Raw genomic sequence first — 109,096 nt, 5'->3', positions numbered from 1 at the left:
GTCGCCGAACCCGACAGGCGCTTCGCCGAGATCGTCGCGGCGGTGCCTGTTGCGATCCCGGTCACGATCGCGGCCGGGACGCTGGTCCGAATTGCGCGCGGCGCGCTGACGGTCGGCATTGTCGGAGCGGATCGCCTCGCGGCGCTCAGCGCGCGGTTCGGCGGACGTGGCTTCGACGACTTCCGCAACCGCAACTTCTTCGGCCGCAACTGGTTCCGGCGCTTCCTCCGAGCGACTTCCACGGCGCGGCTTGCGCGAATCGTCCTTGCGGCCACCGCGCCCGCGCGCGTTCTTAGACCCGCGACGCGGCGCCTCTTCTTCGGTTTCCTCACCGAGCGCGGAAAGGTCGCCGTCGAGCCATTCTATGTTCTGGCCGATCAGCTTTTCGATAGCGTCGACATATTTGCCGTCCGCCTTGGTGACGAGCGTGAACGCCTTACCCGAACGGCCGGCGCGGCCGGTGCGGCCGATGCGGTGGACATAATCTTCCGCATGGATCGGCACGTCGAAGTTGAAGACGTGGCTGACATCCGGGATATCGAGGCCGCGCGCGGCGACGTCGGAGGCAACGAGCAGCTTCAGCTTGCCGTCACGAAAGCCGCCGAGCATCGCCATGCGCGCGCGCTGGTCCATGTCGCCATGCAGTGCGCCGGCATCGAAATCGTGCTTAACCAATGAGCGGAACAGTTCCGATACTGCCGTCTTGCGGTTGCAGAAGATGATCGCGTTCTTGAGCTCGCTTTCCTCGGCGCGGATCAGGTCGCGCAGAACGGCGCGCTTGTCCCATGCCTTGGACTTCGACTTGACAAGGCGCTGCGTCACCGTCGACGCCGTGGAAGAGGGCTTGGCCACCTCGACGCGTACGGGAGCCTGCAGGAACTGCTCGGTAAGCTTGGTGATCTCAGGCGGCATCGTTGCCGAGAAGAACAGCGTCTGACGCGTGAACGGGATCAGCTTGCAGATGCGCTCGATGTCGGGGATGAACCCCATGTCGAGCATGCGGTCCGCCTCGTCGATGACGAGGATTTCGACGCCGGTCAAAAGCAGCTTGCCACGCTCGAAATGGTCGAGCATACGGCCGGGCGTCGCGATGAGCACATCCGCGCCGCGCTCCAGCTTTTTTTCCTGTTCGTCGAACGAGACGCCGCCGATGAGAAGCGCGATGTTCAGCCGATGGTTCTTGCCGTATTTGATGAAGTTCTCTTCGACCTGTGCGGCAAGTTCGCGCGTCGGCTCAAGGATCAGCGTGCGAGGCATGCGTGCACGTGCACGGCCTTTCTCGAGGCGTGTAATCATCGGCAGGGTGAAGGCAGCGGTCTTGCCGGTGCCGGTCTGCGCGATGCCGAGCACGTCCTTGCCTTGCAAGGCGTGGGGAATGGCGCCCGCCTGAATGGGGGTAGGGGTCGTGTATCCGGCGTCCGTGACGGCGGAAAGGACTTTGGGCGAGAGCCCGAGATCGGCGAAGGTCAATGGCTGATCGCCAGCCTGATCTTCAATCTTGCTTTGAGCTGACACGTGTTGGCTGTCTCTGCTTGTTTGGCGTTGCGCCCGAGTTTTGCGCATACGTCAGGAGTTCCAGGCCGGCGGCGTGGAAGTGCTGCCGTGGCGTTAAGGCCCATAGGAGCGGATGTCAACCGAATCGGCTGGTTTCCAAGGCTAAATCGTTAATTTCGCACTCAGTAACGGAACTGTTCGGCCAGAACGCGTTCATCCCACGAATGGCTCGGGTCGAACAGCACGGTTGCCGTCATGTCGCTGACCTCGCGTACGGTGACGCTCAGGATCGAACGAATTTCGGTGTGGTCGGCGACGGCGTTGACCGGCCGCTTGTCGGCTTCGAGCACATCGAAATGCACGGTCGAACGATTGGGCAAAAGCGCGCCGCGCCAGCGTCGGGGGCGGAAGGGGCTGACCGGAGTGAGCGCAAGCAAAGGCGCGTCGAGCGGCAGGATCGGCCCGTGCGCGGAAAGATTGTAGGCGGTCGAGCCTGCTGGCGTCGCCACCATCACGCCGTCGCAGACGAGTTCTTCGAGCCGCACCTTGCCGTCGATGGTGATGCGCAGCTTGGCTGCCTGTGCCGACTGGCGGAACAGTGCGACCTCGTTGATCGCGAAAATCTTCTGTTCGGGGCCGTCTTGCGTGACGGCCAGCATTTCGAGCGGACGGATCGTTTCGGGCAGGGCGGCGGCGATACGTTCGGGCAGGTGGCGCTCGTGATACTCGTTCATGAGGAAACCCACGGTGCCCTTGTTCATGCCGTAGATTTTCTTCGACGATCCCATCTGCGCGCGCAGCGTTTCGAGCATGAAGCCGTCGCCGCCAAGCGCAACGACGATCGAGGCGTCCTCTAGGCTGGACTGGCCGTAAAGGGCTGCAAGCCTGTGCGCCGCCGACTGAGCCTCGTCCGTCGTTGCGGCGACGAAGGCGATCGATTGCGGCATCTGGTGCGAGTTCATAAGGCGCTGCTCGACATCTGAGACGACCGGCAAATCGCGTAGCATGTCGGGGCGGGCGTGCAAAGGCTCCGCGCGCACGCTAACGAGTTACACGTTGCCGGCCTGAATGGCGCGCGACAGGCGAAGTCCAAGAGCGAGGCTGGTGAGCGTCGGATTTGCAAATCCGGCTGAACGGAAGGTGGCAGCCCCTGCAACGAACAGATTGTCCGTCCCGAAAACCTTGAGGTTCTGATCGACGACCCCGTCCTCGATGGATCGGCCCATCCGCGCCATTCCCATGTGATGGAAGCCGTCCTCGACGCTTTCGAGAAAGGCGGGGTCGCGATTGGCGAGGCGATGGTCGAGTTGTACATCGGCGAGGCCCTGGCGCTTCAGAAACGCCGCGACCCCGCTACTGAACAAGGCCATCGTCTCAAGCTCGCGGCCATTGATGCGCCAGTCCATCTGAACGAGCGGCATGCCGAGCCGGTCGCGTTCGTCGGTGAGCCGTAGACCGCTTTCCCGCACGGGGATCTGCTCTCCGGTGAGTCTGAGAACGACGCCGTTTTCGCCTGGGCTATAGATGCGTCGTGTCAGGAGGTAATGCGCGAGCGCCGGCAGCATTACCTTCGGTGCAGACATCAGGCCGTGCCAGTTCGAATCACTGTCGGACCCGCGCTTGCCATTGAGGGCACCGCTCATCAGATTCTTGAACGCGCGTAACGCATCGGCTTTGCCTGAACTCGATACGAAATGTGCAGCAATGCCTAACAGCTTGTCGCTTCTCTGGGCGTGCTGTGAAAGCTTGAGTTTGGGCAGATATTTCAGCCCGTCGAGCAGTACCGGATCGAAAAGGCGGTGAAAACGCTTCTGATCGAGAATCCGCACCTTGCCCGCGTCCGCGTCGATATGGTCGCAAAAACCCTGTCCGAGCCAGGGGCTTTGCGACCAGGGCGCGTTAAGTCCACCCAAAAGTGGCATGGATAAAAGTCGGGCGACCTCGATCGTCCCTTGCGCAAGGATCACCTGGTGCGCGCGCAAAGTATGCCGCGTGCCTTCTCTGTCAGTCACGACCACGCCGACAGACTTATCGGCATGGGAATGCCACAGCCCGGTCACCGGTGCATTGGTGAGCAGATTGAGATTGGCAAGGCCCGCGATGTCACGCGAAAAAAGATTTAGAAAGTTCGGTTTCGGCGCCCAGCGGGTGAAGAAGAATTCCAGATTTCTGCCTGTGGCCGGTGGGACCGTGCGCAGCCGCTTCCAGACGGAAGCGTCATCGATTCGCCTTTTCAGGCCAAGCATGTCGAAGGTGGTTTTGTAAGCGTTCGCAAGCTCGCCGGGTAAAATGGGCCATCCGGCGCCCGATACCCATTCACGATCCTCCATTGCGATCGGTTCGAGCGGAACGAGTTGTCCGCCCCAGGCGATCGTCGTGCCGCCCAATGCACGAAACCTGCCGGAATGCAGCCCTCTCAGTTCCTTGCCGGTCGAACTGGATCTTGAGAAGTAGGATTGGCTGTCGTCGGTCAGCAGGCGATTGCCGGCCTCGAGCAGAAGAACATTCTTGCCGGCCCGGGCGAGGTCGACCGCTACAGTCAGTCCGACAGCGCCAGCACCGACAACAATTACATCGCGAGGACCGGAAGCCTCGGAGATGTCGTGAAAATCGGCAAGCATTGCATTATCCGTCAACCGCGAATGTCGATGAATTCCCGCAGAGCGGGCACGCGCAGGTTAGGACGCTTTCTTGCTGCAATGCAACATGCCACGCGCAAATTTCAGATTGTTATTGCGCTGGCGTAGAGGCGAAGCTTTCGCGTTGCATTTTGATGCTTCAGAATTATTGGGGATGTGCTGCGAGCCTCGGAATGGCATCGCAAATGAGCGTAGCAGGATGGTGCCCCCGGACGGACTTGAACCGCCGACCCCCTGATTACAAATCAGGTGCTCTACCAACTGAGCTACAAGGGCAACGCGAACCCCGTTACCACAATTCGCGATCCAGTAAATAGGGGTGATTGAACGGGACCGTCCCTACGGCCCCGTTCCGACATCAATGGCGATCGTCAGCGGCGGATCGCCCGCCCGAGCGCAATGAGAATGCATGCGCCGATGAAACCGGCGATCAGATTGCCAAGCCAGCCGGCAAAGGTCACTCCGACGAGGCCCAAAAGTATGTTTGCGACAATGGCGCCGACGATACCGAGCAAGATATTCGCCAGAATGCCGGTATTGCTGTTCATGAAATTCGAAGCGATCCAGCCGGCAAGGCCGCCAATGATGATCGCCGCAATCCAGCCTACACCTTCCATTTCAGTCTCCCCTTCTCCGATTTGGGCGTTCGAGAACGCCCCGCGAGTCATCTAACGCGGGGGAATATAGCGCAATGTAGTTTTGCAGAAAGGGGAGAACCGCGATGGCATAAACCGTGTCCATCGCGGTTCGTGTTCAGGACAGGTATCCGAGCACCCACAGAATGATGATGATGGGAAGAGGGATGCCGATGAGCCACAAAAGACCGCCACGAAGCATTTCAGTCACTCCTGCGTCGAAGTGATGTAGAACCGCCGGCGCGGCGGTGTTGTTCCCTCAGGCTCCGCTCGCAACGCCGGCGGGCAGGCCCAGTGCGGATTCGATCCGGCTGAGTGCAGTTTCGTCGGGGATTGCCGCTTCCAGTTCGGCCAGTTCCTGGGTGGCAAGGCCGGATGTCACGGCAAGTTCTTCCAAGGTGTAGTTAAACGCCTCGCGAATCGCGGTCACCGGATTGGTGCCGGTCGCGATAGCCGCGTTGATGGCTTCCACGATCTCGATCATGCTTTCGTCCCGCTTTGGTAAGGCAGCTTAAATGGGAGTGTTGAGCGCACAGGTCAAGTTTTACGCGATTGCCGAAACCGACGGCTGAATCAACTGACTTATGATGCTGCAAAATGAGATATCTGACTGGCAGATGGCTCCCCGGGCCGGATTCGAACCAGCGACCAACCGGTTAACAGCCGGTTGCTCTACCACTGAGCTACCGGGGAACGATGCTCGTGAGAACGAGCGTGCCTATAGCAAACAGTTTTCATGTTTGCAAAGCGCATAGGGCGTGAATTTCGAGGAAAAGCGCATGGAAACGACCGCTTGAGGCGTTACGATGCGGAACTTTATCAGCACAATTCGGGGGTTAGCCCCGAAACGGCCCCAATCTATCCTAGATGAACGCGCATGAGCATCTCTACTTCCAAGGACGCCCTTATGGAACAACCCGCCTTCAGGCGGCGCATAACGCTCTTCGGCAAGGCGATTCCTTTGCCGCAGTCGCGTCTGCTGCGCATTTCCGTCGGGGTGCTGCTCGTAATCGGCGGGCTTTTGGGGTTCCTGCCGATCCTCGGCTTCTGGATGCTGCCGCTGGGCATCCTCGTGCTTTCCTACGAATTTGCGATGATCCGTCGCTGGCGGCGTCGCGGCACCGTTTGGTGGGGAAGTCGCAACGGACGCCGAAATCGGTAGGGCAAGGTAATAACGGATGGCCTTGCGGTAGCGGCAAAGCTCAATTGCGCTGTTGACAGGCAAGGCCAGCCCAACCTAATGAGCGCCAGGGCACGACGCCCTGGACGGCCTCGTGGCGGAGTGGTTACGCAGAGGACTGCAAATCCTTGCACCCCGGTTCGATTCCGGGCGAGGCCTCCAACGCGCGTCCTGCAAGCCATCGAGATGCGTCGCGCAGGCCACTGCGACGACGCGGCAATGAAAAGCGCGGGCGAAGACATGACTATCGATTATGCGGCGCAGCGGTTGAAGATGGTCGATGGGCAGTTGCGCACCACCGACGTCACGAACGTGCCTGTGCTCGATGCGATGATTACCGTCCCGCGCGAGGAATTCGTTCCCGCCAGCCGCAAGGCGCTTGCCTATATCGACGAAGATATCGAGATTGCTGCCGCCCATGACGGCCTGGCGGCGCGTTATCTTATGGAGCCGTCTCCTTTCGGCAAACTCCTCCAACTGGCCGAAATCCGCTCGGGCGACGTCGTTCTCGATGTAGGATCGGGAACGGGGTATTCGGCCGCCGTTCTTTCGAAACTCGCAAGCTCGGTCATTGCGCTCGAAAGTGATGCCGATCTCGCGGTCGCGGCAACGCAGACGCTCGGCAAGCTCGATATCGACAATGTCGCGGTGGTCGAGGGGCCACTGGAGGCCGGCTATCCCAGCGAGGCACCGTTCGACGTGATCGTCGTCGAAGGTGCGGTCGAGGAAATGCCGGAACAATTGTTCGCGCAATTGAAAGAAGGCGGCCGTTTGGTCGCCGTCGTCGGCCAGGGTAATACGGGCAAGGCGATGCTCTTCCTCAAGGAAAACGGCGTGGTCGCCGCACGGCGTGGCTTCAATTGCGCAATCAAACCATTGGCGGCGTTCCGCCGTGCACCGACGTTCCAGTTTTGATCGGCGCTCTGTTACCGATCTGCAACCTATAGGCTGCAATTTTCGACTATCTTCGCATGTCTGTGACTTGCGAGCCCGCTCGAATCGGATATCGCTGTCGCGGCTACGCGTGCCGGGTCAGTGGTCACTTGGGTAGACATGCGGAATTAAAGAGGGTGGTTCGTGCTCCGATATCGTCGTTTTCTCCTTTCCGCTGCGATTGCATCGTCAGTCGTTTTCGCTGCCGTGCCGGCTGGGGCCGAGACGATCCTCGGCGCGCTCTCCAAGGCCTATGAGAACAATGCCAGCCTGAATTCGGCGCGCGCCGGTGTCCGCGTTACCGACGAGACGGTGCCAATCGCAAAGTCCGGCTGGCGGCCGACCGTCGGCGCTCAAGGGCAGATCAATTACCAGACCCAGTCCGGCAATGAGATTTTCACCGGCTCCTTCGGCGTATCGATCCAGCAATCCCTGTTCGACGGATTCCAGACCTCGAACAACGTCAGCGCTGCCGAGGCGCGTGTCAGGGCCGCCCAGCAGAGCCTGAAGAACACCGAACAGAATATCCTGTTCAACGCGGCCAGCGCCTATATGGACGTGATCCGCGATCGGCAGATCGCGGTATTCCAGGAACGAAATCTCGCGCAACTCGGTGAGCAGGTTCGCGCGGCCAATTCCCGCTTCGAAGTGGGCGAGGGCACGCGCACGGACGTCGCACAGGCCGATGCGAGCCGGGCTTCGGCAATCGCGCAGCTTGCTGCCGCCCGCGCACAGGCGCAGGCCAGCGCCGCGCTTTATCGCCAGATCGTCGGCGAAGATCCGAATTCGCTTTCTGCAGCCAGCCCGCTCGCAAATCTCCTGCCGGGCGGCGTCGAGGCGGCCTATACGATTGCGGCGGGGCAGCATCCGGCGATCCTCGCCACGCAGCATCTGGTGGATGCGGCCGGTTTTTCGGTCAAGGCGGCTGAAGGTGCCTTGCTTCCTTCGCTGTCCGCGTCGGCAGGTGTTTCCACGACCTATCGTGATGGCGGTAGCGGCGGCGGCGGGGCGATCCCCGATCTTCCGGGCGTCGATCTGGGCGGAGGCTCCTCCACCACGAATTCGGCCAATGTCGGCGTCAACCTGACCATTCCAATCTATCAGGGTGGGCGCACTTCGGGTCAGGTGCGTCTGTCGAAGGAAGAACTCGGTCAGGCCCGCATCGAGGTCGATGTCACGCGCGATCAGGTGCGGCAGGCGGTGACGGCTGCCTGGACGCAATATATTGCCTCGCGTGAGGCCGTGGATGCCAATCGCCAGCTCGTCTCCGCCGCTCAGCTTGCGTTGAACGGCGTGACGGAAGAGCGCAATGTCGGTCAGCGCACGACGCTGGACGTGCTTAATGCGCAGGCCGATGTGATCAACGCCCAGATCAATCAGGCGAGCGCCGAGCGCGACGTCGTCGTTGCCAGCTACGCGATCTTGTCGGCAACGGGCCGTCTGACCGCCAGCAATCTTGGCCTCGGCGTCACGCTGCACCGTCCGGAAGAGCATTACGATGCCGTCAAAGATAAGTGGCACGGCACGAGAACGCCCGACGGCCGGTAAATTCCGGCGAATCAAAGCTGTGTAAAGCGAATTGCCGAAGCCTCGGGGGATTCTCTCTCCCGGGGCTTCTCGCTAATCTATCGTTGATTCGTCGCCTGATTCTCGGCGACGTCGGTTCAGCCGAAAGGCACGGGGCACATCAATGGCACAGGCTTCTTCCGCGCAGCGCGAACCCTCCATGGAGGAAATCCTCGCATCGATCCGGCGGATCATCGAAGACAGCGACACGGGAAAGAAGCCAGCCGCGTTCGATGGCGATGCAGATTTGACGGCGGGCGAGATCGCGCCGCCGGTGCTCGAGCCCGCCAATTCCGATGTCGTCTCCTTCCGCCGGCCCGCGCCCGTCGAAGAGCGGGGCGACCATCCGGCAGAAGCAGATGCGGCGGAAAATCATGACGTCGTGTCCGACGAGGAGACGTCGAGCTTTTCCGGCTTGCAGGACGGCGACGACCAGTTCGACTTGCCCGATGATTTCGCTGCGGATTTCGAGGAATTGCAGGCAGCGCTCGATCAGGGACTGGACGAGCAGGCGACATCGACATTGGACGATGCCGAAGAGGCCGAATTGGAAAGAGCCGCGGCTCACGCCCCGCTCGTTTCGGAAACGACTGGTCGTCAGGTGGCTGCGGCGTTTGGCGAACTCTCCGATGCCTTTGCAGCGAGCCGGCGCAAGAGCTTCGACGAAATGGCCGAAGAAATGCTGCGTCCGATGCTTCAGGATTGGCTGGACGACAATCTTCCCACGCTGGTCGAGCGGCTCGTGCGTGAGGAAATCGAGCGTGTGGCACGGGCTGGCTCCCGCTAAACCTATTTTGGCAAGTGCGCGGCGACCCGTCGCGCAGTTGACTTGACCGGGGCCTTCCGGTTTACCCGTCCGCACGAAACGCCTGAACGAGCGGACAAATCCCCATGCTTGAAAAGACCTACGACGCCAAGGCCGTCGAGCCGAAGATCGCCAGCCGCTGGGAGGAGGAAGACGCCTTTCGCGCCGGCGCCGGATCGAAGCCGGGCGCCGAAGCCTTCACCATCGTCATTCCGCCGCCCAACGTGACCGGCTCGCTCCATATGGGGCATGCGCTGAACAACACGTTGCAGGATATTCTCGTCCGCTTCGAACGGATGCGTGGCAAGAACGTGCTTTGGCAGCCGGGCATGGATCACGCCGGTATCGCCACGCAGATGGTGGTCGAACGGCAACTGGCGGAGAGTGGCTTGTCGCGCCGCGACATGAGCCGCGACGACTTCATCGATCGCGTCTGGGCGTGGAAGGAGCAGTCGGGCGGCTCCATCATGAACCAGTTGAAGCGCCTCGGCGCATCCTGCGACTGGTCGCGCGAACGCTTCACCATGGATGAGGGCCTGTCTAAGGCCGTCATCGAGGTCTTCGTCACGCTCTACAAGGAAGGGCTGATCTATCGCGGCAAGCGACTGGTCAACTGGGACCCGAAATTCGAGACGGCGATTTCCGATCTGGAAGTCGAGAACCGAGACGTCGACGGCCATATGTGGCATTTCAAATACCCGTTGGCCGGCGGCGAGACCTATGAATATGTCGAGAAGGATGCGGACGGAAACGTCATCCTGCGGGAGACGCGCGACTATATTTCGATCGCCACGACGCGGCCCGAGACGATGCTCGGCGACGGTGCGGTCGCCGTCCATCCGTCCGATGAGCGCTATGCGCCGATCGTCGGCAAATTGTGCGAAATTCCGGTCGGTCCGAAAGAACACCGCCGCCTGATCCCGATCATCACCGACGAATATCCGGACCCGGAATTCGGCTCGGGCGCGGTCAAGATCACCGGCGCGCACGACTTCAACGACTATCAGGTCGCCAAGCGCAATCATATTCCGCTCTACCGTCTGATGAGCCTGTCGGCGGCGATGCGCGACGATGGCGAGGATTATGCAACCTGCGCGGCGCAGGCGGCTGAAATCGTTCGCTCGGGCCATTTGCCGGACGAGACGACAGTAGACGAGATCAACCTCGTTCCCGACGAATATCGCGGGCTCGACCGTTACGAGGCGCGTGAGCGCATCGTCGCGCAGATCAACGCAGATGGGCTCGCCGTCATGACGACGGATGCGGAGGGCAATGCCGTTCCGCTGGTCGAAGCCAGGAAGATCACGCAACCCTTCGGTGACCGGTCGGGCGTCGTCATCGAGCCGATGCTGACGGACCAGTGGTTTGCCGATGCCGCGACACTGGCGAAGCCGGCGATCGAATCCGTGCGCGAGGGCCGCACGAACTTCGTCCCCAAGAACTGGGAAAAAACCTATTTCGAGTGGATGGAGAATATCCAGCCCTGGACGATCTCGCGCCAGCTTTGGTGGGGCCATCAGATCCCGGCCTGGTACGGGCCGGACGGCACCGTCTTCGTCGAAAAGGATGAGGAACTGGCGCTCGAAGCCGCCATCCAGCACTACATCGCCCACGAAGGGCCGTGGAAGGCATGGGTCGAGGAGAAGCTGCAGAATTACCAGCCGGGTGACATTCTCACCCGCGACGAGGACGTGCTCGATACGTGGTTTTCGTCCGCACTCTGGCCGTTTTCCACGCTCGGCTGGCCGGACAAGACGCCGGAACTGAAGACCTACTACCAGACCGACGTTCTGGTCACCGGCTTCGACATCATTTTCTTCTGGGTCGCCCGAATGATGATGATGGGTCTCCATTTCATGGACAAGGAGCCGTTCCATACGGTCTACGTCCATGCGCTGGTTCGCGACAAGAATGGCGCGAAGATGTCGAAGTCGAAGGGCAATGTCATCGACCCGCTCGACCTCATCGACGAGTACGGCGCGGACGCGCTTCGCTTCACGCTGGCGATCATGGCGGCGCAAGGCCGTGACGTCAGGCTCGATCCGGCGCGTGTGGCAGGCTATCGCAATTTCGGCACCAAGCTCTGGAACGCGACCCGCTTTGCCGAAATGAACGGCGCAGCGCTTGATCCCGATTTCGCACCTAACGACGCGAAGCTGACTGTCAACCGCTGGATTTTGACGGAACTTACACGCGCCACCGACGCCGTAACCGAGGGGGTTACGTCCTATCGCTTCAACGAGGCGTCGGCTGCTGCATACCGTTTCGTCTGGAATCAGGTCTGCGACTGGTATCTGGAGCTTTTGAAGCCCGTCTTCATGGGCGAAGATGAAGCCGCCAAGGCTGAGAGCCGAAAGGTGGCGGCCTACGTCCTGTCGGAGACCTACAAGCTGCTGCACCCCTTCATGCCGTACATGACGGAGGAATTGTGGGCGCACACGGCCGGCGAGGGCAGAACACGCGACACGCTCCTGTGCCACGCCGAATGGCCCGCACCTGATTTCGATGACGCGGATGCGGCGGCCGAGATCAACTGGCTGATCGACATCGTGTCGGGTATCCGCTCGGTTCGTTCGGAAATGAACGTGCCGCCGGCGGCGATCGCTCCGCTCGTGATCGTCGGAGGCAATGCGACCACGCGTGAGCGCGTCGGCCGCCACGACCCGGCGATTCGACGATTGGCGCGGATCGGCGATGTCGGCTTTGCAGGCGAAGCTCCCAAAGGTGCGGCCCAGATCGTCGTTGGCGAAGCGACCGTCTGTTTGCCGCTGGGCGACCTCATCGACCTGAAGGCCGAGGAAGCGCGGCTATCGAAGGAGATTGCCAAGCTGGAAGGTGAAGCGCAGCGGATCGAAAAGAAGCTCTCAAACGAAAAATTCGTTGCCAACGCACCGGACGAGATCGTTGCGGCCGAACGGGAAAAACTCGCTGAATTCAACGAGTCGCGTTCACGGCTCGAGGTAGCTCTCGTTCGGTTGCGAGACGCCGTCTGAACGGCGATTCGCATCCAGCCGCGGCTTAAACCGACGCGTCCGTTTTCGGGCGGACGCGGATGGTTGCATCCCCTGATGCATTTTTGAGCAATGTGTCATTGAAGTGACGGTGCTGTGAACTCCTTGATTTTATTCAAGTCTCCGACAGGCAGTTCCTAAAAATCGGCTGTTTTTCCCCCATCGTATTGAATTGGATCGGTCTTTCCGTGCCGATTGACGCTTACGTCTTCATCCCCTCGAAAGTGAATTCAGGCACTGTCCGATCACAGTTTCTTGTTGGGGGAGGGTGCCCGTATCATGACAGGTTTCACCAAAATTATGCTCGCTGGCACGGTGCTTGCCGCATCGGTCGCAACTGCGCAGGCCGGCGGCTTTTCGCGCGGCAACGCGGACACGGACGTGCTCTACGAGCCGGGCAATTTCACGATGCGCACGGGCATCACGATCGTGTCGCCGCAGCGCAGCTTCACGCGCCATAATGATCCGGCGCTGGTGGGACACCGGTTCACCGAGAGCTATGCCGTTCCGTCACTGGCAATGAAGTTGCAGCCGTTCGATGCTCTTGGCTGCGCGGGCACATATACGCAGCCCTACGGCGCGGACGTGAACTATGAAGGGCGCGTGACGCCCGGCAAGTTGACCGAGCAGTTCGACGTCGACGAATTCGCCTTGACCTGCGCGCTTCGTTTCGATGCCGGTCCGGGCAAGCTCTACCTGCTCGGCGGTGTCTTCCACGAAAAGTTCGACTATTCGCGCACGCAGCTTGTCCCGACGGGTCTGCTTATACCGGGCGCGCCGGGCACCTTGAATGCCGGACTGACGCTGGAGGGCACGGACCAGGGCTACCGCATCGGCGTTGGCTATGACATTCCCGAGATCGCCTTACGCGGCCAGTTGATGTACCGCTCGGCAACGTCTTACGGCGCCGACGGCGAGTTCACCATCCAGACGCCTTTCGGACCATTGGCTGCTCCGGCGCTCGGACTCGGTAATCTTCCGCAAAGCGTCGAACTGAAGCTGCAAAGCGGTATTGCGCCGGGCTGGCTTGCTTTCGGTTCGGTCAAGTGGACCGACTGGAGCGTTCAGGAAGCCCTGATCGTTCAGGTTCCAGGCTTGATCACGTCCAATGATATCTACAACTGGCGTGACGGCTGGACCGTGACCGGCGGTATCGGGCATGCCTTCAACGAGCAGATGAATGGCGTCGCCAGCGTCACCTACGATCGTGGTGTGGCGACCGGCTGGGATCTGATCGGCGATAGCTGGACCTTCAGCGTCGGCGGATCGCTCCGCGATCAATTCGGCGGCGAACTGCGCGCCGGCGTCGGCGTCAGCTATCTGGCATCGGTCGACGCGCCGTTCCATCCTGAAAATCAGGCTGTCGGCAGCGACTGGGCGACAGGCGTTTCACTCGGCTATCGCATCAACTGGTAAGCCTCGGCGGTTTGACCGCAGCTTGAATGAACATCGAACGGGCGCAGTCATTCTGCGCCCGTTTCGCATTGATATAACGCTGCGTCACACACGCGTTGCGCAATGTGTGAATTTCGGGGTTCGCGCATCTTGCAAATGCCACTTGCGAGGAGCATTTTGTCGCAGTCACACGGGCCGGGCCCCTCTGGCAGGCGAGGCGTCGCCTGCGATGTCGGACCGATCGACGCTGCGCTAACGCCGCGCTACCACACATCAAAACCATGTTTGATCATGCTTGGCTCTGGCCCGGGTTCCTGGCGTTCGTCGCCGCAATCCTTTTCTTCGACCTGTTCGTTCTCCACCGCAAGGACCGGGTGATCACCACCCGCGAAGCACTTTTGACCGTCGGCGGTTATGTGTCGCTGGCAATGCTGTTCGCGGCATCCATTTTCTATTTCGAGGGCCGCCAGCGTGGCTCCGAATTCCTCACCGGCTATCTCGTCGAGCAGGCGCTTTCGCTCGACAACATCTTCGTCATCGCGTTGATCTTCGCCTACTTCAAGGTGCCCGCTGAGGCGCAGTATCGCGTGCTTTTTTACGGCATCGTCGGCGCCATCGTCATGCGCCTGTCGCTGATCGTGCCGGGTGTGCATCTCGTCGACCAGTTCTGGTGGATCGGCGCGCTGCTTGGCGTCGTCCTCATCGTTTCTGGTTACAAGATGATGATGTCGGACGGCGACATGGCCGATCCCGGCAATAGCCGCGTCGTCAAATGGCTGCGTTCGACCGGGCGCGTCACGGAAGAATACGAGGGCTCGAAATTCCTCGTCCGGCGAAACGGCCTTCTGTTCATGACGCCGCTTTTCCTCGTGCTGGTCACGGTGGAAGTGACAGACCTTGTTTTCGCGGTCGACTCGATCCCGGCCGTCCTTGCGATCTCGAACGATCCGTTCATCGTCTTTTCGTCGAACGTGTTCGCGATCCTGGGGCTTCGTGCGCTGTTCTTCGTCCTTTCGGGCATGATGCGCGAGTTTCGCTTCCTCAAGCACGGCCTGTCGCTGGTACTCATTTTCGTCGGTGCGAAGATGATCATCCAGCACTGGTACAAGCTGCCGTCCGAGCTGTCGCTTGGCGTCGTTGCTCTGTTGATCCTGGGATCGGTCCTGCTTTCCATAATGATCAAGGAAGGGGAGGACGAGGAAACCCCCGAACATCTGGCTGCAAAGGAACGGGCAGACGACGGCGAGCGCGCCAAATAGGCCTAATGAATCGTTATTCAATCAAATCGCGCCCCTCGAGGCGCGATTTGTGTTTTTGGTGCAACACTCTTTCAACTCGATACCTGTATACATGACCGGCTGAAAAGCTGTGCCCACTTCCGGCCATAAACCGGGCGCAGGTCGAAAGCATAAGCCGGTCCGCAGGGTTTCCGCCCGCGAACGGCACATAACAAGCGGCCCGCCCAGGGCTGCCGGGATCGAGATGGACGCCAAAGCGATTTCCAAGGCAAACCTGCCCAGCCGCCACGTCACCGTGGGCCCGGCGCGTGCGCCTCATCGCTCCTATCTTTATGCCATGGGCCTGTCGGCCGAAGAGATCGCCCAGCCACTGGTCGGCGTCGCGTCCTGCTGGAACGAGGCCGCGCCCTGCAACATTTCGCTGATGCGGCAGGCGCAGGTGGTGAAAAAGGGCGTCGCTTCGGCAAACGGCACACCGCGCGAGTTCTGCACCATCACCGTGACGGACGGCATCGCGATGGGCCATCAGGGCATGAAGGCCTCGCTCGTTTCGCGCGACGTGATCGCCGACAGTGTCGAACTGACGATGCGCGGCCATTGCTATGACGCGCTTGTCGGTCTTGCCGGCTGCGACAAGTCGCTGCCGGGCATGATGATGGCCATGGTGCGCCTCAACGTGCCGTCGATCTTCATTTACGGCGGTTCGATCCTGCCGGGTTCCTGGCGCGGTCGCCAGATCACGGTTCAGGATGTGTTCGAGGCTGTCGGCCAGCACTCGGTCGGCACGATTTCCGACGAGAATCTGCTGGAAGTCGAGCAGGCCGCGTGTCCGTCCGCCGGTTCCTGCGGCGCGCAGTTCACGGCCAACACGATGGCGACGGTCGCCGAGGCGATCGGCCTTGCGCTGCCCTATTCCTGCGGCGCGCCCGCGCCATACGAGATGCGCGATCGGTTCAACTACGCCTCCGGCGAAAAGATCATGGAACTGGTCGCGAAGAACATTCGCCCGCGCGATATCGTCACCTTGAAGGCGCTGGAAAACGCGGCAGCCGTAGTCTCGGCCACGGGCGGGTCGACGAATGCGGCCCTGCATCTGCCCGCGATCGCGCATGAGGTCGGCATCGAGTTCGACCTCTTCGACGTCGCCCGCATCTTCGAGAAGACGCCTTACATCGCCGACCTTAAACCGGGCGGAAAATATGTCGCCAAGGACATGTTCGAGGCCGGCGGCATCCCACTTCTCATGAAGACCATGCTTGAGCACGGCTACCTCCACGGCGACTGCCTGACGGTGACTGGCCGTACTGTTGCCGAAAATATGGAGAATGTTCGCTGGAACGACGAGCAGGACGTCGTCCGCCCGGCAAACCGGCCGATCACGGTCACTGGCGGCGTCGTTGGCCTCAACGGCAATCTGGCGCCCGAAGGAGCGATCGTGAAGGTGGCTGGCATGAAGAACCTCAAATTCACCGGACCCGCGCGCTGCTTCGATTCCGAAGAAGAGTGCTTTGAGGCAGTGACCGCGCGCGGCTACCGCGAGGGCGAAGTGCTCGTCATCCGTTACGAGGGGCCGAAAGGCGGGCCAGGCATGCGCGAGATGCTGTCGACCACGGCCGCGCTCTACGGGCAGGGCATGGGTGACAAGGTCGCCTTGATCACCGATGGCCGGTTTTCCGGCGCGACGCGCGGGTTCTGCATCGGCCATGTCGGGCCGGAGGCGGCAGTCGGCGGCCCGATCGGCCTTTTGCGCGACGGCGACATGATCACCATCGACGCGACCGTCGGCGACATGTCGGTCGATCTGTCCGAAGAAGACCTCGAAGAACGCCGCAAGGCATGGAAACCGCGCACGACGGATTACCAGTCGGGCGCAATCTGGAAATATGCCCAGACGGTGGGTTCGGCGCTGAACGGCGCCGTGACTCATCCCGGCGGGGCCAAAGAAGCGCATTGCTATGCGGACATCTGATCTTTGCAGGGCAGGTCTGGTGGTTTGTTCCCTCGCGGGCGGCGTGTTCGCGAGCGCATCTGCCGCGCATGCGCTGGACGACCAGATGGCGCAGGCCGAGAGCGGCGAAAAGCGCAGCCCCTGGGCCGTTTTCCGCTTCGGCTTTTCGGCTTACAAGGCCGGTGACAAGGATGAGGCCGTCGAAGCCTATCGCTATGCGGCCGAAAACGGCCAGATCGGTGCGAGCTGGAAGCTGGCGACGATGTATGCGCAGGGCGACGGCGTCACGCAGAACGACTACGAGGCGTTTCGTTTCTATCAGGCGATCGTGCAGCAGGAAGTCGAACCGGGCGGCCCGGACGATTCTTACGTCGCTGACGCGCTGGTCGCGGTTGCAGGCTATCTGCGGCGCGGCATTCCAGGTTCGCCAGTCGCGGCCAACCCGATGGCCGCGCAGGAATATTACATGCGTGCGGCAGCGTCCTATCGCCATCCCGACGCGCAATACGAGATCGGCCGCATGTTCCTCGGCGGCGAAGGCTTCAAAGCCAATGTCCAGCAGGCGGCGCGCTGGCTGCAGCTTGCGGCCGAGAAGGGCCATGTCGGAGCCGAAGCCACGCTCGGCGATTTGTTGTTCCGCAGCGGCCGCGTCGTGCGCGGTCTGGCCATGATGACGGCGGCGCTTCATCGCGCCTCGCCCTCCGATCAGGGCTGGATTCGTAACATGCAGGAAGAGGCGTTCGCGCTCGCGCCGGAAGCTGACCGGCGCACGGCCATCGCGCTTGCCGAAGATATTCTGGCACAAGGCGCCAACTGATCCTATCTGAATGCAATCCAATGGGGGGCGCGGTGTTCTGCCGCTGCGACCGGCGGGCAATAAAACTCTTGTGTTTTTGCCCCGCACTCGTTATCGCCCCCGCATCTTTTAACCGAACCGCATACAAGGCGCCCAAGGGAAGACTGACTATGGCGAAGGGTAAATTTGAGCGTAACAAGCCGCATGTGAACATTGGCACGATTGGCCATGTTGACCATGGCAAGACGTCGCTGACGGCTGCGATCACGAAGTACTTCGGTGAGTTCCGCGCGTATGACCAGATCGACGCGGCTCCGGAAGAAAAGGCGCGCGGCATCACGATTTCGACGGCGCATGTCGAGTACGAGACGGAAAACCGTCACTATGCACACGTCGACTGCCCCGGCCACGCCGACTATGTGAAGAACATGATCACGGGTGCCGCGCAGATGGACGGCGCGATCCTGGTGTGTTCGGCCGCTGACGGCCCGATGCCGCAGACGCGTGAGCACATCCTGCTCGCCCGTCAGGTCGGTGTGCCGGCTGTCGTGGTGTTCCTGAACAAGGTCGATCAGGTCGACGACGCCGAGCTTCTCGAACTGGTCGAGCTGGAAGTGCGCGAGCTTCTGTCGATGTACGACTTCCCGGGCGACGACATTCCGATCGTCAAGGGTTCGGCGCTGGCCGCTCTTGAAGATTCGAACAAGGAAATCGGCGAGGACGCGATCCGCAAGCTGATGGCCGAAGTCGACGCCTACATCCCGACGCCTGAGCGTCCGATCGACCAGCCGTTCCTGATGCCGATCGAAGACGTGTTCTCGATCTCGGGCCGTGGCACGGTCGTGACCGGCCGCGTCGAGCGCGGCATCGTCAAGGTTGGCGAGGAAGTCGAGATCGTCGGCATCCGCGACACCAAGAAGACGACGGTTACGGGCGTCGAGATGTTCCGCAAGCTTCTGGACCAGGGCCAGGCCGGCGACAACATCGGCGCGCTGATCCGCGGTGTGGATCGTGAGGGCGTCGAGCGCGGTCAGGTTCTGTGCAAGCCGGGTTCGGTGAAGCCGCACAAGAAGTTCGTTGCCGAAGCCTACATCCTGACGAAGGAAGAAGGTGGCCGTCATACGCCGTTCTTCACGAACTACCGTCCGCAGTTCTACTTCCGCACGACGGACGTGACGGGCATCGTGACGCTGCCGGAAGGCACGGAGATGGTTATGCCGGGCGACAACATCACGGTCGACGTGGAACTGATCGTTCCGATCGCGATGGAAGAGAAGCTGCGCTTCGCCATCCGCGAAGGCGGCCGCACCGTCGGCGCCGGCATCGTCGCTTCGATTACCGAGTAATCGAACGTCGAGGCCGAAAGCTACCGACGCAATAAAATGGGCAAAGGGCGCAAGCGCTTTGCCTGCGGCGCCGGTATCGTCGCTTCGATTACCGGAGTAATCGAGCGTCGCGACTCACTTTGATAACGGGCGGCCTTCGGGTCGCCCGATTTCGTTTCGGCAAGCGCATTGAGGTGACGTTGCGTTGCCCGAATCGTCCAGCGTAAAATGCAGGGATTGGTGCATCGAATGCTTGAAATGCGCCGGCACTTGTGGGAGAAGCCACGCACCTGAAGGGGTATAGCTCAGTTGGTAGAGCGGCGGTCTCCAAAACCGCAGGTCGCGGGTTCAAGCCCTGCTGCCCCTGCCAGTTTCCCACTACATTGTGTAACAAAGCGCTTGCATCATCGTGCATTCGCCTCTATCTACGCCCGACGAACACGCGGTGCGTGGAGCCGGAAAACGGCTTTACGCGCCTGAATTGCATGGACGAAGCACTTTCATCGATTCGTTTCGCGGTTCCGAAGTTGGCCGGCGCACGGGGGCGGCGGCCTGACTGTTCGATATAATGGGACGGCGCTGGGGGCTTTCTCCATGTGCTGGACCGCAAAAGAAAATGAGCGGCAGATGGCGTCCAAGACAACCAACCCATTCACCTTCCTGCAACAGGTTCGGACGGAAACGTCCAAGGTGACGTGGCCGACGCGGCGCGAGACCTTGATCTCGACCGTCATGGTTTTGGTTTTTGCGGCTCTTGCTGCCGTCTTCTTTTTCGCCGCCGACCAGCTCATGGCGTGGGGTATCGAACTGATCCTCGGGATCGCTCGCTGACCTGCCAATACGGAGAGCCATTAGAATGACTGCGCGGTGGTACATCGTCCACGCTTACTCGAACTTCGAAAAGAAGGTCGCCGAGGATATCGAGCACAAGGCCAAGCAAAAGGGCCTGTCGGATAAGATCGAGCAAATCGTCGTTCCGACCGAAAAGGTCGTCGAAATCCGCCGTGGCAAGAAGGTCGATGCCGAGCGTAAGTTCTTCCCCGGTTATGTCCTGATGAAGGCGAACCTGACGGACGCTGTCATCAGCCTCGTGAAGAATACGCCGCGCGTGACGGGTTTCCTTGGTGAAGATCGCACGACGGCCAAGCCGGTCCCGATCTCCGAAGCCGAGGCGAACCGCATCCTGCATCAGGTGCAGGAAGGCGTCGAGCGTCCGAAGCCGTCGGTCACTTTCGAGATCGGCGAGGCCGTTCGCGTTTCGGATGGTCCGTTCGCATCGTTCAACGGAACGGTGCAGGAAGTGGAAGAGGAGCGTTCGCGCCTCAAGGTGGAAGTTTCGATCTTCGGGCGTGCTGTGCCCGTCGATCTCGAATTCGGTCAGGTCGAGAAGGTCTGATCGGAGCCGGATCGCCAAAAGCGGTCCGTCGCAGGTGGAAGGTGAGGCGGCCTGGCCGGCTGTCGAAATCCGTACCACCGATCTGCAAGAACCGCCGGTATTGGCCGGCAGCTGTAAAACGAAGGCAGACGAGTAATGGCTAAGAAAATTGCAGGCCAGCTCAAGCTTCAGGTTCCCGCCGGGTCCGCGACTCCGTCGCCCCCGATCGGTCCTGCGCTTGGTCAGCGTGGCATCAACATCATGGAATTCTGCAAGGCGTTCAACGCGCAGAGCCAGGAGATGGAGAAGGGTTCGCCCATCCCCGTCGTGATCACCTATTATCAGGACAAATCCTTCACCTTCGCGATGAAGACGCCGCCGGTGTCCTACTTCCTGAAGAAGGCGATCAACCTGAAGTCGGGCTCCAAGGAGCCGGGCAAGTCGGTTGCCGGCAAGATTTCGCGCGACAAGGTCCGTGAGATCGCCGAAGCCAAGATGAAGGATCTCAACGCCAACGACGTTGAGGCTGCAATGCGCATGGTCGAGGGCTCCGCCCGTTCCATGGGCCTGGAAGTGGTGGGCTGATCATGGCGACGAAAGCAGCAAAGCGTATCACCAAGGCGCGTGAAGGCGTCGACGTGGACAAGCAGTACGGCCTTTCGGAAGCTATTTCGCTCCTCAAGGACCGCGCAACCGCCAAGTTTGACGAGACGATCGAGATCGCAATGAATCTCGGCGTCGATCCGCGCCACGCTGACCAGATGGTCCGCGGCGTCGTCAACCTGCCGAACGGCACGGGCCGCGACGTTCGCGTCGCCGTCTTCGCGCGTGGCGACAAGGCTGAGGAAGCCAAGGCTGCCGGTGCCGACATCGTTGGCGCGGAAGATTTGGTCGAGACGGTGCAGAAGGGCGAAATCGATTTCGACCGCTGCATCGCGACGCCGGACATGATGCCGCTCGTCGGTCGTCTCGGTAAGGTGCTCGGCCCGCGCGGCATGATGCCGAACCCGAAGGTCGGCACGGTTACGCCGGACGTCGCCGCAGCCGTCAAGGCTTCGAAGGGCGGTGCCGTCGAGTTCCGCGTCGAGAAGGCGGGTATCGTTCACGCCGGCGTCGGCAAGGCTTCGTTCGACGCCAAGGCGCTCGAAGAAAACGTCCGCGCATTCGCCGATGCGGTCATCAAGGCCAAGCCGACGGGTGCCAAGGGCAACTACGTCAAGAAGGTCGCGCTGTCCTCGACCATGGGCCCGGGCGTCAAGCTCGACCCGTCGTCCGTGACGGCGCCCGCAGCTTAACAAGCGCGGATTTTGAAGAATTCCGGGCCTCACGGGGCCCGGATATCCGGGGAGAAATCCCTGGAAATCCTGTCCGAGATTGCAGGCGGCTTGTTCTTTTGAAGAAGCCTTAATTCTTAAGGGTCTGCATGAGACGGGTGAGAGGCTTTTTGGCGGGTTGATCCCGCAAGAAAGGTTCGAACCGTGTGTGCCTTTTGTCTGTCAAGCCGGCTTCGCCGGTCTGGAGAAAAGGGGGCAGGATCCTCGAACGTCGTTCGGGCGATCCTTTTAAGGAAAGCCCGTGCGGCAAAGGCAACCCGATAGTCGTCGCAAGACGGCTGTCAATTGGAGATAGGCAGTGGAAAGAGCGGAAAAACGCGAATTCGTCACAGGCCTGAACGATGTGTTTGCAAGCACGGGTTCAGTCGTTGTGGCCCACTACGCCGGCCTCACCGTCGCGCAGATGAACGATCTTCGTTCCAAGATGCGCGAAGCTGGCGGCACGGTAAAGGTCGCGAAGAACCGTCTTGCCAAGATCGCTCTTCAGGGTACGCCGTCCGAAGAAATTCAGGTGCTGTTCAAGGGACAGACCCTGATTGCGTATTCGGACGATCCGGTTGTGGCCCCCAAGGTCGCGTCCGACTTCGCCAAGACGAATGACAAGCTTGTCATCATCGGCGGAGCCATGGGCGAGACCGCACTCGACGCCGACAAGGTGAAGGCTCTTGCCTCGCTTCCGTCGCTCGACGAGCTCCGGGCCAAGATTGTCGGTATGGTTCAGACCCCGGCAACCCGGATTGCACAGGTCGTCAACGCACCGGCGGGTCAGCTCGCCCGGGTGTTCGGCGCCTACGCCCGGAAGGACGAGAACGCCTAAGGCTGTTCTTCGCTGTCAAAATACCAACACACATTCGAACTTTTATAAGGAACTGAAAAAATGGCTGATCTCGCAAAGATCGTTGAAGACCTGTCGAGCCTGACCGTCCTCGAGGCGGCTGAGCTTTCGAAGATGCTCGAAGAGAAGTGGGGCGTTTCCGCCGCTGCTCCGGTTGCCGTCGCGGCTGCCGGTGGCGCTGCTGGTGGTGCCGCCGCCGCAGAGGAAGAGAAGACCGAGTTCGACGTTGTTCTCACCGACGCCGGTGCCAACAAGATCAACGTCATCAAGGAAGTCCGTGCGATCACGGGTCTCGGCCTCAAGGAAGCCAAGGACCTCGTCGAAGGCGCTCCGAAGCCCGTCAAGGAAGGCGTGTCGAAGGACGAGGCCGGCAAGGTCAAGGAACAGCTCGAAAAGGCAGGCGCCAAGGTCGAGCTCAAGTAAGCCCTTTGGGTTTTCGGCGGGCGGCTTCATGTCGCCCGCTGGTCCCACTGGGAAAAGCGGATGTGAAAAACCTCTTTCCTGTGGGCCGGAAACGGCTTTCAGGAAACGGGTTTTTACCCGTTTTGACGGTTAGGCCGCGTTAACGCGCGGCAGATGATTGGCAGAGTTAGCCAAAAGGCAGCAAGGAGCGACGATGGCCCAGACCCAGACGTTCAATGGTCGCAGGCGCGTACGCAAGTTCTTCGGAAACATTCCGGAAGTTGCGGAGATGCCGAACCTGATCGAGGTTCAAAAGGCATCCTATGATCAGTTCCTCATGGTGAAGGAGCCCAAGGGCGGGCGTCCGGAAGAGGGACTTCAGGCGGTTTTCAAGTCGGTGTTCCCGATCCAGGATTTTGCCGGAACGGCGATGCTGGAATTCGTCAAGTATGAGTTCGAAGCACCCAAGTTCGACGTGGACGAGTGCCGGCAGCGCGACCTGACCTTCGCAGCGCCGCTCAAGGTCACGCTTCGTCTGATCGTGTTCGATATCGACGAGGATACGGGTTCGAAGTCGATCAAGGACATCAAGGAGCAGGACGTCTACATGGGCGATATGCCCCTGATGACGTCGAACGGCACCTTCATCGTCAACGGTACCGAGCGCGTTATCGTCTCGCAGATGCACCGTTCGCCGGGCGTCTTCTTCGATCACGACAAGGGCAAGTCGCATTCGTCGGGCAAGCTCCTGTTCGCCGCGCGCGTCATTCCCTATCGTGGCTCGTGGCTCGACATCGAGTTCGATTCCAAGGACGTCGTGCATGCGCGCATCGACCGTCGCCGCAAGATTCCGGCGACGTCGCTCTTGATGGCGCTCGGCATGGACGGCGAGGAAATCCTCTCGACCTTCTACAACAAGATCATTTTCGAGAATGCGGGCGACCACTGGCGCATTCCGTTCTCGGCCGAGCGTTTCCGCGGCATGAAGGCCGTCACTGATCTTGTCGACGCTGACACCGGTGAAGTCGTCGTCGAGGCCGGCAAGAAGATCACGGCGCGTCAGGCCAAGCAGCTCACCGAGAAGGGCCTGAAATATCTCAAGGCCACGGAAGACGATCTCGTCGGCAACTATCTGGCCGAGGACATCGTCAACCCGGAGACGGGCGAGATCTATCTCGAAGCCGGCGACGAGCTGGAATTGACGGTCGACGCCAAGTCGGGCGAGCGCAAGGGCAATCTGATCGAGCTGTTGAAGCTCGGCCATGACGAGATCAGCGTTCTCGACATCGATCACGTCAATGTCGGCGCGTATATCCGCAACACGCTCGCGGTCGACAAGAACGAGAGCCGCCAGGACGCGCTGTTCGACATCTACCGCGTCATGCGTCCGGGCGAGCCGCCGACAATCGACACCGCCGAGGCGATGTTCAATTCGCTGTTCTTCGATGCGGAGCGCTACGATCTTTCGGCCGTCGGCCGCGTCAAGATGAACATGCGTCTGGAACTCGACGCCGAGGATACCGTGCGCGTTCTGCGCAAGGACGACATCCTCGCTGTTGTCAAGACGCTCGTCGAACTGCGCGACGGCAAGGGCGAGATCGACGACATCGACAATCTCGGCAACCGCCGTGTGCGTTCGGTCGGCGAACTGATGGAGAACCAGTACCGCGTCGGCCTGCTTCGCATGGAGCGCGCGATCAAGGAGCGTATGTCCTCGATCGAGATCGACACGGTGATGCCGCAGGACCTGATCAACGCCAAGCCGGCTGCCGCCGCAGTGCGCGAGTTCTTCGGTTCCTCGCAGCTTTCGCAGTTCATGGATCAGACGAACCCGCTGTCGGAAATCACGCATAAGCGTCGTCTTTCGGCGCTTGGACCCGGCGGTCTGACGCGTGAGCGCGCCGGCTTTGAAGTTCGCGACGTTCACCCGACGCATTACGGCCGCATCTGCCCGATCGAGACGCCGGAAGGCCCGAATATCGGTCTGATCAATTCGCTCGCGACTTTTGCCCGCGTGAACAAGTACGGCTTCATCGAAAGCCCGTACCGCAAGATCATCGACGGCAAGGTCAGCCAGGACGTCGTCTATCTGTCGGCGATGGAAGAAGCCAAGCACTACGTCGCTCAGGCGAACGCCGAACTCGACGCCAGTGGCCAGTTCACGGAAGAATTCGTGATCTGCCGTCATGCCGGCGAGGTGATGATGGCCCCGCGTGAAAACGTGGATCTGATGGACGTGTCGCCGAAGCAGCTCGTTTCGGTCGCCGCGGCTCTCATCCCGTTCCTGGAAAACGACGACGCCAACCGCGCTCTGATGGGCTCGAACATGCAACGTCAGGCCGTGCCGCTGGTGCGCGCCGAAGCGCCATTCGTCGGCACCGGCATGGAGCCGATTGTCGCACGTGACTCGGGCGCTGCCATCGGCGCACGCCGTGGCGGCATCGTCGATCAGGTCGACGCGACGCGTATCGTTATCCGCGCGACGGAAGATCTCGATCCGGGCAAGTCCGGCGTCGATATCTACCGCCTGATGAAGTTCCAGCGTTCGAACCAGAACACCTGCATCAACCAGCGTCCGCTGGTGAAGGTCGGTGATCCGGTGAACAAGGGCGACATCCTCGCGGACGGTCCTTCGACCGATCTGGGCGATCTGGCGCTCGGCCGCAACGTGCTCGTCGCGTTCATGCCGTGGAACGGCTACAACTACGAGGATTCGATCCTTCTTTCCGAGCGCATCGTCGCCGATGACATCTTCACCTCGATCCATATCGAGGAGTTCGAGGTCATGGCGCGTGATACCAAGCTTGGGCCGGAGGAAATCACGCGCGACATTCCGAACGTCTCGGAAGAAGCGCTGAAGAACCTCGACGAAGCCGGCATCACCTATATCGGCGCGGAAGTGCAGCCAGGCGACATCCTTGTCGGCAAGATCACGCCGAAGGGCGAAAGCCCGATGACGCCGGAGGAAAAGCTCCTGCGCGCCATCTTCGGTGAAAAGGCGTCCGACGTTCGTGACACGTCCATGCGCATGCCACCCGGCGCCTACGGCACGGTCGTCGAAGTGCGCGTCTTCAACCGTCACGGCGTGGAGAAGGACGAGCGCGCGATGGCGATCGAGCGCGAGGAGATCGAGCGTCTGGCCAAGGACCGCGACGACGAGCAGGCGATTCTGGATCGCAACGTCTATTCGCGTCTTGCTGACCTTCTGGAAAATCAGGAAGTCATCGCCGGACCGAAGGGCTTCAAGAAGGGCGGCGCGCTCGCGCGTTCGACCCTGACGGATTACCCGCGCTCGCAGTGGTGGCAGTTCGCGCTTGGCGACGAGAAGCTTCAGGGCGAACTCGAAGCGCTTCGCGGCCAGTACGACGACTCCAAAAAGGCGCTCGAGCAGCGCTTCATGGATAAGGTCGAAAAGGTGCAGCGCGGCGACGAGATGCCGCCCGGCGTCATGAAGATGGTCAAGGTCTTCGTTGCCGTAAAGCGCAAGATGCAGCCCGGCGACAAGATGGCCGGCCGTCATGGCAACAAGGGTGTCGTGTCGCGGATTCTGCCTGCGGAAGACATGCCGTTCCTCGAGGACGGCACGCATGCCGACATCGTGCTCAATCCGTTGGGCGTGCCGTCGCGCATGAATGTCGGGCAGATTCTCGAAACGCACCTTGGCTGGGCCTGTGCGGGCATGGGTCGCAAGATCGGTGAACTCATCGAGGCGTATAACGCTGACGGCAATATCAAGCCGCTGCGTGCCACGATCGAGGACATCATTCCGGCGAACGACCGCAACGAGCCGGTTCGCGACTATGACGACGATTCCGTCCTGCGTCTGGCTGACCAGATGAAGCACGGTGTCACGATCGCGACGCCGGTCTTCGACGGTGCCAACGAGGCCGACATCAACGAACTGCTGACGCAGGCGGGTCTTCATACGAGCGGTCAGTCGACCGTCTATGACGGACGCACGGGCGAGCCGTTCGACCGCAAGGTGACGATGGGCTACATCTACATGCTCAAGCTGCACCACCTGGTCGACGACAAGATCCACGCGCGTTCGATCGGACCTTACTCGCTCGTTACCCAGCAGCCGCTGGGCGGCAAGGCGCAGTTCGGTGGCCAGCGCTTCGGCGAGATGGAGGTCTGGGCGCTGGAAGCATACGGCGCGGCTTACACGCTACAGGAGATGCTGACGGTGAAGTCGGATGACGTCGCCGGCCGTACCAAGGTCTACGAAGCCATCGTTCGCGGCGACGACACGTTCGAGGCGGGCATTCCTGAGAGCTTCAACGTTCTCGTCAAGGAAATGCGTTCGCTTGGCCTCAATGTCGAGCTGGAGAACACGCAGGCGGAAAACGAGCAGCAGCAGCTGCCAGACGCCGCAGAGTAAAACCGAGGGCAGGGCGCCGCTTGTCGGCGGCGCCCGTCCTGCCGGAACGGTCCGGCGAATGTCCGCTAGAATTCAGACGCGCGACGAAGCCCCAGCGTCGCGTCCGTCCAGGAAAGGGACCACGGGTCCCGTAAGGAGAACGGCATGAACCAAGAGGTCATGAATCTTTTCAACCCTCAGGCGCCGGCACAGAATTTCGATTCGATCCGGATTTCGCTGGCCAGCCCGGACAAGATTCTCTCCTGGTCGTACGGCGAGATCAAGAAGCCGGAAACCATCAACTATCGTACGTTCAAGCCCGAGCGTGACGGCCTGTTCTGCGCGCGCATCTTCGGTCCCATCAAGGATTATGAGTGCCTGTGCGGCAAGTACAAGCGCATGAAGTACAAGGGCGTCATCTGCGAGAAGTGCGGCGTCGAGGTCACGCTGTCGCGCGTGCGCCGCGAGCGCATGGGCCACATCGAGCTTGCTGCCCCCGTCGCGCATATCTGGTTCCTGAAGTCGCTGCCGAGCCGCATCGGCACGCTTCTCGACATGACGCTGAAGGACATCGAGCGCGTTCTCTATTTCGAGAACTACATCGTCACCGAGCCGGGCCTGACCGCGCTGAAGGAGCATCAGCTTCTCAGCGAGGAAGACTACATGCTGGCCGTTGACGAATATGGCGAGGATTCGTTCACCGCCATGATCGGCGCGGAAGCGATCCACGATCTTCTCGCAGGCATGGATCTGGAGAAGATCGCGGGCGATCTGCGTTCCGAGCTCGCCACGACCACGTCCGAACTGAAGCAGAAGAAGCTTCTGAAGCGGCTTAAGGTCGTCGAGAACTTCATGGAGTCGGGCAATCGTCCCGAGTGGATGATCATGAAGATCGTCCCGGTCATCCCGCCGGACCTGCGTCCGCTGGTGCCGCTGGACGGCGGCCGCTTCGCGACCTCGGACCTGAACGATCTTTACCGCCGCGTCATCAACCGTAACAACCGCCTGAAGCGGCTGATCGAGTTGCGCGCACCGGGCATCATCATCCGCAACGAGAAGCGCATGCTTCAGGAAGCGGTCGATGCGCTGTTCGACAACGGCCGTCGCGGCCGCGTCATCACGGGCGCCAACAAGCGCCCGCTGAAGTCGCTCTCCGACATGCTCAAGGGCAAGCAGGGCCGGTTCCGTCAGAACCTGCTCGGCAAGCGCGTCGACTATTCGGGCCGCTCGGTCATCGTGACGGGTCCGGAACTCAAGCTGCACCAGTGCGGCCTGCCGAAGAAGATGGCGCTCGAACTCTTCAAGCCCTTCATCTATGCCCGCCTCGACGCCAAGGGTTACTCCTCGACCGTCAAGCAGGCGAAGAAGCTGGTCGAGAAGGAGCGTCCGGAAGTCTGGGACATCCTCGACGAGGTCATTCGCGAGCACCCGGTTCTCCTGAACCGCGCGCCGACGCTTCACCGTCTTGGTATTCAGGCATTCGAACCCATCCTGATCGAGGGTAAGGCGATCCAGCTTCACCCGCTCGTCTGCACGGCCTTCAACGCCGACTTCGATGGCGACCAGATGGCCGTTCACGTGCCGCTTTCGCTGGAAGCCCAGCTGGAAGCGCGCGTGCTCATGATGTCGACGAACAACATCCTGCATCCGGCGTCCGGCGCACCGATCATCGTGCCGTCGCAGGACATGGTGCTTGGCCTTTATTACCTGTCGATCGTCAACGAGAACGAGCCGGGCGAGGGCATGGTGTTTGCCGACATGGGCGAACTCCAGCATGCGCTCGAGACCAAGTCGGTCACGCTGCATGCCAAGATCAAGGGTCGTTTCAAGACGGTCGATGCCGAAGGCAAGCCCGTTTCGAAGATCTACGACACCACGCCGGGCCGTATGCTCATCGGCGAATTGCTGCCGAAGAACGTCAATGTGCCGTTCGAGACCTGCAATCAGGAGATGACCAAGAAGAACATCTCCAAGATGATCGACACCGTCTACCGCCACTGCGGTCAAAAAGAGACGGTCATCTTCTGCGATCGCATCATGGCTCTCGGCTTCGCCCGCGCCTGCATGGCCGGCATTTCGTTCGGCAAGGACGACATGGTCATTCCGGACACCAAGGCCAAGCTGGTCGCGGATACCGAAGCGCTCGCGAAGGAATACGAGCAGCAGTACAATGACGGCCTGATCACGCAGGGCGAGAAGTACAATAAGGTCGTCGACGCCTGGGCCAAGTGCTCGGAAAAGGTCGCCGACGAGATGATGGGCCGCATCAAGGCGGTCGAGTTCGGCGACGACAAGCGTCAAAAGCCGATGAACTCGATCTACATGATGTCGCATTCGGGTGCCCGTGGTTCGCCGACGCAGATGCGTCAGCTTGCCGGCATGCGCGGCCTGATGGCCAAGCCCTCGGGCGAGATCATCGAGACGCCGATCATCTCGAACTTCAAGGAAGGTCTGACCGTTCTGGAGTACTTCAACTCCACCCACGGTGCCCGTAAGGGCCTGGCCGACACCGCCTTGAAGACGGCGAACTCGGGCTACCTGACGCGTCGTCTCGTCGATGTGGCGCAGGACTGCATCGTCAACGCGGTCGATTGCGGCACCGACAAGGGCCTGACCATGCAGCCGATCGTGGATGCGGGACAGGTCGTGGCTTCGCTCGGCCAGCGTATCCTCGGCCGTACGTCGCTCGACGACATCGTGCACCCGGTTTCGGGTGACGTCATCGTCAAGGCGGGCACGCTCGTCGACGAACGCGATGTCGACGCCGTCGAAAAGGCAGGTATTCAGTCCGTGCGCATCCGCTCGGCTCTGACCTGCGACGTTCGCACCGGCGTCTGCGCGGTCTGCTATGGCCGTGACCTTGCACGCGGTACGCCCGTCAACCAGGGTGAGGCTGTCGGCGTCATCGCGGCACAGTCGATCGGCGAGCCGGGAACGCAGCTCACCATGCGTACCTTCCACATGGGCGGTACGGCACAGGTGGTCGATAGCTCGTTCCTTGAAGCGTCGTACGAAGGCACGGTGAAGATCCGCAACCGCAACGTGGTGCGCAACTCGGACGGCCATCTGGTCGTCATGGGCCGCAACATGGCGGTCGTCATCGCCGACGAGGCGGGCAAGGAACGCGCAGTTCACCGCGTAACCTACGGCTCGCGCATTTTCGTCGACGAGGGCGATGCGGTGAAGCGTGGCCAGCGTATCGCCGAATGGGACCCGTATACCCGTCCGATCCTCACCGAAGTCGGCGGCAAGGTCGTCTTCGAAGATCTGGTCGACGGTATTTCGGTTCAGGAAACGGCCGACGAGTCGACCGGCATCACCAAGCGTGAGGTCATCGACTGGCGTTCGACGCCGCGCGGTACGGACCTGAAGCCGGCCATCACGGTGATGGACGAAAAGGGCAAGGTGTTGAAGCTGTCGAAGGGTGGCGATGCACGCTTCCTGCTGTCGGTCGAGGCGATCCTGTCGGTCGAGCCGGATGCCAAGGTCAATCCGGGCGACGTGATCGCGCGTGTTCCGATGGAAAGCGCCAAGACGAAGGACATCACCGGCGGTCTGCCGCGTGTTGCCGAGCTCTTCGAGGCGCGTCGTCCGAAGGACCACGCCATCATCGCCGAGATCGACGGTACGGTGAAGTTCGGTCGCGACTATAAGAACAAGCGCCGCATCGTCATCGAACCGCATGATGAGCAGGTGGAGCCGGTCGAATACCTGATCCCGAAGGGCAAGCCATTCCACCTCCAGGAAGGCGACACCATCGAGAAGGGCGACTACATCCTCGACGGCAACCCGGCCCCGCATGACATCCTTGCGATCAAGGGCGTCGAGGCGCTGGCTTCCTACCTCGTCAACGAGATCCAGGAGGTCTACCGTCTGCAGGGCGTCGTGATCAACGACAAGCACATCGAGGTGATCGTTCGCCAGATGCTGCAGAAGGTCGAGATCACGGAGCAGGGCGACTCGCAGTACATTCCGGGCGATCACGTCGACTCGATCGAGCTCGACGAGATCAACGACCGCCTGATCGAGGAAGGCAAGAAGCCGGCTGCCGGCGAGCCCGTGCTGCTCGGCATCACCAAGGCTTCGCTCCAGACGCCGTCCTTCATCTCGGCCGCCTCCTTCCAGGAGACGACCCGCGTGCTCACCGAGGCGGCGGTTGCCGGCAAGATCGACACGCTGCAGGGCCTGAAGGAAAACGTCATCGTCGGCCGTCTCATCCCCGCCGGTACCGGCGGCCAGATGAGCCAGATCCGTCGCATCGCATCGGCGCGCGACGATCTGATCCTCGACGAGCGCCGCAAGACTTCGGGAGCCGAAACGGCAAGCCCGATGCTCGCGGACATGACGAACGACGCGGCCGAATAAGGCTCGCTCACAAAAGCGAAAAGGCCGCCGGAGAAATCCGGCGGCCTTTTTTATGTCGGGCAGGCGAGGGCGGTTTCGGCCCCTGAACGTCGCCCGCCATTCCTACATCGTGACGATGGCGATCTCGCCCTCCATAGCGCCTTGCCAGGCCGACATATGCGGCTCTTCGTCCGGCATGCCTTCCAGTTCGCCGATCTGGTCGAGTTCGGCGCGCCCGTAGCCTTCGCGCTTCAACGCTTCGAGCGTCATGCGCACGGCCGTATCGTCATCGGGCGCGCGCAGAAGCACGTTGATTCTTTCGGGCGCGGACGATTCGCTGCGCCAGACCTGCCCCACAATGATGATGACTCGGGGTTCTTCGTTGTCGTTCATGATGATCTCGATCTGTCTTTTGAGCGATTCCATACGGCATGGTCCATCAGGTTCGCAAGGTGCTGCAGACATCGGGAATTATCGTCCGTCAACGCGGCATTTGGCGACACAAAATTACGAGCCCGAGTGCGCAACGCGCGCAACGCCTGAAATTGGTGGCTTGAGGGTTGACGATTGCCCGCCGTGGGGTTAGAAGCCGCCTCGTCTGAGCCGATGTGAGACTTTCCTTTTCGAAGCGACGCGCTTTGGAGTTTGTCTCAAACAGGGTTCGTTCTACGAGCGACGACACATTTCCGGCCTGCACGAAGCAGCAATGCTTCCTCTGCGTTTGTTGGGCGAAACCGTCAAGGCGGTGTTTTGCCCGAATTCGTGCATGGAACATGCTGCCGCCGGGCGCCCTGACGGGCTTGAGACACGAGTTTGAGAGAAAGAGGAAGGTTTTAATGCCTACCGTCAACCAGTTGATCCGCAAGCCGCGCATTGCGCCGGTGAAGCGAAACAAGGTTCCGGCCATGCAGGCCAACCCACAGAAGCGCGGCGTTTGCACGCGCGTCTACACGACGACGCCGAAGAAGCCGAACTCGGCTCTGCGTAAGGTCGCAAAGATTCGTCTCGTCAATGGTTTCGAAGTGATCGGCTACATCCCGGGCGAAGGTCACAACCTTCAGGAGCACTCGGTGGTCATGATCCGCGGCGGCCGCGTGAAGGATCTTCCGGGCGTTCGCTACCACATCATCCGCGGCGTGCTGGATACCCAGGGCGTCAAGAACCGCAAGCAGCGTCGTTCGAAGTACGGCGCCAAGCGTCCGAAGTAAGGTTTTCCGGCCGGGCGGGTCATGCCGCCGGCTGCTGATCGTGAAAGACGAGAAATATGTCCAGACGCCACCGTGCAGAAAAGCGTGAGATCAACCCGGATCCGAAATTCGGCGACCTGATCATCACCAAGTTCATGAACGCCGTCATGTTCGACGGTAAGAAGTCGGCTGCCGAGCGCATCGTCTACGGTGCTCTGGAGCAGCTCGAGTCGAAGACCAAGCAGGAGCCGGTCGGCGTGTTCCACACTGCGCTCGACAACGTCGCGCCGCACGTCGAGGTCCGCTCGCGCCGCGTTGGTGGTGCTACGTATCAGGTTCCGGTCGACGTTCGCCCCGAGCGCCGTCAGGCTCTGGCGATCCGCTGGCTGATCACGGCTGCCCGCAACCGCAACGAGACCACCATGATCGATCGCCTGTCCGGCGAACTCATGGATGCCTCGAACAATCGCGGCACGGCAGTCAAGAAGCGTGAAGATACGCACAAGATGGCCGAAGCCAACCGCGCCTTCGCGCACTACCGCTGGTAATTCCGGCGATCTGGGAAAGGCACAATCATGGCCCGCGATTATAAGATCGAAGACTACCGTAATTTCGGTATCATGGCGCATATCGACGCCGGCAAGACGACGACGACCGAGCGCATCCTGTTCTACACGGGTAAGTCGCACAAGATCGGCGAAGTCCACGACGGTGCCGCCACCATGGACTGGATGGAGCAGGAGCAGGAGCGTGGCATCACGATCACCTCCGCTGCGACGACTACGTTCTGGGAAGGCCGCGACGGCAAGAAGCGCCGCTTCAACATCATCGACACGCCCGGCCACGTCGACTTCACGATTGAAGTCGAGCGTTCGCTGCGCGTTCTCGACGGTGCGATTGCGCTCCTCGACGCCAACGCAGGCGTCGAGCCGCAAACCGAGACTGTCTGGCGTCAGGCCGACAAGTATCATGTCCCGCGCATGATCTTCTGCAACAAGATGGACAAGATCGGCGCGGACTTCTACCGCTCGGTCGAGATGGTCAAGAGCCGTCTCGGCGCGACGCCGGTCGTCGTTCAGCTTCCGATCGGCGCCGAGAACGATTTCGCAGGCGTCGTCGATCTGATCGAGATGAACGCCCTGGTCTGGAAGTCCGAGAACCTCGGCGCGGAGTGGGACGTCGTCGAAATTCCGGACGATCTTAAAGAGCGTGCGGCCGAGTTCCGCGAGCAGATGATCGAGACGGCCGTCGAAATGGACGAGGGCGCTCTGGAGCGTTATCTCGAAGGCGTCATGCCGTCCAACGACGAGCTTCGCGCGCTGATCCGCAAGGGCACGATCGAAGTCAAGTTCTTCCCGATGTTCTGCGGCTCGGCCTTCAAGAACAAGGGCGTGCAGCCGCTGCTTCACGGCGTCGTCGACTTCCTGCCTTCGCCGGTCGAAGTTCCGGCCATCAAGGGCATCGATCCGAAGACGGAAGCCGAAATCGCTCGTCAGTCCTCGGACGAAGAGCCGCTTTCGATGCTGGCGTTCAAGATCATGAACGATCCCTTCGTCGGCTCGCTCACCTTCTGCCGCATCTATTCCGGCGTTCTCAAGAAGGGCGTTTCGCTCGAGAACACCGTTAAGGAGAAGAAGGAGCGCATCGGTCGCATGCTTCAGATGCACTCGAACTCGCGTTCGGACATCGAAGAGGCATTTGCTGGCGACATCGTCGCGCTTGCCGGTCTCAAGGACACGACGACGGGCGACACGCTTTGCGATCCGTTGAAGCCGGTCATTCTTGAGCGTATGGAATTCCCCGATCCGGTCATCCAGATCGCGATCGAGCCGAAGACCAAGGGCGACCAGGAAAAGATGGGCCTCGCGCTCAACCGCCTTGCTGCCGAAGATCCTTCGTTCCGCGTCAAGACGGACGAAGAGTCGGGTCAGACGATCATCGCCGGCATGGGCGAGCTTCACCTCGACATTCTCGTCGATCGCATGAAGCGCGAGTTCAAGGTCGAAGCAAACGTTGGCGCGCCGCAGGTTGCCTACCGCGAGACGATCACGCGTGTTGCCGAAGTCGACTACACGCACAAGAAGCAGACCGGCGGTACGGGCCAGTTCGCCCGCGTCAAGCTGGTCTTCGAGCCGAACCCGGACAGCGAAGAGTTCGTCTTCGAGTCCAAGATCGTCGGCGGTGCTGTTCCGAAGGAATACATTCCGGGCGTCCAGAAGGGCATCCAGAGCGTTCTTTCGTCCGGTCCGGTCGCGGGCTTCCCGATGCTCGGCGTCAAGGCGACGCTGATGGACGGCGCCTTCCACGACGTCGACTCCTCGGTGCTGGCGTTCGAAATCGCGTCCCGTGCGGCTTTCCGTGAAGGCGCGCAGAAGGCTGGTGCACAGCTTCTTGAGCCGATCATGAAGGTCGAGGTCGTGACGCCGGAAGATTACGTCGGCTCGGTCATCGGCGATCTGAACGGCCGTCGTGGCCAGATTCAGGGACAGGAAGCACGCGGCGTTGCGGTTGTCATCAATGCGATGGTGCCGCTGGCCAACATGTTCAAATACGTCGATACGCTGCGTTCGATGTCGCAGGGCCGCGCCCAGTACACGATGCAGTTCGACCATTACGAGCCGGTCCCGCAGGCCGTCGCTCAGGAAATCCAGAAGAAATACGCGTAAGCGCCTGTCGGGCTTCGCATAAACGAACACAAAGCCTGACAAGGCCAACAAGGAATGGAGAATTCACATGGCGAAGGGTAAATTTGAGCGTAACAAGCCGCATGTGAACATTGGCACGATTGGCCATGTTGACCATGGCAAGACGTCGCTGACGGCTGCGATCACGAAGTACTTCGGTGAGTTCCGCGCGTATGACCAGATCGACGCGGCTCCGGAAGAAAAGGCGCGCGGCATCACGATTTCGACGGCGCATGTCGAGTACGAGACGGAAAACCGTCACTATGCACACGTCGACTGCCCCGGCCACGCCGACTATGTGAAGAACATGATCACGGGTGCCGCGCAGATGGACGGCGCGATCCTGGTGTGTTCGGCCGCTGACGGCCCGATGCCGCAGACGCGTGAGCACATCCTGCTCGCCCGTCAGGTCGGTGTGCCGGCTGTCGTGGTGTTCCTGAACAAGGTCGATCAGGTCGACGACGCCGAGCTTCTCGAACTGGTCGAGCTGGAAGTGCGCGAGCTTCTGTCGATGTACGACTTCCCGGGCGACGACATTCCGATCGTCAAGGGTTCGGCGCTGGCCGCTCTTGAAGATTCGAACAAGGAAATCGGCGAGGACGCGATCCGCAAGCTGATGGCCGAAGTCGACGCCTACATCCCGACGCCTGAGCGTCCGATCGACCAGCCGTTCCTGATGCCGATCGAAGACGTGTTCTCGATCTCGGGCCGTGGCACGGTCGTGACCGGCCGCGTCGAGCGCGGCATCGTCAAGGTTGGCGAGGAAGTCGAGATCGTCGGCATCCGCGACACCAAGAAGACGACGGTTACGGGCGTCGAGATGTTCCGCAAGCTTCTGGACCAGGGCCAGGCCGGCGACAACATCGGCGCGCTGATCCGCGGTGTGGATCGTGAGGGCGTCGAGCGCGGTCAGGTTCTGTGCAAGCCGGGTTCGGTGAAGCCGCACAAGAAGTTCGTTGCCGAAGCCTACATCCTGACGAAGGAAGAAGGTGGCCGTCATACGCCGTTCTTCACGAACTACCGTCCGCAGTTCTACTTCCGCACGACGGACGTGACGGGCATCGTGACGCTGCCGGAAGGCACGGAGATGGTTATGCCGGGCGACAACATCACGGTCGACGTGGAACTGATCGTTCCGATCGCGATGGAAGAGAAGCTGCGCTTCGCCATCCGCGAAGGCGGCCGCACCGTCGGCGCCGGCATCGTCGCAAGCATCACGGAATAACAGGAAAGCGGTCTGTCGCGGGCGCGGGAATGCCCCGCGCCGCGAAAGACTTGAAGGAAGAAACGCATGAACGGACAGAACATCCGCATCCGCCTCAAGGCGTTTGACCACCGTGTGCTGGATGCCTCGACGCGCGAAATCGTGTCGACCGCAAAACGCACCGGCGCGAACGTCCGTGGCCCCATTCCGCTGCCGACCCGTATCGAGAAGTTCACGGTCAACCGCTCGCCGCACATCGACAAGAAGAGCCGCGAGCAGTTCGAGATGCGCACGCATAAGCGTCTTCTCGACATCGTCGACCCGACCCCGCAGACGGTCGACGCGCTGATGAAGCTCGATCTTGCTGCCGGCGTCGACGTCGAGATCAAGCTCTAACGAGCAAAGACACGAACCGACCGGGCGAAAGCTCCTAAGGTTCCTCTGAAGGAAGAACGAGAAAATGCGTTCAGGTGTAATTGCACAGAAAGTCGGGATGACGCGCGTCTACAACGACGCAGGCGAGCATGTGCCGGTGACGGTTCTCCGCATGGAGAACTGCCAGGTCGTCGCCCAGCGTACCCAGGAAAAGAACGGCTACACGGCAGTGCAGCTCGGTGTCGGCCTTGCCAAGGTCAAGAACACGTCGAAGGCGATGCGCGGTCATTTCGCGACCGCCAGCGTCGAGCCGAAATCGCAGCTTGCCGAGTTCCGCGTCTCCGAAGACAACATGCTCGACATCGGTGCCGAAATCACCGCCGAGCATTTCGTGGCCGGCCAGAAGGTCGATGTCACGGGTACTTCGGTCGGCAAGGGTTTCCAGGGTGTCATGAAGCGCTACAACTTCGGTGGTGGCCGCGCGACGCACGGTAACTCGGTCTCGCACCGTTCGCACGGTTCGACCGGTCAGCGCCAGGATCCGGGCAAGGTCTTCAAGGGCAAGAAGATGGCCGGTCATATGGGTGCGACCCGCGTGACGACGCAGAACCTCGAAGTCGTTTCGACCGATCTCGACCGTGGTCTGATCCTGATCCGCGGCGCGGTTCCGGGCTCCAAGGGCGCCTGGATCGTCGTTCGCGACGCAGTCAAGTCGGCTCGGCCGGACAATGCGCCGATGCCGGCCGCGATCCGCGCCGCCGCCAAGAGCGAAGCCTCCAAGGGCGAAGATGCCCCGGCTGCCGAAGGAGCCGAATGATGGATCTGAAAATCACCACGCTCACCGGCGACGAGGCCGGCAAGCTGAAGCTCTCCGACGAGATCTTCGGTCTTGAGCCCCGCGAGGACATCCTGCAGCGCGTCGTGCGCTGGCAGCTTGCCAAGAAGCAGCAGGGCACGCACAAGGCCAAGGGCCGCGCGGAAATCGCGCGTACCGGTGCCAAGATGTACAAGCAGAAGGGTACGGGCCGCGCCCGTCACTCCTCGGCACGCGCTCCGCAGTTCCGCGGCGGTGGCAAGGCCCACGGCCCGGTCGCTCGCAGCCACGCTCACGACCTTCCCAAGAAGGTCCGTGCGCTCGGCCTGAAGCACGCTCTGTCGGCCAAGGCCAAGGCGTCCGACCTCATCGTCATCGACGATCTGGTCGCATCGGACGCCAAGACCAAGGCGATGGTCGCAAACTTCGCGAAGCTCGGTCTGACCAACGCGCTCGTCATCGGCGGCGCTGAGCTCGACCAGAACTTCAAGCGCGCCGCTGCAAACATCGCCAATATCGACGTGCTGCCGGTTCAGGGCATCAACGTCTACGACATCCTGCGTCGCGGCAAGCTGGTGCTTTCCAAGGCGGCTGTCGAAGCCCTCGAGGAGCGGTTCAAATGACGGATCTTCGCCATTATGACGTGATCGTCTCGCCGGCGATCACCGAGAAGTCGACAATGGCTTCCGAAAACAACCAGGTGGTCTTCAATGTCGCCCGCAAGGCGACGAAGCCCGAGATCAAGGCGGCCATCGAGGCGCTTTTCGGGGTCAAGGTCACCGGCGTCAACACGCTCGTCCGCAAGGGCAAGGTGAAGCGTTTCCGCGGCACCATCGGCCGCACGAGCGACGTCAAGAAGGCTGTCGTGACACTGGCTGACGGCCAGTCGATCGACGTCTCGACGGGCCTCTGAGCGACCGGAAGGACAGGAAAATGGCACTTAAGAAATTCAATCCGGTAACGCCAGGCACCCGCCAGTTGGTCATCGTCGACCGCTCGGGCCTCTTCAAGGGAAAGCCCGTCAAGGGTTTGACCGAGGGCCTGAAGTCGGCAGGCGGCCGCAACAACGCCGGTCGCGTCACTGCACGCTACCAGGGCGGCGGTCACAAGCGCACCTACCGCATCATCGACTTCAAGCGTCGCAAGTTCGACGTGTCGGCGACGGTTGAGCGCATCGAATACGACCCGAACCGCACCGCCTTCATCGCGCTCCTGAAGTACGAAGACGGCGAACTGGCATACATCCTGGCGCCGCAGCGTCTTGCCGTCGGCGACAAGGTGATCGCCGGTGAAAAGGCGATCGACGTGAAGCCGGGCAATGCGATGCCGCTGGGCTCGATGCCGGTCGGCACGATCGTCCACAATGTCGAGCTGAAGCCGGGCAAAGGTGGTCAGGTCGCACGTTCGGCCGGGTCCTACGCCCAACTCGTCGGTCGCGATCAGGGCATGGCGATCCTTCGTCTGAACTCGGGCGAGCAGCGCCTCGTCCATGGCTCGTGCATGGGAACTGTCGGTGCGGTTTCGAACCCGGACCACGGCAACATCAACCTGGGCAAGGCCGGTCGTTCGCGCTGGCTGGGCAAGCGTCCGCACGTTCGCGGTGTTGCCATGAACCCGGTCGATCACCCGCATGGTGGTGGTGAAGGACGCACGTCCGGTGGCCGTCATCCGGTCACGCCCTGGGGCAAGCCCACCAAGGGCAAGAAGACGCGGTCCAACAAGTCGACCGACAAGTTCATCATGCGCTCGCGCCATGCGCGCAAGAGCTAAGGAAAGGGTGTCAACGTGACCCGTTCAGTTTGGAAAGGCCCGTTCGTCGACGGCTATCTGCTCAAGAAGGCGGATAAGGTTCGCGAAGGCGGTCGTAACGAGGTGATCAAGATGTGGAGCCGTCGCTCCACCATCCTGCCGCAGTTCGTCGGCCTCACCTTCGGTGTTTACAACGGTCAGAAGCATATTCCGGTCAATGTGTCCGAGGATATGGTCGGCCAGAAATTCGGTGAGTTTTCGCCCACCCGTACCTACTACGGCCACGGCGCGGACAAGAAGGCAAAGAGGAAGTAACGATGGGCAAGGCCAAGGCTCCGCGCAGGCTTGCTGACAACGAGGCACGCGCCGTTCTGCGCACCATTCGTGTCAGCCCGCAGAAGCTCAACCTCGTTGCCGCTCTTATCCGCGGCAAGAAGGTGGGTACGGCGCTGAACGAACTCGAATTCTCGCGCAAGCGTATCGCTGAAACCGTCAGGAAGACGCTTCAGTCCGCGATTGCGAACGCCGAGAACAATCACGACCTTGACGTCGATGCTCTGGTGGTCGCCGAGGCCTATGTCGGCAAGTCCATCGTCATGAAGCGTTTCCACGCTCGTGGCCGCGGCCGTGCCTCGCGCATCGAGAAGCCTTTCTCGCACCTGACGATCGTCGTGCGCGAAGTTGAAGAAGTGGAGGCCGCATAATGGGTCAGAAAATCAATCCGGTTGGCTTCCGTCTCGGCATCAACCGCACTTGGGATTCGCGCTGGTACGCGAACACCGGCGAGTACGGCAAGCTGCTGCACGAAGACCTGAAGATCCGCTCGTATCTCGAGAAGGAACTGAAGCAGGCCGCCGTTTCGAAGATCGTGATCGAGCGTCCGCACAAGAAGTGCCGCGTGACGATCCACGCTGCTCGCCCGGGTCTGATCATCGGCAAGAAGGGCGCCGACATCGAGAAGCTTCGCAAGAAGCTCACCGAGATGACGAAGTCCGAGACGCACCTCAACATCGTCGAGGTTCGCAAGCCGGAGATCGACGCCAAGCTGGTCGCGCAGTCGATCGCACAGCAGCTCGAGCGCCGTGTTGCGTTCCGCCGCGCCATGAAGCGTGCCGTTCAGTCGGCGATGCGTCTGGGCGCCGAGGGCATCCGCATCAACTGCGCGGGTCGTCTGGGCGGTGCGGAAATCGCGCGTATGGAATGGTACCGTGAAGGCCGCGTGCCGCTGCATACGCTGCGCGCCGACGTCGATTACGGCACGGCCGAAGCGCAGACCGCTTATGGTATCTGCGGCGTGAAGGTCTGGGTGTTCAAGGGCGAGATCCTGGAGCACGACCCGATGGCTTCGGAACGCCGCGCCATCGAGGGCGATTCGCAAGGTGGCCAGGGCCGCCGTCGCGAAAACGCCTGAATGGCAAGATAGTTTTGGAGAATTAGAATGCTGCAGCCAAAGCGCACGAAGTTCCGCAAGCAGTTCAAGGGCCGTATCCACGGTACCGCGAAGGGCGGAACGGACTTGAATTTCGGCGGGTTCGGTCTGAAGGCGCTTGAGCCGAACCGGGTCACCGCCCGTGAGATCGAAGCTGCCCGCCGTGCCATCACGCGTCAGATGAAGCGTCAGGGCCGTGTCTGGATCCGCGTGTTCCCGGATGTTCCGGTCACGTCGAAGCCGACCGAAGTCCGCATGGGTAAGGGCAAGGGTTCGGTCGATTACTGGGCGTGCCGGGTCAAGCCTGGCCGCGTCATGTTCGAGATCGACGGCGTCCCGGAAGATATCGCTCGCGAGGCCCTGCGCCTCGGCGCTGCGAAGCTTTCGGTCCGCACACGCTTCATCCAGCGTATCGCAGAATAGGAAAGGGCTGATCATGAAGGCCGCTGATGTTCGGGCGAAGACGCTCGATGAGCTCAATGACGATCTGGCCAGCCTGAAGAAGGAGCAGTTCAACCTGCGCTTCCAGAAGGCGACCGGCCAGATCGAGAAAACCGCGCGCGTGAAGGAAGTCCGTCGGGACATCGCGCGTATCAAGACGATCGCGGCCGAGAAGGCTGCCGGCAAGAAGGCTTGAGGACAAGAATATGCCAAAGCGCATCATGCAGGGCACGGTCGTCTCGGACAAGAACGACAAGACGGTCGTGGTCAAGATCGAGCGTCGCTTCACCCATCCGGTGATGAAGAAGACCGTTCGCCAGACCAAGCGGTACAAGGCGCATGACGAGAACAACACCGCCAAGGTGGGTGATTTCGTCTTCATTCAGGAGTCGGCGCCGATCTCCAAGGACAAGAAATGGGTCGTGATCGAAAATCCGTCCCAGGCAGCTACGGCTGAATAAGAACAAAACTTGCTAATACCGGAGAGGGCGTATATGTGCCGCTCTCCGTATAATCAGAAGGCGGCCAGTCATGATTCAGATGCAAACAAACCTCGACGTGGCGGATAATTCCGGCGCACGTCGTGTCATGTGCATCAAGGTGCTGGGCGGCTCGAAGCGGAAATACGCTTCCGTGGGCGACATCATCGTCGTCTCGGTCAAGGAAGCTATTCCGCGCGGCCGCGTTAAGAAGGGTGATGTGATGAAGGCGGTCGTGGTTCGCACGGCCAAGGACATCCGTCGTCCGGACGGCAGCGTGATCCGTTTCGACAAGAACGCAGCCGTTCTCGTCGACAACAAGAAAGAGCCGGTGGGCACGCGTATCTTCGGTCCCGTTCCGCGCGAATTGCGCGCGAAGAACCACATGAAGATCATCTCGCTCGCACCGGAAGTGCTTTAAGGGGCCGGGAAAAATGCAGAAGATTCGTAAAGGCGACAAGGTCGTCATCCTGGCCGGCAAGGACAAGGGCCGTACCGGTGAAGTCGTGCAGGTGATGCCGAAGGAAGACAAGGCTGTCGTCCGTGGCATCAACATGATTGCGCGCCACCAGAAGCAGTCCGCTTCGCAGGAAGGCGGGATTATCCGTAAGGAAGCCCCCCTCCATCTGTCGAACATCGCGATCGCCGACCCCAAGGATTCCAAGCCGACCCGCGTCGGTTTCGAGTTCCGCGACGGCAAGAAGGTCCGCATCGCCAAGCGCTCCGGAGAAGTGATCAATGGCTGACGCAAAGTACGAGCCGAGGCTCAAGAAGCTCTACAACGAGACGATCCGCAAGGCGCTCCAGGAAGAGTTCAAATACGCCAACGAGATGATGATCCCACGTCTCGACAAGGTGGTCATCAACATGGGCGTCGGCGAAGCGACGGGCGACTCCAAGAAGCCTGCCGTTGCCGCCGAGGATCTCGCGCTGATCGCCGGCCAGAAGCCGGTCATCACGCGTGCCCGCAACTCGATCGCCGGCTTCAAGGTGCGCGAGGACATGCCGATCGGTACGAAGGTCACCCTTCGCCAGGACCGCATGTTCGACTTCATCGATCGTCTGGTGACGATCGCGCTGCCGCGCGTTCGCGACTTCCGGGGCTTGAACCCGAAGAGCTTCGACGGCCGTGGCAACTTCGCCATGGGCATCAAGGAGCACATCGTGTTCCCCGAGATCAATTACGACAAGGTCGACCAGATCTGGGGAATGGACATCATCGTTTGTACGACTGCCGCGACGGATGACGAGGCCCGAGCCCTGCTCAAGGCCCTCAACTTCCCGTTCCGCCAGTAACGGCAGCGAATAAAGGACAATCTGAAATGGCAAAGACCAGCTCAGTCGAGAAGAACCAGAAGCGCACGAAGCTTGTGAAGCGTTACGCCAACAAGCGTGCCGCGCTGAAGGAAGTCATCATGGACCAGGACCGTCCGATGGATGAGCGCTTCCGTGCGCAGCTCGAACTCGCCGCGCTTCCGCGCAATTCGTCGAAGACCCGCATCCGCAACCGCTGCGAAGTGACGGGCCGTCCGCGCGCCTACTACCGCAAGCTCAAGATGAGCCGCGTTGCGCTGCGCGAACTCGGCAACAACGGCCTGATCCCGGGCCTCGTCAAGTCCAGCTGGTAAGGAGGATTTGTTTCATGTCCATGAGTGATCCTCTCGGCGATATGCTGACCCGCATCCGCAACGCGTACGGCCGCAAGAAGACCAAGGTCTCGACGCCGGCATCGCGTCTGCGTGCCCGCGTTCTCGACGTCCTGAAGTCGGAAGGCTACATCCGCGACTACGCCCAGGTCGACTACGACAACGGCAAGTCGGAAATCGAGATCGAGCTGAAGTACTACGAAGGCCAGCCGGTGATCCGCGAAATCGCGCGTGTCTCCAAGCCGGGCCGCCGTGTCTACGCTTCGGTCAAGTCGATCCCGTCGGTTGCGAACGGCCTCGGCATCGCCATTCTCTCCACGCCCAAGGGCGTCATGGCGGACCATCAGGCTCGCGAAGAGAATGTCGGCGGCGAAGTGCTCTGCCAGATCTTCTGATCTGCATCACGAAACAAAGAAGAAGACGAGGACAACGATATGTCTCGTATTGGCAAGAAGCCGCTTTCGCTCCCGCAGGGCGTGACCGCGTCGGTCGACGGTCGTACCGTCACCGCCAAGGGTCCGAAGGGCGAACTGAAATTCGTCGTCAACGACGAAGTGCTGCTCAAGATGGAAGACGGCCAGATTTCGGTCTCTCCCAAGGATGAATCGAAGGACGCACGTTCCAAGTGGGGAATGTCGCGTACCCAGATCGAGAACATCCTGAACGGCGTGTCCAAGGGTTTCGAGCGTCGTCTCGAGATCACGGGTGTTGGTTACCGCGCCGCGCTGCAGGGCAAGAACCTGCAACTCGCGCTCGGTTTCAGCCATGACGTCGTCTACCAGACGCCTGAAGGCATCACCATCCAGGTGCCCAAGCCCACCGAGATTGTCGTGTCGGGCATTGACAAGCAGCAGGTTGGTCAGGTAGCAGCCGAAATCCGTGAATACAGGCCGCCGGAGCCCTACAAGGGCAAGGGTGTCCGCTATGCCGGCGAGCGCATCGTGCGCAAAGAAGGCAAGAAGAAGTAAATTTGAAACGCCACGGGGTGCGGTCGCGGGAAGCCATTCGGTTTACCGCATATGGCCGGCCCCGTTTTCCAAGGCAGGAATACGATCATGGCAAATACATCGGCAGCGCGCCGCGCTTTCCGCGTTCGCAAGCAGCTCAAGAAGGTCGCCGGCGAACGCCCGCGTCTTTCCGTTCACCGCACTTCGAAGAACATCTATGTGCAGGTGATCGACGACACCAACGGTAACACCATTGCCGCGGCTTCGACGCTTGAAAAGGACCTCAAGGGTTCGCTCAAGACCGGCGCGGACTCCGCAGCCGCAGCCGCCGTCGGCAAGCTTGTCGCCGAACGGGCCGTCAAGGCAGGCGTCAAGGACGTCATCTTCGACCGCGGACGCTTCCTCTACCACGGCCGCGTCAAGGCGCTGGCCGATGCGGCCCGCGAAGGCGGCCTGAACTTCTAAGCCGGACAGGGCGGGTTTCCCGCCCTCGTCCTTTTTGCAACCCGTGCTTCCGGAAAAGAACAAGGATAGGATATGGCACAGGATCGTAGGGAAGGTGGTCGCGGACGCGATCGCGAAGAGCGCGACGACGGTTTCGTCGACAAGCTCGTACACATCAACCGCGTCGCCAAGGTGGTGAAGGGCGGACGTCGCTTCGGCTTCGCCGCGCTCGTCGTCGTCGGCGACCAGAAGGGCCGCGTCGGCTTCGGCCACGGCAAGGCGCGCGAAGTGCCGGAGGCCATCCGCAAGGCGACCGAGAGCGCCAAACGCGAGATGATCTTCGTTCCGCTTCGCGACGGCCGCACGTTGCACCATGACGTTCATGGCCGCCACGGCGCCGGCAAGGTTCTGCTGCGCACCGCCAAGGCTGGTACGGGCATCATCGCGGGCGGCCCGATGCGCGCCGTCTTCGAGACGCTCGGCATGCATGATGTCGTCGCCAAGTCGATGGGTTCCTCGAACCCGTACAACATGGTTCGCGCCACGTTCGACGCCCTGAAGCACCAGCTTCACCCCAAGGACGTCGCCGCACAGCGCGGTATCAAGTACTCGACGCTCCAGGCACGTCGCGGCGCTGCCGTGTCGTCTGACGAATAGTCGGGCTAGGGAAGGATTGGTTTTATGGCCAAGAAGGCAAAGACGCTGACCGTCGAACAGATCGGCAGCCCCATTCGCCGTCCGGACGCCCAGCGCGCGACGCTCGTCGGACTCGGTTTGAACAAGATGCATCGCCGTCGTACCTTGGAGGACACTCCTTCGGTTCGCGGCATGATCGCCAAGGTGCAGCATCTCGTCCGCGTCGTGGACGAGGCGTAAGCAGGAGCGACGACAATGAAACTCAACGAACTTCATGATGTCGAAGGCGCGACCCATTCGCGCAAGCGCGTCGGCCGGGGCATCGGTTCCGGCAAGGGCAAGACCGGCGGCCGTGGTGTCAAGGGCCAGAGCTCACGCTCGGGTGTTGCCATCAACGGCTTCGAGGGCGGCCAGATGCCGATCTATCGTCGCCTGCCCAAGCGCGGCTTCAAGGTGCCGTTCGCCAAGGAATTCAACGAGATTTCCGTCGGCAAGGTGCAGGAAGCGATCGATTCGGGTCGTCTCGACGCCAAGGAAGCCGTCACGATCGACGCTCTGGTGAAGGCTGGCCTTATCCGCCGCGCCAAGGACGGCGTTCGTCTTCTGGGCAATGGCGAGATCAAGTCGAAGGTTTCCTTCGATATCGCTGGTGCGTCGAAGTCGGCTGTCGAGAAGGTCGAGAAGGCCGGCGGTTCCGTCAAGGTTCCGGAAAAGAAGGCCGCTGCGGAGTAATCCACGGCGACATCGTTTGATTGAAGCGGCGGCCTTGTGCCGCCGCTTGCATATTGTCGGGCGTGGCCTTATGTCCTGCCCTCTATGGCTTGAACCGACGGACAGTGCGTGACAGGTTTTCCGCGCGCCGGCTATTCCTCGGCTGATCCGCCTGCGTTCGGAGAGACTTTAATGGCATCTGCAGCAGAACAACTTGCCGCAAATCTGAATTTCGCGGCCTTCTCGAAGGCCGAAGACCTCAAAAAGCGAATCTGGTTCACGCTCGGCGCTCTGCTCGTCTACCGGCTCGGCACCTACATTCCGATGCCGGGTATCAATCCGGACGCTTTCGCGCAGGCATTCCAGCAACAGTCCGGCGGCGTGCTGGGCATGTTCAACATGTTTGCCGGCGGTGCCGTCGAGCGCATGGCGATCTTCGCGCTCGGCATTATGCCCTACATCTCCGCATCCATTATCATGCAGCTCATGACGGCAGTCGTGCCGACGCTCGAGCAGTTGAAGAAGGAAGGCGAGCAGGGTCGCAAGATCATCAACCAGTACACGCGCTACGGCACGGTTCTGCTGGCCACCGTACAGGCCTACGGCATCGCCGTTGGCCTTGAAGGTGGCGCGAACATCGTCACCGATCCGGGCTGGTTCTTCCGTATTTCCGCCGTCATCACGCTGGTCGGCGGCACGATGTTCCTGATGTGGCTTGGCGAGCAGATTACCGCGCGTGGCCTTGGTAACGGTATTTCGCTGATCATCTTCGCCGGCATTGTCGCGGGCCTCCCGTCCGCCATTTCCGGCACGCTGGAACTTGGCCGTGTCGGTCAGTTGTCGACGACGCTGATCGTTGCCGTCCTCGTTCTCGCGGTCGTTCTGATCGGGGTGATCGTCTTCTTCGAGCGCGCCCAGCGCAGGCTTCTGATCCAGTATCCGAAGCGCCAGGTCGGGAACCGCATGTTCCAGGGCGATACCTCGCATCTGCCGCTGAAACTGAACACGGCGGGCGTCATTCCGGCGATCTTCGCGTCCTCGCTTCTGCTTCTGCCGGCGACTGCTGCTGGCTTCTCCGACACGACGAACATGCCCCCATGGGCAAATTCGGTTCTGGCGGCGCTCGGGCACGGTCAGCCGCTTTACATGGTGCTTTATGCGGCGCTGATCGGCTTCTTCGCGTTCTTCTACACGGCCATCGTCTTCAATCCGAAGGACACCGCCGATCAGTTGAAGAAGCATTCGGGCTTCATCCCGGGCTATCGCCCCGGCGAGCGGACGGCTGAATATATCGACTATGTGCTGACTCGCATTACGACGGTCGGTGCTGCTTATCTGATCCTGGTCTGCCTTGTGCCGGAATTCCTGATCTCGGCCACCGGCGTGCCGTTCTATCTCGGCGGAACGTCGCTGCTGATCGTCGTCAGCGTCACGCTGGATACAGTTGCGCAGATGCAGGGCCACCTCATTGCCCATCAGTATGAAGGGCTGATCAAGAAGTCGAAGCTCCGGGGGGCAAGAGGGGACGATGAGACTTATACTGCTGGGACCGCCGGGAGCGGGGAAGGGGACGCAGGCGCAAAGGCTGGTCGAAAAGCACGGCATTCCGCAGCTTTCCACGGGGGACATGCTGCGTGCCGCCGTGGCGAACGGAACCGATGTCGGCCGCCGTGCCAAGGCGATCATGGATGCGGGCCAGCTCGTCTCCGACGACGTGGTCAACCAGATCGTATCCGACAGGATCGATGAGCCGGATTGCCGGAAGGGGTTCATCCTCGACGGCTTTCCGCGCACGGTTGCGCAAGCCGAGGCGCTTTCCGCGATGCTCGGTGAAAAGGGCCAGAAGCTCGACGGAGTGATCGAGCTGAAGGTCGACGAATCGGCATTGGTCGAGCGCATGAAAAAGCGCGTCGCCGACACGATCGCTGCTGGCGGTACGGTTCGCGCGGACGATAACGCCGATTCGTTTTCGAAACGCCTCGAAGAATATCGCCAGAAGACGGCGCCGCTGTCGGCACACTACCGGCAGACGGGCGAACTCGTGACGATCGACGGCATGCAGGACATGGATACCGTCACCCGCGAGATCGAGGATATTCTCGCCAAGGCCGACTGAATTCAACGCGTTTCCATGCGGGGTTGACCCGCACGGCGACTTGCCCTATAGCGGCGCGTCTTCCCAATTCATGAACGGGGCGCGCTGCTTCAGCATTGGACCGAAAGGTGGAATCCGGTTTTCGGATAATCCAATGCTCGGTTCAGGCGCATGTGCCCCTCATGGTGCAGGAAAATGCCCGCATGGGCCGGTCTCCACCGGACGCGGGGAAACAAGAACGTCGGTAAGCCGACATGACATGGAGAAGAAGATGGCCCGTATAGCTGGCGTCAACATTCCGACCAATAAGCGCGTGATCATCGCGCTTCAGTACATTCACGGCATCGGCGCGAAGTTCGCATCCGAGATCGTCGAGAAGGTCGGCATCCCGCTCGACCGCCGCGTCAACCAGTTGACCGATGCGGAAGTCCTGCAGATCCGCGAGACGATCGACCGCGATTATCAGGTCGAAGGCGACCTACGCCGCGAAGTCTCGATGAACATCAAGCGTCTGATGGACCTCGGCTGCTACCGCGGCCTGCGTCACCGTCGTTCGCTGCCGGTTCGCGGTCAGCGCACGCACACCAACGCCCGCACCCGCAAGGGCCCGGCGAAGGCGATTGCCGGTAAGAAGAAGTAATTTAGGGAAGCGGGGAATAGGGAGTAGGGAAAAGCGCAATTTCCCTTCCTCTCGTTCCATTCTTCCCTTTCTGGTGGAGCCGCTGGAATTACGGCGGCGACGAGATCATTTGAAAGGACTACCATGGCCAAGGAAGCCGGACGCATTCGCCGCCGCGAACGCAAGAACATTTCGACGGGCATCGCGCACGTCAACTCGACGTTCAACAACACGATGATCACCATCACCGATGCGCAGGGCAACGCGATTGCCTGGTCGTCGGCCGGTGCGCAGGGCTTCAAGGGTTCGCGCAAGTCGACCCCGTTCGCCGCTCAGATCGCTGCCGAAGATTGCGCCAAGAAGGCGCAGGAGCACGGCATGCGCACGCTAGAAGTTGAAGTTTGCGGTCCAGGTTCCGGTCGTGAATCGGCGCTGCGCGCTCTTCAGGCTGCGGGTTTCATGATCACGTCGATCCGCGATGTGACGCCGATCCCGCACAATGGCTGCCGCCCGCGCAAGAAGCGCCGCGTCTAACAGTTCACACATCGCATGAGCGCCGGTTCTTCGGCGCTCCTCTGTGATTTCCAGTATTGCCCGTCACGAATGGATTGTGTCGGGGAGACGGAAGGAAAATCGAATGATCCAGAAAAACTGGCAGGAACTCATCAAGCCCAATAAGGTCGAGTTCAAGTCCAAGGGCCGCACGAACACGACGCTCGTCGCCGAACCGCTCGAGCGTGGCTTCGGCCTGACGCTCGGCAACGCGCTTCGCCGCGTGCTCCTGTCGTCGCTTCGCGGCGCGGCCGTCACGGCCGTCCAGATCGACGGCGTTCTGCACGAGTTCTCGTCGATCCCGGGTGTCCGCGAGGACGTGACCGATATCGTTCTCAACATCAAGGAAATCGCCATCCGCATGGAAGGCGAGGGTCCCAAGCGCATGGTCGTGCGCAAGCAGGGTCCGGGCGTCGTTCTCGCTGGCGACATCCAGACCGTTGGCGATGTCGAGATCCTGAACCCCGATCACGTGATCTGCACGCTCGATGAGGGCTCCGAGATCCGCATGGAGTTCACCGTCGACGCAGGCAAGGGCTACGTGCCGGCAGAGCGCAACCGCGCCGAAGATGCGCCGATCGGCCTTATCCCGGTCGATTCGCTTTATTCGCCGGTCCGCAAGGTCTCCTACAAGGTTGAGAATACCCGTGAGGGCCAGGTTCTCGACTACGACAAGCTGACCATGCAGATCGAGACCGACGGTTCGATTTCCGGTGAAGACGCGGTGGCTTTTGCTGCCCGCATCCTTCAGGACCAGCTCGGCCTCTTCGTCAATTTCGAAGAGCCGCAGAAGGAAGTCGCTTCCGAGCAGGTCACCGAGTTGGCGTTCAACCCGGCCCTTCTGAAGAAGGTCGACGAACTCGAGCTTTCGGTTCGTTCGGCCAACTGCCTGAAGAACGACAACATCGTCTATATCGGCGACCTGATCCAGAAGACGGAGGCGGAAATGCTCCGCACGCCGAATTTCGGACGCAAGTCGTTGAATGAGATCAAGGAAGTTCTCGCCTCGATGGGTCTCCATCTTGGCATGGAGGTGAGCGACTGGCCGCCGGAGAACATCGACGATCTCGCCAAGCGCTATGAAGATCAGTATTGAGGCTTGATGCCTCGCATCAAATGTGAAGGAGCAAGCTCATGCGCCACGGAAATTCCGGCCGTAAGCTGAACCGTACCGCCAGCCACCGCAAGGCGATGTTCGCCAACATGGCAGCATCTCTTATCGAACACGAGCAGATCGTGACGACTCTCCCGAAGGCGAAGGAACTTCGCCCGATCGTGGAAAAGCTCGTCACGCTCGGCAAGCGCGGTGATCTGCACGCACGTCGTCAGGTTATCTCGTCCACCCGTTCGGAGGCCGCCGCAAAGCGCCTCTTCGACGACATCGCGCCGCGTTATGCAGACCGTCACGGCGGCTATCTGCGTATCATGAAGGCCGGTTTCCGCCACGGTGACAACGCGCCGATGGCAGTCATCGAGTTCGTCGAGCGCGACGTCGACGCCAAGGGCGCAGCTGACCGCGCCCGCGTTGAGGCCGAGCAGGCCAGCGAGAGCGAAGCCGCATAAAAACGGTTCTCGACTATCGGATTTAAAAGGGCGCTTTCGGGCGCCCTTTTTGCGTTTATCAGATCGGTCCTTTGAAGATGAAGAACGCACCCGCACAGATCAGCGCAAAGCCGACGACGTGATTCAGGGTTATGCTCTCACCGAGATAAAAGACCGAGAACACCGCGAAGATCGTAAGGGTGAGCACCTCCTGGATCGTCTTCAATTCGGCGACCGAATAGACGCCATGGCCGATCCTGTTAGCAGGCACTGCGAAGCAATATTCCGCGAAGGCGATCAGCCAGCTTATGCCGATGACGGCGAGAAGCGGTGCGCTCGGATATTTGAGATGCCCGTACCAGGCGAACGTCATGAAAACGTTCGAGACGGCAAGAAGCAGGATCGGCAGGATGTAGGGCAGGGACATGGGCAAGCGTTCCAGCGAAAGAGGAAATGCTCATATCGCCATGACCGGTCGCCGCGCCAGAAAATTCGGTTCTAGAAGAGTTGCAGGCCCTTCATACTGACATGACCGCTCTTGCCGATAATGATGTGGTCATGCACCGAGATACCAAGCGGCTTGGCCGCCTTCGCGATCGTATTGGTCATGTCGATATCCGCACGGGAGGGCGTCGGATCGCCGGAAGGATGATTGTGGACCATCCATATGGTCCGCATAACGTGTTGATTTATATGATCTACTTCGCTTAGAGGTGCCGAATGGTTCCGGGGATTGGGGGCGGTTCGCGATGACCGAGCGTGACGATCACGGCTGATCATACGTGCGCTCTTCGAGGCCCTTTGATGCACGGCACTGGACCTTATTCTTTTCGTCCCACGCATCAAGCTCATCGAGGGGATAAAGCACAGCTTTGCCAATTTTCACGTAGGACGGTCCGAGACGCATCGCGCGCCAATTTCGAAGAGTCCCGACTGAAATGCCGCCACGGTAGCGTTCAGCCACCTCGTCAGGGGTAAGGAATTTGCTATCTGACACTATCGCCTCCTTCGGCTGCACGATCCAGGCCGTCCCGCCGCGTCTTCAGTTGATCGTAGCGGTAGTCTCCTCAGGCCGCTTTCGGGCTTGTATTTGAGTGCCCGGAATCGGTGCCTCACGCTTCCGCACGGACATACATGCTGCGTCATTCACAGCCGTGGAAGGTGTTCCGGGCAGGTGTCGGAGAAACGGATAGCGTAGGGGGCACATAGGCGGGTTCGGCCGCGATGCCTTCGCCAGCGCCCGGCGCCGGTCAGATGCAGGCCGCGTCCGTCAAGTTGGTGTAATTTCGGGTGTGGTTCCGGGCCGTCATGATCAGGCGGCTCTGGGTGTAATTTGAAGTGTGGTTTCCTCCTCGACTATCGATGGATTCAGCTCGGCCATCGCCTCGACCTGCATGTATCGGCTGAGCAGCTGCCATTCGTCGTTGGCTTCGAGCAGGACCGCGCCGATGAGCCGGACGATGCTGTCCTCGTTGGGAAAGATGCCGACGACATCGGCGCGGCGCTTCACCTCCTTGTTCAGCCGCTCCAGCGGATTCGTCGAATGTAATTTCGTGCGGTGCTGCGCGGGGAAGGCCATGTAGGCCAGCACGTCGGCCTCGGCGTTGTCCATGAAGGTGCCGAGCCTGGGCCATCTGACGCGGAGCTGGTCGGCGACATGCCGCCAGGTCTGGACGGCATTGTCATGGTCGGGCTGGATGAAGGCCTGGCGGATCGCGGCGGCGACCATGGTGTGCTGGCCCTTGGGAACGTAGGCCAGCGCGTTGCGCATTGCATGAACGCGGCACCTTTGCCATGTCGCGCTGAGGATGCGGGTGATGGCGGCCTTCAGCCCTTCATGAGCATCGGAGATCACCAGTTTGACGCCGGTGAGGCCCCGGCGCACCAGATCGCGCAGGAAGCTCGTCCAGAACGGCTCGGCTTCGGAGGGGCCGATATGCAGGCCGACGATTTCCCTTTTCCCGTCCGTGTTGACTGCCACCGCGATTATCGCCGCCACCGATACAATGCGCCCGCCCTCGCGCACCTTCAGATAGGTGGCGTCGAGCCATAGATATGGCCAGTCGCCGGAAAGGGGGCGCTTGAGGAAGGCGTTCACCCGCTCGTCGATGTCCTTGCAGAGCTTGGAAACGGAGGATTTGGAGATGCCCGTCATGCCCATCGCCTGCACCAGTTCATCGACCTTGCGCGTCGAGACACCGTTGATCCACGCCTCCTGGATCACGGCGACCAGCGCCTTCTCCACCATCTTCCTCGGCTCCAGGAAGCCGGGAAAGTAGGCTCCCTGCCGCATCTTCGGTATCTTCAGGTTCAGCGTGCCGAGCCGGGTGTCGAGCGAGCGGTCGCGGTAGCCGTTGCGCCATGTCTGGCGGCCGTCACCACGTTCATAGCGGCCAGCGCCGATCAGACCGTCAACGTCGGCTTCCATGATCAGTTGCAGCACGCTTTCGGCAATCGCTCGCAGAAAATCACTGTCGCCGCTCTTCGCGGCAAGCTCGGCAAGGGGTAATCTATCGTCGGTCATCGGGGTTCCTTTCGGTCTGGTTGAAGCTTTGCAACTCCACCTTCTCCGACAGGCCCGGTGCCCACCTTGCGCTCAACGAATACGGCAGCCCATTCTCCACCGCCGTTTCCACCTCAATGCGCCTCCGAAATTACACCATCTGCGCGGACGCTACCCAGATGCTGCGCTATGGAATTGTGGGCCGTTCCGGTGGGGACTTTGTAGCGGGTGTGCGGGCGAGGAAAGAAACGCCTTTTGTCCAAATATGAGGCTCGGCCCAGCCGCTACCCCGTCCTGTGATAAGCCATCTATGTTGGACTAGCCATCGCGTTCACCGAGCATACGGTGCTGGCTCGGGGGAAGGATGCCTAAGCGCTCTTTCAGGCTATCTGGGCAGAGCAAACGCTGAATAGTGCTGTCGAATATACGCCAGCTTCGGATCAATGTAGCGCTGACAGAAAGGCCTACTCGGATCGGTTCGATAGTAGTTCTGGTAGCGCGCATCCGACGCCTTAAAGCCTGCAAACGATAGCACCAAGGTGTGCACTGTCTCGCTAGACTCTTCGCCCAAGCGGGCAACCGCTTGCTCAGCTTCATGTCGCTGGCTCTCTTCAAATATGTAAATTGCACTGCGGTATTTGCTTTGGAGCGAACGGGCTCGAGTGGCGGAGTGCGTCCTGAGATGGACCTCGGACAGCGTCGTCAATCCAATGACCGTGGGATCGAAGGTGACGATCACCCCCTCCGCCCAGGTGTCTGCCGGCGCCATCGATTGTAGAAAACCCTGGTCGACCTGCGTGACGCCGCGCAACGCTTGGAAAACACCCTCGGTGCACCAGTGGCAGCCTCCACCAAAGCCGACCTTTGCCATCCTCAACTCCTACGCAAAGGCACAACGGCTGGGCCGGACTTATCGAGCTGGCGGACGAACGCGATGATCCGCTGTCCGACATCGTCCGCCATTTCTACATGAGGGTAGTGCCCGGCGCCCGCAACAATCATGGTTTCGGCATTGAGCCTCGAAGCCAAGCTCCGAGCTTCTTCGACGGGGTCCGGGAAGTCTGGATCCTTCGAGCCCATCACGATGAGGCTCGGCACGGAGACTTCGTCTAGGATCGCTGCGGTGTCAGACTTCGACAATGACAGCATCTTCAAGAGAGCCTGCATGCGTTTTGGCTCTCGGAGGTTTGCGGCGATTGCCGCTTTCACTTCAGCATGATCCGGTGCCGGCTTCGTCGGAAAAAGGCTGCTCCAGTACGTGGTCCAGAACCAAGTACGCCACGGGCCTGCGCATCCGAGCGAGAGGACAAGTTTCTGGATCGTCTTGAGGGGAAGATCGCGGACAATCGGCCCGAGCAGCACCACCCCGTTGACGAGGCCAGGAGACTCCCTGGCAGCCCAGAGCGCAGACCCGGCCGCGAACGAGTTGCCCATGATCGTGGCTGGACCGGCACCCAACTGTTGGAGGATGGAGATGGCGTCACGGCTGACCGCTCGCGCAGAGTAGTCCGGCCACTCGGCCGACGATTCTCCGAACCCGCGGACGTCCATCGTCACCACTCGGCATCCCGCATGCTGCAGCATAGGCTTCACGAGGCGGTACTCGGATCGCAAGTCGCCCATTCCCGGAATTCCGATGACGACAGGTCCGGTTCCGCCCGTGTCGTCGAAGGCTATCCTACCACTCTCTGTCTCCATAAACTGGGTCTGCGCATCGTTAGACGCCATGAAACGATCCGATCCGTTGAGCAGCAATCCTATCGGCTGACTTCGAAAAGAAACCACGCACGGCGTTCCGCCTCGTCGGTCCAGGTATCGATCAGGCCGGAGGTCGCATTGTCCTTCGCCTGGTCGGCGACGTCCTTTGCGCGACGCAGCGACTCGACCATGTGAAGATTATCAGCGCGCAATTCCGCCAGCATGTCCTGAGGCGTGACGAACTCCGCGTCGTTGTCCTTGATCGTCTGGTGGCGGGCGATATCGCCGATCGATCGGATGGTCGTATTACCGGTCTTCCGGGCGCGCTCAGCCATAGCATCGGTAGCAGCGAGGATCTCCGCAGCTTGCTCGTCGAGAAGCAGGTGGTAGTCCCTGAAGTACGGGCCCGAGACATGCCAGTGAAAGTTCTTGGTCTTGAGGTAGACCGCATAGCTGTTCGCCAAAATGATCTTCAGCGCATCCGCGACCGTCATGGTCGCGCTTTCGTCCAGGTCAGATGGTGAAGGCGCGGTTTCAGCACTGGAGTCTGTCATCGCTTGGACTTCCTCAATGATGGCTTGCACAAGAGACCAGCGCCGATTCTTTCGCACGCTAAGGTACAGAAAATGAATTTACCTCAGGACGAAGTCCAATGACCTGTAACTATAGTTTCGATAGTTCAGGCGACCAGAAAGGAGCCTAGGCTCAGGACCCATTGATGTGATGTGCTCGATCTGATTCAGGCTCTGCAAGGAGACTGGATATGAGCGACCTCTATTGGCTGACGGACGAGCAGATGGCGCGGCTGCAGCCGCACTTCCCCAAGAGCCACGGCAAGCCCAGGGTGGATGATCGTCGGGTGTTGAGCGGGATCATCTTCGTCAACCGCAACGGGCTTCGCTGGCGTGATGCGCCGCCGGTCTATGGCCCACACAAGACGCTGTACAATCGCTGGAAGCGTTGGAGCGAGGCCGGGGTCTTCATCCGGATGATGGAGGGACTGTCCGGCGCTCAGGCCGAACGGCGCACCCTCATGATCGACGCGACCTATCTCAAGGCGCACCGTACGGCTTCGAGCCTCGCGGTAAAAAAGGGGGTCTTGGGCGGCTCATCGGACGCACCAAAGGCGGCATGAACACCAAGCTTCACGCCGTAACCGATGCGAACGGACGCCCCATCAGCCTGTTCATGACGGCAGGCCAAGTCAGCGACTACACCGGTGCTGCGGCCCTGCTGGACAGCCTTCCCAAGGCCCAATGGCTGTTGGGCGACCGGGGCTATGACGCGGACTGGTTCAGGGATGCCCTGGAGGCCAAGGGCATCACGCCCTGCATCCCCGGTCGGAAATCCCGGACTGTGCCTGTCCGTTACGACAAGCGCCGGTACAAAAGCCGAAACCGCATCGAAATCATGTTCGGCCGACTGAAAGACTGGCGGCGCGTCGCCACCCGCTACGATCGATGCCCGACCGTCTTCCTCTCCGCCATCGCCCTCGCAGCTACCGTGCTCTTCTGGCTATGAGTCCTGAGCCTAGGGGCCCAGGTTCGCGCCCATCACGGTCACGGCGTTTAGCGGTGAAGCCAAGCTCATGCGTCCGGTCGAAAGCTGAGCACGAATGCCACGACCTTTTCTGCAGACATCTCACACGGCTTGAGTGAAGCCTTGCCCGCTGAGACGCGGTACAGGTTGAAGCTGATGATGTCGGTTCCAGCCAGCTCTCGGGCAAAAAGGCTGTTACGTCGGCCATCTTTGGAGCGGCGGACTGTAACGCCGAAGCGCCGGGCTTTGTAAGTGCCCTCGCTATATCCGTCCGGTAGCCTAGCGAAAGCCGTATCGAATTCTTTCTCCTCCATTTCACGTCACTGGTGGCCGTTCGATGGCGAGTAGCTGGTCGAGCCCGCCTCTGGCATCGAGGGCATGGAGTTCGTCAGACCCGCCCACATGCGTGCCGTTGATGAATATCTGCGGCACGGTGCTTCGACCTGAGACGTCGATCATCGCTTTTCGGTTTTCCGCACTAGCCTCGATGTCGACTTCCGTGAACGCCACCCCCTTTTTTGTAAGCAGCGCTTTCGCTCGGCGGCAGTATGGGCACCAACTCGTGACATAGAGGAGGACCTCTGGCTTCATTTTGCATCTCCAATCGTTGACGCGTGACGTGAGTCCTTCGCGGCAGAACCTAAGTATCACCGCGACTCTCGAACGGCTGGGAGCGAGGGCGCAAAACTACGTGACGGCTGATTTGAGGAAGGCCGCAAGATCCAGGTCATCACGCAGCCATTTTCCTGACCGCATCCAGCACCCGGTCTTGCCGGTATGGCTTGGAAAAGAATGGAATATCCGGTGGGACAACAGCCTCTTCCGGCCACGGCCTTCCGGACGTGATTATGATCTGAATGGTCGGCCATTTGTTTCGAATACGGATGGCCAGCATGATGCCGTCGATGCCGCCCGGCATGTCCACGTCGGTGAAGACGACCCGGATGTCGCGCCGTTCTTCCAAAGCCACGAGCGCAGCAGAGGCATCTGATGCTTCCAGCACTTCGAAGCCGGCTTCTTCAATCATGTCCGATGCAAAGAGACGGAGAAGTGGCTCATCTTCCACGACAAGCACCACTGGTTTATTCATTCCACACACGTACTCCATCAAGCCTGGACCAACTGGCGCATAGAGGCATGCAGGTCCGCCGCGAGGCCTTCTGGATCGAAGCGAAGATCGACGCCACCAGTACCGACCAAACCGATGCTGATTAGCTTTGAGCCGAAGCCTTTACGCGTCGGCGGCACAACGGGAGGTCCGCCCTGCTCTCGCCACTCGATCTTCAGCAGATCGCCGTCCTGGCTGTCTTCGACGCCCCAAGACAGCGACACCTTCCCATAGTCGTTCGTCAGAGCGCCGTACTTGCAGGCGTTCGTTAGAAGTTCGTGCACGATGAGGGAAAAGGACAGCGCCGCTCTTGGCCCTAGCGCCACGGGCAATCCGGCCATTCTAACCCGATCCGAAAATCCGATCGCTTCTATGACGGTCGCCGCAACAGCTTGGAGATCAGCCTGTGTCCAGCTTGTCTGGAGCAGGGCGTCGTGTGCTGCGCTCAATGCCATCAGCCGGCCCTCGAAGGCGTAAACAGCATCGCGGTCGGTGACGGTTCGCAAGGTTTGGCTCGCGATAGCCTGAACCATGGTGAGCGTATTCTTCAGGCGATGCGCGATTTCACCATTTACGATGTGCTGGCGCTGCTCGGCACGATGCCGAGCGACCCCTGCCTCAAGTCGGTCTGCAGCGCTCCGCAAGAATGCAATCTCTTCGGCGGGCCAGAGCCGGGGGGTGCCGCAATGCACAAAGAAAACGGCAATTGTCTTGCCCTGATCGCGCACTGGCATGTCGATCACTGCGCGAATACCAATTCGCAACGCGCCATCGAGATTGTGCAGCGCGCGCTCGTCAGACAGGGCGTCCCTAACTATCAGAGGGTCGCCATCGACGAGTGGCTTGTGCAAACTCCCAAACTCGTCAAGCCGGTGTCGACCGGCGATGCTCATCACACCCGGTGCGGTCCAGTGTGTTTCAACGTTGATCGTCTCGACGTCATGGTCGACGGTTCCAAACCCGGCTCGGTCCGTGGCGAGGGTCCGACCAACGATGGCAGAGGTGCCAGACGTCATCTCCTCTGTGCCGCTACTGCTGCGGATTACCTCACCGATCTCAACAAGAGCAGTCTGGAGTTCAGTTAGGCGCTCGCTAGCCTTGGCGATCCGACGCAGTTCGAGATTCTCGCTGGCGAGACGGGCAAGCGCCTGGAGCATCGCCCTTTCCATCTCGCTCAGCCCTGCCGGCCGCGGAGCGGTATCGATAACACACAGCCGACCGACTACCGCCCCGGATCGAAGGACAAGCGGCGCGCCAGCATATGCCCTGAAGTGCTTCTCGCCGGTGACAAGTGGATTGCGTTTCGTTCGCGCATCGGCTGTCAAATCGACGATCTCTAGGAGGTCGCCTTTGTCGATGTCGATCCGACAGACCGAATGTTCGATATCCGTCTCGCACACGTCGAGCCCGTACTTGGCCTTGAACCATTGTCGGTCGGTGTCGAGAAGCGTGATCAGAGCGATAGGAACGCCACAGGCCTTAGCCGCAACGAACACGAGATCGTCGAAGGACTGCTCGTCCGGTGTGTCGAGAACCATGAGTTCAGCAAGCGCCTTCGCTCGCTGAACCGCCCCCGCGTCGGCCGCACTGGCGCTCAGGCTCAGCACGTCAATGTCCTTGCACGCGAGGCGGCCACTGCCCGCCCGATGTCCCAGCCTCACGCGTCACTGCAGCATCGCCACCTTCGACGATGAGGACAATCTTGCCTTGAATATGACCCGCCTCAGCACGCTCGTGGGCGGCAGCCGCTTCCGAGAGGGGGTACGTGCTATCGACCGCGACGCGAACGGTCCCGCTGTCCAGCAATCGGCCTAACTCGGCGAGTTGGGCTCCGTTGGATCGTACCTGTGTTGCAGAGACCGTAACGCCAAGGTTAGCGGCTTCATCGTGTCCCGCGAAGCCAAGCGGAAAGATTGGAAAAAGCGCGCCGCCGCGACGTATCGAACGCAAGAAGCGACTGGCTGTCGGGCCACCTACTGCATCGACGACGAGGTCCACCTCGCGCACCGAGTCTTCCGCCTTGATTTTCGTGTAGTCGATGAATTCGTCTGCGCCGAGATCGCGCAGAAATGTCTCGTGTCGGCCTGACGCAATAGCTATCACGCGCGCGCCCTTGTGTTTTGCTAACTGCAGTGCGAGGTGACCGACACCGCCGCCGGCGCCATTGATCATGACGCTTTTGCCTTCCAACGGGACCGGGTCGTGCCTCCCGGGCTGCAGGGGATTGGGTTCGCTATGACCCAGCTCTATCAGGTACTGCCACGCGGTCAGTCCCGACATCGGCGCTGCAGCGGCATGAACATGGTCGAGGCCGCGAGGTTTTAGCGCCAGATCTGATGCCGGTGCCGAAACGTACTCTGCGTATCCCAGGCTTTCGCCAAAACTTGGGAATCGGATCATTCCAAAAACTTCGTCACCCGGTGAAAACGCTGTGACATCCGGGGCGACAGCCTCAACGATCCCGGACACGTCCGAGCCGGGTATGGCCGGCAACTCGATCGGCGGTCTCCACTCGGGGGGCAGCGCCTTGTACCCTTCTCTGAGATACCAATCCGGAGGATTGAGGCCAGCCGCATGCACTCGGACGAGAACCTCGCCTGGCCTGACGGCGGGCTTTGGAGCATCCTCATAGCGGAGTACGCCGGGAGCACCGAATTCGTGGAAGCGGATTGCCTTCATCAATATCCTCCGGTCAAACGCGTTCAAGAAGAGCAACGGTGCCCTGGCCGCCGTCAGCGCAGATGCTGACGATCCCGCGCGACCCCACCGGCAGGGCCCACAGTTCCTTCACCGCTTGGCTAAGATCGCGCGCGCCGGTCGCCCCGAAGGGATGTCCGATGGCTACCGAACCGCCATTGGGGTTGACCCGAGTCCAATCGAACTCGCCCATGGCGGCCTCGACGCCGGCCTTTTCGCGTACCCAATCCGGATCGGCGATGGCCGCGACATTGGCCAACACCTGGGCGGCGAACGCTTCGTGGATCTCCCACAGAGCGATGTCGGAGAAGCCGAGGCGATGCCGCGCGAGCAAGCGCGGTATCCCGTAGGAAGGCGCCATCAGGAGCCCTTCCGTATGGAGGTCGACTGCCGACACTTCGTAGTCGACGAGCCGCGCGAAAGGCGTACCGGCGGGGAGTCTCCTCAGACCCGCGTCGTTGGCAACCCAGCAGCCGGCCGCTCCATCGGTGATGGGGGAACTGTTGCCGGCCGTCAGGCTGCCCTGTCCGCTCTCCCGATCGAAGGCTGGCTTTAGGGCGGCGAGGCGCTCGGCAGACGTATCTGCTCGCGGGTTCGCGTCGCGCGCCAGCTCCGGCAGAGAGGTGACAAGGTCGTCGAAGAAGCCGTTGTCCCAGCCGGCGACGGCTCGCTGGTGGCTCTTTAGAGCCCAGTCGTCCTGTGCTTCGCGCGAGACACGCCAAGCTTTGGCGGTCTCCTCCATGTGATCGCCCATCGTCCGACCGGTGATGCGGTTGGCCCACCCCTTGGTTGGAAGCACGAAGTCGTGCGGCGTCAGCGATTGCAGCGCCGAAAGTGCCGCGGCCGGATCCTGCCCGAACAGATCGGTCAGTCGCTTGGATGCTTCTGCGGTTAAGGCAAGCGATGGCCTGCTCATGACCTCTGCGCCGCCGACCATTGTCAGGTCGGTCCCGCCACCAAGCAGTCCTGCCGCAGCGAAGGTTGCAGTCATGCTGGTCGAGCACGCTAGGACAACGGAGAACGCGGGGATGCTGGGGTTGAGCTTGGCGTCCAGCCAAACTTCCCGAGCGATGTTGCTCCATCCCAGGTTGGGTATGACGGTTCCCCAAACAGCCAGGTCGGGCTCCGCAAGATTCGCCATCGCCTGGACCACAGGCACTGATAACGAGACCGCGTCGTAGTTGGCCAACGCCCCGCTACCTCGGCCGAAGGGTGTCCGTAGCCCAGCCGCTACGAAAACAGGTTCAGCAAAGCGGCTCATACTGATCTCCCGGACATCGAAAGTTGAAAAAGAATGAGCGTGGGCGCTTCGCTGCGTTTAACCACCATAACGCTCAGTCTTGATGATGGAGGGGTCCAGGCCTGCCGAGAGCGCACCATCCGTTGCGATGGTGACGAAGCCGTTGGAGCCGCAGACGAAGACCTGCGAAGGGTTTCGGCCGAGACGGGAGATTGTCTCCTTGACCATCAAGCTGTCGATGCGCCGATCAAAGTCCGACGCGCGCATGGGCGCCTCGCGGGTTATCGCCAGCGCCAAGCTGAATGCCGGGTCGTCCGTTTCAATTGTGTGCAGTTCCCTCGAGAACAGCACGTCTTGGGCGGTCCGCGCCGACAGGAGCAGCGCAACCGGGACCGACTGCGCTAGGGATCGGCGCTGGCGGATCATCGCCATCAGCGGCACCACGCCGGAGCCCGCTCCCATCAGTAGGACTGGCTCGTCAGCGGGCTCCGGCCATAGGAAATGGCCACCGAGCGGTCCGCGGAGTTCGATCTCGTCGCCGGTTGCTGCGATATCATGGAAGAACGGTGAGACCTCGCCATCGTGAAGGCGCTCGATGGCGAGTTCGAGGATCGGAGATGAAGCGGGCGACGAGGCGATCGAATAGCTTCGCATCGCGGTGTAGCCGTCCGGCGCGGTCAGACGGACATCGACATGCTGGCCCGCGACATGAGTGAACGGGTTCCCCAACCGCAGGAAGAAGCTCTTGATACTCGGAGTCTGTTGGACGATTCCGTCGATGAAGCAGGACTGCCACGATGCGGGTTGCGCGCCGATCTCAGTCATGGGTGTATCTTTGCTCGCGCCAAGGATCGCCGTAGATGTGGTAACCACGCAGCTCCCAGAAGCCGGCTTCATCGCGCGTTGTGAATTGCAGCGCGTTCACCCACTTTGCGGACTTCCAGAAGTATAGGTGGGGAACGAGGAGGCGCGCCGGTCCTCCATGGTCGCGCGGAAGCGGCTGGCCCTCATAGTTCAGAGCGACCATCGCCTTCCCCGACAACATGTCGGCCAAGGGAACATTCGTCGAATACCCATCGTAGCAATGCGCCAAGACGAATTCGGTTGGCCGCTCAATCCCTGCTGCCGCAAGGATGTCCTCGATGAGCACGCCTTCCCATGCAGTATCGAGCTTGGACCAGGACGTCACACAGTGAATGTCTTTGGTCACCTTCGTCTTGGGCAGCGCGTTGAACTCGCCCCAATTCCAGACCTTAATGGGTCTCGGGCCGATCTTGACCGTGAACTTCCAGTCGGATGTCTCAATGCGCGGCGTCGGTCCCGCTGTCAGAACCGGAAAATTCTCAACGAGGTGCTGACCAGGCGGAACTCGGTTCGAGTGGTCGCCGCCTGAGCCGCGGCCCGTAAAACCTCTGGTGACCATGCCCAACCCCCTTGCTTGTCACGACAGACCGAAACCGGGTTCATCACAGACTATTAGGAGCAAGAACGTAGCGTAAGCAAAGGTCATGCTTTCCGATAGGTCGGATATTAGATCACCGGTGTTCGTTGCAGTATTAAGATGATTTCGCCCACTATGAGTTACGACGATTGCCTAGATACTATAGAGGCATATCGCCAAGTTTGACCAATGCCTGTTCGCTATAGTTTCGATAGCTTCGTAGAATAGTCGAGGGAGCGCTGAGGCGAGAGGCGGCCCAGCGTCGGCCAAGGGTATAGAAACTATGCTGAGCAGCTATTGGAATTGTCTATCATAACAATTCATAGTCGTGGCTGCCGAAATCCTGGTTTTCTGAGGCATAGTTCGAAAGAAATCCCGATCTTATCGATCAAGAGACCTCAAGACGAACAGCGCAGATACGTGCAGCAGTTCGTCTGTCGCCGCCATCACCGGCCAGACATGGCCTGCTGCATTGAGGTTGGAGAAATCGGTGAGAGAGACCGGACCGCAAGCGCCCGAGCTTCGTGTGCAGCATTGGATCGGCGAGGATGGACACCGCCTCGATGCGTCCATCAAGCTTTCAGACATCGGTCCCGGGCCGAAGATTCTGTTCGCATTCCAGCACTGGTGCCGTGGCTGCCATCTGCATGGCTTTCCCACGCTTCAAAGGTTGCATGGGGCGTTGGAATCCAGGGGCGTCGGGTTTGCCGTCATCCAAACCGTCTTCGAAGGCGCCCAAGAGAATACGTTCGAAAAATTGCGCGTCAATCAGCTTCAGTACGGCCTACCTGTCGCCTTCGGTCACGACGAGCCACTGCCAGGCGCACCGTTCCCAACGTTTATGGGGGATTACCACACCCGGGGAACGCCGTGGTTCGTGGTGATCGATGCCGATGGTCACATTGTCTTTTCTGACTTTCATCTCGATGCGGATCGTCTTGTGGCAGAATTCGAGCGGGCGTGATCTATGCCGCGTTGGCTGATCCTAACCGCCACTCACATCCTCGTCTTGTCCGTAGGCTTCGCCGGCGGGATCTACCTGCTGCCTATCCTGACTGCGCCGCCTTCGCCCACTGAAGTTGCGCTTCAAAACTCTGCTTCTGAAGCGGTCTATTTTGGTCGATTTGCGCGCGATCTGGAAGGCAGTGATCTCCTCCATTGGGGCACTGGAGAAGTTCGGATTGCGCCCGATCGGATCGCGCACCTAGGGCGTCTTTCGCCTGGTCCGGATTACAAGCTCTACCTCGCGCCCCGGTTCGTCGAGACCAAGGCGGCCTTCCTCGAGATCAAAAGCTCTTCGGTTAGGCTGGGCGATGTGAAGACCTTCAATGGGTTTATATTGCAGGTGCCCAGAGGCGTCGATGTTGACGATTACAGTGCAGTTGTCATCTGGTGCGAGGCTTTTGATCAATTCATCAGCGCTGCAGAGTATCGTGTTCCACATCAGGCTCTCAAATGAGCCAGGTAATGGACAATGTGAAGGCTGCTTGCACGCGTGGCCTCGTCCTCGCGCCAGTAGCCGCCTTGCTGTTGAGCGTCGCCATCTTGCTGCTCGGCAACGGGCTGCTGGGCACGCTTTTGATCGTCAGAGCTGGTCAGGAGGGCTTCTCGGCCGCTGCGATCAGCGCGATGATGTCGTTCTACTTCGCAGGCTTCACGATTGGCGCGCTGGTTTTGCCTCGCATCATTGTGTCGGTGGGGCACGTACGGACCTTCGCCGGCTTTGCGGCGATCGCATCGATGACCGCCCTTCTCCATGTAGCGTTCGTAGATCCGGTAGCTTGGATGCCGCTTCGGCTCGTGACCGGCTTCGCATATGCGGGTATGATCCTCGCAACGGAAAGCTGGCTCAATGCCCACGCGGTTCAATCCACACGCGGTCAGCTTTTGTCGATTTTCGGCGTTGTATCCATGGGTTCTTGGGCGACCGGACAGGCGCTCCTCAACATCGCTCCACCCGCCGATGTTACACTTTTCCTCATCGTCTCGCTGCTGATATCTGCCGCAGTGGTTCCGATCACTCTACTTCCCAGTCATTCGCCGGCCGATGTACGGCACGAGTCGGTTGCATTCAGGGATCTCTTTTCTGTTTCGCCCTTGGCGTCGATCGGCGTCTTCTTGGCCGGGCTGGCCATAGGCGGCTTCTGGGGCATGGGGCCCAATTTTGCGCAAAGGATCGGTCTCGACGTCGTCGGCATCTCCGCCTTCATGGCCGCAGTTCTCGGAGGAACGCTTGTGTTGCAATGGCCGCTCGGTTGGCTCTCCGACCGGGTGTCCAGGAACCTGGTCATCGCAGGAGCGGCGCTGGCATCCGCCGTGGCAGCCATCGGCGTGTCGGTGGCGGCAGACGCCCCTTTGCCCGTCCTTCTTGCGGCGGGAGCGCTCTTCGGCGGTTTTGGCATCCCGATCTACTCGCTGTGTCTCGCCGCCGCGAACGACGACCTTCCTCCAGGGCGGCTGCTCGGCACCGCGCGAGGGCTTCTGCTGCTCAACGGGATCGGAACGGCGGCCGGACCACTTGTCGGGGGAGTGGTGATGGATCGTGTCGGGCCCGGTGGGCTGTTCGTCTATGCTGCTGTCCTGCTGACCATGCTAGCGGTGTTAGCGGGCCTACGCGGTCGCTCTCGCTCCGCAATCGAGGTAAAGGCGACACGTTGCCCGAGTACGCCGATGATCACCGCCTCTCTCGATGCGATGATACGAACCCAGGACGAGCCGCAGAGCGTTCGGAACTAGCGCTGCGGCCCTGGCGACCGTTTGCTATGAGACAGCTTCGACCTTCAGCTCTCGGCCGTTGAATTGAACGGTCTCGCCGGCCTGAGCCCCGTCGATTACCTCGAAGATCGGCGCCATCGTCGATATGCCCATAAGCTCGCGCCCATGGCAGACGAACTTGTCCGTTGACACCGCGACGACGAAGTAGCGACCCGACAACTTGATGACCGCCCCTTCTGTAACCGCCGTCTTCGGTCCGAAGTCGATTGTTCTCAGCTTGTCGAGCTTGTCGGCGTAATCGTCCAGCGTATCGTCGAGCGCCTCGGCGAAGTCGCTCGCGATCTCGGCTTGTGCCTGTTCGTCGTTCTCGATCGGCTCGCTCCGATCCAAGCGAGCCGTGGAAACATAATCGAGATACTTGTCGCGAGCGCTCTGCAGAGCAGCGGTCTCCAACGACAGCATCGTTTCCCGGATGTGGTCTTTATTCCAATCCATCTGCACCTCGTCGCATTGCAATTTGAAATGATAAGCCGATCTATCGGAGCAAGCCGTTGAAAGGCCGCGTTCCGCAGTCGGCGCCGTCATTCGTCGATGATGACGTCTTCGCCCTGGTAGGGGATCCTGATCAGCCGAGGATCCCGAATGATGCTGGTCACGAGCCAGACATACGTCTGTTCTGCGGTATCGAAGCCGAGAATGCTGAATGCGCCGCCGAACGGGCATGCCGGAAAGTCGGGGAAGCCTTCTCGAAGAACGTAACGCTCGGGTTCGCGATCGAATTCGGCCTTGTAGACCTTCCGCAGCCCATGCTTGCTCGGAACGTCTTCGTCGCCCGCAGGCGCTGTTTCACGATGTTCCAGGAGGCGCTCGGAAAGATCACGGTGGCAGATCTCGTCGAACACGTCGAAGGCATCAATCAGCAAACCTTTTCGCTCGGTCGCGGGATCGGTGATCGCGTAGATGTTCGAAGCATCTTCGGCACCGTCCCCGCTTTCGAGACGCAGCGCTGCGTCGACGCGAATGGAGCATGGATCGAGCCTCGATCCCAGTTCGAGATCGACCAGGTTGCCGTCCTTGACGCGGTACTCGCGGTCATAGCCCTTCGCGACGAAGGACTGCACTGCTTTTAGAACGTCGGTCACTTGGGCTGTCATTGATGCACCTCGAGTTCACGTTGGGACGGAAGAGCGGCCGTGGACGGCGCGCGGCAGCCTGCTGGGTCTAGTCGCGGCTCGCGCGTAGCGATCACAGCCACTTGGCCTTCTTGAACCGCACGAACAGGAAGAGGCAGAACATCAGCATGACACCAAGCACGACGAAGTAGCCGTAAGGCGTGTCCAGTTCCGGCATGTTCTTGAAGTTCATGCCGTATATGCCTGCAATCGCTGTCGGCACTGCGAGGATCGCGGCCCACGCCGCAAGTTGGCGGGTGACGACCCCGATTCTTTGCGCTTCGAGAAGGCTGCTGAACTCGAATACAGTGGATAGCACCTGCAGGAGGCCATCGACCATGGACTGGACACGATCAACATGGTCGGCAACGTCGTTGAAGTAGGGCCGCACCTCAGCGCTGATGCAGGGAAAGTGTCCGCGCACGAGCTTGCGCACCAGCTCGGCCATAGCGCCAAGGGTGCGCTGAAAGCGCGTCAGCTCGCATCTCAGGCCGAAGATGCGAGCAACGTCCTCTCGCCCAAGGAAGTCGTCGAGCGATCGCCTTTCCATCGCAAGTACGTCATCCTCGATCATTTCGAAGATGGGCAGATACTGATCCACGATCCGGTGAAGGATCGCGTGGAGGACGTAATCGACGCCTTTTCCGAACTGGGCGGGCGAACGCTCGAGTTGCTCTCGAAGGTTGCCCAATGCACCAGCGTTGCCGTGGCGAACGGTGATAAGATGGTTATGGCCAGTAAAGATCGCCGTCTTGCCGTAACGTATGCGGTCCCCGACCAGCTCAGCCGTCTGGGCGACGACGTAAAGCTCGCCGTTATAAACTTCGAGCTTGGGCGGGCATATCGGGTGCATCGCGTTGTCGATCGCTAAAGGATGCAGATTGTAGGTCGCCTGAAGCGCCCTCAGTTCGTTGACGGAGGGCTCGCTGAGCCCAATCCAGCAAAAGCCCGAACGGTTTTTGTCGAGTTCGACGCGCTCGTCGATAGCTACTTCCCGGATACGTCGACCCTCGTTGTAGTAATATGCAGCGATAACACTCATGCTGACCTCGCCGGAATGAGCAGCCCACGTTGGACTGCTGGGCGCGCGAGGCCGCGATCCAGCCACGCTTGGACATTCGAATGATTGCTAAGCCGCAGTAGGTCGCCGGCGTCGTAGGCGCCAACCAAGGCGTTGACCCAGCCGAGGGTCGCAATGTCGGCGATAGAATAGTCATCGACGATCCAGTCGCGCCCGTCCAGTTGGCGGTCTAAGACTCCCAGGAGGCGTTTGGATTCATCAGCGAAACGCTTCTGAGGACGCTTATCCTCATAGTCCTTGCCGCCCCCGCGCAGGAAAAAGCCGAGTTGACCGAACATCGGGCCAATCGCCGACATCTGGAAGAATACCCAGCTTAGCGCCTCGTAGCGCTTGGCTGATGCTCTCGGGACGAGCTGGTCGGCCTTCTCCGCCAAATAAACGAGGATCGCGCCGGATTCCCAAACGCCGAGCGGCTTACCGTCCGGACCCATTGGGTCGATGATCGCTGGTATGCGGCCATTCGGGTTTAGCGAAACGAAGGCCGGATCTTTGCTTTCGTTCTTAGAGATGTCGATAAAGTGCGGCTCGTACGGCAGGCCGATCTCCTCGAGCATGATCGAGACCTTGACGCCGTTGGGCGTGGGCGCGGCGTAGAGCTGCAGGAGGTCAGGGTTGGATGCCGGCCAGCGTTGTGCGATCGGAAACGACGAAAGATCTGGCATGATGTGGCGATCCTAACAACTCGATGGCTGAGGAGCGGTATGACCGCTTGATTAGCTGGGTTTCGGGCCCGCACCATCAGTGGATGCGGGTCCGATGGTGCGACCCAGGGGCTCAGCCGCAAATGTGGCTGCAGCTATTCCGCTGCCGCGCCGGCCTCAGCCTGGGTGTCGCCAGCGTCTTTACGCTTCGGGAGCACCCAGTTAGCGCGCGGGAAATGACAGGTATATCCGCCCGGCCTCTTCTCCAGATAATCCTGGTGCTCCGGCTCTGCTTCCCAGAAGTCACCCACGGGCTCGACTTCGGTGACGACCTTGCCGTCCCACAGTCCGGACGCGTCGACGTCGGCTATCGTATCTTCGGCGATGCGCTTCTGCTCCTCGTCGATGTAATAGATGCCAGATCGATAGGAGAGGCCGCGGTCGTTGCCCTGGCGGTTCTTTGTCGTCGGATCATGGATCTGGAAGAAGTATTCCAGGATATTACGGTAGCTCGTCACTGTCGGGTCGAAGGTGATCTCGATCCCCTCCGCATGAGTGCCATGGTTGCGATAGGTGGCGTTCGGCACGTCGCCGCCGGTGTAGCCGACGCGGGTCGAAACGATGCCGGGCTGCTTGCGGATCAGATCCTGCATTCCCCAAAAGCATCCGCCAGCGAGAACAGCGCGCTGATGCATGTTAAGCCTCCTCTACTTGGTCGAGATACTCGCCATAGCCCGCGGCTTCCATCTCATCGCGCGGGATGAATCGAAGCGATGCCGAGTTGATGCAGTAGCGCAGGCCGCCGCGGTCGGACGGCCCGTCCGGAAACACGTGGCCAAGATGGCTGTCGCCGTGCACCGAGCGAACCTCCGTCCGGACCATGCCATGCGAGCTGTCTCGCACTTCGTTCACGTGAGCCGCGACGATCGGCTTGGTAAAGCTCGGCCAGCCAGTGCCGGACTCGAACTTGTCCGTCGACGCGAACAACGGCTCGCCGGATACGACGTCAACGTAGATGCCCGCCTCCTTGTTGTCGTTATACTCGCCGGTAAAGGGTCTCTCGGTGCCGTCCTGCTGGGTGATCCGGCGTTGTTCCGGGGTCAGGCGTTCGATTGCTGCCTGCGACTTTTCAAACTTCATGGTGAGTCTCCATTACTTAGTTAGAGGGCCAGGCACACTACGTTCAATTTATCACGTCGATACTCACATCAACTATCGCAGTGGCTCCAACGATAATCCAATACGTCGTGCGTATAGTTTCTATACCGCACATGCCTCTTGCTTGGCGGGTCAACTCCAATCGTAACGGGCTGCAAGCTGAGCGACTTTTCGTATCTCGACCGGTGCCGTAGATCCGGACACGGTGGCGATTACGATCTCACGCTCCAACGCGAAGCCCTCGATCGGCCTTGTGATCAGGCCGTGGGTGGTGGCCGCGCGTTCGGGCAAAATGCATATCCCCCGCCCTTCGGCGACGACGCGCTGCACCCAGTCGTCTCGATCTGAGCGGAAGCGAGGGCGCATGCGCACCTCTCGACGCGCGAAGTGCTCGAAGATTTGATCGCGGCACTCGCATTTCAGTCGATCGACGAACGGGAAAGCAAGCAGGTCTTCACCACGAACGACTTCGCACGCCGCCAAGGGGTGATCTGCAGCGCAGCCGAGCACGAAGCGCTCCCGGAAGAGAGGACGCACATCAAGTTTACGATCCGGCCTTGATTCGCGAGGCAGGATGCACGCGTGATATTTGCCTGAGAGCACCTCCGACGTGTCCTCGCCCGATTGGAGCGAGTGCAGTTTGATCTCGATGGACGGCACCTCTTCCAGCGCGCTGTCGAAAAAGGCTGTGAAGGTCCTCGGGCCGACGCTGGAGGCGACAGCAACGTCGAGAACACGATGCCGCCCCATTGCCCAGTTTTCCGAGTGGTGTCTTACGCTCTTCATCGCGACCAGCATTCGGCGGAATTCCAACTCGACGTCCTGACCCAGGCTCGTCAGCCGGCTGTTCTTCCCGTCACGATAGATGAGCGGTCCACCGAGTTCCTCCTCCAGGCGGCGGATCGCTCGTGTCAGGCTTGGTTGTGAGACACCACTGAGACGAGCAGCCGCAGTGAAATTCAGCGTCTCGGCCAAGTTGATGAAATAGCTGACCTGATTGAGTTCCATAGCCCTTTGGCCTGCGCCCTGACGAGTGGCACCCCAGAGGACCGATCCGACTACAGCCTCAGAAGTATGCGCGACGCATATAATCATGGTTTAGGGGCTTGTCTATATGCGCCGCGCATATAGAAAGAATGTCTTGGGCTGCTAGTTCGGGTCGATGGTGCTCCTGCTAAGCCGCCGTTGGAGGCTCGACGCATATGGCAGGAACGCGGTTCACGTTTGCCGGGGGAGGGGGGTCTGAACTAACCGGGCACCTGGAGGCGCCAGAAGGCACTCCTCGCGGCTGGGCGATTTTCGCCCATTGTTTCACTTGCGGGAAGGACAGCCGCGCCGCCGTGCACATCGCACGCGCGCTCTCGCGGGCCGGTATCGGCGTCTTGCGGTTCGACTTCGCCGGCACAGGGATCGCGAGTTCCGCGGAAGAAGCGGTAAGCTTCGCTTCTGACGTCGACGATCTGAGGGCAGCCGCGGAGGCCATGGCGGCCGCCGGTATGCCACCCGCCCTCCTTGTCGGGCACAGCCTGGGTGGAACGGCTGCGATCGTAGCCGCTGCCGCGCTGCCGGATGTCGCCGCGGTGGTGACGATCGGTGCGCCGGCCGACCTTCAGCATATCTTGCGCGTTTTCCGGCCTGGCGACCTTGACGCGATAGCGAGCGAGGGCGAGGCCTCTGTGGAGATCGCTGGCAGGCCCTTCCTCATCCGCCGCACCTTCCTGGAAACGGTAGAGCGAGCCGACATCGAGAAGTCCATCGCCGCGCTTCGACGTCCGGTGCTGGTCATGCATTCGCCGGTGGACCAAGTCGTGGGCATCGAGCACGCCTCGCGCATCTTCGTCGCATCACGCCATCCTAAGAGTTTTGTCTCGCTCGACACGGCGGATCACCTTCTCACCGACGTCGACGATGCGAACTACGCCTCAGCTATGGTCGCCGCGTGGGCCAGCCGCTTTCTTCCGCCGCTAGCGGCGGATCTTCCGCAGGTCGAGGCGGCAAAAGGTGTCGTTGCGTCGGAGACGCTAGCGGGGAAGTTCCAGCTCACGGTCCGCAGTGGCGAGCATACTCTGTTCGCCGACGAGCCGGAATCGGTCGGAGGTCTTGGGAGCGGCCTGTCTCCCTACGAACTGGTGTCAGCCGGGCTAGCTGCCTGCACGGTGATGACGATGCGCCTTTACGCCAACCGCAAGGGCTTCCCGCTCGAAAGAGCGACGACGAGCGTGCGGCACGAGAAGGTGGCGGACATAATGCCTCCCGACCGCTTCACACGCACCATCGTTCTCGATGGGCCGCTCAGTGATGATCAACGCGCGCGCATTCTTGAGATCGCGGATCGGTGTCCCGTCGATCTGACGCTCGTCCGGGGTTCTGATGTGCAGACCGAGCTTTCGAGCGGCGGCCAGCCTGCAGGTGCAAGGCCGTCGAACTGATTGGCACACAGCGTTTAGGGTGATCGGATGATGAGCCTGCCAGCTACAGACCAGACGCCGACGCAAACCGAGCGAGCGATACTCGCGGGTGGCTGTTTCTGGGGCCTGGAGGATTTGCTGCGCCGCGCCAAGGGGGTCGTGGCCACGCGTGTCGGCTATATTGGCGGTGAAATGCCAGATCCGACTTATGCGAGACATTACGGCCACGCGGAAGCCGTCGAGGTGACCTTCGATCCGTCCATTCTGACGTATCGGGCTCTACTGGAACTATTCTTCCAGATTCATGATCCGACGACCTACGAGCAACAGGGCAGCGACGTCGGCCCAAGCTATCGGTCGGCGATATTCTATACGTCTAAAGCGCAGATGGACATCGCCTTAGCGACGATCGCCGAGATCGAAGCCTCGGGTCGCTGGCCTGGGCCAGTCGTGTCCGAGATCAACCCGGAAGAATCCTTCTGGGAGGCTGAGCCCGAGCATCAGAAGTATCTCCTGCGTCAACCCGGTGGCTATAGCTGCCACTTCCCGCGACCGACCTGGCGATTGGACCGAGCGAACCGATGAGCGAGCTTCGACTATCATCGACAATACTGCTGCAAGGGTGCTCGCGCTTTGTCGTGCTGCCAGCCGGGTCACCGTCATGATGCCGGAATACGTGATCGCCGGCTTGTGGGGCCTTTTGTCGGGAAGCGGACTGCTGGTGGGGGCGGTGCTGGCGGACGTGCTTTTCGGGCGGCTTACTCACCGCATGATCTCCGCAGTCATGGGCTTTGGTGGCGGCGTGATGATTGCCGTTGTCGCTACCGAACTCATCGGCGATCGCGTTTCGGCCGGGATGGGCCCATTTGCGATCTTCGCGCTACTCGCCGGAGCTGCGATCTTCAGCGGCACGAACTGGTTTTTGTCTCGCCAAGGCGCGAAGCACCGAAAGCGATGCGGTGAATGCACGGAACAGGCCACTGAACAGGAGCACCGCGGTAGTGGTGCTGCAATTGCGCTCGGCAGCGTTCTCGACGGAATTCCAGAGGCCCTTGTGATCGGGATGTCGGTGGCTGGTGGCGGCAGGATCAGCCTGGCCGTCGTGGCAGGCTTCTTTCTTGCAAACGTGCCCCAGGGCCTATCGAGCACTTCAGGAATGAAGGTTGCGGGCCGACCCCGAAGCTATATCTACGCGGTCTGGATCGGCATTCCCCTACTCGTTTGCGTTGCCGCCGGTGTGGGAAATCTCATCCTCGGCTCGGCATCGACTCAGGCGCCAGCCATCCTTTCTTTCGCGGCCGGCGCCGTCATAGCGATGCTGGCAGAAGCTATGATTCCCGAAGCGTTCGAAAAGGCGCCGCCGTTCATAGGGCTCATCACGGTCGTGGGATTTCTGGCGGCATATCTCATCGCTCAACATTGATTCATGCGATTGCGATGGTCCTACGCCTCGCCGCTGTTCTCGCGATCTACGCCACGCTCATGCAACTCGGCATCAATCGGGCAATTCGTGCAACCCTCATAGCAACACAAGCGGCAGATACGGTAGGAATGCTCAAGATTTTCCAGGCGATGCCGTAAGACGCGTTCCGCGATGTCGCAAAGAACTCTCAATTCGTCTGGGCTTAGGATGGATAACCCCTCAGCGATCACCTCGTCGCGTGAGGAAAGGACTTCGTCGCTCGCTACCTTGCCCGCCGCAGTGAGATAGAGAGACCGGGTGCGACCATCCGTGAAATGCTCACGGCGTTCGACCAATCCCTCAGCAGCTAACCGATCCACCAAACGGACAGTCGCTGCATGGGAGAGGCCGACGCCGATGGAGAGCATGCGAATCGAGAGCCCAGGCATGTGCGCAATCAACGCCAGGGCCGATGCTGCGGGTCCAGCTTCCGGCGCCCGCGATGAACTAGCGCGAACGATGTCGTCGCTGATCATGAGTGCGAACGCCCCGAAGATATTTCGATCTCGAGGTCCATCCATTGTCACATCTATATGTGCGCGAAGCATAGACAGCAAGTCATACGCGTGTGGTGCGGGTCGGCAAGCGTGCGGAAAAAAGGCCGGATTCCCAGAGGCTTACGACGTTCCGCCGATGACGCGGGAGATTGAAACTCCGCAATTTAGATCATGGCGCGCACGGACTGCCGATACCTGGCGGCTATAGATCGGTGAAGTTTGCCGTGGTTTCGGCTGCCTTGAGGCCGAATCACATCGTTCCAGCGCCAGCTACGCGTTGTGGCCAAATGTTATCGGCAGGCCTGGGAGCTCGCTTTCTGCGTCCCACCTCAACCGACTCACCCTGGTCAGCCACGACCGTGCTTTAGCCGCAGCCAGCCGGCAGATGGACATCAAACCCCCTATCCGTCTTGGGGACGCGTAGGCCTTGAACGCGTTTCACGCAGCCCCCCAAAGAACGGCTGCTTGTTTGGACGGCGCAAGCTGGATCGTCCGTGCTGACACTGCCGCGTTGACCCCGAGTGCCCACCCAGATAGGTCTATGCGTGACGCATACATAATGTGTTGTTGCGCACACGCCGCCAGAGCCGATTTCGTGCGCCATGTTTCACTGAGCGAATGGCGGATGCTTCAGTCAGTAAGGCGAGCCAGGGGAGATAGGCATGACGGTTAAGGTCGCAATCAACGGTTTCGGTCGGATCGGGCGACTAGCCTTACGGTCGATCGTCGAACTACATCGAGAGGACGTCGAAGTGGTTGCGATCAACGACCTCGGGCCGGTCGCTACCTTGGCGCACCTTCTGAGGTACGACTCGGTTCATGGTCCCTTTCGTGGATCGATCGACCTCGGCGAAGACTGGATCGACGTCGGGTCCGGTAAAATCAGGGTGTCGTCGGAACGCGATCCAGCAAACCTGCCCCATGATGAGCTTGGTGTTGACGTGGCGCTCGAATGCACGGGCTTCTTCACATCCAGGGAGAAGGCCGAGTCGCACATTCGTGCGGGAGCAAGACGCGTGCTCGTCTCCGCGCCGAGCGATGGGGCAGACAAGACGATCGTCTTCAAGGTCAATCACGACACGCTGACCGCTGACGATGTCGTCGTATCAAATGGCTCATGCACGACCAATGTCCTCGCGCCTGTCGCGAAGGTACTGAACGACCTCTGTGGCATAGAGCGAGGCTATATGACCACGGTTCACGCTTATACCGGTGACCAGCCGACGCAGGATACCGTCCATAAGGATCTCTACCGCGCCCGCGCAGCCGCACTCTCAATGATCCCGACGTCCACCGGGGCTGCGAACGCGATCGGCCGCGTGCTGCCGGAACTAAAAGGTAAGCTTCATGGCTCGTCGATCCGCGTCCCAACGCCGAACGTCTCGGTCATAGATTTGGCTGTTTCGACGTCGCGTGAGGTTTCGATAGACGAGGTGAACGACGCCATCCGTCAGACTGCCGCCGGTGCAATGAGTGGGGTGCTCGCCTTCACGACAGAGCCCTTGGTGTCGGTCGATCTGAACCATCGGACCGAATCCTCAATCGTCGCACTTCCCCAGACAGATGTTGTCGACGGCAGGATGGTTCGCGTGCTTGCTTGGTACGACAACGAATGGAGCTTTGCGACGCGTATGGCGGATACCGCGGTCGCAATGGCGAAGCTCATATAGCCGATCGAGTGCCGGCAAAGTCGTCACTCGGCGAAAAGGTGGGTTTTCCAAAAAAAAGGAAGCATCGATGAGCATGAATGGACCATTGGCGCGCGCAGCGAGAGCCCTGATTCAGTGGCCGCGATCACATGTCGCCAAGATCGCTGAGTTGGACGAGGAAACGTTAGCTCGGTTCGAGGCCGGCGGTAGCATGCTTGCAGCTTCGGAACTGACGCGGTTGCGTGACGCGCTCGAACGGGGCGGCGCCGTCTTCATCGATGAGGATCATCGCGCGGGATCGGGCGTGAGGCTTAAGTTCAACGCCAAGGATGTGCGTGCCATTAATCGGATGGAGGGCGAAGGCGGGCCGGTAGGCACCGACGATGTCTGAAACCTCAGATTCTCGCGCCGGAGCTGGGGTATCAGGCGACAGACACTCATTCCTGCCGTGACCACGCCTATCATGACACCACCGGATGCTCGACGCACTATCCTTCGAGACGGCAATCAGGGGGATGGGCCCACGCAGGCGTATTACCTGATAAGTCGATATTCACGGGTCTCATGATCGGCCCAAGACCATCTACCCTCTCCCGTGGCCTGATGGGCGTTTCTTGAAAAGCCTGTCACGCGCTGCAAATCCAAAAACGATCGTCGTCGTCATCACGAGGTAGGCAACTATGCCGCCCGGAGAGAGTGTAGGCACTGCGGCGAGGATCAAAGCGTCGTTGCCACCGGGTATGAGGCCGATACCTATTCCCATCAACGCTCCGCCGACAATCGATCGCAGAATGCCGGCAACCGTCGGCCGTTGAAAACGCAAACGTCCCTGACGCACGGATGCCGTGATTGCTCCCGCAACAGAGGCAATGACCGCAACGAGTGCGACCTCGCCTGTTGGTGTCATTCGAAGAGGAAGGCCGCGTTGGATCAGGTCAGCGAACGTCCATGCCGGTGACAGGGCGTAAAGAAGTCCACCAGTGATACCGAGGCCAATCATTGAGGCGCCAAACGCCCAACCCGGTCTTCTTCGCGATGCGCCCTTCGTCGATACGAACATCACCGCCAGCGCTAGTACAACCGCAAGGGCGAGAACCGTAGCGGCCCCAGAGATGCTTGGGCTCGCGATAAGACTTGTCCACGTGACGAGAGAGCCGGGCCGACCATGATCGGCAATCAAGATCCCGACTGCTAGTCCCACAGGAAGAGCTAGCAGTCGCATTTCCCCATCGCCTAACCGTGCCAACGATCCAAGCAGACAAGTGTCATTGATGAGCGCCCCAAAGCCGAAGGCGATGGCGCCGATTAGGAGAAAGGCGTTGACGTTCGTCGAGGGTGCAAGGGTCGCGTTCAGCGTCCCAGACCAAGCGAGCGGAATAGCAACGAGGCCCGCCGCTGCAGACGCCGCAACAAATCCGACGAACATTCTTGGTGGGCGTCGTTTCTGCAACTCGTGAGCAGCTACGACCAGACATGTTCCACCTCGGTTTGCGGAATACCCGAACCAGAATGCCAGCATGCATATGAGAAGGTCGAACGCGATGGATTCCAAGGTATCAAGCCTGATTCATTTTCTCGTCAGTCGTTCTTCGAAGGACGCCGGGGTGGCGAGCGGGCTGGCGGCGTCGCGCTTTCAGTAGGTCGTGGCCTCGGGTAGCCGCCCAGATGCCGGAGGCTTGCGAGCTCATTTTTGTTCAACCCGTTTTCGAGGAGCCGCTCGGACAACGCGCCTAGGTCGTTCAGGTCCATGGGCGATAGGGGCGAGACCCACGCCGCGATCACCTGCTCGCGCGCTCTGAGCAAAGCTCTAGTCATCTCCTCACCGGAATTGGTGAGGTGGATGAAACGCGCCCGTCTGTCGACGGTGTGTCGCCGCCGTTCGACCAGATGATCGGTTTCAAGCCTGTCGATCAATCGCACCGTCCCGGCATGGGAAAGCCGAAGCCGGCTAGCTAGGACGCCGATAGGCACCCCAGGCTCAACACTAAGAAGGATCATCAGCGCAGCCGCTGGTCCGCTCGGCGAAAGCGAGGCTGAGGCACTCGCGATGTTGTCAGCCACCGCGAGCGCTAGTGCACCAAAATGATATTTGGCTGCCGCCGGCTCCATCCGTCAACGATATATGCGTGACGCATAGACATCAAGTGTCCGAAGATGTATGACTGCCGCATACATTTCTGGGATTCGGAGATGGTCATGCTCACCGAAGGACTCGGCTCGGATTCCTCGCCTGAGATCGAAAGAGATGCGCCGTCCACTGGCGGCTTAAAATTTCGCGCGCTGCTCGTGCGCTTGAATGGCGGCAGCCACGGAGGGGCATCATGCCCGATCTGACGCTTGATCTGCGATACCTCAAATACGCGATCCAGGTCGCCGAGGCAGGTAGCTTTCGCCGGGCGGCCGAACGCATTGCGATCTCCCAATCTACCGTGAGCCGTCGGGTGCAGATGCTAGAGCGTCAGCTTGGCGTTTCGCTGTTCGAGCGCACAAGAACAGGTGCCGCGCTAACGCCCGAGGGAGCACGCTTTCTTCAGCACGCGGCTGTAGGAGCGCGATACCTGCGCGAGGCTGCGACGGAGATCCGGTCCACACGAAACCTCAAGACCGGGCTTATCAGATTTGGGATGCTCGAAGCGTTTCCGGCGGGCCCAATCATCGACCTTCTCGCGGACTTTCGACATCAATATCCGACTATCGAGGTGAAGCTCGAGGAAGGCACGTCAGAAGAGAATACATCGCGGGTGCGGCGTGGATTACTGGATGCCGCAATTTGCCTTCGCACAAACAGCAACCGCCAGTTTCACATTCGACGCTTCTGCGATCCCACTTTGTTTGTGGCATTGTCCCAGCGTCACCAGTTGGCGTCGCGAATGCAATTGGCTTGGGAAGACATCTGCGACGAGGTCTTCCTCGTTCGTTCCGACGGTGCCGGACGTGAACTCTCTGACTTGCTCAAGCGCATGGTAGGAGCCGTAGAAGGAGAGGTTCAACTATCCATTCAACAGGTCAGCCGGGAGACACTCCTCACCATGGTCGAGCAGGGCTTCGGTTTAACCATCACGACGTTGGTTCGCCAAACTGACATCGCGTTGGTCCCGCTTTCATCGGCCCGAGCGCCTACGGCTGCTACGATTTCATGCTGCGACAACGACAATCCCGCCCTACCACTGCTGCTGAAATGTCTCGACACCCTCTCAGGGTTGAAGGGGAGGAGTCTTGGCTAATCTTCGGTCTTTTGCGTCGTAGCTCGCCTAGCTTTTGCAAAACCGCGGTCGGTCGCGATGAACCGCTGCAACATAGGAACGATCAACCTAGCCGGATCGACCGCAGGCTGCCCTTGTTCGCGCCCTAACAGATCGGCATAGTCGGCCAAGTCGTGATGAAGAGCAGCAGGCAACTCGACTTGAACTTTGATCGGCTTTTCTTCCGCGATAGGCCCCAGCTTGAGCTTCGACATTATCATCCCCCATATGGTTCGAGCACGAGATCGCGCGTCACGATAACCCGGACAGGGAATCCTGGCCGGACGGTGAGCGTCGGTGGCACATTAAGCTGCCGTCTGACGATCTGCTGACCCGCGTCGTTAAGCGTGTCCTGACCGCCGTTGCGGATCGCCTGGATCAAGCGATCATCATTGTCCACGGCGAGTTCGGCGCCGACGCTGAGCAGCGTGGAAAGTCCCGCCGCCTTGGCGAGATCCCACCAGTGGTAATCGACGCCGTCCTGCAGGCCGGCGAAACCTTCGGCATCGGCACCTGGCTGGCGCTCGAGCACGATCGAGCGGCCATTCGGAAAGATCAGCCGGTTCCAGACAAGCAGCACACGGCTTTGCCCGAACTGCACGTTGTTGTCGTACTGGCCGATGACGCGCGTGCCCTGGGGCACCAGAAGGATGCGGCCTGTCGGACTATCGTAGATGTTCTCCGTCACCTGGGCGGTGATCTGTCCCGGGAGGTCGGATCGGATGCCGGTTATGAGCGCCGCCGAGATGACTGCGCCGGCCTGAAGGATGTTCGGCGACGCCGGAGCAACGACGCGATCGGGCGCGACCGTCCGGCGATCGGCCGCTGCGTTGAGGAAGGCATTCTGGCGATCCTGCGCGGAGGGTGTGGCCGGCGGCGGCGCGAGGCCGAGGCTCGTCAAATCCGGCGCGGGCGGGAGTGCCGGGACACCTCCCGCCGCAGCGGGCGCCCCCCGGCTTTCCGATCCGGAGAAAAGGCGGCTGGTCCGCGCGGTCTCGATCTCCTGAAGGCGGCGCTGCTCTTCCGGGCTGATGCCGGGATTGGGCGTGGCGATTCCGGGTGTCGGCACCGGCTGTCCGCGATCCTGGGTGCTGAGGATCGGCCGCCCGAGGTCACCGGGAAGTGGCGGACCGAGCTGCGGCACGCCACTGTAATCTCGCGGCAGGCCGGCCAGTCCGTCAGCGGTCGAGCGGTTCTCGGTCGAATAGAGTTCGTCGTTCGGCCGACCGCCGTCGCGTGTCTGAAGCGCGTAGATCAGCGCACCGCCGAGCCCAACGCTGGCGACAAGACCGAGGCCGGCGAGAACCTTCCGCGATAACCGCGTGACGCGGGGCGGTTCGGCGCGCAGGCGCATCGGCGCTGGCCCGACCGGCTCGCCGGTCAAGGGCTGCCCATCGTCGGGCACTTCCTCATTCCGGGGCGGGTTCTCGCTCATGAGGTCGGCCTTCCGTCGGTGCGGAAGATCCTGACGCGCTTCTGCTCGCGACCGGAGCCGAAACGCAGTTCGGCGGCGGCGAACAGGCGGTCGACGATCATGTGGTGGCCGCGAACGCGGTAGTTCACCAGCTCGGAGGTATTGCCCTCGGGGCCGACGACGAAGAGCGGCGGCATCTCGCCCTGACCGATGCCGCGCGGAAACTCGATGAAGACCTGGCGGCCGTCATCGAAGGCGCGCAGCGGCCGCCAGGGCGCGCGATCACCCTCGATCGCGTAGCGGAAGTTGACGTTGGCGAGATCGACTCCGCTCGCCACCGGCTGGGCGGCCTGCGCCTCGGCGTTCTGCCGGCGCAGGGCGATGAGCTGGTCCTGCGGATACTGCCAGGAGACCGATGCCATATAGGTCCGCTCGGTCGAGCGCAGCTCCATGTGATAGGTGCGCATGTTGGTGTTGATGACGAGGTTCGTCATCAGGTCGGCCCGCGTCGGCTTCACGAGGATATGGATTTGGCGCGTCGCGCCCGATCCGCTCTCGGTGTCGCCAATGATCCAGCGGACCGTGTCCCCGGCCGCCACCGGACCGGCGCCGACGAGCTGCTCGCCCGGCTGAAGCGCGATGTCGGTGATCTGCCCGACAGCAGTATAGACCTGATAGAGCGCCCCTTGCGTCCAGGGATAGACCTGCATGGAGTTGATGAAGCCGTCGCGCACCGGCTGGACGCGGGCCGCCTCATTGGCCTGATTGACGCGCGCCGTCGGGTTGGTCGGCTCGGGCGCGCGTCGCGTCTCCGGCACGGGCTGCAACTGGCCGGGTAGCGGCAGCGGCCGCGGCAGCTCGACCACGGTGACGGGCGCTGGCGGATCGACCGTCTGCACAGCCGGGGCCGCATTGTCGTAGGAGATTTCCGGCGGTGGATTGGTGGTCGCACAGCCGGCCAGCGCGCTCGTCGCCAGCAGGACCGCAGGGAATGCGGCTTTCCGCAGAACTGCGAATACGATTGTGTGTGAAGCCGGATTTCCGGCTTTACGGAAAGACGGCTTCATTGCCCAAGCTCCCGTGACCAGTTGATGGCGTTGACGTAGATGCCGAGCGGATTGGCCCTGAGCCGGTCGGCGTTGCGAGGAATCTGCACGACGATCGTCAGGATCGCCGTCCAGCGCGTGGTTTCGGCGAGCTGGCCGTTCTCATAACGACGTTCGACCCAGGCGACGCGGAAACTGTCGGGAGACGCGCGGATGACGCTTGAGACGTCGACGGCGACCTGCTGGCGGCCGACCCGCGTGAACGGGTCGTTCGAGCGGGCATAGTCATTGAGCGCCATCGCCCCGCGATCGGTCGTGAAGTCGTATGCCCGCAACCAGTTCTGACGCACGATGATCGCGTCGGCAGGAATCGAGCGGACCTGCTCGATAAAGCGCGCCAGGTGGAAGGCGATCTGCGGATCGGTGGGACGATAGTCGGCCTCGGCCGGCGCCACGGCTTGAGCCTGACCGACGCGATCGACCTGCACCACCCACGGCACGATCGTTCCGCGTGCCGACTGCACGACGAGCGCGGTAGCGAAACCGGCGGAGAGGATCAGGGAGCCGAAGGCCATGAGCCGCCAGTTTTTGGCCTGGATGCGAGAGGCGCCGATGCGCTCATCCCAGACCTGCGCCGCGCGCTGATACGGCGTCTCGGGTTCGGCCGCTTTGCCGTAATGGGTGGTGGGTCGTTTGAACATCAGCGATCGCCTTCGGACAGGTTGACGGAGGAGCCGCCGCCGTGGGCGTCGCCGGAGCGGACGGCATGGGCCGTGGCTTGCACGGCATGGGTCATGCGCTGGGAGCGGCGCATCCGCTGCGCCCAGGCGGGCGGTCCGCCGGCATTGGCGGCACCGGAGGACGCGGCGCCGTCACCGGCGGCATCACCGCCGATCGAGCCCATGGTGGAGGAGCCGCCCGTCGCCTCGAACGCGGCTTTGCCACCGGCGTTGAAGCTGGAGCGCATGCTCTCGGCGGCGCGGGAGGCCGCACGGCGGAGCGGTGAGACCGCAGCGCTGCCACCGGCACGAGCGACCCCGCCAAGCCCCGAGGCGACACCTGTCGCGCCGGACTGCCCGGCAGCGCCAAGGCTGTAGGCAGTGGAAGCCCCGCCTGCGAGCGCAGCACCGCCACGGGCGGCTGCTGCTGCGCCACCGGCGAGTGCCGCGCCGCCGGACGCGGCTGCGCCGACCGCGCCGACGCCTGCCGCCACCATGCCGCCTGCGGCGAGGCCTGTGCCGACGGCGGCGCCGGCGCTGAGTTGAGGACCGCCGGAGACGATGCCGCTCGCGATCCCGGGACCGAAGATGCCGAGGCCAAGCAACGACAGAGCGGCGAGCACGATCGCCATAGCCTCGTCAATAGATGGGTTCTGGCCGCCGAAGCCGGATGTGAACTCGGAGAACAGCGTAGAGCCAATGCCGATGATGACGGCGAGGACCAGGACCTTGATGCCGGATGAGATGACGTTGCCGAGCACGCGTTCGGCCATGAAGGCGGATTTGCCGAACAGGCCGAACGGGATCAACACGAAGCCGGCGAGCGTCGTCAGCTTGAACTCGATGAGTGTGACGAAGAGCTGGATGGCGAGGATGAAGAAGGCGAGCAGCACCAGAGCCCACGCCAGGAACATGCAGGCGATCTGGATGAAGTTCTCGAAGAACGACCAGTAGCCCATCAGGCTGGAGATCGAATCGAGCAGCGGCCGTCCGGCGTCGAGCCCGGTCTGAGCGACCTTGCCGGGGCGCAGAAGGTCGGCTGTCGTGAAGCCCGTGCCGCTGGCCTTCAGGCCAAGGCCTGCGAAGCTCTCGAAGATGATCCGAGCGAGATTGTTCCAGTTGCCGATGATGTAGGCGAAGACCCCGACGAACAGCGTCTTTTTCACCAACCGTGCGATGATGTCGTCGTCGGCGCCCCAGCTCCAGAACAGCGCCGCTAGCGTCACGTCAATGACGATCAGCGTTGTGGCGATGAACGCGACTTCGCCGCTAAGCAGGCCGAAGCCGCTGTCTATGTAGCGGGTGAAGACCTCGAGGAAGTGGTCGATGACGCCGGTGCCGCCCATGATACTACCGTGCCTCGTCGGGCTGGGGCGCGCTTTCACGGCGGATCGGATTGTCGGGGATCTCGCGCGGAATCGCATTCGGCGGAGGCGGTTCGGGGAGACGCTCCATCGGACGAGCGCCGGGCGCGAGAAAGCGATGACGGTTCTCTGCCCAGGCTCGGAGGCACCCCGGATCGCGCGGCCCCGCTTCGCCAAGGGACTGGCAGCGGATCAATTCGTCACGCAGGGGATCGGCCTGAGCCTGGGTAGAGCGGCCGGATGGCCAGGCCGCCGGCGCTTCCTCCTTGCGGGTCATCTCGATCGCGGTCGCGGTGACCGCGACCGCGACGAACACGACGGCGCCAAGCCGCGCGAGCATCTTGCCGCCCATGACCATGTCCTCAGTTGCCGTTCGGGAACATGCGGGCGTTGCCGGGCTGGTAGCCCGTGCCCGGCGTCAGGAAGCGGCGGCGCTGTTCGCGGCCCTGTTCGGCCGCTGCCGCCCGCTCGGCCTCGGAGAGGCTCTGTGCGCGGCCATTGGCGGCAACGACGGCGGTGAGGTCAGCGAGCTGTTGTGCTTGCAGGGCGAGAAGCTGATTGCCCGCCTGCGTCGCCTGAAGCGCGCCGGTCGCGCCCTGGCTTTGGCCGACGAGCGCCGTCATCTCACCGCGATTGGTGTCGATGTTGCCGACGACGCCGGCCTGCACGCGCATGGCGTCCTGCAAGCCTCCGACTGTGTTCTGCCAGCGCTCGCGCGCTCCCGCGACGAGCGCCTGATCGGACGCCGACATCGACGCGTTGCCATAGGTGGTCTGAAACGCACGGTCGATCTGCTGGACGTTGAGGGCGATGCCCTGCGCCTCCGCGAGAAGTTGCTGGGTGCGCTGCACCGACTGCTGAAGCTGCTGAATCGATGAGTACGGCAGGCTCGCGAGATTGCGAGCCTGATTGATCAGCATGGTCGCTTCATTCTGAAGCTGGGTGATCTGCTGATTGACCTGCTGGAGCGTGCGCGCCGCCGTCAGGACGTTCTGCGCATAGTTGGTCGGATCATAGACGATCCACTGTGCGGCGGCCGGCGGGGCGAAGATTGGCGACAGCGCGAGCGGCGCGGCAAGGAGCGCGGCGCCGATGCGCAGCGCGCGTGAGCGGGAACGAACGGAACGGGTCATGGGCGTGCCTCCGGATCGGTTTGGGGGGTGATGTTGGTGAGGTCGGCGATGAGGTCGGCGGCCCAGCCGAGCCGGTTCTCGCCAAGCCATTCGGCAAGGAAACCATCCGTGCCGCTGCGGGCGTGAACCGCGGCGATCAGCGCCTGGTGCTGCTTCGACGAGGCGGCGCAGAGCGCCAGCGCTACGTCCGACAGACCCAGCTCGAAGAGCCGGTTGCCGCGGCGGGACTGGCAGTAATAGTCGCGCTTGGGCATCGCGCGCGCGAGGATCTCGATCTGGCGATCGTTGAGGCCGAAGCGGCGATAGATGGCGGTGATCTGTGGCTCGATCGCGCGTTCGTTCGGGAGCAGGATGCGGGTCTGGCAGCTTTCGATGATGGCTGGGGCGATCGCCGAGCCGTCGATGTCGGAGAGCGACTGCGTGGCGAAGACGACGCTGGCGTTCTTCTTGCGCAGGGTCTTCAGCCATTCGCGGAGCTGGCCGGCGAAGCCCTCGTCGTCGAGCGCGAGCCAGCCTTCATCGACGATCAGCAGGGTTGGGCGACCGTCGAGGCGGTCCTCGATGCGGTGGAAGAGATAGGCGAGCACGGCGGCGGCAGCGCCGGTGCCGATCAGACCTTCGGTCTCGAAGACCTGAACATTGGCCTCGCCCAGATGCTCGGTCTCGGCGTCGAGCAACCGGCCGTAGGGACCGCCGACGCAATAGGGTCGCAGCGCCTGCTTCAGGTCGTTGGACTGGAGGAGGACCGACAGGCCCGTCAGAGTCCGCTCGGCGATCGGTGCGGAGGCGAGCGACGACAGCGCCGACCAGAGGTGCTCCTTGACCTCGGGCGTGACGGCAACGCTCTCGCGCCCCAGGATCGCGATCAGCCAGTCGGAGGCCCAGGCCCGCTCGGCGACGTCGTCGATGCGGGCCAGCGGCTGGAGCGACACGCTGTCGTCCGATCCTTCGGTAAGCCCACCGCCGAGATCATGCCAGTCGCCGCGCATGGCGAGTGCGGCAGCGCGGATCGAGCCGCCGAAGTCGAACGCGAACACCTGGGATTGCGCATAGCGCCGGAATTGCAGCGCCATCAGCGCCAGCAGCACGGACTTGCCGGCGCCTGTGGGGCCGACGATCAGCGTATGGCCGACATCGCCGACATGGATGGAAAGCCGGAACGGGGTCGAGCCTTCGGTTCTGCCGTAAAGCAGTGGGGGTGCGTCGAAGTGCTCGTCCCGTTCCGGTCCCGCCCACACCGCCGACAGCGGGATCATATGGGCGAGATTCAGTGTCGAGATCGGCGGTTGCCGGACATTGGCGTAGACATGGCCCGGCAGGCTGCCGAGCCAGGCATCCACCGCATTGATCGTCTCTGGCATCGCGGTGAAGTCGCGGCCCTGGATGACCTTCTCGACCATCCGCAGCTTCTCGGCGGCGATGCGCGGATCGTCGTCCCAGACGGTGATCGTCGCCGTCACATAGGCCTGGCCGGCATAGTCGGCGCCCAGCTCCTGCAGCGCCATGTCGGCGTCGGCTGCCTTGTTCGCCGCGTCGGTGTCGACCAGTGCCGAGGCCTCGTTGGTCATCACCTCCTTGAGGATTGCAGCGATCGACTTGCGCTTGGCGAACCATTGCCGCCGGATCTTGGTCAGCAGCTTCGTCGCGTCGGTCTTGTCGAGGAGGACGGCGCGGGTCGACCAGCGATAGGGAAAGGCCAGTCGGTTCAGCTCGTCAAGGATGCCGGGCGTGGTCGCGGTCGGGAAGCCGACGATGGTGAGGATGCGAAGATGCGCATCGCCCAGGCGCGGCTCCAGCCCGCCGGTCAGCGGCTGGTCGGCGAGTAGCGCGTCGAGATACATCGGTGTCTCGGGGACGCGGACGCGGTGCCGCTTCGTCGAGACGGTGGAATGCAGATAAGTCAGCGTCTCGCCGTCATCGAGCCAGGCACATTCCGGCATGAAGGCGTCGATGAGTTGAAGGATGCGATCGGTGCGGTCTGCGAAGCCGCGCAGTACCTCGTGCGCATCGACGCCGGCATGATCGCGACCCTCGTAGAGCCAGGTCTCGGCGCGGGCGGCGTCCTCGGCCGGTGGCAGATAGAGGAAGGTCAGGAAATAGCTCGACTCGAAATGCGCGCCGGCTTCCTCGAAGTCGGCCTTGCGCTCGGCATCGACCAGGCCGGAAGCGCTGTCGGCGAACATGCTGGCCGGATAGGTGGCGGCGCCATGGCGCTGCGCCTCGACGAAGATCGCCCAGCCGGAGCCGAGGCGACGAAAGGCATTGTTGAGCCGGCCGGCGACGGCCACCAGCTCGGCCGGTACGGCGCTGTCGAGGTCGGGGCCGCGAAAGCGCGCCGTGCGCTGCAAACTCCCGTCCTTGTTCAGCACCATGCCTTCGCCGACCAGCGCTACCCAAGGGAGGTAGTCGGCGAGCCGGGTGTTGCGGTTGCGATACTCGGCAAGGTTCATCATCGCGTCGCTCCTCAGACCGACAGGTGGCCGGGGATGCGCAGATGCTTGCGCACGACGTCGACGAACTGGGGATCGCGCTTGGCGGCCCAGACGGCCGCGAAATGCCCGACGGCCCAGAGGCCGAGGCCGACCAGCCAGAGGCGCAGGCCGAGGCCGAGCGCGGCGGCCAGAGTGCCGTTCAGGATGGCCAGCGAACGCGGCGCGCCGCCGAGCAGGATGTGCTCGGTCAGCGCCCGGTGGACCGGGACTGAGAAGCCCGGCAGTTCGCCGCCATGATCCGCGCCGTCGGCCATCAGACGAGCGCCCCGCCGCCGAACGAGAAGAAGGACAGGAAGAAGCTCGACGCGGCGAAGGCGATCGACAGGCCGAACACGATCTGGATCAGCTTGCGGGCGCCGCCCGACGTGTCGCCGAAGGCCAGGGTCAGGCCGGTGATGATGATGATCATCACCGCGATGATCTTGGCGACCGGCCCCTCGATCGATTCAAGGATCGACTGAAGCGGCGCCTCCCAGGGCATCGACGAACCCGACGCGTGGGCGGCCGGCGCCAGGGCGAGTGTGAGGAAAGTGACCGACACCGCCGTGGCGATGTGGCGGCGGATGCGCAGGGCGTGCTTGATCATGACGGGTCTCCTGTGAGGGGCTGGCTTGCGGGGATGACGCGGTAGTCGCCGTCGGGGCCGAGTTCCTCGATGCGAGCGAGTTCAGCCAGGCGGCGCGAAGCGCCGCGGCCGGAGAGCACGGCGACGAGATCGATCGTCTCGGCGATCAGCGCGCGCGGGACGGTAACGACGGCTTCCTGAATGAGCTGCTCCATGCGGCGGAGCGCGCCGATGGCGGTGCCAGCGTGGATGGTCCCGACGCCGCCGGGGTGGCCGGTGCCCCAGGCCTTTAGGAGGTCCAGCGCCTCGGAGCCGCGCACCTCGCCGATGGGAATGCGGTCGGGGCGCAGGCGAAGCGAGGAACGGACGAGATCGGAGAGCGAGGCGACGCCGTCCTTCGTGCGCATCGCGACGAGGTTGGGTGCCGCGCATTGCAACTCGCGGGTGTCCTCGATCAGGACGACGCGATCCGAGGTCTTGGAGACCTCGGCGAGCAGTGCGTTGGTGAGCGTGGTCTTGCCGGTCGAGGTGCCGCCGGCGACGAGGATATTGCGCCGATCGGCAACCGCCTGGCGCAAGGTCTCGGCTTGAGCCGCCGCCATGATCCCGGCGGCGACATAGTCGTCGAGCGTGAACACGGCGACGGCCGGCTTGCGGATCGCAAAAGCCGGCGCGGACACCACGGGGGGCAACAGCCCCTCGAACCGCTCCCCCGTCTCGGGCAGTTCGGCCGAGACACGCGGGGCACCCGGATGAACTTCGGCGCCGACGTGATGGGCGACGAGGCGGATAATGCGCTCGCCGTCTGACGGCGACAGTCGCTCACCCGTATCGGAAAGCCCCTCGGAAAGCCGGTCGACCCAGAGCCGCCCATCGGGGTTGAGCATCACCTCGACGATCGCGGGATCTTCCAGAAACGTGGCGATCGCGGACCCGAGGGCTGTGCGCAGCATGCGCGCACCGCGAAGGATCGCTTCCGATTTCTGGTGAGTGGCCGCCACGTCGTCCCCGTTCTCTTGCGGGACCGCGACATGCGGCCCTGGATCGGGGATGAGTAGAAGAGGCAGAAATCATGGCCTGACAACAACCATAATGTGGTCGTCGTACTGTGGCGTACAAAGACAGGGAAACGGCGGAACGCCCGAATACTTGCGATGCGTAGATCAGTGATTATTCCGCGTCGCGCGCGGGAATGTCTTCCGCGATTTCCTGCCTGAGCTTCGGTCCTTGCGCGAGTCGTCGGCCAAGGGCGGTGACGAAAGCTTCGTAGCGCTCGGCGGCCTTGGCGCGCGCCGCAACCTGTGCCGGCTCTGGCAGTGGCGGATTGGACGTCAGCCAGAAGCGAATGAACACGGCGAGCGTCTCGACTGAAATGCCAAGATCGCGCTCCATCCGCGCGATGCGACGATCGAGCTGGTCGAGCCGCTTAGTGGTGGCCGCCTCTTGCCGTTCCGCGGCATCAGGCGACAAGAAGGAGGCGATGCCTGCTTCTGCGACCAGCGACAGGGATAGGTCTCGCCGCGCGGCGTGCGCGGCGAGCGCCTTCATCACATCGGGATCGAGATAGACCGACAGCCGCTGTTTCTTGAGAGGTTTCGTCACGGCCGCCCCCTACAACTCGATCCCGTCGCCCGGGTCGAGCGATGCCTGACGGGCGACCTGGCGCATGGTCTGGGTCATGCGGCTGAGGCGCGCGGCATCCTCCTCGACGTCATCCCGAGGATCGATTTCGAACTCGTTCTCGATGACTGCCTTGCGCTCGACGGTCTTCGTTCGGCTGAGTTCGGGCTGATGGCGACGCTCGGATTCTGTCGGATCATCGTCCGACGCCTCCTGCGCGGCGATCGGTGCGTGGAGATCGGGCGCTGACGGCAGCGCCAATTTGCTCCAGTCGTCGGCTTGACCTGTCCTCGGCTTCGTCAGGGTCGGCGGAGCCAAGATGCGCTCCTGAAGCCGCTGATCCTCATAATATCGCGCCTTTTTCGCCCGGATCGGCGGAATGCCGGCGACCATGACGATCTCATCGGAAGGGGGAAGCTGCATGATCTCCCCCGGCGTCAGAAGCTGTCGGGCGGTCTCAGAGCGCGACACCATCATGTGGCCGAGCCAAGGCGATAGCCGGTGGCCGGCATAGTTCTTCATCGCCTTCATCTCGGTGGCGGTGCCGAGCGCATCCGAAACGCGTTTCGCGGTCCGCTCGTCATTTGTCGCGAAGCTGACCCGAACATGGCAGTTGTCGAGGATCGAGTTGTTCGGACCGTAGGCCTTCTCGATCTGGTTCAGCGACTGAGCGATTAGGAACGCCTTCAGGCCGTAACCCGCCATGAACGCCAGGGCGCTCTCGAAAAAGTCGAGCCGGCCCAGCGCGGGAAACTCGTCGAGCATGAGTAGCAGCCGATGGCGGTTGCTCTTGGCCTGGAGATCCTCGGTCAACCGGCGTCCGACCTGGTTGAGGATCAGCCGGATCAGTGGTTTGGTCCGGTTGATGTCGGATGGCGGGACCACGAGGTAGAGCGTGGTCGGATGCTTGCCGCCGACCATGTCGGCGATGCGCCAGTCGCAGCGCCGGGTGACCTCGGCCACGACGGGATCGCGATACAGGCCGAGGAAAGACATCGCAGTCGACAGCACGCCGGATCGCTCGTTGTCGGATTTGTTGAGCAGCTCGCGCGCCGCGCTGGCGATCACCGGGTGCGGGCCCGCGTCGCCGAGATGGGCGGTCTTCATCATCGCCGCGAGCGTCGACTCGATCGGCCGCTTCGGATCGGACAGGAAAGCGGCGACGCCGGCGAGGGTCTTGTCGGCCTCGGCATAGAGGACGTGGAGGATTGCCCCGACCAAAAGTGCGTGCGACGTCTTCTCCCAGTGGTTCCGTTTCTCGAGCGACCCTTCCGGATCGACCAGAATGTCGGCGATGTTCTGCACGTCGCGGACTTCCCATTCGCCGCGTCGCACCTCGAGCAACGGATTGTAGGCGGCCGACTTCGCGTTCGTTGGATCGAAGAGCAGCACGCGGCCATGCCGAGCGCGATAGCCGGCGGTCAGCGTCCAGTTCTCGCCCTTGATGTCATGGACGATCGCCGAGCCCGGCCAGGTCAAGAGCGAGGGCACCACCAAGCCCACGCCCTTGCCGGAACGCGTCGGCGCGAAGCACAGCACATGCTCGGGGCCGTCATGTCGAAGATAGTCACGCTCGTGTTTGCCGAGCACGACACCATCTGGACCGAGCAGGCCCGCGGCCTTCAACTCGTCAGGGCGCGCCCAGCGGGCCGAACCATAGGTCTCGACGTTCTTCGCTTCGCGTGCTCGCCACACTGACATGCCAATCGCGACCGCGATGGAGATGAAGCCACCCGACGCGGCGATATAGGCGCCTTCGACGAAGATCGGCGGCGCATAGGCATCGTAGAAGTACCACCACCAGAAGAAGGCGGGCGGATAGTAGATCGGCCATCCGGCGAGCTCGAACCATGGCTGCCCGAGCTGAGGTTGGAAACCGAAACGGTAGGCAGTCCATTGCGTCGCGCCCCAGGTCGTCATCAACACGATCAGGAAGACGGTGAGGATCTGGCCCCAAAGAATCTTCGTCGCCGACATGGCGGGGCACTCCTTTCTTGTTTGGGCTAGATGCCGAGGCCGCGATTGCGGCCGAAGCTCCAGTCGACGCCGCCGCCTCCGCGCGAGACGCCGGAGATGTGCTGGCCGAGCTGGCGTTCGAGGGATGGCGACCAGGGCACGAGCTGGAAGCCGAGGCCGTCGTCGATCATGGCGAAGCGGCCCGAGGCGAGCGCGAAGCGCTGCCGATAGGTGCCTGCCACATACTCGCCCGTTCCGGCCTTCGAGAATGGTCGGCCGGTCTCGGCCGCGAGCTTCTCTCCGAGCGCTTCGACCTCGCGCTGGCGCAAGGTCTCGATCAGCCCCGGCGAGAAGCTGACGCCTCGCGTTTGCCGCTCGGCGAGGCCTTGGCTGATGAGGTGTTCGGCCCGCCGGTCCATGGCCTGGCGCACTTCCGCGCCGAAGCCTCCGCCGCCGAGTGCTACCGGCTCGCGGGCGATGGCCTGCCGGTCGAGCCAGGTGGCGCCGGTCGCATGGACCTGTCGCTCGATATCGAGATCGGAGCGAACGGCGAGCGCGACACGGCGGCGACCCTGCGCATCGTCGAACTTGCGCAACTCGACGATCGACCCCGGCGCGCTGTCGGCGGCGGCGTCGAGATCGGGGAGCTTGATATGGTGGGTGCGCCCATCGGTGCCGTCGACCACGGCATAGGCCGTGCCCTTCAGCTCGTCATCGAGCCCCCGATCGACAAGCCGCCCAATAATCGGATCGTCGAGGCTCTCGCCGGCGAGCACATAGCTCGCGGCGCCACGCTCGATGCCGCGCTCGCTCAGGCCACGATGGATGCGCTTGATGATGTCGCCGCGTTCGCCGAGCGCGCGCAGCGTCTTCTCGGCATTCTCCGAGACGACCCACTGACCAGGGCCGACCTGATCGGCGAGGCCCAGCGTCTCCAGCTTCCGTAGCCGGCCGACCTTCAGCGCGTGGAATTCGTCGGGCTGGCGATCAGGATGCGGGGCGAGATCGGCCACGCCCGTGCGATAGCTGTCGCGGGCGATCTGGCGATCGAGATCGGTCCAGCGCTCCGCGCCGACCTGCCGTTCGAGGTTGCGGCGGATCTCATGCTCTGTCCGCGGCCCCAGCTCCTGGGTGACGAGGTCCTGCGCGCGGGCGCGCATGCCCTCCTTGATGTAGTCGCGGGAGATGACGAGGTCCTGGCCGTCATCGGTCCGCCCCCGCAGGATGATGTGGACGTGGGGGTTGTCGGTGTTCCAGTGATCGACACCGATCCAGTCGAGCTTGGTGCCGAGGTCCTTTTCCATCTGGCCCATAAGCTCGCGCGCGAAGGTCTTGAGGTCGGACATATCCGTCGCGTCCTCGGGCGAGACGATGAACCGGAAGTGATGCCGGTCGTCCTGGGTGCGCTCGGCGAAGGCCTTCGGATCGGCGTCCTCGCTCTCTGGGCCGAACAGGTGCGCCTTCTCTCCATCCCGGGTGACGCCCTCGCGGCGGAGGTAGCTGAGGTGAGCTGCGAGCGGCGCGGCCCGCGCGCTATGACGGACGACGCGGGTCTTGATGACCGTGTTGCGCGATCGGCTCGTGAGAAGACGATTGGCCTGCACCGTCGCGCGCTGCCCGCGCCCGAACCGCGAGCGGTTGCCCTTGCTGATCTGTCCGGTGCGCGAGATGCGGCCGCCAGCCCGCTGTGCGGCCGCGAGCGCCTGGGCGATGAAGGGCCGTGCCTGCTGGGCGCGGGTCGAGCGGATGCGACCAGGCCGGATGCGGAAATCGTCCTCGCCGCTCATGGTCGAGGCCCCGCACATCGCGCAATCGCGCGGAATTCTTTGGCGAAATGGCGAATGCGCAGGCTGCGCCGATCAGGCGCACCTCGCGCAGATGCGCCATAAGTCCCTGAAAACACACGACCGCACCAAGCCGCACATCGCCGGCTTTTATCTCGCCATCGTGCGGTTGTGCTGTCGGCTCCTCCTCTCCAGACCGCCCTTCGTCCGCCAGAACACGCCACAATGCGAACGGGTGCGAACGCGGTCATCGCGGACCACCGGGGACATTGCGCGCGACGAAAAGGCCATCGGTGCGCGAAGCCACCGGGCCTTGATCGCGCTCCGGGGCCGCCGCCGTCGTCGCGTCTGGCTCGCCCTCAGACTGCACCGGCGCTGCAGGTCCACTGCCAGCCGACTGCACGACAAAGAGCGGCGCCCGCGTCCAGGCGAGCGGATCGGCCGCCGCCACAACGACGGGGCCGGCGAGGTCACCGCCGCGGACAACGGGGGCAAGCGCGGCGACATAGGCGCGCGTTTCAGCCGGCAATGGGCGGCCCGCGAGATACTCTTCGTAGCGGCCCGGACCCGCGTTGTAGGCCGCCAGGAAGCCGGGCGATCCGTAGCGATCGTGCATCTCGCGCAGATACGCAGCGCCGGCCAGAATGTTGTCGCGCGGATCGTAGGGATTGCCGCCGAGCCGATGCCGGACGCGCAGTTCGGACCAAGTGGCGGGCATGATCTGCATCAGGCCCATTGCGCCGGCCGAAGAGATGGCGCGCACATCGCCTGCGCTTTCGACGCGCATGACGGCGCGTATCCATGCCTCTGGAACGCCGAAACGCTGCGCCGCCTCGGCGATGTAAGGGCCATATGGATCGCTGCGTGATGGCCGCTCGACCGGCGTCTGCTGGGCGTGGGCAGTGCTCGCGACCGGTGCGGCGAGGATCAGGCCGGAAAGGAGAAAGAGGGCTGCACGTCGGAGGGCGATCCTCCCTCCGACGACAGGCTTGATGCGCGCGGCGGGCATCGCTCAGTCCCGCTCGCCGCGCTTCGGCGGGCGATTCCAGTGCAGGCCCCAGGCGGATTTGTCGTCGGCCGACTGGAACAGGTTGGCGCGGATCGGATGTTCGAAGGTCGGATCGTCGAGCTGCAGCGAGACGTAGTCGCCGGCCTTCTCGCCGGTGCGCTTCCAGCCCGCGCCGATCTCCGCGCCGGTCTCGTTGCTCATCGTGTCGAGCACATGGACGCGGTAGTCGGGCGCGTTCTCGGCATCGGACGGCTCGGCCGCGACGATGATGATGTCCTGATGCAAGGACAGCGTCGTCAGGTGGCCGATGAAGCCATCATTTTCGCGAATGAATTGACCGATCACGGGCATGGGTCGTCTCCTTCATATTGCGGTGGATAGGGTCATGGGCGCGCCGTCACCGCGTCGGCGCGCGCCAAACGAAGCGGCTATCGCCGTCCTCGTCGGTATAGAGAGGGGTTGCCCGGCCGATCACGGCGGAGGCCGGGAGCGGCCCGAAGTAGCGACCGTCGAGGCTGTCGCGGACCTGCCAGTTCATCAGGAACAGCTCGCCGTTCGCGACCAACCGGCAGCCCTGCCAGACGGGCAGCGGGCGCCCGCGACGATCGCGATCGAGCGCGTCGCCCATCGGCACGCCGTCGACCGTGATGGCGAGCCCGGTCCGGCAAACCCGTTGTCCCGGGACCGCGGCGACGCGCTTCAGGAGCGGCACGCCGCGTGGCAGGTAGCCGCCATCGGACAGGAAGGTTGCGAGCGGCTCGGGTGCGTCGACGGCGACCAGATCGGTCACGTCGAGCGCGCCCACGTCGCCGATTGTGTAGAAGCCGACCGGCGTGCTGGCGGACGCGTTCCAGATCAGGCGCGGCGCGAACGAAGCGATCGAAGCCACGCCGATAAGCGAGACGGCCGCCGTAGTGACGATGGCGTAGGTAAGCCGGGTCATGCGCCGATCTCCCGACGCAGAAGAAAGGCGCGATGCTGGCGCGGACCATAGGCGCGCGGTGTTTCGCCGACGGTCATTCGGTTGTGGACATGGCGCCAATGGTCCGGCGAAACCTCGATCGGATCGATGCCGCGCGCTTCGATGGCGTCGATGAACTGGAGCATGCGCTCCACCTTTGGCCAGCCATCGACGTGCAGCAGGACCTCTGCGCCAGGCGTCACGGTCGGGACCGTCTGACACGGCGCATCGCACTCGACTGTGCGTAGGATGTCGAGGCGCGAGACCACGGTGCCGTGTTCGTTCCCCGCCCAGCGCACCAGCGCGAGGACGCTGCCGGGAGGGAAGAAGAGGATGCGACGGCGGCGGTCGAGGATCTGCTCGCGCCGCTCGCGACCGAAGCGGACCCAGTGCTCCGTCTGCTTCTCGATCCAGACGAGTTCGACCTGGGTGAACGCTTCGGGCGGCGGCTCGGCGGCAGCACGGCCGACGCGTTTTGGCGCGGCGACAAGGCCGGTCATTGTCCTTCTCCTGACGGGGGTGGGAATTCGCGCTCGAACAGCGCGCGCAGCATGTCGGCGACGGTCTGGCCGCGCTGGAAGGCGGTGATCTTGATGCGGCCCCGCATGTCGGCGGTTACGTCGATCGTCAGCCGGGCCGAGAAATCCTCGGCGGGCTGGCCGCGGGGCGCGTGGCGATCGGGCGCCTTGATCCAGCTTTCGGGATCGGCGGGACGCGCCGCAAAGCTGCGCTTCGGGGACCGCTCGCTCATGCGCCGATCCTCGCGACTTCCGCCGCGAGCGCGGCGATCTCGCGCGCGCCAGGGCAATCCTCGTCCTGCTCGGCGGCGAGCCGGCCGGTCTGCACAACGTCGGCAAAGACGATGCGCTGGCCGATTGTGGTCGAGAGCAAGGGCGGGTCGTGATCCGCCAGCGTTTCGGCGGTCTCGCGCGCCAGGATCGTGCGGGCAGCGCACCGGTTCAGCACGAAGCGCGCGGCGAGCTGCGGGCGATAGATGCGGGCCTCGCCGAGCAGCGCCAGCATTTCGGCCGACGCCCAGCCATCGAGCGGCGACGGCTGCACCGGGATCAGCACGAGATCGGCCGCGAGAAGCGCCGAGCGCATTAACCCCGCGACACGGGGCGGGCCGTCGATCACGACATGGTCGACGTCGCGGGCCAGCTCCGGCGCTTCACGGTGGAGCGTGTCGCGGGCCAGGCCGACGACACCGAACAACCGCTCCAGCCCCTCCCGGCTGCGCTGTTGCGACCAGTCGAGGGCCGAGCCCTGTGGGTCGGCGTCGATCAGCGTGACACGCTGTCCACGGCGAGCCCATTCGCCGGCGAGATGGAGGGCGAGCGTCGTCTTCCCGACGCCGCCCTTCTGATTGAGGAGGGCGACGATCATGACGGTCTCCCGGCGATCGGGGACTCGTCCACAGCGGCCGAAAACGGCCGTTGCGTTAGAAAGATTCCGTAGGAATCTAGGTTAGATAAGTTACGGGGCTCGCAAGCTGCTGATTCAGCGCGAGGAATCGACGATTCCGGTCCCCGATAGCACGAGAGTCCAGTCCCCGATGGCACGATAGTGCCGGTCCCTGATAGCACGACACTATTCACAGCTTATCCCCAGGGTGAGATTTGGTCCGGCGACGACGGCGCGGGGTGCCGAGGGCATCCGGATCGGTCGGCACGAAGGAGAGGATTTCCGGACCGCCGACGCCCTGCTCGATGGTCAGGCGGTAGCCGGGGAGCGGCTGGCGTTTGACGATGTCGCGGAGGTCGTAGGCGAAGTGCTTGAGCGGCGAGAGGCTGCCGGACTTCGAATGGAGATGCGGGAAGTCGAAGCTCCAGCCGAACTCCTGGCGACCGCCGTGCTTGCGCACCAGGCGGTAGAGCCAGCGTTCGAGCCCGCCGGTCAGGCCGAAGTAGTTTCGGTCGATCGTGAGTACGAGCGCGTCGTCCAGCACGGCGCCGTAGAACCAGTCGGGGACTATCAGTTCGAGCCCGAGCGGGCGGCCTCGGTGATCGGCGCGTTCCTTCCACTCGTTGATCCAGGAGAAGCGGTGCATCCGCCGCTCGGTCGGCTGACGGATGGACGTCGCCACCGTGGTCGACTGAAGCCGATCGAGTGCGGCCTTCAAGCGGTCGTAATCGCGCAGCGACACGCCACGACCGATGAAGTTGAGGATTTCATAGGGAGTGGTCGCCATTAGGCGCGACGGCCGCAGGCCGAGGTCGCGTGCTTCGACGATCTGCGAGGCGGCCCAGATCAGGACGTCGGCGTCCCAGATCGTCGCCATGCCGTGCTCGGCGACGGCTTCGACGCGAATCTTCACCGAGCCTGCCTTGAAGTCGATCGGCGCCAGGCGCTTCGACTTGGCGAGCGAGAAGAATGGATAGGCCATGAGGTCCTGCGCATCGCGGGGCGCAAGATCGCCGGGCAGCGCCCGGAACAGATCGAGCTGCGCACGCTCATCGCGATGCTGGTGGCGGGACGGCATGGCGCGCCGTCTCAGCGCGGAAAGCGCCCGCCGGCGGTGGCGGGAGATTTCGGCTGACGCTTGGCGGGCAGAACAGTGCCTGCGCGTGGATCGGAGGTGGAGGTCACGAGACCCTGGTCCGCCCAGGCCTGGAGGTCTTCCACCGCATAGACGACGCGACCACCAAGCTTGCGATAGGTCGGGCCGGTTCCGTAGGTACGGTGCTTTTCGAGCGTGCGCTCGGATAGGCCGAGGAACCGCGCGGCTTCCTGCGTTCTGAGATAGCGCTGCGGAATACTGGCGGCTATTTCGGCCATGATCGCACCTCCGTGTGCTCGCTGGTTGCCGCTGCGAACGAGCGGCGGGTTGCGAGCACCGTGGCGGGAGGCCGGCGCGTTCGACAGGAACGGAATTAGGAAGTTATTTTCGACACCGAGGGCGTGTCATCGCGAGCGACGCGGAAGCCGAAGGATTTTGCGGTAGCCGCCACGGACGAACGCCAGGCCGTCCCGGGCAAGGCGGACCGTCGTCTCGCGGACAGGGTTCTCGACCCAAGTCGCCGAGTCGTGTTTGAGGTTCGGGAAGAGCTGCGCGGCGATCTGGCGGTAGCTCGCTCCTGCGACACGGGCGTCGACGACGCGGAGCATCAGGCGAGCGCGCCGCTGGCGCTGCGGCGTGACTCGGGGGTCGGCGGGCGCACGCCGGTTCTTGATGGCGGCCCAGAAGCGCGCCAAAGCGGTGAGGCGGTCCGGCAGCAGATCATCGAGAATGAGAAGCGCGGCGAGCGCTTGGCGGCTGGACAATGCGGTCAGCGCGACGTCAAAGCTTTCGCGTCGCATCTCAAGCCGGACGAGCGCCTCGTCATACTGAAGGATTACATGGGCGTGCACATCTTCAGCGGTGAACGGGGGACCATCGGGCGCTGGGCCTGTCGTCAGGATGATCGCAGCCGGATCGACTTGCGGGGTCCAGAAGATCGGCTGGATGAGCGCCGAGTTGCGCGGGTCGGCGACGAAATCGCAACCCCCATTGGGCGGCAAACTCGCGCGCGGCGCTCTCGCTCAAGCGCCCGACGGCTATCAGCTCCCGATAGGATTTTCTGTAGTCTGGGTTGCGCCGCAGAAACTCCCAGGCAAGATCACCGGGCGTTAGCGCATCGATGTAATCGTAAGCGGCCTCAGACCGCCAGCTTTCGTCCTCGGACATCCTCCACCGCCTCCGCGCAATAAGACGCAACGCGAGTTATGCATGGGGCACGATTCCAAGTTGAATGAGGCTTGGGAATAACGAAGGTGGATGAAGGTGATGCGCGTTCCGCATCACCTCAGTGCGCGCGGGAGCCAAGGAACTCGCAGAAGCCGCCCTGCGTCATCCATCTGGCGCGTTCAAGATGTGCGTCGTAGACCTGCCGAGCGCGGGGCTCGTCCCGATCGGCCTCGAGGTCGAAGAGGACTTTAGCCACCTCTCGCCAATCCGCCCCTTGCGCCTCGGCATCGAGCAGACGGGCGTAGAGCTTTAGATGCGTCCGATCGTAGGCCGTCAGCGCCGCGCCGCCCGGTGGCTGGTCGAGAAAGTCCGTCTTGGTCACAACATCCCCCGAAGACGCGGTTTATCCATTCCGGGAAACATTGTTAACGCTGATTTGATCGCAATGATGAAGCGGGCAACACATGCGCGACGTCGTCGCGTTGCCGCGATAGCCGGAAAATCAGGCGTCTTTCTTAGCATCGACCAACAGCACTCCCTTGCCCTGGTCGGAGTTCAGGAAGACGATGCCGGCGCGTTCGAAAGCTCGTCTCACCTCATCGCGAGTCGTCTCGTACACCTCCAGCCCGCTATGGGATTCGAGGCGCTTGAGAGCGGTCAATGAGACCCGGGCCTTGTCCGCGAGCGTCTCCTGTGTCCAACCCAGCAACGCGCGTGCGGCCCGAAATTGTCGGGCGGTGATCATGCATGATCACCTCCCACACGGTCCTACGCGCACGCTAAAACTACGACTATAATAGTCGCTCTCGCCTCTGAATTCCAGCAATTTCGCCCTCGGCGAGCGGACTGCCGGTGTCGAAGCCGCTGCCTGATTCGGTCGTTCGAGAATGCGAAGGCCCCGGCCTTCCGGCCGGGGCCTGACGCGGGTCCTCAGTCGCTGCGCCGCCCGTTGGGACGGGACCAGATCAGCGAGTAGGTGTCCGCGTCCTCGTCGTCGAAGAGGTTGGCGTAGATGGGGCTGTTGAACGAAGGGTCGTCCAGCTTGAGGCCCAGATAGTCGCGGCCCTCGTTGGAGCGCTTGGTCCAGGCGGCCCCGATCTCGGCACGGCCGACCAGAACCCGGTGGCTCGGAGCGTTTTCGCCGGTGGCGCGGGTGTCGGGGACGATGCGCACGCCCTTGGCCTGGACGCTGAGGGTGACGATTTCGCCGGTGAACTCGTTCGAGACGGTCTTCTTGAAGGTGCCGATGGTCGCCATGGTAAGTCTCCGTTTTTCCGTATTCGAGCCCGCACCATTGCGGCCTCGATGGCGATCGGTTGGCCGGAGGCGATCGACGGCGCACCCCGAAGGGGCTGGACAGCTAAGGAGGGGTTTCTTGTCCCGCGAGGAATGGCGGCGCAGCCGGCAGGGGAAGAAAGTTCGACGCCGCTGTTGCGTCATAGGCGATCGAGGCGTCAGCCGGCCTTCGGCCAGATCAGGCCATTGAAGAGGCCGTTTGGAGCGGTTGAGGCACGGTCAGGAAACGGATGCGATGGCGGCCACCCTGCATCGGCATACCGGCGCTGATGCGGACCCCCTGGCGATTGCTCCCTCGTACAGGCAAGTCGCGCTGCATCCTCGCCGTCGCCGCTATCGGAGGGATCGTGACGCCCGGTAGCAGGTCGCGCACGCCGATGCAGTTGCCCCGGAGCGCTTCAGCGGGGTCGTGCGCAGGGTCTAGCGTCGAGTTTCGCTCCACGCTCCAGCCACACGCGCCTCAGACTGCGGAGGCGTTGGCGCCAACGTGATTTTGGTCCGTCGCATCGGCGCTGAATGTGGTCAGGCTCGCGCGAGGCCCGGACCGGATGGGGCGGGGGCCGTCGCCATCCCGGCGACCCGCACGAAGGCGGTAATGCCAACGGCAATCGCGCCGATGATCGAGAAGGCCATCTGCCAACCGTCGGACGGCATGAGGTGTTTGACGATGCCGTGGGTGGCATGGAAGCCGGCGAGCGCGGCCGGGGCAACAAAGGCGATGGCGACAAGCAGCTTCAGCCAGATGGGTCGCACGAACGCGATCATGAGGTTGCCGATGGCAAGAGTGATCGCCGCAGCGACCAAGCCGACAAGAATGGCGCCCACGATGCCGGCGCCGGTGCCGTGCGCCCAAGCGCCGACGGTCACGCCGACGAAGGCCGGCAATGCGAAGACGGCGAGAGTGAACAGCAGCCAGCACAGCGCGGCAATAGCGGCGAGCGAGGCGAGAATTGCGAGAATGATCATGGCGGTGGACTCCGTGACGATTGGTCTGACGGTCGCGCCTTCCACCACCACCACGGCACATGGCAACTGTAGCCGAAATGCGTCCGCGCCGGGAGCGGAAATCGCTGAGGATCTCCGCCCGGCAGCGGATCGCGCCGGTTACGGGGCGAAGGGGTCGATCTCATGGATGATCTCCGAGGCGTCCCCGTCGTATTCGCTGGCGGGAGCCACCGACAGGGTGCCGTCTCCGGCCTGGAAGATGACGATGGCGGCCATCAGGGTTGTGGCGAGGCTGAAGGCGAAGGCGTGAGCGTCGTTGAGGGACATTTGCTTGGCTCCTGCTGGAGCGGGGGACCATCCCCCGCCGACAGGCGCCCGAAGTGTTCGGCCGTGGACTGCAATCACCGCGCAGGCGCAGCCGCAGCGGCGGCATGCTCGCATAGCCGACCCTTTATGGGTTGATGGCGACAAGTCTGCGGCTGAACCAAGGATCAGCGCTGAAAGGCGGGGGTGGTTCTCGTGTAAGGAGACCAACGTTACTGGCCTCGAACCTTACTCTGCTTTGCTCCAGCCAAGTGCCGCTGGACGAGGATCTAAGATATTCTGCCGACGGCAGGCGTGGTGTCGCGAGGGAGGGCCAATGGCGGAGTTCACAGGTAGAGATCTGCATCTCGTGAAGAAGGCTCTCGCGATCGCCGTGTTGGCCATCGAACGTCAGCCGGGTCCCTTTCAGTCTTCCTCCGACCAGGCGGATATGAAGACGCTGCTCGATGCGCTGATCGAGAGCGATACTGAGCTCGCGCACTATGCGCGATCCGCCCGGATAGCAGTGACAGGCAAGCCGGACTGAAAGCGGCTTTGCGAGAATACGCCAACGCGCTTCTGCGGGATGGCATCAATGCAGAGAAACGTAAGGGCGGCGCTTAAGCGCCGCCGAATTTCCAGACTGGGATGCCGAGCTTCTTCGCCTTGTCGGCGAGGTTGTCCTGAATGCCGGTGCCCGGGAAGTGCATGACCCCGATCGGCAGGACGTCGAGCATCTGATCATTGCGTTTGAACGGAGCGGCCTTGGCGTGTTTGGTCCAGTCTGGAGCAAATCCGACCTGCGGCACCTTGCGATGGTCGGCCCAGCGGGAGGCGATCTTCTCAGCGCCCTTCGGTGACTTGCCGTGGATCAGCACCATGTCGGGATGCTTGGCGTGGACCTGGTCGAGCTTGGCCCAGATCAGCGTGTGATCGTTGAAATCGAGCCCGCCGGTGACGGCGATCTTAGGACCGGCCGGAAGCAGAACCTCGTTGTCGGCACGCTTCTTCGCGGCGAGGAAGTCGCGGCTGTCGATCATTGCCGAGGTGAGGTTGCGATGGTTGACCATCGATCCGCTGCGGGGACGCCAGGGTGAGCCGGTGTGCCGTTCGTAGTGCTCGGCGGCCTGGTCGCGCATCAGCTCGAAGGCGTTGCGACGTTCGATCATCGTCTGCCCTTCGGCCGTCAGGCGCTCCAGCTCGACGGCCTTCACCTCGGAGCCATCCTGTTCGCGTTGCCCACGGCGCTGCGCCTGCTCATTGTCGTCCAGCTCGCGTTCGATCCGGTCGGTGGCTCGGTGGAAGACGTTGACGGTCGACCAGAGGAGATCGTCGAGGTCGGGCTCGAGGCGGGTGTCTTCCAGGGTGACGATCAGGGCGTCGAAGACATCGGCGATGGCGCCGGCGACGTGGTTTCCTTCGGGCAGCGGCCTTCCGTCGGGTTCGTCCGCGAAGGGACGGTAGCCATAAAGCTGAAGCTCGGAGAGGACGTGGTCGGTGGGGGATGATTCGTGATGCGGCTCGTAGCTGTCGTCGTGCTCGCTCATCGGGATGCTCCTTCGTCGGTGTGACCGCGACCCTCGCGGCCTTCTGGCGACGAAAGCCAGCAGGCGGTCCGGACCTGCACCCGGAGCGAAGCGAGAGGGCCGGAGCGCAGCGGAGGACGGCGAAGGCCGGCTATTTTGTTTCGCGATGGAAAGGCCCGAAGGGCCGCCGGAAAATAGTCGGGCGCCGACGTTGTCGGTCCGGGCCGTTTGCTGGCCGATCGCCCTCTCGAAGGCCAGGTTGCGGCTCTCCCTGACCCTTGGGAGTATCCGAGCGGGTAATAAGCGACGGCGTTGCCGCCACCAGCATTCCTTCCAGCTATGCCGCCAGCGCCATGAAGCGCGCGACGTCCTGGGGAGCGATCTGTACCCGCGCCGCTGCCCGCAGGCTTTCCAGTCCAGCCAAGCGGAGATCCTCGTTGAAGTCGCCCAGCCTCGGAGACACGACGATCGCCTCGATCCCGGCCGCGTTCGCCCGTTCGATCAGCGTCGCCATCGCACTGTCGCCGGCCGGGTCGTTGTCGCGCGCGATATAGAGCCTGCGCAGTGTCTCGGGGAACAGGATGGCGGAGAGATGCGCTGCCGAGAGCGCCGCCGCCATGGCCATTCCGGGCAAGACGCATCGCAGCGACAGCACCGTCTCGATGCCTTCGCCCGCCGCCATCACGTCGCCCGGTACACCGAAGCGGACCGCGTGCCCGAGAAGGTCGCCCATCGCTCGCCTCGGTGTGTCGATCGGCGCCTTGTCCGAGCCGTCCGGGGCGAGCCAGGTGCGATGCGCGCCAGTGATCCGGCCAGCCAAGTCGGTGACAGAGGCGATCATCGCCGGCCAGGTCTCGGTCGGGGAATGCTCGTCAGGACGATAGTAGCAACGGGGATGGAAGCGCAGTGATCCGGTTCCGTGCAAAGCCGTAATCGCACGTTCCCGTAGATACGCTTCCACGACAGTGCCCAAAATCGGCTTTGACATGCCGACAAGCCTTCGTGCCGCTTCGGGCGATCCGGTTGGGACTGGTGATCTGCGCTCGCCACCTTGCGAATGCTCCGGCTCGGGATGTGGCATGGACAGGAAGGTGCGCGCCTCGTCGGCGACGTCCTTGAAGTCGATCAGGCCGCAGCTTTCGCGAATGACGTCCAGCAGGTCGCCATGCTCACCTGTCGCGGCATCGGTCCATTTGCCTGCGGCCCCCTTGCCGGTGTCGCCGCCTTTCAGGCGCACGAACATCGAGCGGCCCGGCGTGTTGCGGACATCGCCGACCAGCCAGTAGCGGCCCTCGCGATGACCGGCCGACAGATAATGACGGCAGACCGCCTCGGCCTGTCGGCCGAGACGCTGCGCCAGTTCGGAAGCATCATGACGGACCATCACGCTGCCTCCCGCTCGCCGATGCGCTCGACGGGAAAGCGCTCCAGCACCTTGGCGAGGATCGACGGACCGGAAGCGTCGGTGGGCACGAAAAAGCGCAGCTTCCACGAGATGATCTCGCTGAACAGGCCATAGGCTCGCAGGCGATCGCGCATCGCGTCGGTGAAGCCGGACAGTTCGATGCGGTTGGCGCCCATGACGCGGACGCGGCGGAGTTGCATAGCCTCGGCGAGGTCGAGGATGGTCCGGCCGTCGATCAACGCTGTGAAAGCGTCGTCCGGTGTCAGCGTGCCTGCGTCCGATGCCAATGCGCCCGCCACCCAGGCCGGCGAGACACGACGGCCGATGATGCGCTCGCCTGCATCGGTCTGAAGCCGATAGACACGGGTCGACTCGTTCGGCAGCCGCTTCCAGATCGGCAGCAGCAGTCCAGCAACGATGTGGATGGTGCTGTCGGCAAATTCCGGCACCTCGGCTATCTCGGCCGTCCATGCCTCCATGAAGCCGTTCCGATCGGTTTCCTCCCAATGGCTCTCGTCCATCGAGCGCAGGGTGGCGTGATGCTGTTCCATCGGGCGGATCAGCGCCACGCGCCGTTCGATCTCGCCATCGTCGAGCATGATCGACGATGCCGTAACCTGCACGGCGGCTCGGCCGGAGCGGCCGTTGACCAGCAGCTTCGCGCGTGGGTCTGCGAGAAAATCGAACGCGGCATCGAGTGAGGTCGGCCGGTTGCGTTCGCGCCGGGTGATCGTAAGCAACTGCGTCTCGGCGCCAGCGCCCGGATGGACATGGATGGTGCGACGGTCGGTGACGACAAAGCTCTCGGCCTGGAGCGTCTCCAGCCCAAGGTCATAGACGCCGCTGGCGACGGCACCCTCGATCTTGGCGTTCAAGAGCTGCTCGAACGCCGTGAACAGGATGCCCTGCAGTTCGATCGTCAGCGCCAGCAACCGGTTGAGGAAGGTGGTGATCGGCGGCAACTCGTCCTTGATGCCGTTGTCGTCCGTCAGCTTCAGCCCGGTGGCGTCTTCGAACATCTGGAGCGAGCAACCCTCGACCTTGCCGCGGACCAACAGGAGATAGAGCTGGCGCAGCGCATCGCGCGCATAGTGCGATTCCAGATTGTCCTCGGGCCGGAACAGGCCCTGACCGCCGGTCTGGCGCTGGCCGCGCGTGATTGCGCCCAGCGTGTCGAGCCGGCGTGCGATCGTCGACAGGAAGCGCTTTTCGGCCTTCACGTCGGTGGCGATCGGCCTGAACAGCGGCGGCTGTGCCTGGTTGGTGCGGTTGGTGCGACCAAGTCCCTGGATGGCGGCGTCGGCCTTCCAGCCGGGTTCGAGCAGGTAGTGGACGCGGAGCCGCTGGTTCCGCGCCGACAGGTCGGCGTGATAGCTGCGGCCCGTACCGCCAGCATCCGAGAAGACGAGGATGCGCTTCAGGTCGTCCATGAAGGCTGAGGTTTCCGCCAGATTGGCCGAAGCGGCGCGGTTCTCGACGGCGAGGCGTTCGCCCCTTCGGACAATGCGACGGGACCTGCCGGTGACTTCTGCGACGATATCCGTGCCGAAGCGCTGGACGATCTGGTCGAGCGCGCCCGGGACCGGCGGCAAGCTGGCGAGCGTCTCGATCAGCTCGTCGCGTCGGGCCACGGCCTCCCGGCTCTCGACGGGCTGGCCGTCCCGATAGACCGGCCGCGACGACAGATTGCCCGCGCTATCGGAGAAGGGCTCGTAAAGCTGCACCGGAAAGGAATGGGCGAGGTAATCGAGAACATACTCCCTTGGCGTTATGTCGACGCGGACGTCGTTCCATTCCTCGGTCGGGATCTCGGCCAGGCGGCGTTGCATCAGCGCCTCGCCGGTCGAGACGATCTGGATGACAGCGGCGTGGCCATCGGCGAGGTCCTGATCGATCGACCGGATCAGGGTCGGCGTTTTCATGCTGGTGAGGAGATGACCGAAGAACCGCTGCTTGGCGCTTTCGAATGCCGAGCGGGCAGCGGACTTGGCCTGGCGGTTCAGCGTGCCGCCATCGCCGGTGATGTTGGCGGCTTGCATCGCTGCGTCGAGATTGTTGTGAATGATCGAGAACGCCCCGGCATAGGCATCGTAGATGCGCGTCTGCTCGGGCGTGAGCTGGTGCTCCAACAGTTCATATTCGACGCCGTCATAGGAGAGCGAGCGCGAAGTGTAGAGGCCGAGCGAGCGCAGGTCACGGGCCAGCACCTCCATCGCCGCAACGCCGCCGTCCTCGATCGCTTCGACAAATTCGGCCCGCGTGGCGAAGGGGAAATCCTCGCCGCCCCAGAGGCCGAGGCGCTGCGCATAGGCAAGATTGTGGACCGTGGTGGCCCCGGTCGCCGAGACATAGACGACACGCGCGTTCGGCAAGGCATGCTGAAGCCGCAGGCCCGCGCGGCCCTGCTGCGAGGCCGAGACGTCGCCGCGTTCGCCCTTGCCGCCGGCGGCGTTCTGCATGGCGTGACTCTCGTCGAAGATGATCACTCCATCGAAGTCGGAACCCAACCATTCGACGATCTGCTTGACGCGCGAAAGCTTCTCCCCACGGTCGTCGGACCGTAGCGTGGCATAGGTGGTGAATAGGACGCCTTGGCCGAGGGTGATCGGCTTGCCCTGCGGGAAGCGCGACAGCGGCGTCACCAGCAGGCGTTCCATGCCAAGCGCCGACCAGTCGCGCTGCGCGTCCTCCAGCAGCTTGTCGGATTTGGAAATCCAGACCGCTTTACGGCGTCCGCGCATCCAGTTGTCGAGGATGATGCCGGCCGACTGGCGGCCCTTGCCGGCGCCGGTGCCGTCGCCCAGCATGAAGCCGCGGCGGAAGCGGACGGCGTGCTGAGCATCATCCGGCGCGGCCGAGACGAGGTCGAAGGTTTCGTCAACGGTCCAGGCTCCGGCGAGGAATTCGCCATGGGCCTCGCCGGCATAGATCACGGTTTCGAGCTGGGCGTCGGACAGAATGCCGTCGGTGACGATGCTGGCGGGGAGCGTCGGCCGATAGCTTGGCTTCGGCGGTGCGACCGAGGCCATCGCCGCCGACTGGACCAGCTTGGTCGGGTGCGGCTGCGCGCCGGGAATCCGGATCGCCTGAAGCCCGTATTCCTCATAAATGGCGTCGGTCAGCCGGCCACCCTCGGGCGGCGTCCAGTCGACGGTTTCATAGGCGAGTTCGACGCCCTCTGGTTCGGCTATCGCTCGGCTTGGCGACGATGACGTGGCGCGGGCGAGATAGCCGCGCACGGTGCGGGGCGTCGGTGCGATAGACGCGAGCGGCGGCAGCGCGACCGGCAGGCGCGACGGGGCCTGGGTTTCGATCCAGCCGAGCAGCGTCGCCACATCCTGCGCGAGGCCAGCCGATGGCGGAAACGCGGTGGGGTCGTCGGCGGGTGCCTTGTCGATGACGGTCAGGCGGGTCTCGATGGTCGTGCCATGCTTGGCATAGACCGAGCCGTCGATCGCCGCCGTGAACACGACACGTCCGCGCTGCTGCAAGCGGACAAAGGCGTCGCGCCAGGCAGGTAGCTCAGGCGCGAAGCTGGCGCCCGTGATCGTCACGAGCCGTCCGCCATCGGCGAGCCGGGCGAGGGCCGAGGCGACATGGCGATAGGCCGCGTCGGCTACTCGGCCGCTGACATTCGCCATTACAGAAAAGGGCGGGTTCATCAGTACGACGCTTGGCATAGCGGTCGGATCGAGATGGTCATCGATCTGGGCGGCGTCGAATCGCGTGACGGGGATGGCCGGAAAGAGGGAGGAAAGAAGCGCTGCACGGGTTTCGGCCAGCTCGTTGAGCATCAGCGTCGCACCCGCCGTTTCGGCCAGGACCGCGAGCAGCCCGGTTCCGGCCGAGGGCTCCAGCACACGATCGACAGGTGTGATGGCGGCGGCAGCGAGCGCAGCGAGGCCGAGGGACACCGGCGTCGAGAACTGCTGGAAGGCCTGCGTCTCCTCAGAACGCCGGGTATGTGTCGGCAACAGGCTCGCGATCTTGGCCAGCATCGGGAGGCTGGCGGCCGGAGATCCGGACTTGCGGAAAACCGCCTTTCCGTATTTGCGCAGAAACAGCACCGTCGCCACTTCGCAGGCCTCGTAGGCCGTCTTCCAGTCCCAGGCGCCAGACGTGTCGGAAGCGCCGAATGCCGCCTCCATCGCACCGCGCAGCGTCGCGGCATCGACGGGCTGGCCCCGCTCAAGATGCGGAAGAAGGTGGTGGGCTGCGGCGAGGATGGCGGCCGGCGCCGGGCTCGCGGCAAGCGGAGACGGCGCAGCCGGAACGGCCGCGGATGCGGAAGCGATAGTCATGGAGGTCACCTCGGGAGAGCGGGAAACGGAGGAACCGGCAGGCGCTCTCTCTCGACCGCACCGGCTCAAACCCGTCCCGGCGAACCTCTTCCTCTGAACGGCAGGCATGAAAAAAGCGCCTGACCGGAAGGCCAGGCGCTCGGCGGGTCGCAGCGCTCAATCGATCGCCT

General features: G+C 62.2%; 122 protein-coding genes, 4 tRNA genes and 2 pseudogenes (2 of these 128 cut by a window edge). 62 read left to right on the top strand and 66 right to left on the bottom strand.

What is annotated here, in order from left to right:
- The 7 genes from ACX82Z_RS08880 to ACX82Z_RS08850 all read right to left on the bottom strand — a co-directional run.
- Positions 1–1,470 carry the 5' portion of a DEAD/DEAH box helicase gene (locus ACX82Z_RS08880; protein ID WP_459911675.1) on the bottom strand. Its footprint begins 39 nt before the window's first position, so 1,470 of the gene's 1,509 nt are visible here — the first part of the coding sequence; the start codon lies at positions 1,468–1,470; the stop codon falls past the left edge of the window.
- Between the two features lie 206 nt (positions 1,471–1,676).
- Positions 1,677–2,456 (bottom strand): NAD kinase, encoded by a 780-nt coding sequence (locus ACX82Z_RS08875; protein ID WP_459588018.1) that lies wholly within the window; start codon positions 2,454–2,456, stop codon positions 1,677–1,679.
- Between the two features lie 87 nt (positions 2,457–2,543).
- On the bottom strand, positions 2,544–4,115 hold the full coding sequence (locus tag ACX82Z_RS08870) for an FAD-dependent oxidoreductase (RefSeq protein WP_459588016.1): 1,572 nt from the start codon (positions 4,113–4,115) through the stop codon (positions 2,544–2,546).
- A gap of 218 nt (positions 4,116–4,333) precedes the next feature.
- A tRNA-Thr gene (locus ACX82Z_RS08865) sits at positions 4,334–4,409 on the bottom strand.
- Between the two features lie 95 nt (positions 4,410–4,504).
- Positions 4,505–4,750, bottom strand: coding sequence for a GlsB/YeaQ/YmgE family stress response membrane protein (locus ACX82Z_RS08860; protein ID WP_459588014.1), 246 nt, complete (start codon positions 4,748–4,750; stop codon positions 4,505–4,507).
- A gap of 277 nt (positions 4,751–5,027) precedes the next feature.
- Entirely contained in the window at positions 5,028–5,252 is a 225-nt protein-coding gene (locus tag ACX82Z_RS08855) for a helix-turn-helix domain-containing protein (protein WP_459588012.1), read from the bottom strand.
- Positions 5,253–5,386: 134 nt separating this feature from the next.
- A tRNA-Asn gene (locus ACX82Z_RS08850) sits at positions 5,387–5,461 on the bottom strand.
- Between the two features lie 214 nt (positions 5,462–5,675).
- Between ACX82Z_RS08850 and ACX82Z_RS08845 the strand changes: the two genes are divergently transcribed.
- The 20 genes from ACX82Z_RS08845 to rpoC all read left to right on the top strand — a co-directional run bounded on the left by ACX82Z_RS08845 (position 5,676) and on the right by rpoC (position 31,636).
- Complete coding sequence (locus tag ACX82Z_RS08845; RefSeq protein ID WP_459588011.1) at positions 5,676–5,930, top strand: hypothetical protein; 255 nt, start codon at positions 5,676–5,678, stop codon at positions 5,928–5,930.
- Positions 5,931–6,036: 106 nt separating this feature from the next.
- Positions 6,037–6,110 (top strand) — tRNA-Cys (locus ACX82Z_RS08840).
- 78 nt (positions 6,111–6,188) lie between these two features.
- Complete coding sequence (locus tag ACX82Z_RS08835) at positions 6,189–6,863, top strand: protein-L-isoaspartate O-methyltransferase family protein (RefSeq protein WP_459588009.1); 675 nt, start codon at positions 6,189–6,191, stop codon at positions 6,861–6,863.
- Positions 6,864–7,025: 162 nt separating this feature from the next.
- Entirely contained in the window at positions 7,026–8,429 is a 1,404-nt protein-coding gene (locus ACX82Z_RS08830; RefSeq protein ID WP_459588008.1) for a TolC family outer membrane protein, read from the top strand.
- A 142-nt stretch (positions 8,430–8,571) separates the two neighbouring features.
- Complete coding sequence (locus ACX82Z_RS08825; RefSeq protein WP_459588006.1) at positions 8,572–9,234, top strand: PopZ family protein; 663 nt, start codon at positions 8,572–8,574, stop codon at positions 9,232–9,234.
- Positions 9,235–9,338: 104 nt separating this feature from the next.
- Entirely contained in the window at positions 9,339–12,245 is a 2,907-nt protein-coding gene (locus tag ACX82Z_RS08820; RefSeq protein WP_459588004.1) for a valine--tRNA ligase, read from the top strand.
- 297 nt (positions 12,246–12,542) lie between these two features.
- Positions 12,543–13,679, top strand: coding sequence for an outer membrane protein transport protein (locus ACX82Z_RS08815; protein ID WP_459588003.1), 1,137 nt, complete (start codon positions 12,543–12,545; stop codon positions 13,677–13,679).
- Between the two features lie 260 nt (positions 13,680–13,939).
- Positions 13,940–14,917: a TerC family protein gene (locus ACX82Z_RS08810; protein ID WP_459588001.1), complete on the top strand. Its 978-nt coding sequence runs from the start codon at positions 13,940–13,942 to the stop codon at positions 14,915–14,917.
- A 223-nt stretch (positions 14,918–15,140) separates the two neighbouring features.
- Positions 15,141–16,865: a dihydroxy-acid dehydratase gene (ilvD, locus tag ACX82Z_RS08805; RefSeq protein ID WP_459587999.1), complete on the top strand. Its 1,725-nt coding sequence runs from the start codon at positions 15,141–15,143 to the stop codon at positions 16,863–16,865.
- Positions 16,852–17,661, top strand: a complete 810-nt coding sequence (locus ACX82Z_RS08800; RefSeq protein WP_459587997.1) for a tetratricopeptide repeat protein — start codon at positions 16,852–16,854, stop codon at positions 17,659–17,661. Before ilvD ends, ACX82Z_RS08800 begins: the two co-directional genes overlap by 14 nt.
- Before the next feature lie 149 nt (positions 17,662–17,810).
- Positions 17,811–18,986, top strand: a complete 1,176-nt coding sequence (gene tuf / locus ACX82Z_RS08795) for an elongation factor Tu (RefSeq protein ID WP_459587982.1) — start codon at positions 17,811–17,813, stop codon at positions 18,984–18,986.
- 273 nt (positions 18,987–19,259) lie between these two features.
- Positions 19,260–19,335: transfer RNA gene (locus tag ACX82Z_RS08790), tRNA-Trp, on the top strand.
- Positions 19,336–19,592: 257 nt separating this feature from the next.
- Entirely contained in the window at positions 19,593–19,796 is a 204-nt protein-coding gene (secE, locus tag ACX82Z_RS08785; protein WP_459587996.1) for a preprotein translocase subunit SecE, read from the top strand.
- Between the two features lie 25 nt (positions 19,797–19,821).
- The gene (gene nusG, locus ACX82Z_RS08780) at positions 19,822–20,361 is read left to right on the top strand and encodes a transcription termination/antitermination protein NusG (protein WP_252910734.1); all 540 of its coding nucleotides are present in this window, start codon (positions 19,822–19,824) and stop codon (positions 20,359–20,361) included.
- A gap of 135 nt (positions 20,362–20,496) precedes the next feature.
- Entirely contained in the window at positions 20,497–20,925 is a 429-nt protein-coding gene (rplK, locus tag ACX82Z_RS08775) for a 50S ribosomal protein L11 (protein WP_459587994.1), read from the top strand.
- Between the two features lie 2 nt (positions 20,926–20,927).
- Positions 20,928–21,635 (top strand): 50S ribosomal protein L1, encoded by a 708-nt coding sequence (gene rplA, locus ACX82Z_RS08770; RefSeq protein ID WP_459587992.1) that lies wholly within the window; start codon positions 20,928–20,930, stop codon positions 21,633–21,635.
- A gap of 337 nt (positions 21,636–21,972) precedes the next feature.
- The gene (gene rplJ / locus ACX82Z_RS08765) at positions 21,973–22,491 is read left to right on the top strand and encodes a 50S ribosomal protein L10 (protein ID WP_459587991.1); all 519 of its coding nucleotides are present in this window, start codon (positions 21,973–21,975) and stop codon (positions 22,489–22,491) included.
- 60 nt (positions 22,492–22,551) lie between these two features.
- Positions 22,552–22,932 carry a 50S ribosomal protein L7/L12 gene (gene rplL / locus ACX82Z_RS08760; RefSeq protein ID WP_252910739.1) on the top strand — a complete coding sequence of 127 codons (381 nt, stop codon included), beginning with the start codon at positions 22,552–22,554 and terminating at the stop codon, positions 22,930–22,932.
- 193 nt (positions 22,933–23,125) lie between these two features.
- The gene (gene rpoB, locus ACX82Z_RS08755) at positions 23,126–27,292 is read left to right on the top strand and encodes a DNA-directed RNA polymerase subunit beta (RefSeq protein ID WP_459587989.1); all 4,167 of its coding nucleotides are present in this window, start codon (positions 23,126–23,128) and stop codon (positions 27,290–27,292) included.
- A gap of 144 nt (positions 27,293–27,436) precedes the next feature.
- Positions 27,437–31,636 carry a DNA-directed RNA polymerase subunit beta' gene (gene rpoC / locus ACX82Z_RS08750; protein WP_459587987.1) on the top strand — a complete coding sequence of 1,400 codons (4,200 nt, stop codon included), beginning with the start codon at positions 27,437–27,439 and terminating at the stop codon, positions 31,634–31,636.
- Between the two features lie 102 nt (positions 31,637–31,738).
- On the opposite strand, the gene ACX82Z_RS08745 is transcribed toward rpoC, so the two are convergent.
- Positions 31,739–32,008 (bottom strand): transcriptional regulator, encoded by a 270-nt coding sequence (locus ACX82Z_RS08745; RefSeq protein ID WP_459587986.1) that lies wholly within the window; start codon positions 32,006–32,008, stop codon positions 31,739–31,741.
- Positions 32,009–32,451: 443 nt separating this feature from the next.
- Between ACX82Z_RS08745 and rpsL the strand changes: the two genes are divergently transcribed.
- The 31 genes and pseudogenes from rpsL (at position 32,452) to rplQ (ending at position 51,190) form a co-directional block, all read left to right on the top strand.
- Positions 32,452–32,823 (top strand): 30S ribosomal protein S12, encoded by a 372-nt coding sequence (rpsL, locus tag ACX82Z_RS08740; protein ID WP_024585419.1) that lies wholly within the window; start codon positions 32,452–32,454, stop codon positions 32,821–32,823.
- A gap of 56 nt (positions 32,824–32,879) precedes the next feature.
- Positions 32,880–33,350, top strand: coding sequence for a 30S ribosomal protein S7 (gene rpsG, locus ACX82Z_RS08735; protein ID WP_252910743.1), 471 nt, complete (start codon positions 32,880–32,882; stop codon positions 33,348–33,350).
- 27 nt (positions 33,351–33,377) lie between these two features.
- On the top strand, positions 33,378–35,468 hold the full coding sequence (gene fusA, locus ACX82Z_RS08730; RefSeq protein WP_459587984.1) for an elongation factor G: 2,091 nt from the start codon (positions 33,378–33,380) through the stop codon (positions 35,466–35,468).
- A gap of 67 nt (positions 35,469–35,535) precedes the next feature.
- Positions 35,536–36,711 carry an elongation factor Tu gene (gene tuf / locus ACX82Z_RS08725; RefSeq protein ID WP_459587982.1) on the top strand — a complete coding sequence of 392 codons (1,176 nt, stop codon included), beginning with the start codon at positions 35,536–35,538 and terminating at the stop codon, positions 36,709–36,711.
- A gap of 66 nt (positions 36,712–36,777) precedes the next feature.
- Positions 36,778–37,086, top strand: a complete 309-nt coding sequence (rpsJ, locus tag ACX82Z_RS08720; RefSeq protein ID WP_007066362.1) for a 30S ribosomal protein S10 — start codon at positions 36,778–36,780, stop codon at positions 37,084–37,086.
- A gap of 64 nt (positions 37,087–37,150) precedes the next feature.
- Positions 37,151–37,882 (top strand): 50S ribosomal protein L3, encoded by a 732-nt coding sequence (rplC, locus tag ACX82Z_RS08715; RefSeq protein WP_459587980.1) that lies wholly within the window; start codon positions 37,151–37,153, stop codon positions 37,880–37,882.
- Positions 37,882–38,502, top strand: coding sequence for a 50S ribosomal protein L4 (gene rplD, locus ACX82Z_RS08710; protein ID WP_459587978.1), 621 nt, complete (start codon positions 37,882–37,884; stop codon positions 38,500–38,502). The genes rplC and rplD overlap by 1 nt, the downstream gene beginning before the upstream one ends.
- Positions 38,499–38,792 carry a 50S ribosomal protein L23 gene (locus ACX82Z_RS08705; RefSeq protein WP_459587976.1) on the top strand — a complete coding sequence of 98 codons (294 nt, stop codon included), beginning with the start codon at positions 38,499–38,501 and terminating at the stop codon, positions 38,790–38,792. The genes rplD and ACX82Z_RS08705 overlap by 4 nt, the downstream gene beginning before the upstream one ends.
- Before the next feature lie 20 nt (positions 38,793–38,812).
- Complete coding sequence (gene rplB / locus ACX82Z_RS08700; protein WP_459587974.1) at positions 38,813–39,649, top strand: 50S ribosomal protein L2; 837 nt, start codon at positions 38,813–38,815, stop codon at positions 39,647–39,649.
- 15 nt (positions 39,650–39,664) lie between these two features.
- Complete coding sequence (rpsS, locus tag ACX82Z_RS08695) at positions 39,665–39,943, top strand: 30S ribosomal protein S19 (protein WP_459587973.1); 279 nt, start codon at positions 39,665–39,667, stop codon at positions 39,941–39,943.
- A 2-nt stretch (positions 39,944–39,945) separates the two neighbouring features.
- Positions 39,946–40,332 carry a 50S ribosomal protein L22 gene (rplV, locus tag ACX82Z_RS08690; protein ID WP_252910751.1) on the top strand — a complete coding sequence of 129 codons (387 nt, stop codon included), beginning with the start codon at positions 39,946–39,948 and terminating at the stop codon, positions 40,330–40,332.
- On the top strand, positions 40,332–41,039 hold the full coding sequence (rpsC, locus tag ACX82Z_RS08685; RefSeq protein ID WP_459587971.1) for a 30S ribosomal protein S3: 708 nt from the start codon (positions 40,332–40,334) through the stop codon (positions 41,037–41,039). The genes rplV and rpsC overlap by 1 nt, the downstream gene beginning before the upstream one ends.
- A 27-nt stretch (positions 41,040–41,066) precedes the next feature.
- Positions 41,067–41,480 (top strand): 50S ribosomal protein L16, encoded by a 414-nt coding sequence (gene rplP, locus ACX82Z_RS08680; RefSeq protein WP_459587969.1) that lies wholly within the window; start codon positions 41,067–41,069, stop codon positions 41,478–41,480.
- Positions 41,481–41,493: 13 nt separating this feature from the next.
- Positions 41,494–41,694 (top strand): 50S ribosomal protein L29, encoded by a 201-nt coding sequence (rpmC, locus tag ACX82Z_RS08675; protein WP_252910754.1) that lies wholly within the window; start codon positions 41,494–41,496, stop codon positions 41,692–41,694.
- Between the two features lie 10 nt (positions 41,695–41,704).
- A complete protein-coding gene (gene rpsQ / locus ACX82Z_RS08670) occupies positions 41,705–41,959 on the top strand; it encodes a 30S ribosomal protein S17 (RefSeq protein WP_459587967.1) in 255 nt (84 codons plus the stop codon).
- A gap of 70 nt (positions 41,960–42,029) precedes the next feature.
- Positions 42,030–42,398, top strand: coding sequence for a 50S ribosomal protein L14 (gene rplN, locus ACX82Z_RS08665; RefSeq protein WP_024585433.1), 369 nt, complete (start codon positions 42,030–42,032; stop codon positions 42,396–42,398).
- Positions 42,399–42,411: 13 nt separating this feature from the next.
- Entirely contained in the window at positions 42,412–42,723 is a 312-nt protein-coding gene (gene rplX, locus ACX82Z_RS08660; RefSeq protein ID WP_252910756.1) for a 50S ribosomal protein L24, read from the top strand.
- Positions 42,716–43,273, top strand: a complete 558-nt coding sequence (gene rplE, locus ACX82Z_RS08655; RefSeq protein ID WP_459587964.1) for a 50S ribosomal protein L5 — start codon at positions 42,716–42,718, stop codon at positions 43,271–43,273. Before rplX ends, rplE begins: the two co-directional genes overlap by 8 nt.
- A gap of 26 nt (positions 43,274–43,299) precedes the next feature.
- Complete coding sequence (gene rpsN / locus ACX82Z_RS08650; protein WP_459587962.1) at positions 43,300–43,605, top strand: 30S ribosomal protein S14; 306 nt, start codon at positions 43,300–43,302, stop codon at positions 43,603–43,605.
- A 14-nt stretch (positions 43,606–43,619) separates the two neighbouring features.
- A complete protein-coding gene (gene rpsH / locus ACX82Z_RS08645; protein ID WP_459587961.1) occupies positions 43,620–44,018 on the top strand; it encodes a 30S ribosomal protein S8 in 399 nt (132 codons plus the stop codon).
- 39 nt (positions 44,019–44,057) lie between these two features.
- Positions 44,058–44,591, top strand: coding sequence for a 50S ribosomal protein L6 (gene rplF, locus ACX82Z_RS08640; protein ID WP_459587959.1), 534 nt, complete (start codon positions 44,058–44,060; stop codon positions 44,589–44,591).
- An 87-nt stretch (positions 44,592–44,678) separates the two neighbouring features.
- Positions 44,679–45,035: a 50S ribosomal protein L18 gene (rplR, locus tag ACX82Z_RS08635; protein ID WP_459587957.1), complete on the top strand. Its 357-nt coding sequence runs from the start codon at positions 44,679–44,681 to the stop codon at positions 45,033–45,035.
- A 72-nt stretch (positions 45,036–45,107) separates the two neighbouring features.
- Entirely contained in the window at positions 45,108–45,671 is a 564-nt protein-coding gene (rpsE, locus tag ACX82Z_RS08630) for a 30S ribosomal protein S5 (protein WP_252910762.1), read from the top strand.
- Between the two features lie 24 nt (positions 45,672–45,695).
- Positions 45,696–45,890, top strand: coding sequence for a 50S ribosomal protein L30 (gene rpmD, locus ACX82Z_RS08625; RefSeq protein ID WP_024585441.1), 195 nt, complete (start codon positions 45,696–45,698; stop codon positions 45,888–45,890).
- Positions 45,891–45,905: 15 nt separating this feature from the next.
- Complete coding sequence (gene rplO, locus ACX82Z_RS08620) at positions 45,906–46,382, top strand: 50S ribosomal protein L15 (protein ID WP_459587955.1); 477 nt, start codon at positions 45,906–45,908, stop codon at positions 46,380–46,382.
- Between the two features lie 171 nt (positions 46,383–46,553).
- A pseudogene (gene secY, locus ACX82Z_RS08615) lies at positions 46,554–47,882 on the top strand (preprotein translocase subunit SecY); the annotation flags it as partial.
- A gap of 7 nt (positions 47,883–47,889) precedes the next feature.
- Positions 47,890–48,477 (top strand): adenylate kinase, encoded by a 588-nt coding sequence (locus tag ACX82Z_RS08610; RefSeq protein ID WP_459587953.1) that lies wholly within the window; start codon positions 47,890–47,892, stop codon positions 48,475–48,477.
- Between the two features lie 250 nt (positions 48,478–48,727).
- Positions 48,728–49,096, top strand: coding sequence for a 30S ribosomal protein S13 (rpsM, locus tag ACX82Z_RS08605; protein WP_148913227.1), 369 nt, complete (start codon positions 48,728–48,730; stop codon positions 49,094–49,096).
- A gap of 123 nt (positions 49,097–49,219) precedes the next feature.
- Positions 49,220–49,609, top strand: a complete 390-nt coding sequence (rpsK, locus tag ACX82Z_RS08600; protein ID WP_459587951.1) for a 30S ribosomal protein S11 — start codon at positions 49,220–49,222, stop codon at positions 49,607–49,609.
- 103 nt (positions 49,610–49,712) lie between these two features.
- Complete coding sequence (locus tag ACX82Z_RS08595; protein WP_459587949.1) at positions 49,713–50,723, top strand: DNA-directed RNA polymerase subunit alpha; 1,011 nt, start codon at positions 49,713–49,715, stop codon at positions 50,721–50,723.
- A 38-nt stretch (positions 50,724–50,761) separates the two neighbouring features.
- Positions 50,762–51,190 carry a 50S ribosomal protein L17 gene (gene rplQ, locus ACX82Z_RS08590; RefSeq protein WP_459587948.1) on the top strand — a complete coding sequence of 143 codons (429 nt, stop codon included), beginning with the start codon at positions 50,762–50,764 and terminating at the stop codon, positions 51,188–51,190.
- A 58-nt stretch (positions 51,191–51,248) separates the two neighbouring features.
- Here the strand turns inward: rplQ and ACX82Z_RS08585 are convergent, their stop codons facing one another.
- The 7 genes and pseudogenes from ACX82Z_RS08585 to ACX82Z_RS08555 all read right to left on the bottom strand — a co-directional run bounded on the left by ACX82Z_RS08585 (position 51,249) and on the right by ACX82Z_RS08555 (position 55,924).
- On the bottom strand, positions 51,249–51,596 hold the full coding sequence (locus ACX82Z_RS08585; protein WP_459587946.1) for a DMT family protein: 348 nt from the start codon (positions 51,594–51,596) through the stop codon (positions 51,249–51,251).
- Between the two features lie 71 nt (positions 51,597–51,667).
- Positions 51,668–51,832, bottom strand: a pseudogene (locus tag ACX82Z_RS08580) (JAB domain-containing protein); the annotation flags it as partial.
- A 103-nt stretch (positions 51,833–51,935) separates the two neighbouring features.
- The gene (locus ACX82Z_RS08575; protein WP_037520594.1) at positions 51,936–52,166 is read right to left on the bottom strand and encodes a helix-turn-helix transcriptional regulator; all 231 of its coding nucleotides are present in this window, start codon (positions 52,164–52,166) and stop codon (positions 51,936–51,938) included.
- Positions 52,167–52,481: 315 nt separating this feature from the next.
- Positions 52,482–53,693, bottom strand: a complete 1,212-nt coding sequence (locus tag ACX82Z_RS08570; RefSeq protein WP_459587944.1) for an IS256 family transposase — start codon at positions 53,691–53,693, stop codon at positions 52,482–52,484.
- A 364-nt stretch (positions 53,694–54,057) separates the two neighbouring features.
- The gene (locus tag ACX82Z_RS08565) at positions 54,058–54,543 is read right to left on the bottom strand and encodes a peptide-methionine (S)-S-oxide reductase (protein WP_037520593.1); all 486 of its coding nucleotides are present in this window, start codon (positions 54,541–54,543) and stop codon (positions 54,058–54,060) included.
- Positions 54,544–54,545: 2 nt separating this feature from the next.
- Positions 54,546–55,400, bottom strand: coding sequence for an alpha/beta fold hydrolase (locus ACX82Z_RS08560; protein WP_051886777.1), 855 nt, complete (start codon positions 55,398–55,400; stop codon positions 54,546–54,548).
- 29 nt (positions 55,401–55,429) lie between these two features.
- Entirely contained in the window at positions 55,430–55,924 is a 495-nt protein-coding gene (locus ACX82Z_RS08555) for a Dps family protein (protein ID WP_037520728.1), read from the bottom strand.
- Between the two features lie 209 nt (positions 55,925–56,133).
- On the opposite strand from ACX82Z_RS08555, the gene ACX82Z_RS08550 reads away from it, so the two are divergent.
- Positions 56,134–56,891, top strand: a protein-coding gene (locus ACX82Z_RS08550; RefSeq protein ID WP_088582593.1) for an IS5 family transposase whose coding sequence is annotated in 2 segments (ribosomal slippage) — positions 56,134–56,455 and positions 56,455–56,891 — 759 coding nt in all. Because the reading frame shifts where the segments join, the coding sequence is not laid out codon by codon here.
- A 65-nt stretch (positions 56,892–56,956) separates the two neighbouring features.
- Here ACX82Z_RS08550 and ACX82Z_RS08545 read toward each other — a convergent pair.
- From ACX82Z_RS08545 to ACX82Z_RS08510, 8 genes are all read right to left on the bottom strand, one after another.
- Positions 56,957–57,223: a hypothetical protein gene (locus ACX82Z_RS08545; RefSeq protein WP_037520592.1), complete on the bottom strand. Its 267-nt coding sequence runs from the start codon at positions 57,221–57,223 to the stop codon at positions 56,957–56,959.
- Position 57,224: 1 nt separating this feature from the next.
- Positions 57,225–57,500: a glutaredoxin 3 gene (gene grxC / locus ACX82Z_RS08540; RefSeq protein ID WP_037520591.1), complete on the bottom strand. Its 276-nt coding sequence runs from the start codon at positions 57,498–57,500 to the stop codon at positions 57,225–57,227.
- A 139-nt stretch (positions 57,501–57,639) separates the two neighbouring features.
- Positions 57,640–57,999 carry a response regulator gene (locus ACX82Z_RS08535; protein WP_037520727.1) on the bottom strand — a complete coding sequence of 120 codons (360 nt, stop codon included), beginning with the start codon at positions 57,997–57,999 and terminating at the stop codon, positions 57,640–57,642.
- A 17-nt stretch (positions 58,000–58,016) separates the two neighbouring features.
- A complete protein-coding gene (locus ACX82Z_RS08530; RefSeq protein WP_051886776.1) occupies positions 58,017–59,624 on the bottom strand; it encodes a sensor histidine kinase in 1,608 nt (535 codons plus the stop codon).
- A 1-nt stretch (position 59,625) separates the two neighbouring features.
- Entirely contained in the window at positions 59,626–60,696 is a 1,071-nt protein-coding gene (locus ACX82Z_RS08525; protein ID WP_051886774.1) for an NADP-dependent oxidoreductase, read from the bottom strand.
- A gap of 13 nt (positions 60,697–60,709) precedes the next feature.
- Positions 60,710–61,975, bottom strand: coding sequence for an acetyl-CoA C-acyltransferase (locus ACX82Z_RS08520; RefSeq protein ID WP_038303931.1), 1,266 nt, complete (start codon positions 61,973–61,975; stop codon positions 60,710–60,712).
- 57 nt (positions 61,976–62,032) lie between these two features.
- On the bottom strand, positions 62,033–62,779 hold the full coding sequence (locus ACX82Z_RS08515) for a ferredoxin reductase (RefSeq protein WP_037520589.1): 747 nt from the start codon (positions 62,777–62,779) through the stop codon (positions 62,033–62,035).
- Positions 62,772–63,377 (bottom strand): sulfite oxidase-like oxidoreductase, encoded by a 606-nt coding sequence (locus ACX82Z_RS08510; protein ID WP_037520588.1) that lies wholly within the window; start codon positions 63,375–63,377, stop codon positions 62,772–62,774. The genes ACX82Z_RS08515 and ACX82Z_RS08510 overlap by 8 nt, the downstream gene beginning before the upstream one ends.
- A gap of 508 nt (positions 63,378–63,885) precedes the next feature.
- Here ACX82Z_RS08510 and ACX82Z_RS08505 point away from each other — a divergent pair.
- The 3 genes from ACX82Z_RS08505 to ACX82Z_RS08495 are packed head-to-tail and all read left to right on the top strand — an operon-like array spanning position 63,886 to position 66,131.
- Complete coding sequence (locus tag ACX82Z_RS08505; protein ID WP_037520721.1) at positions 63,886–64,359, top strand: TlpA family protein disulfide reductase; 474 nt, start codon at positions 63,886–63,888, stop codon at positions 64,357–64,359.
- A 3-nt stretch (positions 64,360–64,362) separates the two neighbouring features.
- A complete protein-coding gene (locus tag ACX82Z_RS08500; RefSeq protein ID WP_037520587.1) occupies positions 64,363–64,854 on the top strand; it encodes a DM13 domain-containing protein in 492 nt (163 codons plus the stop codon).
- Positions 64,851–66,131 carry an MFS transporter gene (locus ACX82Z_RS08495; protein WP_252365000.1) on the top strand — a complete coding sequence of 427 codons (1,281 nt, stop codon included), beginning with the start codon at positions 64,851–64,853 and terminating at the stop codon, positions 66,129–66,131. Before ACX82Z_RS08500 ends, ACX82Z_RS08495 begins: the two co-directional genes overlap by 4 nt.
- Before the next feature lie 24 nt (positions 66,132–66,155).
- On the opposite strand, the gene ACX82Z_RS08490 is transcribed toward ACX82Z_RS08495, so the two are convergent.
- The 7 genes from ACX82Z_RS08490 to ACX82Z_RS08460 all read right to left on the bottom strand — a co-directional run bounded on the left by ACX82Z_RS08490 (position 66,156) and on the right by ACX82Z_RS08460 (position 71,170).
- The gene (locus tag ACX82Z_RS08490; RefSeq protein ID WP_234791967.1) at positions 66,156–66,695 is read right to left on the bottom strand and encodes a hypothetical protein; all 540 of its coding nucleotides are present in this window, start codon (positions 66,693–66,695) and stop codon (positions 66,156–66,158) included.
- Positions 66,692–67,264: a hypothetical protein gene (locus ACX82Z_RS08485; protein ID WP_037520582.1), complete on the bottom strand. Its 573-nt coding sequence runs from the start codon at positions 67,262–67,264 to the stop codon at positions 66,692–66,694. Before ACX82Z_RS08485 ends, ACX82Z_RS08490 begins: the two co-directional genes overlap by 4 nt.
- 91 nt (positions 67,265–67,355) lie before the next feature.
- The gene (locus tag ACX82Z_RS08480) at positions 67,356–68,324 is read right to left on the bottom strand and encodes a magnesium and cobalt transport protein CorA (RefSeq protein WP_037520579.1); all 969 of its coding nucleotides are present in this window, start codon (positions 68,322–68,324) and stop codon (positions 67,356–67,358) included.
- Positions 68,321–69,025, bottom strand: a complete 705-nt coding sequence (locus ACX82Z_RS08475; protein ID WP_037520577.1) for a glutathione S-transferase N-terminal domain-containing protein — start codon at positions 69,023–69,025, stop codon at positions 68,321–68,323. The genes ACX82Z_RS08480 and ACX82Z_RS08475 overlap by 4 nt, the downstream gene beginning before the upstream one ends.
- 134 nt (positions 69,026–69,159) lie before the next feature.
- Positions 69,160–69,699 (bottom strand): peptide-methionine (S)-S-oxide reductase MsrA, encoded by a 540-nt coding sequence (gene msrA, locus ACX82Z_RS08470; protein ID WP_037520576.1) that lies wholly within the window; start codon positions 69,697–69,699, stop codon positions 69,160–69,162.
- Between the two features lies 1 nt (position 69,700).
- Positions 69,701–70,144: a peptide-methionine (R)-S-oxide reductase MsrB gene (gene msrB, locus ACX82Z_RS08465; RefSeq protein ID WP_037520575.1), complete on the bottom strand. Its 444-nt coding sequence runs from the start codon at positions 70,142–70,144 to the stop codon at positions 69,701–69,703.
- A 150-nt stretch (positions 70,145–70,294) separates the two neighbouring features.
- The gene (locus ACX82Z_RS08460) at positions 70,295–71,170 is read right to left on the bottom strand and encodes a LysR family transcriptional regulator (RefSeq protein ID WP_037520573.1); all 876 of its coding nucleotides are present in this window, start codon (positions 71,168–71,170) and stop codon (positions 70,295–70,297) included.
- A gap of 194 nt (positions 71,171–71,364) precedes the next feature.
- Here ACX82Z_RS08460 and ACX82Z_RS08455 point away from each other — a divergent pair, with 194 nt between their 5' ends.
- The 3 genes from ACX82Z_RS08455 (at position 71,365) to ACX82Z_RS08445 (ending at position 73,993) form a co-directional block, all read left to right on the top strand.
- Positions 71,365–72,591 (top strand): bifunctional alpha/beta hydrolase/OsmC family protein, encoded by a 1,227-nt coding sequence (locus tag ACX82Z_RS08455; RefSeq protein WP_037520572.1) that lies wholly within the window; start codon positions 71,365–71,367, stop codon positions 72,589–72,591.
- 27 nt (positions 72,592–72,618) lie between these two features.
- Positions 72,619–73,155: a peptide-methionine (S)-S-oxide reductase MsrA gene (gene msrA, locus ACX82Z_RS08450; RefSeq protein ID WP_229342224.1), complete on the top strand. Its 537-nt coding sequence runs from the start codon at positions 72,619–72,621 to the stop codon at positions 73,153–73,155.
- A gap of 76 nt (positions 73,156–73,231) precedes the next feature.
- Positions 73,232–73,993: a ZIP family metal transporter gene (locus ACX82Z_RS08445; RefSeq protein ID WP_051886772.1), complete on the top strand. Its 762-nt coding sequence runs from the start codon at positions 73,232–73,234 to the stop codon at positions 73,991–73,993.
- Positions 73,994–74,013: 20 nt separating this feature from the next.
- On the opposite strand, the gene ACX82Z_RS08440 is transcribed toward ACX82Z_RS08445, so the two are convergent.
- Positions 74,014–74,508 carry a MarR family winged helix-turn-helix transcriptional regulator gene (locus ACX82Z_RS08440; protein ID WP_206366640.1) on the bottom strand — a complete coding sequence of 165 codons (495 nt, stop codon included), beginning with the start codon at positions 74,506–74,508 and terminating at the stop codon, positions 74,014–74,016.
- A gap of 683 nt (positions 74,509–75,191) precedes the next feature.
- Between ACX82Z_RS08440 and gap the strand changes: the two genes are divergently transcribed.
- Both gap and ACX82Z_RS08430 read left to right on the top strand, forming a co-directional pair.
- Positions 75,192–76,199, top strand: a complete 1,008-nt coding sequence (gap, locus tag ACX82Z_RS08435; protein ID WP_037520571.1) for a type I glyceraldehyde-3-phosphate dehydrogenase — start codon at positions 75,192–75,194, stop codon at positions 76,197–76,199.
- Between the two features lie 190 nt (positions 76,200–76,389).
- Positions 76,390–76,569: a hypothetical protein gene (locus ACX82Z_RS08430; RefSeq protein WP_278422797.1), complete on the top strand. Its 180-nt coding sequence runs from the start codon at positions 76,390–76,392 to the stop codon at positions 76,567–76,569.
- A gap of 192 nt (positions 76,570–76,761) precedes the next feature.
- Here the strand turns inward: ACX82Z_RS08430 and ACX82Z_RS08425 are convergent, their stop codons facing one another.
- Together ACX82Z_RS08425 and ACX82Z_RS08420 are read right to left on the bottom strand one after the other, a co-directional pair.
- Positions 76,762–77,730 (bottom strand): YeeE/YedE thiosulfate transporter family protein, encoded by a 969-nt coding sequence (locus ACX82Z_RS08425; RefSeq protein ID WP_037520568.1) that lies wholly within the window; start codon positions 77,728–77,730, stop codon positions 76,762–76,764.
- Positions 77,731–77,756: 26 nt separating this feature from the next.
- Positions 77,757–78,176, bottom strand: a complete 420-nt coding sequence (locus ACX82Z_RS08420; protein ID WP_234791960.1) for a MarR family winged helix-turn-helix transcriptional regulator — start codon at positions 78,174–78,176, stop codon at positions 77,757–77,759.
- Positions 78,177–78,499: 323 nt separating this feature from the next.
- On the opposite strand from ACX82Z_RS08420, the gene ACX82Z_RS08415 reads away from it, so the two are divergent.
- Positions 78,500–79,402, top strand: coding sequence for a LysR family transcriptional regulator (locus tag ACX82Z_RS08415; RefSeq protein WP_038303941.1), 903 nt, complete (start codon positions 78,500–78,502; stop codon positions 79,400–79,402).
- Here the strand turns inward: ACX82Z_RS08415 and ACX82Z_RS08410 are convergent.
- From ACX82Z_RS08410 to ACX82Z_RS08270, 29 genes are all read right to left on the bottom strand, one after another.
- Positions 79,399–79,635: a DUF2274 domain-containing protein gene (locus ACX82Z_RS08410; RefSeq protein WP_037520564.1), complete on the bottom strand. Its 237-nt coding sequence runs from the start codon at positions 79,633–79,635 to the stop codon at positions 79,399–79,401. The two genes, ACX82Z_RS08415 and ACX82Z_RS08410, sit on opposite strands and share 4 nt — an antisense overlap.
- A gap of 2 nt (positions 79,636–79,637) precedes the next feature.
- The gene (locus ACX82Z_RS08405) at positions 79,638–80,855 is read right to left on the bottom strand and encodes a TraB/TrbI/VirB10 family type IV secretion system protein (protein WP_037520563.1); all 1,218 of its coding nucleotides are present in this window, start codon (positions 80,853–80,855) and stop codon (positions 79,638–79,640) included.
- On the bottom strand, positions 80,852–81,901 hold the full coding sequence (trbG, locus tag ACX82Z_RS08400) for a P-type conjugative transfer protein TrbG (protein WP_037520560.1): 1,050 nt from the start codon (positions 81,899–81,901) through the stop codon (positions 80,852–80,854). Before trbG ends, ACX82Z_RS08405 begins: the two co-directional genes overlap by 4 nt.
- A complete protein-coding gene (gene trbF / locus ACX82Z_RS08395; protein ID WP_037520558.1) occupies positions 81,898–82,581 on the bottom strand; it encodes a conjugal transfer protein TrbF in 684 nt (227 codons plus the stop codon). Before trbF ends, trbG begins: the two co-directional genes overlap by 4 nt.
- On the bottom strand, positions 82,581–83,945 hold the full coding sequence (gene trbL / locus ACX82Z_RS08390) for a P-type conjugative transfer protein TrbL (protein WP_037520557.1): 1,365 nt from the start codon (positions 83,943–83,945) through the stop codon (positions 82,581–82,583). The genes trbF and trbL overlap by 1 nt, the downstream gene beginning before the upstream one ends.
- Before the next feature lie 4 nt (positions 83,946–83,949).
- Complete coding sequence (gene trbK-alt, locus ACX82Z_RS08385; RefSeq protein ID WP_459587932.1) at positions 83,950–84,315, bottom strand: putative entry exclusion protein TrbK-alt; 366 nt, start codon at positions 84,313–84,315, stop codon at positions 83,950–83,952.
- A 10-nt stretch (positions 84,316–84,325) separates the two neighbouring features.
- Entirely contained in the window at positions 84,326–85,096 is a 771-nt protein-coding gene (gene trbJ, locus ACX82Z_RS08380) for a P-type conjugative transfer protein TrbJ (protein WP_037520555.1), read from the bottom strand.
- Positions 85,093–87,549, bottom strand: coding sequence for a conjugal transfer protein TrbE (gene trbE / locus ACX82Z_RS08375; RefSeq protein WP_037520553.1), 2,457 nt, complete (start codon positions 87,547–87,549; stop codon positions 85,093–85,095). The genes trbJ and trbE overlap by 4 nt, the downstream gene beginning before the upstream one ends.
- 11 nt (positions 87,550–87,560) lie before the next feature.
- Positions 87,561–87,842, bottom strand: coding sequence for a VirB3 family type IV secretion system protein (locus ACX82Z_RS08370; RefSeq protein WP_008827607.1), 282 nt, complete (start codon positions 87,840–87,842; stop codon positions 87,561–87,563).
- Positions 87,842–88,174 carry a TrbC/VirB2 family type IV secretion system protein gene (locus ACX82Z_RS08365; RefSeq protein WP_037455233.1) on the bottom strand — a complete coding sequence of 111 codons (333 nt, stop codon included), beginning with the start codon at positions 88,172–88,174 and terminating at the stop codon, positions 87,842–87,844. Before ACX82Z_RS08365 ends, ACX82Z_RS08370 begins: the two co-directional genes overlap by 1 nt.
- On the bottom strand, positions 88,171–89,154 hold the full coding sequence (gene trbB / locus ACX82Z_RS08360) for a P-type conjugative transfer ATPase TrbB (protein ID WP_430262660.1): 984 nt from the start codon (positions 89,152–89,154) through the stop codon (positions 88,171–88,173). Before trbB ends, ACX82Z_RS08365 begins: the two co-directional genes overlap by 4 nt.
- 169 nt (positions 89,155–89,323) lie before the next feature.
- The gene (locus ACX82Z_RS08355) at positions 89,324–89,755 is read right to left on the bottom strand and encodes a hypothetical protein (protein ID WP_037520549.1); all 432 of its coding nucleotides are present in this window, start codon (positions 89,753–89,755) and stop codon (positions 89,324–89,326) included.
- A gap of 9 nt (positions 89,756–89,764) precedes the next feature.
- A complete protein-coding gene (locus ACX82Z_RS08350; protein ID WP_037520547.1) occupies positions 89,765–91,750 on the bottom strand; it encodes a conjugal transfer protein TraG in 1,986 nt (661 codons plus the stop codon).
- A gap of 26 nt (positions 91,751–91,776) precedes the next feature.
- Positions 91,777–93,516, bottom strand: a complete 1,740-nt coding sequence (locus ACX82Z_RS08345; protein WP_037520713.1) for a relaxase/mobilization nuclease domain-containing protein — start codon at positions 93,514–93,516, stop codon at positions 91,777–91,779.
- Positions 93,517–93,760: 244 nt separating this feature from the next.
- On the bottom strand, positions 93,761–94,522 hold the full coding sequence (locus ACX82Z_RS08340) for a lytic transglycosylase domain-containing protein (protein WP_051886771.1): 762 nt from the start codon (positions 94,520–94,522) through the stop codon (positions 93,761–93,763).
- A 3-nt stretch (positions 94,523–94,525) separates the two neighbouring features.
- The gene (locus ACX82Z_RS08335) at positions 94,526–94,873 is read right to left on the bottom strand and encodes a DUF736 domain-containing protein (RefSeq protein WP_037520546.1); all 348 of its coding nucleotides are present in this window, start codon (positions 94,871–94,873) and stop codon (positions 94,526–94,528) included.
- A 46-nt stretch (positions 94,874–94,919) separates the two neighbouring features.
- A complete protein-coding gene (locus ACX82Z_RS08330) occupies positions 94,920–95,465 on the bottom strand; it encodes a S26 family signal peptidase (protein ID WP_037520543.1) in 546 nt (181 codons plus the stop codon).
- The gene (locus ACX82Z_RS08325) at positions 95,462–95,983 is read right to left on the bottom strand and encodes a DUF2840 domain-containing protein (RefSeq protein WP_037520540.1); all 522 of its coding nucleotides are present in this window, start codon (positions 95,981–95,983) and stop codon (positions 95,462–95,464) included. Before ACX82Z_RS08325 ends, ACX82Z_RS08330 begins: the two co-directional genes overlap by 4 nt.
- Positions 95,980–96,234: a hypothetical protein gene (locus ACX82Z_RS08320; protein ID WP_037520539.1), complete on the bottom strand. Its 255-nt coding sequence runs from the start codon at positions 96,232–96,234 to the stop codon at positions 95,980–95,982. Before ACX82Z_RS08320 ends, ACX82Z_RS08325 begins: the two co-directional genes overlap by 4 nt.
- Positions 96,231–96,869: a ParA family partition ATPase gene (gene parA, locus ACX82Z_RS08315; RefSeq protein WP_037520537.1), complete on the bottom strand. Its 639-nt coding sequence runs from the start codon at positions 96,867–96,869 to the stop codon at positions 96,231–96,233. Before parA ends, ACX82Z_RS08320 begins: the two co-directional genes overlap by 4 nt.
- A 208-nt stretch (positions 96,870–97,077) precedes the next feature.
- Positions 97,078–97,965, bottom strand: coding sequence for a replication initiator protein A (locus tag ACX82Z_RS08310; RefSeq protein WP_037520536.1), 888 nt, complete (start codon positions 97,963–97,965; stop codon positions 97,078–97,080).
- 11 nt (positions 97,966–97,976) lie between these two features.
- Positions 97,977–98,261 (bottom strand): helix-turn-helix transcriptional regulator, encoded by a 285-nt coding sequence (locus ACX82Z_RS08305; protein WP_037520534.1) that lies wholly within the window; start codon positions 98,259–98,261, stop codon positions 97,977–97,979.
- Positions 98,262–98,387: 126 nt separating this feature from the next.
- Entirely contained in the window at positions 98,388–98,930 is a 543-nt protein-coding gene (locus tag ACX82Z_RS08300; protein WP_394092743.1) for a DUF2285 domain-containing protein, read from the bottom strand.
- Positions 98,839–99,150, bottom strand: a complete 312-nt coding sequence (locus ACX82Z_RS08295; protein ID WP_234791947.1) for a transcriptional regulator domain-containing protein — start codon at positions 99,148–99,150, stop codon at positions 98,839–98,841. The genes ACX82Z_RS08300 and ACX82Z_RS08295 overlap by 92 nt, the downstream gene beginning before the upstream one ends.
- Positions 99,151–99,268: 118 nt before the next feature.
- Positions 99,269–99,532: a DNA -binding domain-containing protein gene (locus tag ACX82Z_RS08290; protein WP_037520533.1), complete on the bottom strand. Its 264-nt coding sequence runs from the start codon at positions 99,530–99,532 to the stop codon at positions 99,269–99,271.
- A gap of 120 nt (positions 99,533–99,652) precedes the next feature.
- Positions 99,653–99,895, bottom strand: coding sequence for a helix-turn-helix domain-containing protein (locus ACX82Z_RS08285; protein WP_037520532.1), 243 nt, complete (start codon positions 99,893–99,895; stop codon positions 99,653–99,655).
- A 185-nt stretch (positions 99,896–100,080) separates the two neighbouring features.
- Positions 100,081–100,407 (bottom strand): DUF736 domain-containing protein, encoded by a 327-nt coding sequence (locus ACX82Z_RS08280; RefSeq protein WP_037520531.1) that lies wholly within the window; start codon positions 100,405–100,407, stop codon positions 100,081–100,083.
- 561 nt (positions 100,408–100,968) lie between these two features.
- A complete protein-coding gene (locus ACX82Z_RS08275; protein WP_037520530.1) occupies positions 100,969–101,412 on the bottom strand; it encodes a hypothetical protein in 444 nt (147 codons plus the stop codon).
- 138 nt (positions 101,413–101,550) lie between these two features.
- The gene (locus ACX82Z_RS08270; protein WP_170828631.1) at positions 101,551–101,718 is read right to left on the bottom strand and encodes a hypothetical protein; all 168 of its coding nucleotides are present in this window, start codon (positions 101,716–101,718) and stop codon (positions 101,551–101,553) included.
- Between the two features lie 313 nt (positions 101,719–102,031).
- On the opposite strand from ACX82Z_RS08270, the gene ACX82Z_RS08265 reads away from it, so the two are divergent.
- Positions 102,032–102,241: a hypothetical protein gene (locus tag ACX82Z_RS08265; protein ID WP_037520529.1), complete on the top strand. Its 210-nt coding sequence runs from the start codon at positions 102,032–102,034 to the stop codon at positions 102,239–102,241.
- A 73-nt stretch (positions 102,242–102,314) separates the two neighbouring features.
- Here the strand turns inward: ACX82Z_RS08265 and ACX82Z_RS08260 are convergent, their stop codons facing one another.
- From ACX82Z_RS08260 to ACX82Z_RS08245, 4 genes are all read right to left on the bottom strand, one after another.
- Positions 102,315–103,241 carry a DUF2493 domain-containing protein gene (locus ACX82Z_RS08260; RefSeq protein WP_037520527.1) on the bottom strand — a complete coding sequence of 309 codons (927 nt, stop codon included), beginning with the start codon at positions 103,239–103,241 and terminating at the stop codon, positions 102,315–102,317.
- Between the two features lie 316 nt (positions 103,242–103,557).
- Positions 103,558–104,604: a DUF7146 domain-containing protein gene (locus ACX82Z_RS08255; protein WP_037520526.1), complete on the bottom strand. Its 1,047-nt coding sequence runs from the start codon at positions 104,602–104,604 to the stop codon at positions 103,558–103,560.
- Positions 104,604–108,926: a strawberry notch-like NTP hydrolase domain-containing protein gene (locus tag ACX82Z_RS08250; RefSeq protein WP_038303978.1), complete on the bottom strand. Its 4,323-nt coding sequence runs from the start codon at positions 108,924–108,926 to the stop codon at positions 104,604–104,606. The genes ACX82Z_RS08255 and ACX82Z_RS08250 overlap by 1 nt, the downstream gene beginning before the upstream one ends.
- A 156-nt stretch (positions 108,927–109,082) precedes the next feature.
- Positions 109,083–109,096: the 3' portion of an antirestriction protein gene (locus ACX82Z_RS08245; protein WP_037519553.1), read on the bottom strand. The gene runs 424 nt beyond the window's last position; only the last 14 of its 438 coding nucleotides appear in the window; its start codon lies off the right edge, out of view; the stop codon is at positions 109,083–109,085.

It is taken from the genome of Aliihoeflea sp. PC F10.4 (assembly GCF_054612275.1).
The sequence above is the reverse complement of the archived record's forward strand: the minus strand, read 5'-3'. Positions and strand labels throughout refer to the sequence as shown.

Bases quoted from the DNA above. Each gene is read 5' to 3' on its own strand.
- rpsG (WP_252910743.1), top strand. From the start codon at position 32,880: ATGTCCAGACGCCACCGTGCAGAAAAGCGTGAGATCAACCCGGATCCG.
- rplF (WP_459587959.1), top strand. From the start codon at position 44,058: ATGTCTCGTATTGGCAAGAAGCCGCTTTCGCTCCCGCAGGGCGTGACC.
- rpoB (WP_459587989.1), top strand. From the start codon at position 23,126: ATGGCCCAGACCCAGACGTTCAATGGTCGCAGGCGCGTACGCAAGTTC.
- ACX82Z_RS08335 (WP_037520546.1), bottom strand. From the start codon at position 94,873: ATGCCCGTGATCGGTCAATTCATTCGCGAAAATGATGGCTTCATCGGC.
- ACX82Z_RS08345 (WP_037520713.1), bottom strand. From the start codon at position 93,516: ATGAGCGGCGAGGACGATTTCCGCATCCGGCCTGGTCGCATCCGCTCG.
- trbG (WP_037520560.1), bottom strand. From the start codon at position 81,901: ATGAAGCCGTCTTTCCGTAAAGCCGGAAATCCGGCTTCACACACAATC.
- rpoC (WP_459587987.1), top strand. From the start codon at position 27,437: ATGAACCAAGAGGTCATGAATCTTTTCAACCCTCAGGCGCCGGCACAG.
- ACX82Z_RS08295 (WP_234791947.1), bottom strand. From the start codon at position 99,150: ATGTCCGAGGACGAAAGCTGGCGGTCTGAGGCCGCTTACGATTACATC.
- rplD (WP_459587978.1), top strand. From the start codon at position 37,882: ATGGATCTGAAAATCACCACGCTCACCGGCGACGAGGCCGGCAAGCTG.
- ACX82Z_RS08410 (WP_037520564.1), bottom strand. From the start codon at position 79,635: ATGTCGAAGCTCAAGCTGGGGCCTATCGCGGAAGAAAAGCCGATCAAA.
- rplK (WP_459587994.1), top strand. From the start codon at position 20,497: ATGGCTAAGAAAATTGCAGGCCAGCTCAAGCTTCAGGTTCCCGCCGGG.
- ACX82Z_RS08820 (WP_459588004.1), top strand. From the start codon at position 9,339: ATGCTTGAAAAGACCTACGACGCCAAGGCCGTCGAGCCGAAGATCGCC.
- rplC (WP_459587980.1), top strand. From the start codon at position 37,151: ATGCGTTCAGGTGTAATTGCACAGAAAGTCGGGATGACGCGCGTCTAC.
- rplR (WP_459587957.1), top strand. From the start codon at position 44,679: ATGGCAAATACATCGGCAGCGCGCCGCGCTTTCCGCGTTCGCAAGCAG.
- ACX82Z_RS08845 (WP_459588011.1), top strand. From the start codon at position 5,676: ATGGAACAACCCGCCTTCAGGCGGCGCATAACGCTCTTCGGCAAGGCG.
- ACX82Z_RS08260 (WP_037520527.1), bottom strand. From the start codon at position 103,241: ATGAGCGAGCACGACGACAGCTACGAGCCGCATCACGAATCATCCCCC.
- ACX82Z_RS08320 (WP_037520539.1), bottom strand. From the start codon at position 96,234: ATGAGCGAGCGGTCCCCGAAGCGCAGCTTTGCGGCGCGTCCCGCCGAT.
- rpsH (WP_459587961.1), top strand. From the start codon at position 43,620: ATGTCCATGAGTGATCCTCTCGGCGATATGCTGACCCGCATCCGCAAC.
- ACX82Z_RS08855 (WP_459588012.1), bottom strand. From the start codon at position 5,252: ATGATCGAGATCGTGGAAGCCATCAACGCGGCTATCGCGACCGGCACC.
- ACX82Z_RS08415 (WP_038303941.1), top strand. From the start codon at position 78,500: ATGCCCGATCTGACGCTTGATCTGCGATACCTCAAATACGCGATCCAG.
- msrB (WP_037520575.1), bottom strand. From the start codon at position 70,144: ATGAAGTTTGAAAAGTCGCAGGCAGCAATCGAACGCCTGACCCCGGAA.
- ACX82Z_RS08570 (WP_459587944.1), bottom strand. From the start codon at position 53,693: ATGACCGACGATAGATTACCCCTTGCCGAGCTTGCCGCGAAGAGCGGC.
- rpsE (WP_252910762.1), top strand. From the start codon at position 45,108: ATGGCACAGGATCGTAGGGAAGGTGGTCGCGGACGCGATCGCGAAGAG.
- msrA (WP_229342224.1), top strand. From the start codon at position 72,619: ATGATGAGCCTGCCAGCTACAGACCAGACGCCGACGCAAACCGAGCGA.
- ACX82Z_RS08475 (WP_037520577.1), bottom strand. From the start codon at position 69,025: ATGCCAGATCTTTCGTCGTTTCCGATCGCACAACGCTGGCCGGCATCC.
- ACX82Z_RS08610 (WP_459587953.1), top strand. From the start codon at position 47,890: ATGAGACTTATACTGCTGGGACCGCCGGGAGCGGGGAAGGGGACGCAG.
- ACX82Z_RS08875 (WP_459588018.1), bottom strand. From the start codon at position 2,456: ATGAACTCGCACCAGATGCCGCAATCGATCGCCTTCGTCGCCGCAACG.
- trbK-alt (WP_459587932.1), bottom strand. From the start codon at position 84,315: ATGGGCGGCAAGATGCTCGCGCGGCTTGGCGCCGTCGTGTTCGTCGCG.
- tuf (WP_459587982.1), top strand. From the start codon at position 35,536: ATGGCGAAGGGTAAATTTGAGCGTAACAAGCCGCATGTGAACATTGGC.
- ACX82Z_RS08555 (WP_037520728.1), bottom strand. From the start codon at position 55,924: ATGACAGACTCCAGTGCTGAAACCGCGCCTTCACCATCTGACCTGGAC.
- ACX82Z_RS08870 (WP_459588016.1), bottom strand. From the start codon at position 4,115: ATGCTTGCCGATTTTCACGACATCTCCGAGGCTTCCGGTCCTCGCGAT.
- parA (WP_037520537.1), bottom strand. From the start codon at position 96,869: ATGATCGTCGCCCTCCTCAATCAGAAGGGCGGCGTCGGGAAGACGACG.
- ACX82Z_RS08350 (WP_037520547.1), bottom strand. From the start codon at position 91,750: ATGTCGGCGACGAAGATTCTTTGGGGCCAGATCCTCACCGTCTTCCTG.
- ACX82Z_RS08445 (WP_051886772.1), top strand. From the start codon at position 73,232: ATGATGCCGGAATACGTGATCGCCGGCTTGTGGGGCCTTTTGTCGGGA.
- ACX82Z_RS08520 (WP_038303931.1), bottom strand. From the start codon at position 61,975: ATGAGCCGCTTTGCTGAACCTGTTTTCGTAGCGGCTGGGCTACGGACA.
- rpsJ (WP_007066362.1), top strand. From the start codon at position 36,778: ATGAACGGACAGAACATCCGCATCCGCCTCAAGGCGTTTGACCACCGT.
- ACX82Z_RS08440 (WP_206366640.1), bottom strand. From the start codon at position 74,508: ATGATCAGCGACGACATCGTTCGCGCTAGTTCATCGCGGGCGCCGGAA.
- rplN (WP_024585433.1), top strand. From the start codon at position 42,030: ATGATTCAGATGCAAACAAACCTCGACGTGGCGGATAATTCCGGCGCA.
- nusG (WP_252910734.1), top strand. From the start codon at position 19,822: ATGACTGCGCGGTGGTACATCGTCCACGCTTACTCGAACTTCGAAAAG.
- ACX82Z_RS08255 (WP_037520526.1), bottom strand. From the start codon at position 104,604: ATGGTCCGTCATGATGCTTCCGAACTGGCGCAGCGTCTCGGCCGACAG.
- trbL (WP_037520557.1), bottom strand. From the start codon at position 83,945: ATGGGCGGCACCGGCGTCATCGACCACTTCCTCGAGGTCTTCACCCGC.
- ACX82Z_RS08405 (WP_037520563.1), bottom strand. From the start codon at position 80,855: ATGAGCGAGAACCCGCCCCGGAATGAGGAAGTGCCCGACGATGGGCAG.
- ACX82Z_RS08330 (WP_037520543.1), bottom strand. From the start codon at position 95,465: ATGACCCGGCTTACCTACGCCATCGTCACTACGGCGGCCGTCTCGCTT.
- rpmD (WP_024585441.1), top strand. From the start codon at position 45,696: ATGGCCAAGAAGGCAAAGACGCTGACCGTCGAACAGATCGGCAGCCCC.
- ACX82Z_RS08585 (WP_459587946.1), bottom strand. From the start codon at position 51,596: ATGTCCCTGCCCTACATCCTGCCGATCCTGCTTCTTGCCGTCTCGAAC.
- ACX82Z_RS08810 (WP_459588001.1), top strand. From the start codon at position 13,940: ATGTTTGATCATGCTTGGCTCTGGCCCGGGTTCCTGGCGTTCGTCGCC.
- ACX82Z_RS08515 (WP_037520589.1), bottom strand. From the start codon at position 62,779: ATGACTGAGATCGGCGCGCAACCCGCATCGTGGCAGTCCTGCTTCATC.
- ACX82Z_RS08310 (WP_037520536.1), bottom strand. From the start codon at position 97,965: ATGCCGTCCCGCCACCAGCATCGCGATGAGCGTGCGCAGCTCGATCTG.
- rplA (WP_459587992.1), top strand. From the start codon at position 20,928: ATGGCGACGAAAGCAGCAAAGCGTATCACCAAGGCGCGTGAAGGCGTC.
- ACX82Z_RS08545 (WP_037520592.1), bottom strand. From the start codon at position 57,223: ATGGAGGAGAAAGAATTCGATACGGCTTTCGCTAGGCTACCGGACGGA.
- ACX82Z_RS08280 (WP_037520531.1), bottom strand. From the start codon at position 100,407: ATGGCGACCATCGGCACCTTCAAGAAGACCGTCTCGAACGAGTTCACC.
- ACX82Z_RS08285 (WP_037520532.1), bottom strand. From the start codon at position 99,895: ATGATCACCGCCCGACAATTTCGGGCCGCACGCGCGTTGCTGGGTTGG.
- rplE (WP_459587964.1), top strand. From the start codon at position 42,716: ATGGCTGACGCAAAGTACGAGCCGAGGCTCAAGAAGCTCTACAACGAG.
- ACX82Z_RS08815 (WP_459588003.1), top strand. From the start codon at position 12,543: ATGACAGGTTTCACCAAAATTATGCTCGCTGGCACGGTGCTTGCCGCA.
- ACX82Z_RS08860 (WP_459588014.1), bottom strand. From the start codon at position 4,750: ATGGAAGGTGTAGGCTGGATTGCGGCGATCATCATTGGCGGCCTTGCC.
- ACX82Z_RS08800 (WP_459587997.1), top strand. From the start codon at position 16,852: ATGCGGACATCTGATCTTTGCAGGGCAGGTCTGGTGGTTTGTTCCCTC.
- ACX82Z_RS08495 (WP_252365000.1), top strand. From the start codon at position 64,851: ATGAGCCAGGTAATGGACAATGTGAAGGCTGCTTGCACGCGTGGCCTC.
- trbJ (WP_037520555.1), bottom strand. From the start codon at position 85,096: ATGACCCGTTCCGTTCGTTCCCGCTCACGCGCGCTGCGCATCGGCGCC.
- rpsQ (WP_459587967.1), top strand. From the start codon at position 41,705: ATGCCAAAGCGCATCATGCAGGGCACGGTCGTCTCGGACAAGAACGAC.
- rplP (WP_459587969.1), top strand. From the start codon at position 41,067: ATGCTGCAGCCAAAGCGCACGAAGTTCCGCAAGCAGTTCAAGGGCCGT.
- ACX82Z_RS08510 (WP_037520588.1), bottom strand. From the start codon at position 63,377: ATGGTCACCAGAGGTTTTACGGGCCGCGGCTCAGGCGGCGACCACTCG.
- fusA (WP_459587984.1), top strand. From the start codon at position 33,378: ATGGCCCGCGATTATAAGATCGAAGACTACCGTAATTTCGGTATCATG.
- ACX82Z_RS08745 (WP_459587986.1), bottom strand. From the start codon at position 32,008: ATGAACGACAACGAAGAACCCCGAGTCATCATCATTGTGGGGCAGGTC.
- secE (WP_459587996.1), top strand. From the start codon at position 19,593: ATGGCGTCCAAGACAACCAACCCATTCACCTTCCTGCAACAGGTTCGG.
- ACX82Z_RS08825 (WP_459588006.1), top strand. From the start codon at position 8,572: ATGGCACAGGCTTCTTCCGCGCAGCGCGAACCCTCCATGGAGGAAATC.
- tuf (WP_459587982.1), top strand. From the start codon at position 17,811: ATGGCGAAGGGTAAATTTGAGCGTAACAAGCCGCATGTGAACATTGGC.
- rpsM (WP_148913227.1), top strand. From the start codon at position 48,728: ATGGCCCGTATAGCTGGCGTCAACATTCCGACCAATAAGCGCGTGATC.
- ACX82Z_RS08535 (WP_037520727.1), bottom strand. From the start codon at position 57,999: ATGAATAAACCAGTGGTGCTTGTCGTGGAAGATGAGCCACTTCTCCGT.
- ACX82Z_RS08460 (WP_037520573.1), bottom strand. From the start codon at position 71,170: ATGGAACTCAATCAGGTCAGCTATTTCATCAACTTGGCCGAGACGCTG.
- rpsN (WP_459587962.1), top strand. From the start codon at position 43,300: ATGGCAAAGACCAGCTCAGTCGAGAAGAACCAGAAGCGCACGAAGCTT.
- ACX82Z_RS08525 (WP_051886774.1), bottom strand. From the start codon at position 60,696: ATGAAGGCAATCCGCTTCCACGAATTCGGTGCTCCCGGCGTACTCCGC.
- rplQ (WP_459587948.1), top strand. From the start codon at position 50,762: ATGCGCCACGGAAATTCCGGCCGTAAGCTGAACCGTACCGCCAGCCAC.
- ACX82Z_RS08430 (WP_278422797.1), top strand. From the start codon at position 76,390: ATGCTTGCAGCTTCGGAACTGACGCGGTTGCGTGACGCGCTCGAACGG.
- trbE (WP_037520553.1), bottom strand. From the start codon at position 87,549: ATGATGAACCTTGCCGAGTATCGCAACCGCAACACCCGGCTCGCCGAC.
- ACX82Z_RS08490 (WP_234791967.1), bottom strand. From the start codon at position 66,695: ATGACGGCGCCGACTGCGGAACGCGGCCTTTCAACGGCTTGCTCCGAT.
- rpsL (WP_024585419.1), top strand. From the start codon at position 32,452: ATGCCTACCGTCAACCAGTTGATCCGCAAGCCGCGCATTGCGCCGGTG.
- ACX82Z_RS08480 (WP_037520579.1), bottom strand. From the start codon at position 68,324: ATGAGTGTTATCGCTGCATATTACTACAACGAGGGTCGACGTATCCGG.
- ACX82Z_RS08370 (WP_008827607.1), bottom strand. From the start codon at position 87,842: ATGGCCGACGGCGCGGATCATGGCGGCGAACTGCCGGGCTTCTCAGTC.
- rplB (WP_459587974.1), top strand. From the start codon at position 38,813: ATGGCACTTAAGAAATTCAATCCGGTAACGCCAGGCACCCGCCAGTTG.
- ACX82Z_RS08270 (WP_170828631.1), bottom strand. From the start codon at position 101,718: ATGTCCCTCAACGACGCTCACGCCTTCGCCTTCAGCCTCGCCACAACC.
- ACX82Z_RS08455 (WP_037520572.1), top strand. From the start codon at position 71,365: ATGGCAGGAACGCGGTTCACGTTTGCCGGGGGAGGGGGGTCTGAACTA.
- ACX82Z_RS08560 (WP_051886777.1), bottom strand. From the start codon at position 55,400: ATGGCGTCTAACGATGCGCAGACCCAGTTTATGGAGACAGAGAGTGGT.
- rplO (WP_459587955.1), top strand. From the start codon at position 45,906: ATGAAACTCAACGAACTTCATGATGTCGAAGGCGCGACCCATTCGCGC.
- rpsK (WP_459587951.1), top strand. From the start codon at position 49,220: ATGGCCAAGGAAGCCGGACGCATTCGCCGCCGCGAACGCAAGAACATT.
- ACX82Z_RS08705 (WP_459587976.1), top strand. From the start codon at position 38,499: ATGACGGATCTTCGCCATTATGACGTGATCGTCTCGCCGGCGATCACC.
- ACX82Z_RS08275 (WP_037520530.1), bottom strand. From the start codon at position 101,412: ATGATCATTCTCGCAATTCTCGCCTCGCTCGCCGCTATTGCCGCGCTG.
- grxC (WP_037520591.1), bottom strand. From the start codon at position 57,500: ATGAAGCCAGAGGTCCTCCTCTATGTCACGAGTTGGTGCCCATACTGC.
- gap (WP_037520571.1), top strand. From the start codon at position 75,192: ATGACGGTTAAGGTCGCAATCAACGGTTTCGGTCGGATCGGGCGACTA.
- rpsC (WP_459587971.1), top strand. From the start codon at position 40,332: ATGGGTCAGAAAATCAATCCGGTTGGCTTCCGTCTCGGCATCAACCGC.
- rplV (WP_252910751.1), top strand. From the start codon at position 39,946: ATGGGCAAGGCCAAGGCTCCGCGCAGGCTTGCTGACAACGAGGCACGC.
- rpmC (WP_252910754.1), top strand. From the start codon at position 41,494: ATGAAGGCCGCTGATGTTCGGGCGAAGACGCTCGATGAGCTCAATGAC.
- trbF (WP_037520558.1), bottom strand. From the start codon at position 82,581: ATGTTCAAACGACCCACCACCCATTACGGCAAAGCGGCCGAACCCGAG.
- msrA (WP_037520576.1), bottom strand. From the start codon at position 69,699: ATGCATCAGCGCGCTGTTCTCGCTGGCGGATGCTTTTGGGGAATGCAG.
- ACX82Z_RS08305 (WP_037520534.1), bottom strand. From the start codon at position 98,261: ATGGCCGAAATAGCCGCCAGTATTCCGCAGCGCTATCTCAGAACGCAG.
- rplL (WP_252910739.1), top strand. From the start codon at position 22,552: ATGGCTGATCTCGCAAAGATCGTTGAAGACCTGTCGAGCCTGACCGTC.
- ACX82Z_RS08565 (WP_037520593.1), bottom strand. From the start codon at position 54,543: ATGGCAAAGGTCGGCTTTGGTGGAGGCTGCCACTGGTGCACCGAGGGT.
- ACX82Z_RS08365 (WP_037455233.1), bottom strand. From the start codon at position 88,174: ATGATCAAGCACGCCCTGCGCATCCGCCGCCACATCGCCACGGCGGTG.
- ACX82Z_RS08485 (WP_037520582.1), bottom strand. From the start codon at position 67,264: ATGACAGCCCAAGTGACCGACGTTCTAAAAGCAGTGCAGTCCTTCGTC.
- ACX82Z_RS08340 (WP_051886771.1), bottom strand. From the start codon at position 94,522: ATGCCCGCCGCGCGCATCAAGCCTGTCGTCGGAGGGAGGATCGCCCTC.
- ACX82Z_RS08325 (WP_037520540.1), bottom strand. From the start codon at position 95,983: ATGACCGGCCTTGTCGCCGCGCCAAAACGCGTCGGCCGTGCTGCCGCC.
- ACX82Z_RS08250 (WP_038303978.1), bottom strand. From the start codon at position 108,926: ATGACTATCGCTTCCGCATCCGCGGCCGTTCCGGCTGCGCCGTCTCCG.
- ACX82Z_RS08420 (WP_234791960.1), bottom strand. From the start codon at position 78,176: ATGATCCTTCTTAGTGTTGAGCCTGGGGTGCCTATCGGCGTCCTAGCT.
- ilvD (WP_459587999.1), top strand. From the start codon at position 15,141: ATGGACGCCAAAGCGATTTCCAAGGCAAACCTGCCCAGCCGCCACGTC.
- ACX82Z_RS08595 (WP_459587949.1), top strand. From the start codon at position 49,713: ATGATCCAGAAAAACTGGCAGGAACTCATCAAGCCCAATAAGGTCGAG.
- rplX (WP_252910756.1), top strand. From the start codon at position 42,412: ATGCAGAAGATTCGTAAAGGCGACAAGGTCGTCATCCTGGCCGGCAAG.
- ACX82Z_RS08265 (WP_037520529.1), top strand. From the start codon at position 102,032: ATGGCGGAGTTCACAGGTAGAGATCTGCATCTCGTGAAGAAGGCTCTC.
- ACX82Z_RS08835 (WP_459588009.1), top strand. From the start codon at position 6,189: ATGACTATCGATTATGCGGCGCAGCGGTTGAAGATGGTCGATGGGCAG.
- ACX82Z_RS08500 (WP_037520587.1), top strand. From the start codon at position 64,363: ATGCCGCGTTGGCTGATCCTAACCGCCACTCACATCCTCGTCTTGTCC.